The organism is Ruegeria sp. HKCCA6837 (assembly GCF_013034475.1).
Taxonomy (GTDB): Bacteria; Pseudomonadota; Alphaproteobacteria; order Rhodobacterales; family Rhodobacteraceae; genus Ruegeria.
Genome location: NZ_WQGD01000013.1, coordinates 1 through 115343, shown reverse-complemented (window position 1 = coordinate 115343; position 115343 = coordinate 1). Strand labels below are relative to the sequence as shown.

Sequence of the window (115343 nt, the reverse complement as noted above, 5' to 3'; positions counted from 1 at the left end):
ACACCGCCCGGTGGGGCAAGCTGCTCCAGTCTCGACGCCAGGTTCACACCGGAACCAAAAACATCTCCGTCGCGCATGATTATATCCCCAAGAGTAACGCCAATACGAAATTGGAGAGGGTCCTTACCTGCCGCTGATGCGTTTTGCCATTCAACCGCGCAGGAAACGGCGTCGACTGCGCTGTCGAAGCTGGCGAGCAGACCGTCACCCATCTGTTTGACGATGCGACCGTAATACCGACCGACAAGCGGAGCAGCAATATCGTCAATGTGCGCTGAAAGGACTTCGAGCGTGCCTTTCTCGTCCCGCTCCATCCGAGCGGTAAAGCCGACAAGGTCAGCAATCAGGATGGCCGCTAGCTTTCGCTCCACGTGTTGTCCTCCTTTCTGTTTAATACTGGTCGCTAAGTGTTTAGACCATGCGAAAATGAACAGGGTCGGTTTCTGACCTTGCTTGAAGTCGGTTTCAGCGTTGGGGAACTATGCCATTTGTCTGCGCGAAAGGCTTGGAGGACAAACAGCCGAGTTGTCCTCGCCTTGAGTTGCGCCATGTCCGCTTTGGGGCTGAAAATTCTACTCTCGGGGTTCGCGCAAAAAAAGGCCGCTCGAAAGCGGCCTGATAGATTAAACCTCGGTGGCTTCCGCGATGGCGAGTGCGTCTTCGATGTCTACACCCAGGTAACGCACTGTACTGTCCATCTTGGTGTGACCAAGCAATAGCTGCACGGCTCGCAAGTTACCTGTTCTACGATAAATCTGCGCCACTTTTGTGCGTCGCATTGAATGGGTCCCATACTGACTGGGATCAAGCCCAACCGAAGCGACCCATGACTGAACCAACCTCGCGTACTGACGAGTAGAAATATGCAGCCAATGCTGAAAACGCCCTGGCCACAAGTACTCGGATCTTTTCATTGCAGGTTGTTTCAGCCAATTCAAAAGCGAGTTTCTCGTACCACTACTAATTTCAAAACGAACGGGTATCTTTGTCTTGCTTTGGTTGACAGACGCGCGTTCCTTTACTTGTCCAGCGGCAAATACGTCTGCAACTTTCAGGCGAACAAGATCGCAACCACGGAGCTTACTATCTATTGCTAAATTGAAGAGTGCTAAGTTCCTATAATCTTCTGAAATTTCTAAGCGAACGCGTATTGCCCAGACATGCCTTGGCAAAAGCGGGCGCTTCTGGCCAATAACCCGACCTTTGTTCCACGCAGATCGGCCAACTCGAATGACGGGTAGATTTAAAGCTTGCATGACGAATACTCCACACCGCCACGCACCACCTCATCGCCCACACAGTGTCAGCGTCTATTGGTTACCATGCTTGGTCTCCGTCATGAAAAATCTGACTTTGTCGAAGCCTGACCGGCGCCACAAATATGCGATTTGGTATAGGGCGAATAGCAGAACTATGGATTCAATAGATCAGGATGGATAATCTTCGGCGTAGGGGAGAACGGAAGTGGAACGCCGCCTTACCACTATCTTGAGTATTGACGTCGTGGGTTACTCGCGGCTGATGGAACGCGATGAGGCAGCGACGCTGGCTGCACTAAAGTCGCATCGGCTGGAACTCATTGACCCCTTTGCGGCGAGTTTTGGCGGCAAGACAATCAAGCTAATGGGTGATGGTGCGCTGCTGGAGTTCGAAAGCACCGTACAGGCAATGAAATTTGCCGTTTCTGTTCAAAACGAAATGCTTTCTCGAAATTCGGACGTTCCAGAAAGCGAACGAATTGTGTTTCGGATCGGCATCAATATCGGAGATGTGATTGCCGAGGATGGAGACATTTATGGTGATGGCGTCAATGTCGCCGCTCGACTTGAAGGCTTGGCTGAGCCCGGAGGTATTTGCATTCACCGCAGCGTAAGGGACCAGGTGCAGGACAAGCTGGATCTGAATTTCGAGGATCTGGGTGAGACCGAAGTCAAGAACATAGAGAGACCAGTCCGAGCCTTCGAAGTCGTTCTGGATGACAAGGCCAAGGCTTTGGCTATTTCAGAGCCAGTTGTGCATACGAAACCACACATGTCCAAGTGGGCGCCAACTCTAATCGGTGCAGCATGCATCTGTTTGGTGCTGGTTGCGGTCATATGGTGGCGATCCAGAGATGTGGCACCCCTGACCGAACAAGAGGAGTTGGCGCTTGCCATCCCAGACGAACCGTCCATCGTCGTTTTGCCCTTTGAGAACCGCTCAACAGTTGAAGAGGTCGGCTATCTGGCAGAAGGTTTTGGAACAGCAATCACGACGCAGCTTTCGAAGTTTCCACAGCTATTTGTGATTGCTGGTTCTACTTCGATTACCTTTGCGGACAGCTTGGTCAAACCGCGAGAAATTGGTCGAGAGCTCGGTGTGCGATATGTTTTGTCAGGTAGCGTTCAGAGCGTTGGCGAGAATATTTCGATTAACTCAACACTGATAGAGACAGAGTCGGGGCACGCTCTATGGTCGGAACAATATGACGTTGGCGTCGAAGAATTGTTTTCCGCTCAGGCCGACCTTATTCGGGAAATCGCATCCACCCTGAAAATAGTAGTTGAGGAAGAAGAAATCGCGTCGCTTAGGAAACGGCCAACCGATGATCTAGAAGCGTATGAACTTTTTCTGAGGGCTGTCGCCAAAAGCAAGCTGCTGAATACTGCGAGTCGGAAAGAGGCAATAGAACTTCTGGAACGAGCAATAGTGCTCGATCCAGACTACCTTTCTGCCCATATTGAACTGAGCGGTCGCTATCTTAGCCTTTGGCGCTTTGGTGGGTCGGACGATCCAGAAACCGCGCTGAACAAAGCCCGCAGGCACGCACAGCGTGCGTTAGAACTGGATCAATCGGACTATCGCGTTCAACACCGCTTGGGCCAGCTACATTTGTTTGCAGACCACGATCATCAACTCGCGTACCAGGCATTTCAGCGGGCAATAAGGGAGAACCCCAATGATCCTGAGGTCCTATATGGTATGGGCTTTTTAAGGTCGCTTATGGGTGAGCCAGCCGAAGCGATTGAGTGGAACAACAAGGCAAAAAAGGTCAACCCACGTTATCCCGGCTGGTACAATTTTAACGCGGCCCTTTCTCAATTCCTAGTCAGAGATTACGAACAGGCAATTCTGCTGGCAAAAACCGGTGTCTCAACTTATCCAAAGTCGCTTCCTCCGCGCCGAATCTTGGTTGCAACCCTTGCTGAAATGGGACGTCTGGAAGATGCTCAGGTTGAAGCAAAGAAATTACTCGAAATCCGGCCGGACTTCCGTGTTTCTACACACAGGAACACACCCTTTATGCATACTGAGGACCAGGACCGGTATTTTGGTGCGATGGTTGCTGGTGGATTGCCCGAATAACAAGGTTTTCAAAACCCCGAATACTGGCTGTATGCGCGGTTTCCCCAAGCGTTCGCCTGCTTTGTCTCAAGGCATAGTTGATGCAAAGCTCGATTTTGAATGTCCGCTTTGGGCTGGAAGCGGCCATCCGAAAACCTTCCCCGGCAATACGGCGATGGCGCGAAACAGGCAAAGAATGAGACCCGAAGATATGGAGCCTCGAACCAAGAAAGTTGAAGGTTAGTGCGCCCAATGTTTTGGGCCAAAAATGCAATTCTTTGGGCGAAATGCAAAGCTATGGGCGCACCTACAAACGATCAAAAATCCAGGTTTTCAACACTCAACGCGTTTTTCTGGATGAATTCGCGGCGTGGTTCGACCACGTCACCCATCAGCTTGGTGAACAGATCGTCGGCCTCGACCATATCGTCCACGCGCACCTGCAGCAGCGTGCGGGCGTCCGGGTCCAGTGTGGTTTCCCACAGTTGATCCGGGTTCATTTCACCCAAACCCTTGTAGCGTTGTAGCGACAGGCCCTTTTCGCCCTCTTCCAAAATGGCCCGCAGCAAGTCCAGAGGGCCGTGGATAACCTGAGATCGGTCACGGCGGATCAGAGTCGCCGGCGTGTTATACACCTCTTGCAGGCTTTGAGTGAAACTGCCGGTCTTACGCGCCTCACCCGAGCGCAACATGGGGCCATCCAGTGTGCGTACCTCTTCCACACCGCGCAGGATGCGGGCCAGACGGATGCCGTGGTCCTGAGTAATCCGGCCCTGCCAGCCGCGCTCGTATTCCAACGCGATCAAGTCCAGACGGGCAGCAACTTTGTCAGCCACGCCTTGCAGGTCGGCATCAACCGCACCCGGCACGAAAGCCCCCGCGACGGCAGCCTGTTCCAGAATGTGACGCGGGTAATGCGTCGGGAACGCGTCCAGAACACGCTTCAACTGGCGCGCTTCGTCCACGACACGCGTGAGGTCTTGGCCGATAATCTCTTCACCCGAGCCAAGCTTCAACACGGCCCCTTCGACGCCCTGATTGATCAGATAGTCATCCAGCGCGGCCTGGTCCTTCAGGTAAACCTCTGATTTACCTCGCGAAACCTTATAAAGCGGCGGCTGTGCGATATAGAGATACCCGCCCTCGATCAGTTCCGGCATCTGCCGATAGAAGAAGGTCAGCAGCAGCGTCCGGATGTGTGCACCGTCCACGTCGGCGTCGGTCATGATGACGATCTTGTGGTAGCGCAGCTTTTCGATGTTGAACTCATCGCGGCCAATACCAGTGCCCAGGGCCATCACGAGGTTGCCGATTTCCTGGGACGACAGCATTCGGTCAAACCGCGCGCGTTCCACGTTCAGGATTTTCCCGCGCAAGGGAAGAACGGCCTGAGTCAGACGATCCCGACCTGTTTGCGCGGAACCACCTGCCGAGTCCCCCTCGACCAGGAAGACTTCGGTCTTGGACGGGTCCTTCTCGGAGCAATCCTTCAGCTTACCGGCCAGATAGTTCACATCCATCGCCGTTTTGCGGCGGGTCAGTTCACGGGCCTTTCGGGCAGCCTCACGGGCCAGAGCGGCCTCAATGATCTTGCCGACGATACCCTTGGCTTCATTGGGGTTCTCTTCGAACCATTCAGCCAGCTTTTCATTCATCAGGCTTTCGACCGCAGGTCGCACCTCGGACGAAACCAGCTTGTCCTTAGTCTGGGACGAGAATTTCGGATCCGGCACTTTCACCGACAGCACGCAGGTCAGGCCCTCACGAGCGTCGTCACCTGTAAAGCTGACCTTTTCCTTCTTTGCGATCCCGCTGGACTGCGCATAGTTGTTGATCGTCCGTGTCAAAGCGCCCCGGAAACCGGCGACATGCGTACCACCATCCCGCTGCGGGATGTTGTTGGTGAAGGGCAGAACCGTCTCATGGTAGCTGTCATTCCACCACATCGCGATTTCAACGCCGATGTCGTCACGCTCACCCTTGATATAGATCGGCTCGGGCATGGCCGGGGTCTTGGACCGATCGAGATACTTGACGAACTCCTTGACACCGCCCTCATAGAACAGCTCGGTCTCCAACCGCTCGGCAGGGCGTTCATCAATCAGGATGATCCGCACGCCTGAGTTCAGGAAGGCCAACTCGCGCAGACGCTTTTCCAGCGTGTCGAATGAGTATTCGAGGTTCGAAAACGTGTTGGTCGAGGCCAGAAACCGCACTTCGGTTCCTGTTCGATCGCCGCAATCACCCACGACCTTCAGATGTTCCGCTGTCTCGCCACCCTCAAAGCGTGCGACATGTTCCTTGCCCGCACGCCAGATGCGCAATTCCAGCCAATCGGACAGGGCGTTCACAACCGAAACGCCCACGCCGTGCAGACCGCCCGACACCTTGTAGGAATTGCTGTCGAACTTACCGCCCGCGTGCAGTTGGGTCATAATGACTTCAGCCGCTGAAACGCCCTCTTCCGGGTGAATATCGACCGGAATTCCGCGCCCGTTATCACTGACAGAAACGCTGGAATCCGCGTGGATTTTTACCGTGACATGGTCAGCATGCCCCGCCAAGGCTTCGTCGATCCCGTTGTCGACCACCTCATACACCATGTGGTGCAGACCAGAGCCATCATCCGTGTCCCCGATATACATGCCGGGGCGCTTGCGAACGGCCTCTAACCCTTTGAGAACTTTAATGGAATCTGCGCCGTATTCTTGAGGAGCCTGTGCGTCTTCGGACATTCAGTCAGTACCTATATTATTTTGGTAACTTATACGTTTTCTGGTGGGGAATGTCACGCGATCCCCCAAGATTTTGTGTTTGCGAGGGTCGTTTTTTGCCTGCTGGTTACAGGCTCACAAGCGATCAATGTCAGCGGCAATATCCGCAGCGATTTCCTCTGCGTCGACATCCTCGCGCTCAGCCGACAATCGCAACCCAAGAATGTCAGACTGATACCGCGCCGCCAGTCGATCCGGGTCATGTTCAGACTGAATTTCACCAGCATTCTGAGCGCTTCGGAACAGCTCGGCAAAACACGCTTTCATCTCAGTCATGTGCCGCGCAGCTTGATCTGCAAGATCGTGATCTTTCGCTTGCAACTCCGCATATGTCTTTGCCAACATGCAGGCTTTTGTCGGGTTCTCGACCGCTTCGATCACCAAACGGGGCTGCGCTTTCAACGCCCCTTTTGGCCCCAACTTTTCAGCCAAAGCCTTTAGGCGTGCCACGCCTTCCCGGGTGTAGCTTTCCATCGTCAGCGCATAAAGCGCATCCTTCGAGCCGAATGCCGCATAAAAACTGCCGGGCTTTAGCTTCAATTCCCTTTCCAAATCCTTCAACGACGTCCCAGCCCAGCCCTGACGCCAGAAGATGTCCTTTGCTTTAGCAATCAGAGCATCACGATCATATGCGGGTTTCCGAGGCATCAGCATCACCAATTTTTGAACGTTCACTCAAATATATACTTGAGCGATCGCTCAATAAACCCTAAATACGACTCATCGCGCCAAAAACAGGAGTTCCGACATGGCCAATTTTCCGTCGCACGACCTCGAAACCGCTCCCGAAGAGTCCAAACCTCTTCTCGAAAAATCGCAGGCCGCGTTTGGTCGCTTGCCCGGTTTGCACAAGGTGATGGCCGAAAGCCCGCAGCACCTGGAAGGTTATCAGGTTCTACACGGCCTTTTCTTGCAAACCGATTTCGACAACGATGAGAAAACCGTTGTTTGGCAGACCATCAACGTGGAAAACGAATGTCACTACTGCGTGCCCGCGCACACCGGTATCGCCAAGATAATGAAAGTCTCGGACGATATCACCGAGGCGCTGCGCAATGAAACTCCGCTGCCTTCGGCCAAGCTCGAGGCACTGCGCACCTTCACTCTGCAAGTTATGGAAACACGTGGCAACCCGACCGAGGAACAGCTGCAGGCGTTCTTCGATGCGGGCTATTCACACCGCGCTGTTCTGGATGTGGTGCTGGGCCTAGCACAGAAAACCATGTCGAACTACGTCAACCACATGGCCAAAACCCCGGTCGACGAGGTTATGCGCGGCTTCCTATGGGAACGTAAAGTCAGCGAACCGGCCTAAGTGGTCACGACCGAGCCCTCATCCCCTTCGGTGACAACCAGCGTCTGGGCCCGGTCCCCCAATTCAGCAAACAACTCAGGCCCGGTGCCCGTCATCCAGGCCTGAGCCCCCAGAGCGCAAATCTCATCATAAAGCGCCGCGCGCCGATCTGCGTCCAGGTGGGCAGCCACTTCGTCCAACAAAACAATCGGCGGCGCCCCAATCATCTCTGCCAGCGCCCGCGCGTTCGACAAAATCAAAGACACAAGCAACGCCTTCTGCTCGCCTGTCGAACAATCCTTGGCCGGAACGCCCTTTGCAGCAAAAACCCCATACAGGTCTGACCGATGCGGCCCTACCAAAGTCCGGCCCGCCGCCAGATCCCGGAAGCGACTCTCATTTAGGGCGTCACGCAAATCCTCTGCTGTTTGAGGCATCGCGCCTTCAGTCTGGATCAATTCCAGCTCAGCCGACGGAAAAGCCGTCTCCGCCCGATCCTGCGCGGCACGCAGATAATCCAACGCCGAAAGGCGCGCAGCATGGATGCGATGTCCGGACTCAGCCATCTGCCCCTCCAAGGCCGCATACCAATGGGCATCCCGTACCTGCTCTTTCAACAGACGGTTCCGCTCTCGCATTGCTTTTTCATAGCTCAAAGACGCTTCGGCATGGGCTGGATCAAAACTCAGCGCGATACGGTCCAGAAATCGCCGCCGCCCTTCGGCTCCTTCGATCCAAAGCCGGTCCATCGAAGGGATCAGCCAAACGACCCGCGCCAGTTTCCCCAGCTCGATCTGGCTTGAGGTTTTTTCGTCAATCCGAACCTGCCGCGCCGCACCGCCCTCGGACCAGGTTTCGATTTCGTGCCGCCGCCCCTGCGCATTCAACACCCCTGACAGCTTCCAGCCCAACGCCTCGGGCCGCCGCGTCATCTCTGCTGCGCTCGCGCGCCTTATTCCGCGCCCAGGCGAAAACAAAGATACCGCTTCAAGGATGTTGGTCTTGCCGGCCCCGTTGGGCCCATGAATCGCGACGGGCCGCCCATCCAAAGACAACCGCGCCAGTTTGTGAGATCGAAAATGCGAGACCGTAAGCTCGGTCAGGGCCAATCCCATGACCCCTCCCTTCTTCTTGTCAAAAATACGGTCGCCGAAGGCATCGCGCGCCAGCGCGATCAGACGCGCATCGGCATGACAACGTAAACCGCGCTCTGGTCATTGCCTTCGCGCATCAGGGTCGGATCACCCGCAGAGTTAAACAAGAACACTGCATTCTCACGATCGACCTGAGACGCGATCTCTAGCAAATACTTGGCGTTAAACCCGATCTCCAACCGTTCATCCCCATAGGCGACGGCCAGTTCTTCTTCAGCAGCGCCACTGTCTGGTGCATTAACCGAAAGGACCAGCTTGTCGCCGTCCAGTTGCAGCTTCACCGCACGCGACCGTTCGGACGACACTGTCGCCACCCGGTCTACAGCCTGCGCAAACTCGGCCGCATCGACCTCAAGCTTGCGCGTGTTCCCTTGCGGGATGACGCGTGTGTAATCGGGGAAGGTGCCGTCGATGACCTTCGAGGTCAGAGTTATATCCGGCGTGGCAAAACGTACTTTGGTTTCGCTGACCGAAACGGCGATATCCATTTCATCATCGTCCAGCAGCTTGCGCAGCTCGCCTACGGTTTTGCGTGGCACGATCACTCCCGCCATGTCTGCGGCCCCATCCGGCAGATCCGCATCGATACGCGCCAGACGGTGACCGTCGGTGGCCACACAACGCAGAACTTTGCCGCCGTCAGAGCCATCAGCCACATGCATGTAGACACCGTTCAGGTAGTACCGGGTCTCTTCCGTCGAGATGGCGAATTTCGATTTGTCGAACAGCCGACGCAGCAGCGCCGCTGACGCGGTGAAATTCGATTGATATTCCGAGGACGCCATGACCGGAAAATCTTCTTTCGGCAGCGTCGCCAACGAGAAATTTGACCGGCCTGCCTCGACGGTCAACCGACCTGCAGCACTGTCTGCGGTCAGAGTCACCAGCGCCCCATCCGGCAGTTTCCGCACGATCTCATGCAGGGTGGTCGCAGCAACAGTGGTCGCACCGGCTTTCTCGACCTGCGCGGGCGCTTTGTCGACCACTTCGATATCCAGATCGGTGGCACGGAACTGGGCTTGATCGCCCTCCGCCTCAATCAGCACGTTGGCAAGTATGGGAATGGTATTGCGCCGTTCCACAACGGATTGAGCCTGCGAAACAGCCTTGAGAAGGGTGCCGCGTTCAATGCTGATCTTCATACCCTCAGTTCCTCTGACTTGCGTACCGACATGGGCGGGACTGGCACGTTAGCGGTTCCACCCTGAGGCACAAGGATTTTTTACGGATTTCTGGGTTGGAAAGCCCTTAGCGTCAAGGGCATCGTGCCAAACTAGCCTCAGTTCTGGCCCAACCGTGGATTAATGCGCACAAGAAAACGCCCCGGACGCAAAGCACCGGGGCATTTTCTTCATGAAGTGCTCAGATCAGGCTTCCAGCGACCGCCGCAGCATTTCTACATCTTCGGCGATCTGACCGTCGGTCAGTTTCAGCTCTTCAATACGTTTCACGCCGTGCATGACCGTTGTGTGGTCACGCCCGCCAAAACGGCGGCCAATCTCGGGCAGCGAGCGGCTGGTGAGCTGCTTGCACAGATACATCGCCACCTGGCGCGGACGCGCATAAGACCGCAGGCGCTTGGGCCCGATTATGTCAGAAAGGCGAATATTGTAATATTCGGACACTTTCCGCTGGATCTCTTCAACGCTGATCTTTCGTTCTGAGGCGCGCAGCACGTCAGCCAGACAATCCTGTGTCAGCTCCATATCGATGTCGCGGCCCACCAGCGATGCGAAGGCGAACAAACGGGTCAGAGCGCCTTCCAGAACGCGGACATTGGTCGAAATGCGGTGGGCCAGAAACTCAAGAACTCCGTCAGCAATCGACAGATCGGGATAGGTGCTGCTGTACTGCTGCACCTTGTTCTGCAGGATGCCCAGGCGCAGTTCGTAGTCAGTTGGATGCAGGTCGACGACCAGACCGCATTGCAGGCGCGATTTCACACGGTCTTCCAGATCCTTGATCTCACCCGGGGCGCGGTCGGCCGAAATGATGATCTGCTTGTTCTGATCCACAAGCGCATTGAAGGTGTGAAAGAACTCTTCCTGCGTCGAATCCTTGCCCGCGATGAATTGCACGTCATCCACCATCAACACATCGACCGAGCGGAACAGGTGTTTGAAATCCATCATCCGGCGTTCACGCAGCGCCTGAACAAAGCGATACATGAATTGCTCGGCCGAAAGGTAAAGCACGTTAAGCTCAGGATGTTTTGTCTTCAGCTCCCACGCGATGGCGTGCATCAGGTGGGTTTTACCTAAACCCACACCACCATACAAAACCAGCGGGTTGAAGGTGACAGGTCCGCCTTCCGAGACACGGCGGGCGGCGGCATGCGCCAGTTCGTTGGGCTTGCCCACAACAAAGCTGTCAAAGGTAAAGCGGGAATCCAAAGGCGCGGCCTGCAAGGACTCGAGCGCATCCGAGGCAACCTCAGCCACGGGCGCGACAACAGGATCTGCAGGCGCGTCCGGGGCCGCTTGCAAGTTTGGTTTCGGACGTGCGGGCGAATTGGCGGCAACCCGGAAATCCAGCCGCTGCACGGTTTCACCTGCCGTGTTCAGTTCATACAAAATGAGGTCTGCAAAATTTTGACTGACATAGTTGCCCATAAAATTGGTCGGCACGGAAAAAACCGCCACTCCATTCTGCAGCTCCTTAAATTCCAAAGGCTCGATCCAGGTGGTGTAGTTGTTCCGACCGACGGCCTTCAGCAATTTGTTACGCAGTAGTCCCCATTTCTCTTGTGTCATTCAGCGCCTCACGCATCCCATTCTTATTGGCCTGTCGGCCTTATTCATACAAACCCGGTCGCCCGGTTAAGCGTTCACTCGCACACAGGTATCCAAGCGCCAAAACCAACCCGGTTTGGCGGGATGTCTTTCAAATGCACACATGTCCCCGCTAAACGCCCGGCAATAGTTGAGCGTCCGGAAAACCGGGTTGCACGTCGCACTCTCAATTTTTTAGACAGGGCCGAGCACACCGGGCTTGTCCCGGATTTCTCGACAAATCGGCAGCCTGACATCAGCCAGTCGTCGACAACTTCTTCGGATCGTCCTGATGCCCGTCAGTTCGACCGAAGAAACAGCCTGTCCCCCCAAGCGAGTGAATCGCTGATAACAGTGGTAACAACTCCTTGCGGGGCGCGGCAACGAAACTCTGTTATTGACTCGGTTCTTTGGCCGAAAGAATCTCTCAGTTTTGTGAAGGCGCGGTTTTCCGGCAACACGAAAAAAGGCGCCGCTTCACGCGACGCCTTGTATTTAGATCAGCCTTGCTGACATGACCATTGGTCAATCAGTGGACTTAGCCCAGTGCTTTGACGCGGGCCGACAGGCGCGACATCTTGCGGGCTGCGGTGTTTTTGTGGAACACACCTTTGGTAACACCGCGCATCAGTTCAGGCTGAGCGGCACGCAGAGCAGCGGTTGCCGCGTCCTTGTCGCCAGAAGCAATCGCTTCTTCGACTTTGCGCAGGTAAGTACGGATGCGCGAACGACGCGCTTTGTTGACTGCGAAACGCTTTTCGTTCTGACGTGCGCGTTTCTTTGCCTGGGGCGAATTTGCCATGTGTCTCTGACCTTCGTTCGGTACGGTTATCTTGGGTTGCGCGCCACGGACATATCCGCACCGGATCAGAAATCACGAGTGTGAGTCGGGCCAAGCGGGCCGCACGCGCATGTATGGCGGCGGTATGTATCCAAGTTTTTCGGGTTTGCCAAGCCGATTCTCTGCGCTTGCGAACCGGACATAAAAAAGGCGGGCAAAAGCCCGCCCCCGAACCTTGGCTAGCTACGCCTTACTTGTCGCGGAATTGCGCCGCGCGCTTTTCCAGAAACGCCGCCATGCCTTCTTTCTGGTCTTCAGTCGCAAACATCGAATGGAAGACGCGACGCTCGAACAACATGCCTTCACTTAGCGGAAGTTCATAACTGCGATTGACGGCTTCTTTGGCTGCGATGGCGGTAATTTGCGACTTCTCAGCAATCTTTTGAGCCGCTCCAGTTGCTTCTTCGATCAACTTCTTGGCGGGCACTACTCGGCTTACCAAACCTGCGCGCTCGGCCTCTTCGGCATCCATGAACCGGCCCGTCAGGTTCATATCCATCGATTTCGATTTGCCGACGAACCGCGTCAAGCGCTGACTTCCACCGAGCCCCGCGATGACACCCAAATTGATCTCGGGCTGTCCGAACTTGGCAGTGTCTGCGGCGATGATGAAATCGCACAGCATCGCCAGCTCGCATCCGCCGCCCAGCGCATAGCCCGCAACAGCGGCGATGATAGGCTTGCGGATCGCCGAAACCCGGTCGTTGGCATCGGCAAACAGGTTCACGTTGTAGACGTCCACAAAGCTCATCTCGGACATTTCCTTGATGTCCGCACCGGCGGCAAAGGCCTTGTCCGATCCGGTAATCACAATGCATCGCACCTTGTCGTTGCTGTCTGCATCTTCCAGCGCGGCACACAACTCACCCAGCAACTGGGTATTGAGCGCATTCAACGCATCCGGTCGGTTGAGTTTGATAAGAGCGACGTGGTCTTCGATTTCGACGATGATCGTCTCAAAAGCCATGAGGTGAAAGCTTCCGGTTGTTCCGTTCAGATACGATTCCTTATCACGCGATTTCGTTGGATCAAGTTATCTTTGGCATTGCACACAATAGAAGGATGAGCGACCGGACTGGGTGATTCTCTTGATTGTCGCGCCACAGCCCTCTGTCCGGCAAGGCTCTCCCTCGCGCCCATAGACGTCAAAGCTGTGCTGAAAATATCCAAGTTCTCCATCAGCTTGGCGGAAATCTCGCAAAGAAGAGCCGCCTGCTTCTATGGCGTCCTGCAACACTTGCCGGATGATCGGAACCAATGCGGCAACACGGGATGCAGAAATCTGCCCGGCTTTGCGACGTGGCGACACCTTGCCGCGATAAAGCGCCTCGCAGACATAGATATTACCCAATCCGGCAACGATTCCCTGATTCAAGAGCGCGGATTTGACCGGGGTGTTCTTGCCTTTGAAGGCCTCGATCAGATGTTGTTCGTGGAAGTCATTGCCCAAGGGCTCTGGCCCCAGAACCGACAGCAACTTGTGGTCATCCGCCGTTGCTGTCGGCATCAGGTCCATGGCGCCAAACCGACGTGGATCATTGAAGGTCACGCGGGCACCGTTGGCCATGTGAAAGACGACATGGTCATGCTTCTCAGGCATCGGATGTCCATGCACAAACTGCCCCAAAGGATCGCCCGACACCGTCATGCGGCCCGACATGCCCAGATGAATCAGCAGCGTTTCTCCACTGCTGAGATCGGCCAGAATATATTTCGAGCGCCGCCGCAAACGATCCACCCGCTGACCCGTAAGCCGTTCGGCCATACGCTCGGGGAAGGGCCAGCGCAGATCAGGGCGGTTCACATCTGCCCGTTCAATCACTACGCCTTCCATCGTTGGGCTCAAGCCGCGTCTTACTGTCTCGACCTCGGGCAATTCCGGCATTACACGGCTCCTAATTCAAAGGGCCGCATTGTGCGCGCCTCTTATGGCCCTATAACAGAGGCGAAATTCGACAAACGGCAAGGCAAATGTCCGACAACAGCGACAAGACCACTCATTTCGGGTTCGAAACCGTGCGCGAGGCCGACAAGGCCGGGCGCGTGCAGGGCGTGTTCAACTCGGTTGCCTCGAAATATGACGTGATGAACGATGTCATGTCGATGGGCATCCACCGAGTCTGGAAAGACGCGATGATGGATTGGCTGGCCCCACGCCCTGGCCAACGGCTGCTGGATGTGGCGGGCGGAACAGGGGACATCTCTTTCCGCTTCCTCAAACGCGCAGGCCACGGCCACGCCACCGTTCTGGACCTGACCGAACCGATGCTGGTCGAAGGCCGCCAACGCGCCGAGGCCGACCAGATGTCAGACAGCCTGAATTGGGTGGTCGGCGACGCAATGGCTCTGCCGTTCGAAGACAATACCTTTGATGTCTACACGATCTCTTTCGGCATCCGGAACGTCACCCGCCCGCAAGAGGCCCTTAACGAAGCGTTCCGCGTGCTGAAACCCGGCGGCCGTCTGATGGTGCTGGAATTCAGTCAGCTGCCCAATGACGGGCTACAAAAGCTTTACGATCTCTACAGCTTCAACGTCATCCCACGCATGGGTAAGCTGATCGCCAATGACTATGACAGCTATCAGTACCTTGTGGAATCAATCCGTAAATTCCCGGATCAAGATACCTTTCTGGGCATGGTCCGCGCTGCGGGCTTCGAGAACGCCAAGTACCGAAACCTGAGCATGGGCATCGCCGCGCTGCATTCCGGCTGGAAGATCTGATGCGCGGTCCTCACAATATTATCCGCCTGATCCGCACAGGCGCCACTTTAGAGCGCACTGGTGCCATGAACGTGGTGCTGGACGCTTTTGAGGCCCCCCGGTCGCTGCGGTTTATCGCCCACGCGTTGGGCAAGCCGTTCCAGTGGCTGGGCTACAAAGGCGATCCAGATATGCCGCCCGCCACGCGTGCTCTGACAGCGCTGGGTCCGGCCTACATCAAGTTTGGTCAGGTGCTGTCCACCCGCCCCGATGTCGTCGGCAACGAACTGGCTGAACAGCTGCGCGTTCTTCAGGACAAACTGCCCCCGTTTTCCAAGTCTGAGGCCATGGCCGAGGTCGAAAAAGAACTGGGCCAGCCTGTTGCCGAGATGTTCAGCGATTTCAGCGAACCCATCGCCGCCGCATCAATCGCGCAGGTCCATAAAGCCAAACTGGTCAGCACGGGCGAGGATGTAGCTGTCAAAGTCCTGAGACCCGGCATCGAACGCGCGTTCCGCAAGGATGTAGACGCTTTCTATTTCGCGGCCCGTATCGTGCAGCTTTTCGCCCCCGGCGCGCGCCGCTTGCGTCCGATGGAAGTGATCGAACATTTCGATGGCGTCGTCCGTGGCGAACTCGATCTGCGGCTGGAAAGCTCTGCCGCATCGGAATACGCCGCCAACACCAAGGATGACGCCGGGTTTTGGCTGCCGCCTGTGGTTTGGTCGCTTTCCGCACGTCGTGTCATGACGCTCAGTTGGGCCGACGGTATCCCGCTGGGCGACAACACCGCGCTGGACGCCGCAGGCCACAACCGCCGCGATCTGGCCGAGCGTGTGCTGCGCCTGTTCTTGCTGCACGCCCTGCGCGACGGGTATTTCCATGCCGACATGCACCAGGGTAACCTGAAGGTTGCCGCCAATGGCGATATCATCGCCTATGACTATGGCATCATGGGCCATATCGACGAATACACGCGCCGGGTTTATGCCGAGATCCTCTTTGGCTTCATCCGTCGCGATTATAAGCGCGTGGCCGAGGTGCATTTCGAAGCCGGATACGTCCCTGCAAACCAGGACGTCGACGAATTCGCCCGCGCCCTGCGCGCAGTCGGCGAGCCCATCTTCGGCATGGATGCTTCACATATCTCGATGGGCCGTCTGCTGAATTACCTCTTCGAGGTAACCGAGCGCTTTGGCATGGAAACAAGAACCGAACTGATCCTGTTGCAACGCACCATGGTGGTGGTTGAAGGCGTGGCGCGTTCGCTCGACGATCACATGAACATCTGGGAGGTCGCCCGCCCCGTGGTCGAAGACTATATCAAGCGATCTATCGGCCCTCGCGCCGCTCTGCGGGATTTTGGGAAAACCGCAATGGTGCTCGCCCGTTTCGGCCCGCGCCTACCAGCGCTTGTTGAAAACGCACTGATCGCGCAAACCCAAAAAGACGACCAAAAAACCTATGGCTTTGGTGCATATGCCCTACCTGCCGCGATTGGTGCGCTCTTTGGAGTAGCCGCAACACTGATTGCCGTGGCGCTCAGTTAAATCAAAACCGCCTGTAAATCAAAACCGCCTGCTTCATCTGGCTAAAAATACCTTCGGGGGGAATTGCGCCAAAAGCGCAATGGGGGGCAGACAGCCCCCCCTGCTTCGTTCTGGCTCAGAGCCGCTCGATGGCAAGGGCAATCCCCTGACCACCGCCAATGCACATGGTGATCAACGCTTTTGACCCACCCGTACGCTCCAAATCGTACAGCGCCTTGAGGGTGATGATCGCGCCGGTCGCGCCAACCGGATGGCCCAGCGCAATGGCACCCCCGTTGGGGTTTACCTTGGCCGCATCCAGACCCAGCTCCTGATTGACAGCCAGTGCCTGTGCGGCAAAAGCTTCGTTGCTTTCGATCACATCGAAATCACCTGCTGACAAACCGGTCTTCTTGAACAGGTTTTGAACAGCCGGGACCGGGCCAATACCCATAACTTCGGGCCGCACACCGGCATGGGCATAGCCGATCACGCGTGCCTTCGGTTTCAAACCCGCTTTTTCTGCAGCGTCCGCCCTTGCCAGAACCATCGCCGCCGCGCCGTCATTGATGCCCGAAGCATTCCCCGCCGTGACGCGCCCATCTTTCTTGAACACTGGCCTCAACCCGGCCAGCGCCTCGGCTGTAGTCGCTTTGGGGTGTTCATCGACCTTGAAGTCGACCATATCGCGTTTGACCTTGACCTGTACCGGCGCGATCTGGCTTTCGAAAAAACCGCCCTCAATCGCAGTCGCAGCACGGGTCTGGCTGGTCATGGCAAACTCGTCCATCTGCTCACGGCTGATCTGATGTTCGTCGGCCACGTTTTCGGCCGTGACACCCATATGCCCCGTGCCAAACGGGCAATTCAGTGCGCCCAGCATCATGTCCAGCGAAGAAACGTCTCCCATCTTCGCACCCCAACGCGCCTGCGGCACGATGTAAGGGCTGCGCGACATGCTCTCGGCACCGCCCGCCACAGCAAATTCCGCATCGCCCAGCATTAGGGACTGCACGGCGGATACAATGGCCTGAGCCCCGGACCCACACAGACGGTTCACATTCATCGCCGGCGTACCGTTGGGGATACCCGCCTGCATCGCAGCCACACGCGACAAATACATGTCGCGTGGTTCGGTGTTGATGACATGACCAAAGACAACGCTGCCGATTTGCGCGCCTTCAACACCCGAACGTTCAAGGGCCGCTTCGGTGGCAACAGTGGCCAGATCAATCGGAGCCGTCGAGGCCAAAGCGCCACCAAATGTGCCGATGGCGGTACGCGCACCATCCAGAATCACTACGTCAGTCATATTTTCTCCTCCAAAACCCGCGCGCATTATGCACTTGCAGCATGATCTTCAAATTAGACTCACTGTCACGCCCGGAATTGACATTACGTTGCGCAACACGCATGGATTCCGTCATGACGGAAAACACAGACGATATCCTGAACCTCCTGCCTGCACGCCTGAAAGAGGCACGCCGGGCAAAAGGACTGTCGCTTGAGGCGGTTGCCAACCTCAGCGGCGTTTCCCGGTCCATGGTCAGCCAGATCGAGCGCGGCGAAAGCAGCCCCACCATTGCGACATTGTGGAACCTTACACGCGCGTTGAACGTAGACTTTGCCGGGCTTCTGGATGAAGAGGTTCAGGGCGATACAATTGAAGTATTGAAACAGTCGGATGTGCCCAATATCGACAATATGGGGTATGGCTGTAGGATCGGCATCCTTTCCCCGCCAGAAGATGCCGGTGGGCACGAAGTTTACGATATCTTGTTCGAGCCGGACGGAAAACTTATCAGCCAACCGCATGCAAAGGGCTCGCGTGAGCATTTGACTGTTTTGATGGGATCGGTCGAGATTGAATCCGGCACCGCAACTGAAGTTCTGCATCAAGGCGACACAGGTCGTTATGCAGCGGATGTTGCGCACTCGATCATTGCGCATAATGGACCGGCACGCGTTTTTCTTATTGTGAAAACCGGTATATAGGATCGACCGGCCGCCGGAACAGGCGGCCAGTCCGAATTAATTTATTATTCCTAGTCGGTTGCGTCGGTTTTGCCGCGGGTTCCCCCACGGTTAGACACCTGACCGTCTGATCCGGTAACGCTAAGGCTGCTTCCGACGTTGCCCCAGCCGCCGTTATTTGTCTCACCGGTAATTGAATTGGCGCCACTCACTGCCGAAGCGGTTCCTTTGCCTGGACCGCCAAGCGCATCGCCAAGGGTAGCCGCGCCGCCTGAAACAGCCCCGGCCATGGACTGAGCAAGCCCACTGTTACCACCGCCGGTATTGCCTTTGCCAGGCCCCGCGAAAGCCGCTGTTGCACCGAAAATCAGAGACAGCGCCGCGGCTGTTGAAATCTTAATCATGTCGTTTCCCTCCCAGTTGATATGCAGGTGAGTACGCGGCGTGGAGAAAAGTGGATCACATTGAACTCACCAAAAAGTTTTTCACTTAAAGTTTCCCTCAATCCGTAATGTAAGAAAATTTTCCGTAATACTGACATTCTTCTATTTCGGAAATCTTTCCGCTATGCTAGATATCGAGGAGCTATGGAGGCCCAGATGGCAAATGCATTCCTATCTCACATCACGGACACCCTTTCGCAGATCGAATCCGAGGGTCTGTATAAACGCGAACGCATGATCACCTCGCCTCAGGGCGGTGAGATTTCCGTGGGCGGCAAGCAGGTGATCAACCTGTGTGCCAACAACTACCTGGGTCTGGCCGATCATCCGGCGCTGATCGACGCCGCAACGAATGCGATGGGTCCGAAAGGCTTTGGCATGGCCTCGGTCCGGTTCATCTGCGGAACACAAGACATTCATCGTGAACTGGAGCAGAAGCTGGCCAAGTTCCTGAACAAGGACGACGCGATCCTGTTTGCTGCCTGTTTTGATGCCAACGGGGGGTTGTTTGAGCCTTTGTTAGGGCCTGAAGACGCGATTATCTCAGACAGCTTGAATCACGCCTCGATCATCGATGGGGTGCGGCTGTGCAAGGCAAAGCGCTATCGCTATTTGAACAATGACATGAACGACCTGGAAGCCTGGCTGAAACAGGCACGCGAGGACGGGGCGCGGCACATCATGATCGCAACGGATGGCGTGTTCTCGATGGATGGCTATCTGGCAAACCTGCCGAAGATTCGCGAACTGGCGGATAAGTACGACGCCATTGTCATGGTCGATGATTGCCATGCCACCGGTTTCATGGGGCCGAACGGCGCGGGTACACCGGATCACTTTGGTGTCGACGTGGACATTTTGACAGGAACCCTAGGCAAAGCACTTGGGGGGGCAATCGGCGGTTACATCGCAGGGCCGCAGCCAGTGATTGACTTGCTACGGCAGCGTGCGCGGCCCTATCTGTTCTCAAACTCGCTGCCACCCTCCATCGTTGCCGCCGGTCTGGAAGCAATCCGTTTGGTCGAAGAAGGCGACATGCTGCGCACCCAACTGTTTGCGAATGCCAAATACTGGCGTGCCGGGCTGGAAAAGCTGGGATTCGACGTGTTGCCTGGCGAACATCCGATCATCCCGGTCATGCTGGGCGAGGCGACTTTGGCGCAAGACATGGCATCGCGCTTGTTTGACGAAGGCGTTTATGTCTCGGGTTTCTTCTTCCCGGTTGTCCCCCGTGGACAAGCGCGGATCAGAACACAGATGAACGCGGCTCTGACTAAGGACGAATTGGACCGTGCTCTGGCCGCCTTTGGCAAGGTCGGCAAAGAACTGGGGGTGATCTGATGCGACCCAACACCATGAAAGCGCTGGAGAAATCTAAACCCGAACAGGGTCTGTGGATGGTGCAGGCCCCGGTGCCTGAGATCGGACCGGAAGAGGTGCTGATCAAGGTCAACAAGACCGGTATTTGCGGAACGGATATTCACATCTGGAACTGGGACGAATGGGCTTCTGCCACCGTGCCGGTTCCCATGATCACTGGCCACGAATTCGCCGGTGAAATCGTCGAAACGGGACGAAATGTAACCGGGCTTGAGATCGGTCAGCGGTGTTCAGGAGAGGGGCATCTGATCACCACTGACAGCCGCCAGAGCCGCGCGGGCAAGTTCCACCTCGACCCCGGCACTCGCGGGATCGGTGTGAATGAGCAAGGGGCCTTTGCGCAGTACCTGAAATTGCCGGCTTTTAATGTCGTGCCACTGCCCGACGATATACCGGATGAGATCGGAGCCATTCTCGACCCCCTCGGCAACGCTGTTCATACAGCGCTGAGCTTCGATCTGCTGGGCGAAGATGTTCTGATCACTGGCGCAGGCCCGATCGGAATCATGGCCGCCGCAGTTGCGCGCCATGCCAGTGCGCGGAATGTTGTGATTACCGATATCAATCCAGATCGCCTGAAGCTGGCTGAACATGTGGTGCCAACTGTCCGCACCGTCGACGTGTCCAAAGAAGACCTGCAAGACGTCATTACAGAATTGGGAATGAAAGAAGGCTTCGACGTCGGTCTTGAAATGTCCGGGTCTCAAGCCGCGCTTGACCAAATGGTCGAAGCTCTTGTGATGGGTGGAAAGATCGCCTTGCTGGGCATTCCGCCCGGGAAATCACCGGTCGATTGGTCGCGTATCGTGTTCAAGGCCATCACCATCAAGGGCGTGTATGGGCGCGAGATGTTCGAGACCTGGTACAAGATGATTGCCATGCTGCAAAACGGGCTGGATATTTCTCGCGTGATCACACACCAGATGAAAGTCGACGAGTTTACCGAGGGTTTTGCCGCGATGAAATCGGGCCGGTCAGGAAAGGTGGTCCTCGACTGGACCTGACACTCTGGCCCTGCGCCGATTCACCCCCTACACATGGGGGGGGACGCCGGCGCAGGGAGAAGCACATGAGCGATAAGGATGATCGATTTCTTGAACGCGGGATCGAAGACACTCTGGTCACCGATTTCGCGCAGACCCATCGCAAAAGCTATGGCGATTTCCTGCAGCTCAAGACACTGCTGAACCTGCAAAAGACCTTTCAGAACCCTGCGCAACCCGATGAGATGCTGTTCATCATCATCCATCAGGTCAGCGAGTTGTGGTTGAAACTGATGCACCACCAACTGGTGGAAGTACGTCATTTCCTGCAACAGGACGAGTTTGGCCCGGCGATGAAAAACCTCGACCGGGTCAAGGCGATCCAGCGCCAGTTGATTTCGGCGTGGGAAACCCTGCTGACCATGACGCCTGCCGATTACATGACGTTTCGGCAGGCTCTGGGCAACTCTTCAGGGTTTCAAAGCTACGGGTACCGCCAGATCGAGTTCATTCTGGGCAACAAGGACCCCGCGACCCTAAAAGTGCATCAGCATGACCCCGAAGTTATGGAGATGCTGAATCATGCGCTGACCAAACCATCTCTGTACGACGAGGTGTTGTTCATGCTGTCCCGCCAGGGCTTTGACGTACCAAAGGACCTGTTAGACCGCGACTTTGCACAGCCCTATTCCGGTGATCCGCGCGTGGTCAAAATCTGGCTGCAGGTGTTTCGGGATAGGTCGCAGTATTGGGATCTTTATGCACTGGCGGAAAAGCTGATGGACGTGGAATCTCTATTCCAGCGCTGGCGTTTCGATCACGTCACAGCGGTGGAAAGAGTGATCGGCAACCAACCCGGCACCGGCGGCTCCAGTGGCGTGTCATTTTTGCGCAAGGCCTTGGATTTACGCTTTTTCCATGATCTCTACGACCTACGCACCGAATTGATGTATGCGGATCAGGAGTGAGCAATGCTGTACCGGGGGTTCACACAGGCCGAGTTGGATCAGGAGTATTCGCCCTCGTCAATGATCGGTGGAGACCTTACACCCTATCTGGACAGCTACGCCGCGCTCAGCGCACAGCACCGCGCACAGATGGAGGTGATCGGGAACATCTCTTACGGTGATGCAACCGCTCAGGTTCTGGATTTCTTTCCCGCAAAAGGTGCTGGTGCACCGCTGCATGTCTTCATTCACGGGGGTTATTGGCAAGCCCTCAGCCAGCGCGATTCGGCGATGATGGCACCTGCCCTGATCGAGGCTGAACAGTCGTTTGCAACGCTGAACTATACACTCGCCCCGAATGCACGGATCGGAGAGATGGTCGAAGAATGTCGCGACGCTTTGCTCTGGCTGGCAACCAACGCATCTGATCTGGGTTTTAACCCGTCGCGGATCACCTTGTCCGGGCACAGCGCCGGGGCTCAGTTGGTCAGCATGGTAATGGCAAGCTCAGCCAACGAACTGGCGCGCGCGGGACTGCGTGTGCGCGACGTGATCCTGATCAGCGGAATTTATGATCTTGAACCGATCAGCCTGACGCCGATCAACGACCCGCTGCAATTGACCCCGGTTGAGGTGAACGACCTGTCCCCCACCCGCCACCTGCCCCGCCCTGGCCCGCGCTATCACGTGACCGTGGCCGAACGCGATACGCCCGAGTTCATCCGCCAGAGCCGGGACTATGCCGAACAGCTGCGCAAAGCCGGGCATTCCGTCAGTTTCGATCTGAAAAGTGGGATGCACCATTTTGACATCATCATGCATCCGGGGACGTTTTTATCGGTGTCGCGTTAGTCAAGGAAATCGGGCGCCCAAAAGATTTGTCCCCTTCGCCGAGAGCCAAGTAATCAAACACGAACCGAGGTTTGTACCGGAACTGCAAATGCCAGCCCCAAGCGCAACCCGGCCATTGAAATTTCGTGCTGCCCCCGCGAGCAGCACGAATTGTTGTTCCGAGACGCGAATACTCGTGTCGCATTGCGATGGAAAACTAGTCCATCCGCCAACGGGGTGAACTCATTTCGTAAACTCGTCGTACGCGGAATTGGGCCCAACGAACGTCACACGTGATCAGCTTTTTTGTCGCTAGAAAGCAATTTGAAGCGAGCGCGCGACCTTGCCGTAGCCACCCGCCATGAGGCCCGAGATTGCGCCATCCTCAACCTCCAAATCAACTTTAATTAAGCTCGGGCTTGCAGGGTTCATAAACACTCCTTGCTTGATCTGGAATGAACGCTGAGATGAATCGCCAAAATCGTGCAATACACATGCCAGCGGCCCCGCGGCCATCCCGGTCGCTGCTTCTTCTTCAATCGCGTATCTGGGCGCGAACATGCGAGTCGTGGCATCTCGACTTGTCGCTAAGGGATCGTTTGTGAAGACGTAGTAGCCGATCAAATCCAGCTGCTCACTGATTTGAGTGATTTTGGCATAATCTGGTTTGACATTGGCAAGAGCCCTGGCATTTGAAAGACCAACAACGATGAAGCTATTACCGGTATTGACCAGAAGCGGTGGGAACCTCCGATCAATTTGAGAATTGTCGATCCCGAGTGAGTTCAGAACATCATCGATTTTCACGCCCTTTTTGGCCCACTCTTCAACTCCCGAATAGCGTGGGGCCAATTGCTCCATGTAGGCGGCACCTTCTTTCATGAGGATGCGCCTCGGCCCATCAACCGTCTCCTTGGAAGTATCGGGGTTGGGGATCCGGCCTAACGCATCAAGGTGCGAAAAGGCTGCGATTGTCGCGTGACCGCAATGAGCGATGCGTCGGTTCGGTGTGAAGAAATCCAGCTTGAAGCCTTCGGTCTCGGACCGAGAGACAAAGGCCGTTTCGGACAATCCAACCCTTGCTGCAATGTCCTGCATGTCTTGCTCACTCAATTCATCAGCGTCCAAAATGACACCTGCGGGATTTCCTCCGGTGCCACCGTCGACAAAGCCGTGTACGACTTCAACCGTTGCCTGTCTGGCTGTATTTGCCTGTGTGTTCATTGGTCGTCTCCATGCATAAGGCCGCACCCTTGAGCATGGTGCGGCCATTTCTACGTCAGTTGCTGGCGTTGGTGATACGATTCAGAAAGGCAGTCATCTGCGTGGCAATCTCGGGTCCATACTCTTCCAGCGCGAAGTGTCCAGTATCGAGCAGGTGAAACTCAAGATCCTTCAGATCACGTTGATAGGGAAAGGCACCTTCGGCAGGGAAGATGTGATCATTCTTGCCCCACATCAGCAGCGCCGGTGGCTGATGCTTGCGAAACAGCGCCTGCCATTTTGGGTATTCGGCAACGTTGGTGCCGTAATCCAGGAAAAGTTCAAGTTGTACCTCCTGATTGCCTTCGCGGTCGAGCAAGTATTGGACGTGCCAGAAATTGTCCGGGTTAATCAGTTCCGGTTTCTGGACACCGTGGGTGAATTGCCATTTGGTAGCATCTAGAGTGAGGAATCCACGAAGCTGATCGCCATTCTCTTGCGATGGCTCGGCCCAATAGGCTTTGATTGGATCCCAGAACTCGCGCAGCCCTTCCTCATAGGCATTCCCGTTTTGAATAATGAAGCCCGTGACTCGTTCGGGCTGTTCCGCAAACATACGAAAACCAACCGGAGCGCCGTAATCCATCAGATAGACCGCGTAGTGATCCACGCCCTTTCGGTCGAGCAGCGACGTCATCATTTTCGATATATTCGCGAAAGAATACTCGAAATCTTCTGCCATCGGCATATCCGATGCCCCGAATCCTGGAAAATCTGGCGCAATCACGTGGTAGCGCTTGGCCAGTTCAGGAATAAGGTTTCGGAACATGTGTGAAGAGGTCGGAAACCCATGAAGCAGCAGGACAGTGGGCCTGTTCGGATCTCCGGCCTCACGATAGGCGAAATTGATGTCGCCGATTTGTTCCGTACGGAAACTGATGGCCTGAGTAGCTTCAACTTGGGTCTCTGCGGCGATTGCAGGGGCTGGTGCCAATGGCCCAACGATAGAAAGCGCAAGAATACTGGCGCTCAGGATGGATTTCAGATTGCGCGGCATGGGTATTTCCTTTCGTCATTCTAGGGCGCGCGTCTTAACGCGCGGGGTTTGACACCGGTCAGTTTTGCTGGCCGAGCGCCTCTTCGAGCCTTGCGTTTCGCGCTTTCAGCGCTGCCAGTTCAGTGCGAAACGGGGCCAGATAATCTTCAAATTCTTCAAGGGTCAGGCGTTGGGGGATGTGCTGCGGGCAGTTCCAGTCCATCGCCTCAAGCTTGATCACAATCGCCCGCTCAGGATGTGCGCGATAGCCTGGCGCACTCAGGCGCCGCATCAGGGCCGGATCAGTCTCGGCATCAATGAGCATCGCCCGACCCCAGATCTTGAGACGTCTCTGATTGGGGTAATCCATTAGGATCAGCGAGATGCGGTCATTGATCAGCAGGTTGCCTGAACTGAGATACTGCCGGTTGCCCCGAAAATCGGCGTAGGCAAGTGTCCGTTCATCCAACACCTTTAGAAAACCAACTGGTCCACCGCGGAATTGTACGTAAGGCCAGCCGGTTTCCGAGACCGTAGCTTGATAGAAGCCGTCCCTTTGCGCGATGAAGCTGGCCTCAACCGGGCTGATCAGGTCCTCCTGACGGGCACCTGCCAGAAACTTCGCGTAACCGGTCGCTGACCCATTCTTGGCCTGCGTTTCGCGTACGGAGGGCGTGAAACTGATCTCTGCAAAGGGTCGTACCATCGTATTCTCCACCTTGATCTGGGCTATGCCCTGGGACTGAGGTGAAGTTAATCAGAGCTTCTGTGTTGCGGAATTAGGATAATTGGCAATATATTATTCCAAAATATGGAATAGTATTTTGGACAGATTTCACGCGCTAAACGTCTTTGTCAAAGTGGCCGAGCTGAAAGGCTTTGCCGCTGCGGCCCGTCACCTCAGAATGTCGCCGCCAACAGTGACCCGAATGGTTTCCATGCTTGAGGAAAGCCTCGGGCTACGTCTTTTTGCGCGCACAACGCGCTCAGTTATGCTGACTGATAGTGGGCAAAGGTTTTTTGAGGATGCCAGACGTATTCTGGCTGATCTTGAAGAGGCCGAGCGCGCTGCAATCGGTTCCTATTCCGAACCCACCGGGGAATTAAGTGTCACCGCATCGGTCTTGTTTGGTCGCATGTTCATTACTCCGCTTTTGGGCGAATTTCTGGATCTGTACCCAAAGCTCTCGGCACGTACCCTCTATGTTGACCGCGTGGTCAATCTGATTGATGAGGGCCTCGACGTCGGCATCAGGATCGGCAACATGGCGGATTCAAGCCTCATGGCTGTCAAATGCGGCGCAGTGAGGCAGGTACTATTTGCGTCGCCGGCATATCTTGACCAACACGGCGAACCGGAAACACCCGAAGACTTATCCAATCGTGCCATAATCAACTCAACTGCGCTCAATCCATCGGCCCAATGGCATTTTCAAACGGGCAGAAAGACAACTGTCAAACGCGTGAGCCCGCGCATCAGCATGAATACAAATGATGCTGTGATCGAGTTGGCCTTGCGAGGCCATGGCATCGGGCGGCTTCTGTCTTATCAGGTGGCACCCTACATAGCAGATGGGCGGCTCAAGACTGTGTTAAAGCCTTATGAACCGCCCGAGGTTCCCATCCATCTTGTGCATCAAGAGGGCCGAACCGTGTCTGCGAAAGTGCGCGCCTTTGTGGATTTTGCCGCCGAGTGCCTCAAGTCCAACCCCCTACTTGGCTAAACGGGATCCCGGTTTGAGAGCGCGACCAACTAAAAGGCGAACTCGTACTATTCAGCCGCTGCTGCACCCGAAGATGTCCATACATTTGGAACAAAGGCACCATCCAACGCAGTGTTGAGAGGAAATGCAGTTGCCGCGAATGCGTCAGGATGCTGCGTCAGAAAAGGTGCGGAATCCAAGATTGGTTTTGCCCACGCGGCAGATGTTGAAACCCAACAAGAACCAACAAAAAAGCGGCCCAAGGGGGCCGCTTTCTCTAATTTCGTTTTGAACCGGATCAATCCAGTGTCCGGGTGACCTCTTCGCGCTCGAAGATTTCGATAACGTCTCCTTGGCGAATATCGTCGTAGTTCTCGAACGCCATACCGCATTCCTGACCCGACTGAACCTCGGCCACTTCGTCCTTGAAGCGTTTGAGCGTCTTCAGCGTGCCCTCGTGGATCACCACGTTGTCGCGCAGCAGGCGGACACCTGCCGAACGACGGGCAACACCTTCGGTGACCAGACAGCCGGCAACTTTGCCGACGCCGGTGACCTTGAAGACTTCGCGGATCTCGGCATAGCCGATGAACTTCTCGCGGATCTCGGCGCTCAGCAGGCCGGATGCAGCTGCTTTCACGTCGTCCACAAGGTCATAGATCACCGAGTAATAGCGGATCTCAACACCCTTCTGGTTCGCGGTGTTCCGGGCCGATGCGTTGGCACGAACGTTGAAGCCCATGACTGGCGCGCCTGATGCTTCGGCCAGGCCGACGTCGGTCTCGGTGATCGCGCCCACGCCCGAATGCAGCACGCGCACGCGCACTTCGTCGTTGCCGATTTTTTCCATCGCCTGAACGATAGCTTCGGCAGACCCCTGCACGTCAGCTTTGACGAGGATCGGCAGCTCGGCCACGTTCTCGTCTTCTTTCGCCTTTTGCATCAGCTGTTCAAGGGTCGTTGCGGCACCAGCGGCGGCGCGTTTGTCCTTGGCAGCTTGTTCGCGATAAGCGGCGATTTCGCGGGCTTGTGCTTCGGTCTCGGTCACGTTCAAAACGTCACCGGCTTCGGGCGTGCCGTTCAAGCCCAGAACCTCGACAGGAACCGATGGGCCAGCTTCTTTGACGCGGTCACCCTTGTCGTTGATCAGCGCGCGGACCTTACCGTATTGCTCACCCACAACGAAGATGTCGCCCTGGCGCAACGTGCCGTTCTGAACCAGAACGGTGGCCACAGGACCACGACCAACATCCAGCTGCGCCTCGATCACAGCACCTTGGGCGGCGCGGTCGGGGTTGGCTTTCAGTTCCAGAATTTCGGCTTGCAGCGCAATGGCTTCCAGCAGCTCGTCCAGACCCTGACCGGTGATCGCGGACACTTCGACGTCCTGAACCTCACCCGACATTTTCTCGACGATCACTTCGTGTTGCAGCAGATCGGTGCGCACCTTGTCCGGGTTTGCGTCCGGCTTGTCGACCTTGTTGATCGCCACGATCATGGGCACTTCTGCCGCTTTGGCGTGGTTGATCGCCTCGATCGTCTGCGGCATCACTGCGTCGTCAGCCGCAACAACCAGAACCACGATATCCGTGACCTGAGCACCGCGCGAACGCATCGACGTAAACGCTGCGTGGCCCGGTGTATCCAGGAAGGTCAGCGTGGTGCCGCCCTCGGTTTTCACCTGATAGGCGCCGATATGCTGGGTAATGCCACCGGCCTCGCCCGCCACAACACGCGCATCGCGGATTGCATCCAACAGCGAGGTTTTACCGTGGTCAACGTGACCCATGATGGTGATGACCGGCGGGCGCGGCTTCAGATCTTCATCGCTGTCTTCGACCTCTTTGATGACGTCTTCAACATCCGAGTCAGAAACACGCGTGACCTTGTGGCCAAATTCTTCGATGATCAGTTCAGCCGTGTCAGCGTCGATGGTCTGGTTCTGTGTGACCATCATGCCCATCTGCATCAGCGATTTGACAACGTCAGCCACACGTTCGGCCATACGGTTGGCCAGTTCCGAGACCATGATGGCCTCGGGCAGCTGCACGTCACGGATCACCTTTTCCCGCTCAACCGTGCCGCCCATGGCTTTCTGACGCGCACGCTCTTGCTTGCGTTTCATCGCAGCCATCGAGCGTTGGCGGTTGCCTTCGCCACCAGTGGCCTGACCCAGTGTCAGCTTGCCAGAACGGCGATTATCTTCACGACCTTTGCCGCGACCGCGCTGCTCGCGTTCACGATCCTGTTTACGCGGAGTCGCAGCAGGCGCAGGTTTGCTGGTCGGAGCGCGTGCCGCTTTCGGCTCTTCCGGCGCGGGCGCTGCAGCAGCACGTTTGGCAGCTTCTTCCGCCTCTTTGCGCTTGCGCTCTTCTTCTTCCGCCTTCTGGCGTGCACGCTCTTCGGCTTCGCGCTGTTCGCGCTCCTTGGCTTCCTGTTCCGCACGGCGGCGGGCGCGCTCTTCTTCGCGCGCCTTTTCAGCGGCCTCACGGGCGGCGGCCTCTTCAGCCTCGCGCGCCTTGGCTGCTTGCAGCGCCTTCATGCGGCGCGCCATTTCCGCGTCGGATATACCCGCCGGGCGACGCGACGGATCACCCGAAGGTGCAGCACCGCCACTTGGCTTTGCCGCGCCCGGCTTGGGGACCACCACGCGCTTGCGTTTGGTTTCCACCACGACATTCTTGGTGCGTCCGTGGCTGAAACTCTGTTTCACATTTCCGGGGCGTGCCCCGCCACGAAGACCCAATGTCTTTTTGCCGTCATTATCGCTCATAAAGCTTCTTACCCTTCCGCGCGGCCCCTGCCGCCGTCATCCGTTTCGCGCAAGCCACGCAAGCGCTGCGCTTCCTCTACAACACGTTTGGCGAGTCCGCCAGAGGCCATGGCAGCATGAATCACCGTTTGGCGTCCAAATGCCTGCCCTAATTCGTCCGCAGTCAGCCAACCAATGTATTTTCCGAAGTGCGGCGTGCTGAGTTTGGACTTGCCGCGCCCCGATCCATCAATGGCCTGAAGCAGCACCTGCGCTTCTTCTCGGTCCAGCCACGTCTTGACCTTTTCATAACCGGCAACCGCGTCACCAGACTTGCGCGCCAGACTGAGCAACTCAACCACGCGGCGCGCGATCTGTTTTTCAACTTCGTCGCTCAGATCGCTCGGCACAGAAACCTGCGCCTTGAACCCGCGCGCAAACAGCTTTTTGCCAACGGCCTTGTCCAGTGCGGCGCGATCTGCCGCCACATAGACCCCACGCCCCGGCAGCTTTGCCGCAACATCGGGATAAACCTGACCGTCCGGTCCCGTCACAAAGCGGATCAGACCGTATTTCGGCTGAACCTCGCCCGTGGCAATGCACTTGCGTTCGGGTCCGTCAGACCGATCTTTATGGACGCCACCGCGACCCATACGCGCCACCCGAGGCCTGAGATCAGGCCTCGACCTCCTCGTCTTCTCCGTCGCCGTCGACATCCTCTTCCGCCTGCTCCAACTCGGCCGGATCAACCCAACCCAACAGGATGCGCGCGGTCATGACCATGTCCTGTGCCTCTTCCAGCGTCACGCCAAAAGGTTCAAGTACACCGTCATCCTTGATGCGTTCGCCATCAACCGTGGTCCAGCCACCGGCCAGTTCCCAGTCCGCGCAGGTTGCGAAATCTTCCAAAGTCTTCACATCGTCCTTGGCCAGCGCTTCTACCATCTGGGGTGTCAGGCCTTCGAATTCAATAAGGCTGTCCTCAGCGCCCAGCGCACGGGCTGCGTCCAGTGCTGCCTTGGCCTGCGCTTCCAGGAATTCACGTGCACGGGTTTGCAGTTCCTGTGCCGTGCCTTCATCAACGCCGTCAATGACCAGCAGTTCTTCGATTTCGACATAGGCAACCTCTTCGAGGTTAGTAAAGCCTTCGGACACCAGCAACTGAGCGAAGAACTCGTCCAGATCCAGCGTTTCCATGAACAATTGGGTGCGGGCTTCGAATTCTTTCTGACGACGCGCCGATTCCTCGGCTTCTGTCATGATGTCGATGTCCAGATTCGTCAGCTGGCTGGCTAGACGTACGTTTTGACCACGGCGGCCGATGGCCAGCGAAAGCTGTTCCTCGGGGACCACAACTTCGATCTTGCCGGCTTCTTCGTCCAGAACCACCTTGGAGACCTCGGCGGGCTGCAGCGCGTTCACCAGGAAGGTCGGTTGATCTTCGTTCCACGGAATGATGTCGATCTTTTCGCCCTGCAATTCGTTCACAACCGCCTGTACGCGGCTGCCGCGCATACCGACGCAAGCACCGACGGGGTCAATCGAACCGTCATACGAAATCACGGCGATCTTCGCGCGCGAGCCGGGGTCACGGGCCACGGCCTTGACCTCGATGATGCCGTCATAGATTTCCGGCACTTCCATCTTGAACAGTTCCGCCATGAATTCTGGCGCGGTGCGCGACAGGAAGATCTGGTGGCCACGAACCTCACGACGCACTTCCTTGATATACGCACGAACGCGGTCATTTGGGCGATAGCTTTCGCGACCGATCTTGTCATTGCGGCGCAGAACAGCCTCGGCACCGCCCAGATCGACGATGACATTGCCGAATTCCTCGCGCTTGACTGCACCGTTGATGATGGTGCCCGCACGATCCTTGAACTCTTCGTACTGACGATCACGTTCCGCTTCGCGGACTTTTTGCAGGATCACCTGTTTCGCGGACTGCGCTGCGATACGGCCCATTTCCACGGGGGGCACTTCTTCGACGAAGACGTCACCAACCTCGGGCGCTTCCATGTACTGGCGCGCCTGTTCGACAGTCATTTCCGCCTGATAGTTCTCAAGCTCTTCATCCTCGACCACGGTGCGCACACGAGTAAAGGTCGCCTTGCCGGTCTTACGGTCGATGGACACGCGAATGTCCATTTCCGCGCCGTAACGGCTCTTGGCGGCACGGGCGAGCGATTCCTCCATCGCTTCGACAACCAGACCGGGGTCGATCATCTTTTCGCGGGCCACGGCCTCGGCGGTCTGCAGCAGCTCCAGCTGGTTGGCTGAGGTGATTGCCATCAGTTCGTCTCCTCTTCGGACCCTTCGGTCTCAATCTCGTCGAAAGCGTTTTCGTTCAGGGCGCCGGCGTCCTTGCGCTGGCGCAGCATTTCCTTGATCAGATCATCGGTCAGGACCAGCTTGGCGTCGCTCAACCAGTCGAATTGCAGACCGATGGTGATCGTCTCATCTCCCTCGGGGATGTTGATCAGAACCTCATCCCCTTCGATCCCGGCCAATTCACCTTTGAAGCGGCGGCGACCGTCGATCAGCTCGGCCGTTTCGATCTTGGCCTCATAGCCTTCAAACGTCTCAAAATCCTTGAGGCGCGTGAGAGGGCGGTCGATACCGGGACTGGACACTTCCAGCGTATAGGCATCAAGGATCGGGTCTTCGACATCCAGCGTGGCGCTGACCGCGTTCGAAATCTCGGCACAGTCGTCCACTTCGATGCCGCCGTCGGGCTTGTCCGCCATGATCTGCAGCGTGGTCTGCTTACCGCTCATCAGGCGGATACGCACGAGTTCGTACCCCAGATCCTCGATCACGGGGGCGATGATCTCGGCCAGTCGCCGGTCAATGGCAGCTTTGGCTATCAAGTCGTTTGTCATCAGGTGCTCTACCCTTTAATCGGGCACAAAAAAACGGGCGCGCGGCCCGTCGAATTTTCCGGTGGAGCCTTGAACCAGAAGTCCAACGCGCCGCTGTTGAAACTGCATATACGCAGGATGGTCCGAGTCTGCAACCCCCGGCGGGATTCGCAGCCGAATTTACGCCATCCACCACCGTTCTGCGATACGGCCGTCGTCTAAAACCGAAGGTCCTGCAATATGGCGCGGCATTCCGACAGCACCAGCTACAGCAAGGGCCATGTCCGCTTCGGACGGGTGAAACCGAAGACCGCGGACACCCTGCATTTCCGCCTTATCCGGCAGAGCCGCCACATCGACATAACCATCGCGCAGCGCTTCGGCCCGAACCCCCGCGTCCGGAATTACGATAGCCTCGATGGCATCGACCCATCCGGCCTGACCATCCTTGTAATGCCCCACCACACGGCGACCGAGGAAATGTCGCCCGTCTTCGGCCCGTTCGACGCGGTAACAGCCAGTGCCGTTGGCGGCATGTAATGGCGACACAGTTTGACCCGATCGTTTGACGACAAACCGGCTGTCTGCCAACATAAAGGGCAGACCCGGATTGGCCTGAGCCAGTTCCAAGTGCACGCGATTGGGGGCCATGGCTTCGGCGCGACCAACTTCCGCCAGAACGGCCAGAACGTCCGTAATTTCCAACGGTGTACCATCGTGGAAAACCGCATCATCACGCAGATCAAAGGTCCAGACCCGTGCGTCGGCGTCGGTCTGCCACCCTGTTGCAAGCTCACCCCGCAGCGTTCCGTCGGGCGCGATCTCGGTCAAAGAGTCGAAAACAGCCCCGCGTGCAACTTGTTCAAGGCTGTCGTCGCGCGGTACGGCCAGACGCAACGTGCCGCCTTTCTTCGGCGTGTCCGCCAAGGACGCACCGGTCGCCGCCAAAAGCGCGGCAGCGGCACCTGACGCAAACAAGGCACGGCGGTCAATCCGGGTCATGCCACACCCTCCGCCACGCGATCCATGATGCGCACAAGCTCGGCGCTGATGCCGGGTTCAGACAACGCATGGCCCGCCTGCCGCACCATCTTCAACTCGGCATTGGGCCAGCGTTCAGCCAGATTCCATGCGGCCTGAGGCGGGCAGATCATGTCGTACCGCCCCTGAACGATATGTCCGGGAATATCGGCGATCCGATCCATCTGATCCAGAATCTGCCCATCCCTCTCCAGAAACGCCTTGTTGATGAAATAGTGATTCTCGAGCCGCGCAAAGGTGCGGGCGTATTCACCCGGACTTTCGCCCACCGATCCGTTGGTATGGATCGAGGCCAGCGCATTTTCCCAATGCGACCAGGCGCGTGCATACAGGATCTCGGTCGCGCGATCGCCCGAGAACAGGCGCTTATTATAAGCAGCAATTGTATCGTCCAGCTCACCCTCGGGCAGCAGAGCGGTGAATTTTTGCCAGTGCTCGGGCCAGAACCGTCCGGCCCCACCGCCGTAGAACCAGTCCAACTCGGCCTGCGTGGCCAGAAACACACCGCGCAGCACCAGACGGCTGACCCGATCAGAATGCGTCTGCGCATAGATCAGAGCCAGCGTCGCCCCCCAGCTGCCGCCAAAAACGATCCACTCATCAATTTCGAACAGTTCGCGCAGCCGTTCGATATCAGCGACAAGATGCCACGTCGTGTTGTTTTCGACCGATGCTGTGGGCCGCGACCGACCACATCCGCGTTGATCAAACAGAATCACCCTGTACGCACGCGGATCAAAATAGCGCCGCATAGCAGGGCTGCAGCCGCCCCCTGGGCCTCCGTGAAGGATAACAACCGGTATCCCATCGGGATTGCCGCATTGTTCCACATAGATACGGTGCCCATCGCCCATATCGACCATGCGCTGATCGAACGGGTCGATCGGCGGGTACAGATATTGAACTGCGCGCTTTTGGTCCGGGTACTTGTCCATTATGGCCCTATATAGTCCTTAAGCGTAAAAGAGCATACGGAGACAGGAATGCAAGCGCATCCGAACACTGTGGACCCGTCCGAGATCGCAAAATTCGAGGCGATGGCGGCAGAATGGTGGGATCCTCACGGGAAATTCAAACCTCTGCACATGCTGAATCCGTGCCGTCTGGATTATATCACACAGCAGATCGCAGGTGAGTTTGACCGTGATCTGACCGCGCAGAACCCGTTCGAGGGCCTGCGCCTGCTGGATATCGGCTGCGGTGGTGGGTTGCTCAGTGAACCGATGGCGCGCTTGGGCGCGGCGGTCGTGGGTGCCGACGCCGCCGAACGCAATCTTCCTGTCGCCCGCATCCATGCGGAACAATCGGGCTTGGAGATTGACTATCGCCATACCACGGCCGAGGACATGGCCGCCGCTGGTGAGCAGTTCGACGTCGTGCTGAACATGGAAGTGGTTGAACACGTGGCCGACCCGCAAAGCTTCCTGACCGCCACGCAACACTTGCTGAAACCCGGTGGGCTGCAGATTTGTTCCACCATCAACCGTAATCCGAAATCATATGCGATGGCGATCTTCGGGGCCGAGGTGGTCATGCGCTGGTTGCCGCGCGGCACGCATGAGTGGAACAAGTTCATCACACCTGACGAACTGTCCGAGCTACTGCGCCAGGCCGGGCTGGACCCGGTGGATCGCAAGGGGTTTGTGTTCAACCCGATCTTGTGGAGCTGGTCGATCTCGGATCGGGATCTGAGCGTGAATTTTGTGACAGCGAGTGTAAAGCCGGGGTGAATCCTACTCCCCTTCCAACTGCAACCGTAAATCCCGCAGTACGGGCAGCGTGCTGCGGACCCGCTCAAGCCCCAGCTCTCCGACCACGCGGTTGATCAGCGGGGCAATCGACGAAATCGCCTGATCCCGTGCCCGCCGACCGGCGGGGCTGATCGCCACCATCTTGCGGCGGGCGTCGTCCCAGTCGGGGCGGATGTGGATGTATCCGGCCCATTCCAGCTTGGCCAAGGTGTTGGTCATCGCGCCGCGCGTGACGTGGAAGGTGCTGGCCAGTTGCGCCGGGGTCCGCTCATCCCCCACAAACACCAGATGGTTCAGCACCGAGAAATGCGAGATTTCCATGCCCTTGGGCAGCACCCGGCTCAGCCGGTTGCGCAACAATTGGTCTGCAGTCAGAATCTCGCTAAACAGCGTGACCGCCAGGGCATTTTTTTCGTCCGTCATAAGTCCGGTTCTGGGTCAGGGCCTGTCGAAAGGCCGCACATGCGTCAATGAGGGCACGCGACGGCGCGCCTCTGTCACAGAACTATCATCCAAATCGAAAATGTGAATGCCCGGATCGGTACCTGCGTCGATCAGCACCTCCCCCCACGGGGCGACAACCATGCTGTGGCCGTGCGTGTAGCGGGTTTTTCCGCGCGTCTTAGGATGTTCTCCGGTCTGTGCCGGAGCCAGCACCCAACACCCGGTCTCGATCGCGCGGGCGCGCAACAGCGATTCCCAATGCGCGGCCCCTGTGACAGGCGAAAACGCCGCTGGAACCGTCAGGATGCGTGCCCCCGCCTGCGCCAGAGCAGCGTGCAAATGGGGGAAGCGGATATCGTAACAGATGGTCAGCCCCACCTTGCCAAAATCGGTCTCGGTAATCACGGCTTTCTCGCCCGGGCGGTAGTTTTTCGATTCGCGGAAGGTCTCGGATTCGGAAACCTGCACGTCGAACATATGGATTTTGTCATAGCGCGCCACGACCTGACCCCGCGGGTCGATCATGAAGCAACGGTTGGCAAAGCGTCCATCCGTGTCATGGGTTTTAATCCCCAGCGAACCGATCAAAAGCCACACACCCAGTCTGGCGGCCTCTTCGCGCAAGCCCGCCAGGGTGATGTCGTCTTCTTCATGCTGCAGAACCTCGCGCTGCCGCGTTGTGCTGGTCGAAACACAGTTCGTAACCTCGGGCGTCAGAATGAACCGCGCGCCTTGCCCGGCCGCCTCGGCCATCATGGCGCGCACCATGTTCAGATTTTCGGCCGGATCGTCCGACGAGGTGATCTGCAGCAGCGCAGTCTTCATCAGGCCGCCAGCAGCCGGTCGAGCTTGCCCTGACGTTCCAGTTCATACAGATCGTCACAGCCGCCTACATGCTGTGTTCCGATGAAGATCTGCGGCACCGTGCGCTTGCCACCGGCCCGTTTGATCATCTCGGGTTTGCGTTTGGGGTGCATCAGCACGTCGACTTCTTTGAATTCAACGCCTTTCTGTTTCAGCAGACGTTTGGCCGCATGACAAAAACCGCATAGCGGCGAGGTATAAATTTCTACCGGCTTCATTTTCCGTTCCCTTTGGGTTTCGCGCAATCTTGGGCGAATTAGGCATCCTTGGCAACGCGCGCCAGAGCCAACACGAAAATATGATTTGCTCCTGCAGCCTGGCATACACGGGCGCAGGCCGCCAGTGTTGCGCCAGATGTCATCACGTCATCCACTAGCAACACGTCCCGGCCGTTCAGACGCTGTACCCTGCGCGGGTGGATGCGAATCGCATCTTTCAGGATCTCGGCCCGTTCTTGCGCCGTTTTGCCATCCAGAACCTGTGTCCGTCTTTTTCGCACCAGCAGGTCCGGCACACAGTCCAGCCCACTGTCCTGACCCAGGTGCTGCGCCAACAGGGCCGATTGATTGTAACGCCGTTTGAGTAGACGGGACCAATGCAGCGGCACAGGGGCAATCACCATATCCGGTCGCAACAGCTCATGCGCTGCCTGCGCCATCCAACGCGCTGCCGGGCGGGCTAGCTCGGGCCGGTCGCCATGTTTCAAAGCCAGGATCAGCGCACGCGCCTTTCCATCATAAAGCAACGCTGATCTGCCAGCCTTCCAGGGCGGCGGGGCTTTTAGGCAGTCGTCACACTCGATCCGATACCCATCCTGTGTGCCCATCAGCGGCACTCCGCAGCTGTCGCATACGGTGCCGCCAATAAAGGGCGTTTCGCGCCAACACGCCCCGCACAGGCCAAAATCTGACGCGGTAAGCGCGCCGCATCCCATACAACGAGGCGGGTAAATCAGTGCAAGTGCGGTTTGAATCCGCCGCGCGATGCGATACTTGCGAGCTATGAAGTTGCCCGAGTCCAACGCACCCTCTCTGTTTGATCGCAAAACCATCCTGCGCCACCGCGGACGTGCACAGGATGACGCCTTCTTCCTGCATCGCGCCGCGATTGACGAGGCGCAGGATCGGCTCTCTATAGTTAACAAAGCCTTTACAGCGCCTGCGATCGTGAGCCCGTTTCCACAGCTTTGGGACGGCATTTTTTCGGGAGCTACCTTGGTCCAGGATGACGACGTTCTGGCACTGCAGCCCGGCGCCCATGATCTGGTCATCCACGCGATGGCCCTGCATTGCGCAAATGATCCGGTTGGGCAGCTGATTCAATGCCACAGGTCGCTGCAACCTGACGGGCTTTTGCTGGTCTTATGTTTGGGCGGCGAAACACTTCACGAACTGCGCGCGGCTTTGGGGCAAGCCGAAGTCGAATGTACAGGCGGGCTGAGCCCCCGTGTCGCACCAATGGCCGAGCTGAGAGATCTGGGCGGGCTGCTACAACGGGCAGGTCTGGCCTTGCCCGTGGCGGATTCGATACCTCTGACGGCGGAATACCGCGACATTTGGCATCTGATGCGCGATCTGCGCCATATGGGCGAAACCAACGCTTTGTCTGCACGGCTAAAACGCCCGACCAGACGGACCGTGTTCGAGGCCGCACAACGTATCTATGCGGATCACTTTTCGACCGACTCAGGCCGCTTGACCGCCACTTTCGAATTGATCTGTCTGACCGGTTGGTCGCCGCACGATAGCCAACCCAAACCCCTGCGCCCAGGATCGGCCCAAGCCCGTCTGGCTGACGCCTTGCGCACCACCGAGGACAAACTGCCTGATTGACGTGCGGATAAATCCCCTTATCTCAGGCCGGACCATAAGAAATTCAGGAAGTCCCATATGTTCGACGCTATCCGCCCTGCACACGCTCCTACGGATCATCCCAAGATCAGGATGGGCCGCGTCGGCATTCTGCTGGCAAATCTGGGTACACCGGATGACTATACATATTGGCCGATGCGCCGTTATCTGAACGAGTTTCTGTCGGACCAGCGCGTCATCGACTATCCGAAATGGAAATGGCAGCCGATTCTGCAGGCCATAATCCTAAGCAAACGGCCTTTTAGCTCAGGCGAAGCTTATAAATCGATCTGGAATCACGACAAAGGCGAAAGCCCTTTGATGACGATCACCAAGGATCAGACCGCCAAGCTTAAGGCAGCGATGCATGACCGCTATGGCGATCAGGTGATGGTCGATTTTTGTATGCGATATGGCAACCCTTCAACCAAGTCCAAGGTACGTGAAATGGTGGCGGCAGGGTGTGACCGCATTCTGTTCTTCCCGCTCTACCCGCAATACGCAGGCGCAACGACGGCCACAGCCAATGACCAGTTCTTCCGTGCGTTGATGGAAGAGGCCTGGCAACCAGCATCTCGCACTGTGCCCGCCTATTTCGACCAGGCCAGTTACATCGACGCGCTGGCGCAATCTGTCGAGCGCGCCTATGCGGCAATGGAGACAAAACCCGACATTCTGGTCTGTTCGTACCACGGAATGCCAGATCGCTATCTTCAGCAAGGCGATCCCTATCACTGCCAGTGCGCCAAGACATCACGTCTGCTGAAAGAGCGGTTGGGCTGGTCGGATGATCAACTGGTTTCGACCTTCCAATCTCGATTCGGTCCCGAGGAATGGCTGAAGCCTTACACCGTGGATCACGTGGCGGATCTGGCAAAGCAGGGTAAGAAAAACATTGCCGTCATCGCGCCCGCGTTCTCAGCCGATTGCATCGAAACGCTGGAAGAGATCAACGAAGAGATCAAGGAAAGCTTTGAAGAGGCGGGAGGCGAGACCTTCACCTATATTCCATGCCTGAACGACGACGATGCGCACATAGCGGCCCTTGGGAAGGTGGTCGAAGATAACCTGCGCGGTTGGCTGGAATAATTTCGCTCGGGCGATCGCCACGGTGGACGGGCGATTCGTTCAACAATGAATCCCCGAGGGCCGAGACAAACAGTCGGAAATAAAAAAGGCGGTGGATTGCTCCACCGCCTTTTTCAAGAATTCCGTGTTGGCTTAGCTTGCAGCAACAGCAGCAGCAACAACAACCAGCAGGATCAGCGGCAGGATGATGCCCTGCGACGAACCTTGAGTTTCTTCAACAACAACAGGTGCTTCAACAACCGGCTCTTCCAGGTTGCCAGCGTATGCGGTCGAAGCTGCGGCGGTCAGAGCTGCGGCGAGAACGAGTTTTTTCATATTAACCTCCAGAATTTGCACGGTTCCAATGCCCGGAACCGCGCACCTAAGACTTACCTCGTGTTTTTTTCTAATCAGCATTGGCGCTGGATTGCAATTGCAACTTGAGCGCTAAGCGGCTTCGCGAAGGAAAATGTCGTCAAATTAGCAACACTTGCGTGCCGACCTTCGCCATAGAAAACAGTTCAGCAATATCATCGTTGAAGAGGCCAATACAGCCATTCGACGAACGTCGCCCAATTTTGCGCGTATCGTGGGTGCCGTGAATGCGATAATATTTCCAGCCCAGATATAAAGCGTGCGTTCCCAGAGGGTTATCTGGCCCCGGCGGGATATAGTCGGGCCATTCCGGATTTCTTCTCTTCATCGACGGTGTCGGCGACCAACTGGGGCCTTCAACTTTGCGGATCACGCTGGTGCGCCCGCGACGGGTCATCTCTTCGGTCAAAGGCACCGAAGATGGATAGAGTTTGTATACGGATTGATCATCTGACCAATAATGCAGCGCGCGAGACACGGTATCGACCAGAATAGCGCCGTTTCTGGTGTTCGAGAAATACGGCTGCCAGTCCAAAGCCCGGAAACCGGACACGTTGCGACGCACGGGCGGCTCGGGTTCAGGCGCGGGGCGCAGCGGATCACCTGGAATGTACTGGGCCAGCGCCGGAGACGCCAACGACGCGGTAGCACCGGTCAGAAACCCCCGGCGTGTGGGCGACAGAAAACGCTTTTTGTCCATGACAATGGGTCCTGTGTTCTGGAGAGTTCTGAAATCTGGCCTATTCTATTGCGAGAATGCTTCAGTCGCAAACCAAACCGGCAGAATCACGCGAGTAATGACGAATGTACGTTTGCTCAGCGCAGTCAGGCACGCTATGCCGGGTGACAACACAATTATCAGGTCGATCATGACGCGTATCGTTTCTTTACTGTTGATTTGCTTTGTCGCACTTGCGGCATGTACTGACACCCGCACCACGGCCATTGGCGCAGATGGCCGCCCCTTGCCGACGGTTTACAAGATTCGCGGCAACCCGGAAAAGCTGCAGTTCCGTATGTTGGATTCGGTCAACGCTCTGCGGCAGGCTCAGGGTCTGCAGGCAGTGCAGTTGAACTCTCAGCTTAACGCGGCGGCAGCAACGCATTCCAAGGATATGGCCCGACAAAACCGGCCCTGGCACTTTGGGTCAGATGGTTCTTCGCCGATCGATCGGGCCGCGCGGGTCGGGTATTTCGGCACATTTCTGGGCGAGGCCATTTCCGAAACCTACGAGACCGAGACCGAGACACTGGCAGCCTGGATGCAAGAACCGGGACCGCGCGCTGTCATCATGGACCCTAAGGCAACCCAGATGGGGTTCGCCTGGCATCAGGAAAGCGGTGGAAAAATCTGGTGGACGCTGGAAATGGGATCCGGCGGCTGATCCAGATCTGCCTAAAAAAGCCCCCGGAAAACGGGGGCTTTTTTAGTCTTTTAAGCAGCTTGCATAGATTGAGCTTCGGTCAATATCGCATAGAGCTTAACCGGATCTGGGTTCGCTCGCAGCTTGGTGCAGACCGAAGTATCTCGCAACGTGCGCGACACCAATGCCAGCGCCTTGAGATGATCCACGCCCGCCTCTTCCGGCGCAAACAGCGCAAAAGCGATGTCTACAGGCTGTCGATCAACCGACCCGAAATCGATGGGTTTTTCCAGCATGACAAACACGCCCGAAACCGCTTCAAGCCCGGCCAGGCGCGCATGCGGCAAAGCCACACCATGCCCAACGCCAGTGGGGCCAAGGCTTTCGCGCTCAAGCAGGCAATCAACGACGGCCTGAGCATCAAGGCTCCGGGTCGCGGCGGCGACGTCGCCGATTTCCTGAAACAACCGCTTCTTGCTGGAAGCGGCCGAGAGTACACGTACTGCCTCGGGCTTGAGAATGCTCGAAAGCTCCATGATCACGCTCCATGGAACGGCACCCGCCTTGGCGGGTGCGGTCCCGTTTTCTTGCCTGTTACGGATCGATCCAGCCGATGTTACCGTCATCGCGACGGTAGACAACGTTCAATCCATCCTTGTTCTCATTCCTGAACACCAGCACCGGAGCGCCAGCAAGTTCCATTTGCATCACGGCTTCCCCAACGCTCAGAGACGGAATTTTCGTCTCCATCTCAGCCACAATCATGGGCTGCAGCGATTCGGGTTCGTTTGCCGTGTCCGATTCGTCAGAGGCGAGGATATAAGAGGACGCACCAAAGAGTTCAACCGGCTCTGAACGGTCCTTGTGGTGATCCTTCAGTCGGCGCTTATAGCGGCGCAGTTGGGTTTCCATCTTGTCACAGCATGCCTCGAATGCTGCATAAATCTCAGTTGCGTGCGCCTTGGCCTGGGCGGTAAGGCCCGTCGACAGATGCACAGTTGTTTCGCATACATATTCATGCGCTGAACGGGAAAAGACGACGTTGGCATCTGTTGGCCGCTGAGCATATTTGCCCACAACCTCGCCCAGCTCGGTCTGCACGTGTGTCTGCAGGGCCGCGCCGATGTCGATCTGTTTTCCGCTGATTTGGTAACGCATGTGATCTCCTTCACAATTCACACCCATTCTGACGTCGCAGTCCGCGACGAACTTGTTTTTATCGGGTGGGGGGTCGCGACATTTTCTGCGGTTGCCTTAAAACCTGCCCTTCGAAGAAGGGACATCGAGATCCAGACTGGAACCGAGTAAATGCCATAGACCAATTGAGGCAAGAGACGAAGGAAGAGTCAATCAAAACAGGCGTGTATATACGCGATTTCCGTCGTGAACCGGATGCCATTCAGCACAACCCTATGAAATACGGAAGTTTTCGCCCAAATAGACCCGACGCACATTCTCGTTTTCGACAACTTCATCAGGTGTGCCAGACATCAGCACCTGGCCATCATGCAGGATATAGGCGCGATCCACAATTTCCAGCGTTTCCCGGACGTTGTGATCTGTGATCAGAACACCGATTCCCCGTTTTTTCAGGTCAGCCACCAGATGCCGAATATCCCCGACACTGATCGGGTCGACGCCTGCAAAGGGTTCGTCCAAGAGCAGATATTTCGGATCTGCTGCCAAACAGCGCGCGATCTCGACACGGCGGCGCTCACCACCCGAAAGCGCCAAGGCCGGGGCCCGGCGCAAATGCTCGATAGAGAAATCAGACAGCAGTTCTTCCAGCCGCTCTTTGCGCCGATGGGCGTGTGCGACAGTGATGTCCAGAACGGCGGCGATGTTGTCCTCGACGCTCATCCCGCGGAAAATCGACATTTCCTGTGGCAGATAGCCGATCCCCATTCGAGCGCGCCGATACATCGGCAAGGTCGTGACATTCTGGCCGTCGATTGTCACTTTACCCGCCTCGGGAAACACAAGACCCGCCACGGAATAGAAAGTTGTGGTTTTACCCGATCCGTTTGGTCCCAGCAGCGCCACGACCTCGGACCGGTCCAGTGTCATGGAAACCTCTCGGATAACCGTCTTTTTCCGATAAGACTTTCGCAGCTTCTCGATACGTAGGCCTGAACTGCCCTCGGCCACAGAAAGCTCGGGGCGCGCCATCAGTTGTTGCCCTGCTGCAAGATCGTTTTGACACGCCCTGTCATCGTTGCGGTACCCGTCGTCAGATTGGCGTTCATCTGATCGCCGCTGATAACACTGGGGCCCTGTGTCAGAAGGACGTTCCCCTTCATCACGATCACGCCCGAGTCGATTGTGTATTCTGCCCAATCGCCTTCAGCAGCGTCAGGTGGGCTGACCAGAACCACGTTTTCGCTTGCCTCCATCCGTTCGATGGCCGAGCGTTCCTGATTGTAGATCACCAAAACCCGTTCAGCTGTCAGCCGCATTTCACCCTGTACAACGATGACATCTCCAAGGAACTCGGCAGAGCCGTCTTCCTGGTTCACATTCAGCGTTTCAGACGTCACCTCGACCGGCAGACTTGGGTCGGCATTCGCAGAACCAAAGGCCACCTGCGCTTCTTGCGCAGTCGCGGACCCGGCACCCACAATTACAGCGAGACACAGAGGAACAAAACGAAAATCGAACACAGGTTATCTTTCTGCCTTTTCAGGCTCGTATATCAGCTTCACGCCATCTGTAAAAACAATATGGACGGGACCATCCTTTTTTTCAGTTCCAAAGGTCATGCGCCCGGCAGAAAAGTTGCCGATCGGCCCGGTTCCGTTCACCTGCCCCGGTGTGTCGCCGCGAATTTCGTCCAGCGACGTGTTGAGCAGATCTGTTGTGACCTGAAGACCATCCGCTGTGGTGATCACCACGTCGCCGACAAAGGTGGCCGTGCCCTCATCCGGACGAATTAACCCAGAGTTGGAATCCAATGTGATCGTTCCGCCATTCAGTAAACCAAACCGGCCGCGGAATTCAGACGCTGCCGGAGTTGACCCTTCGCTGCCTTGGGTGGCCTGCGTGGCTTCAATTTGCACATCCTCGCCTTTGCGGGTTGTGCCCTGGTAATTTGGCTGGGTCACGACTTGCTGGGCCAGACGTTCATCAATGTCATTTTGCGCGAAAGGCACTGATACATTTGTTTCGATGCTGCGGGACAGCAGAAAGACAGTGGACAGCAAGACGATGGCCGCAAGCGGCAACAGGACCTTCAGGAACTGCACCATGCGGGAATATCTGTCCACTTCGCCCCCCCTCAGCCCAGACCGACGCGCAAACAATCGTGGATATGCAACAAGCCCTGTGCTTGTCCATCCGCCTCGGGGTCGACCACAAACAGCGAAGTGATCTTGCGATCATTCATGATCGCGACCGCTTCTTCGGCCAGTGCGTTGGGAGCAATGGTCATCGGATCACGGGTCATTACATCTTGCGTGCTCTTGTCCAACAACCCGTCCATGTTACGACGCAAATCGCCATCGGTGACAATGCCCAGCAGACGGCCTGCGTCATCGGTAACACCAACGACACCAAAGCTTTTTTGGCTCATGACCAGCAAAGCCTCGCTCATCGGAGTGCCCGATGCGACAACAGGCATATCCGAATGCATCAGGTCGCGCACCTTACTGAGCTGCGCGCCGAGTTTACCGCCCGGGTGGAAGTCGCGGAAATTCTCGGGCTTGAAATCCCGGTACTTCATCAAAGCAATCGCCAGCGCATCGCCCATTGCCAAAGTCAATGTCGTCGAGATCGAAGGCACCATGCCAAAGCCACATGCCTCACCCATTGACGGGATCAGCAGATGTACATCCGCCTGCTTCATAAGCGTGCTCTGGGGCTTACTGGACAAGCCGATCAGCGGAATGCCAAAGCGTCGGGTAAATGCCAACATGTTGGCCAGTTCCGGAGCCTCGCCCGAGTTTGAGATCGCCAGGACAACATCGCCCTTGGATACCATCCCCAGATCGCCATGGCTGGCCTCGGCCGGATGAACAAAATAGGCCGGCGTACCCGTGCTGGCCAGAGTCGCAGCAATCTTGTGACCGATATGGCCTGATTTGCCGATCCCGCTGACAATGATGCGACCCGTTGCTTGCAGGATCAGTTGCACAGCCTCGGCAAAGTGTTCATCAAGGCTTTCGGCCAGCACGTCAAGGGCGCGGGCTTCATCAGTGACAACCTGTCGGGCAGTTCTCAGAAAGGCTTCGGTATCGGTCATGAGTGCGCAAAGATATCCGTTTCGGGCCAACCGGCGAGGTCCAGCTTCGCACGCATTGGCAAGAAATCAAAACAGGCCTGCGCCATCTCGGTCCGGTCCTCGCGGGCCAGCCGTTTGTTCAATTCGTCCCGCAGGCGGTGCAGGTACAGAACGTCCGATGCCGCATAGTCCAACTGAGCGTCCGTCAGGGTTTCAGCGCCCCAATCGCTCATTTGCTGTTGTTTCGAGATATCGACACCGATCAGTTCTTGGCACAGGTTTTTCAGCCCGTGCCGGTCCGTATAAGTGCGCACCAACCGGCTGGCGATCTTGGTGCAGTAAACCGGTGCAGCCAACGCGCCAAAGGTGTGATACATTGCGGCAATGTCGAAACGCCCAAAGTGGAACAGCTTAAGCACGTCGGGGTTTTCCAGCATGGCGCACAGGTTCGGCGCTGCGGTCTGGCCCCGTTCAACCTGAACAATATGGCTGTTGCCGTCACCACCCGACATCTGGATCACGCACAAGCGGTCGCGATGCGGGTTCAACCCCATGGTTTCACAGTCAATGGCCACAATGGGCCCCAAATCCAGCCCGTCTGGCAGATCGTTTTTGTACAAATGGTTCGCCACGCAACTATTCCTCTGAGCGCTTTCGCCTCCGAGATAGGCGGTTTGGCCCATAAACTCAACGCCGTCCAAAAATCGCGGTCATTTCATCACCAAGCAATTGATTTTATCCTCAAGGGGGGGATAAGGATAAATCATGCCAAATCACAAACATGAGTCGCACCCACAAATCACGGCCCGGCTGAAACGCGCCCACGGTCATTTGGCCAAGGTCATTGCCATGCTGGAAGAGCACGCCCCCTGTTCAGACGTCGCACAGCAGCTTTTCGCTGTTGAAAAGGCCGTCACCAATGCCAAGCGTGCTTTGATCCATGATCATATCGACCATTGCCTGTCTTCTGACGACGGTGGCAGCGGGATCGAAGACTTCAAAACGATTACAAAATACCTTTGAACCATGCTGAGCATTCTGAGAAACCGCACCTACCGCCACCTGTTCCTCGCCCAGATCGTCGCCCTGACCGGAACCGGGTTGGCCACGGTTGCGTTGGGTTTGCTTGCTTTTGAACTGGCAGGGGACGCCGCTGGCCTTGTGCTGGGCACCGCGTTGACGATCAAGATGGTGGCCTATGTCACCGTCGCCCCATTGGCGGCCGCATTTGCCGAACGCCTGGATCGTCGCAAAATGCTGGTTTTTCTGGACCTTATCCGCGCTGCTGTTGCGGTATGCCTGCCTTTTGTAACTGAAGTCTGGCAGGTCTATGTATTGATTTTCGTACTACAATCAGCCTCGGCGGGATTCACGCCTGCCTTTCAGGCAACGATTCCCGACGTGTTACCTGATGAGGCTGAATACACACGCGCGTTGTCTCTGTCGCGCTTGGCTTATGACATGGAAAGCTTGCTCAGCCCCATGTTTGCCGCAGCCCTGCTGCTGCTTGTCAGCTTCAACAGCCTGTTCTGGGGCACTGCATTGGGTTTTTTGGCTTCTGCTTTACTTGTGGTTTCAGTCGGGCTGCCTTCACCAAGGCCAACCAAACCCCGCGGCATTTATGACCGCACGACACGCGGCATTCGCATTTATCTGAGGACACCCCGGTTGCGTGGGTTGCTTTCGCTCAGTTGGAGCGCCGCCGCGTTGAGTTCGATGGTGATCGTCAACACTGTGGTCATCGTGCGCGCCAATCTGGGCCTGTCGGAAAGCGCCGTGGCCATAGCCTTGGCCGGGTTCGGAGGCGGATCGATGCTGGCAGCCTTTACTTTGCCTCGCCTTCTGGATCGGATCGAGGACCGTCGCGTCATGCTCTCGGGGGCCGTTTTTGCTACAGGATCGATGGCCGTCGCTGCGGTTTTCGCAGTAACTGTTCCCTTGTCACTGGGTCTGCTAACCCTGTTGTGGGCCTTTACAGGTTTTGGGTATTCCACAACGCTCACACCTTCGGGCCGCCTATTAACCCGGTCGGCGCAGCCCGAAGACCGCCCTGCCGTGTTCGCCGCACAGTTCACCCTGTCGCATGGCTGCTGGTTGGTTCTTTACCCACTGGCAGGATGGCTGATGACCGTGTACGGGCCGACCGTTACCCTCAGCAGCATGGCGACACTGTCGGTGGTGGGCGTTGTAGGTGCAATCAGCCTTTGGCCGCGGCTTGATCAAGAACCGATCATCCACGATCATCCAGATTTACCGCCCGATCATCCGCACCTGGCCGGGTCAGGCCCGCATGTACATCCAATTATCATTGACGATCTGCACCCGCACTTCCCGCGTGAGCCTTGAGCAAGAGCTTCGATCTGCACTAAACGCGGACTCATCGAATACCGGAGCCCCAATGGACCAGCTAGACCGTCGTATCATCGCCGCACTGCAAGCCAATGCGCGTGCATCGACCACACAGATCGCAGCCACACTGGGCGTCGCGCGCACGACGGTACATGAGCGGATCAACCGGATGGAACAGCGCGGCATCATCACGGGGTATTCGGTGCGCCTTGGGGCGACGGAAGATACACCCAAGGTTCAGGTGATCGTCATGCTGGAGGTGCAGCAAAAAGAAACGACCCGCATCATCAAACGGCTCGAAGCCTACCCCGAGGTCAAATTGTGTCTGTCAATCAACGGTGAATTCGACCTGATGCTTTCGGCTGAAGCACCCCGGTTGGAAGATCTGGACATTCTGGTCGACGACCTAGCAAAAATTCCCGGCGTCCTGCGCACCAATACCAGCGTTGTCTTTGGGCGTAGGATCGATCGAAACTGAAGCGGCGATAACCCTCTGTAAACCGATTATTGGCTAGCTTGGCCGGGACAGTTCAGAATCCCGGACGGGCAGAATGCCAATTCGAAAGCTTTCGTTTTTCATCATGTTCCTGCTTGGCGCGCTGGCTCAGGCAGTGTTTGCCGCGCCCAATGCCCATACACGGGATCTGTGCGATCAAGCCGCGCAACGTGCGGCTTTGTCCGAAGGGGTACCCGCGACCCAGGCTGGCACGCAGAATGTTCATCGAAGATTTGTAGATCGCCAGCGCCCGGTCATGCTGACGTTTCACGTCGACCGATTTCAGCATTTCTTCTTCTAGGGAAACGCCGTTGCCGTTGGGATCGCCGGAAGGGACGGCATCGAACTCGGCCCAACCTTGCGCACTGGTCCCGCCGTGCAGATGACCCTGCCGCGTGGCCATCATGGCCGCGTTACGACCGGAGGTTTCGAAAGCGTCCTTAAAGGACTGGATATCGCGCGGCTGATAGCCTGGCGTATCCGCATTGGCCATGTTGCGCGCTATTACGGCCTGCCGTTGTCCGGCATGGGTTGCCATTGCGTACGCTGTCTTAAAGACGTTCAGGTCATAGAACATCGGGGCTTCTCCCTCGATCAATTTCAATCAAGGCTTAACCCCGATTCCTTTAGAAACCGTTTTCAGAACTCAGTTGGAGAACCCACGATGTCAGATCTCGACCCGATGCTTCTGAAACACGAATTCGACAGGATCACCGCAGTCCGGCATGTGGGTCTGGTCAGAGGTGTTGCGCAGGGGCTGATCGAGATCAGCGGCCTGAACAATCACGCCCGCATCGGCGACCTGCTGACATTGCAACGGCGCTCGGGGCCTGATGTTTCTGGTGAAGTGCTGTATGTGGATGCGGGTCATGTTCATATGATACCGGGCGCTGCACCAGATGGTGTCAGTCTGGGGGACCGCGTGTATCTTGACCCCTCTCCGGGTTTCGCACCGGGGCCTGCACTGGTTGGGGCGTGTTATCGATCCATTTGGCAAACCGCTTGACGGGAAACCTCTGCTGAACGGGGCGCAGGACCGCGATATCATGCAGGCCCCGCCGCCAGCCGTAACACGCAAACCGTTGGGAGAGCGGATGGCCACGGGGCTGTCCGTTCTCAACACGATGCTACCGATCGTACGCGGTCAGAGGGTCGGGTTGTTTGCCGGGTCGGGCGTTGGGAAATCGACGCTCCTGTCAACTCTGGCACGCTCCATGCAGGCGGATGCGGTCGTAGTTGCACTGGTTGGTGAACGGGGGCGCGAAGTAAATGAATTTGTTGCCCATGCCATCGGTCCGGAGGCCATGCAGCGGACCATCATGGTGGCAGCGACTTCGGACCAGTCGGCCTTGGCCCGCAGGCGCTGCGCTTGGTCAGCGATGTCGACAGCAGAATTCCTGCGCGATCAGGGCCTGAACGTCCTGTTTCTGGCCGATTCAGTGACCCGTTTTGCTGAAGCACACCGGGAAATTGCCGTCGCCATGGGGGAATCGCCGACCCTGCGCGGCTATCCGCCTTCGGTCACACCGTTGATCACCAATCTGTGCGAACGCGCGGGACCGGGAGCGCAGGATCAGGGGTATATCACCGCCGTGTTCAGCGTGCTGGTGGCCGGATCGGACATGGATGAACCTGTCGCAGACATTCTGCGCGGCGTGCTGGACGGGCATATCGTGCTTAGCCGTGACATCGCCGAACGTGGGCGTTTCCCCGCCATCGATCTCAGCAGGTCCGTGTCCCGCAGTTTGCCGGGGGCGGCGTCCGAGGCGGAAAATCATATGATTTCGGAAACACGCAGGCTTGTCGGAAGCTACGAACAGTCTGAAGTGATGATAAAGGCCGGGCTATATGCCGAAGGGTCGGACCCGCTTTTGGATCAAGCCGTGCGCGTTCACGACGAATTGGATTCGTTTTTCGGGAAACCGGATTCCGAAGGGATCGAAAACAGCTTTAGTCGACTGTCCCTGTTTCTGCGCCGCGCATCGGTCGGGGTACCGCGTTAAGCGAATTCTGAACAGTTTTAAGTGTTAAGGCCACCTTAAGTCCTCCGCTGTTAGTCACAGAGTTGGGTGATAAAAAGGTGGTGGAGATGGGTGCGCAAACAAACGCGGCGCCAATCATCATCAAGAAGAAGCGTGTGTCATGTGGCGATGGCCATCATGGCGGCGCGTGGAAAGTCGCGTATGCCGACTTTGTTACGGCCATGATGGCCTTCTTCATGTTGATGTGGCTGCTGAACGCAACAACGGAACAACAACGCAAGGGGTTGGCGGATTACTTCGCGCCTACAATCCCGCTAAGTCCGGAATCCGGGGGCGGTGACGGCGCTTTTGATGGCGACAGCATGCTGTCAGAAGATACGCTGCTGCGGGACGGCCAAGGGGCTACAACCAAGTACGCAACCGAGTCGCGCCTGGCCCGTGGGTCCGTCGGCGTGGATGCACAGGGTGGCGGCAAAGGGAACAAGGAAGATTTCTCAACGCTTGAAGCCCAACTGCTTGGCCGCACAGGCGAAAGCGATGTGTCGGACAAGCTGCTCAAGCACATTGTCACACGCGTCACTGACGAAGGACTTGTCGTCGAACTCTTTGACACCGAGGATCAGGCATTGTTCGAATCGGGATCCGACACGCCAACCCGCTTCCTGCGCGCGCTGGCCCTGATCATCGCCCGATCCTCGGATTTAGTGACAAATTCGATCGCCGTTGAAGGCCATGTCAGCGCCTCGCCTGTTGTACAGGCCCGCAACACCGCCTGGGATCTGTCCACTGCACGAGCGCAAAAACTGCGCCAGTTGCTGCGGGACAAGGGCGTGACGGCACGGCGGATGGATCGCGTCACCGGCCATGCAGACCGTGAGTTATTTGCTAAAAACCCAATGGCACCGCGGAACAACAGGGTCGAAGTGATCTTCCTGCGTCACCCCTAAAGGATAGAACGCATTTTACATGTTAGCGCGCTGTTAAGGGGCAGCGCGTTACCTGTTGCATCAACGACTGACGCAACAGAAGGGCGCGCCCATGACCATTTCCTCTTCGCTCAATGCCGGCGTGGCAGCGCTGAAAGCCAACGCCAACAGGCTGGCGACGATTTCCGACAACATCGCGAATTCCTCGACCTATGGGTACAAGCGAGTCGAGACGGATTTTCATTCTATGGTCACGTCGGGTCGGGGTGGCAGCTACTCGGCCGGTGGTGTGCGCACGACAAGCCAGCGCATGATCGATCAGCGCGGGCCTTTGGTAACAACCAGCAACTCCGCCGACCTCGCGGTACGCGGGCGCGGGATGTTGCCAGTGCGCCCTAGTTCGCAAATCGGCAACAACTCGAACGAGATGCTTTTGACCACCACCGGATCGTTCCGCACCAACGAAGAAGGGTATCTGGTAACCGAATCCGGCCTTGTTCTTCTGGGATGGCGCGCTGGTCCGGATGGGACCATTCCGTCTGTACCCCGCGACACACCCGCCGCACTTGAACCCATTCAACTGAGCGTCAATCAGCTCTCAGGCGCCCCAACAACAGAAATGAACCTGCGCATGAACTTGCCCGCCACGGCGACCGATGCAGGCGCTCCGGGCGACGTTCAACCTTTGTCGGTCGAGTATTTTGACAACCTTGGCAAATCCGAAAGCGTTGATACCCAGCTGATCCCAACCGTTCCGGCGACCGGCAGCAGCAATGAATGGACTATGGTTCTGCGCGATTTCGCCTCTGGCGGCGCAATCATCGGGGAATACACACTAACTTTCACCGACAACCGAACCGCAGGCGGCACTCTGGCCAGTGTCGCGGCAGTATCAGGTGGCGCATACGACCCAACGACCGGCAGCGTCATGGTCAATGTTGCTGGCCGTCCAATGGAGATAAATATCGGCATGATCGGCGATGCCGATGGAATAACCCAGCTCTCTGACACGTTTGCACCGGTTTCGATCACACGAGATGGTTCCGCCGTTGGTACAATGACTAGCGTTCAAGTGGATGAAAATGGCTATGTCTATGCGTTCTACGACACTGGCGTCAGCCGCCGGATGTTTCAGATTCCACTCGCGGACGTGCCCAATCCCAATGGCCTGACGGCGTTGGACAGTCAGACCTACGCCCCGTCACGTGAAAGCGGCACATTCTTTCTGTGGAACGCAGGCGACGGCCCGACCGGAGATCTTGTTTCCTTCGCCCGCGAAGAATCAACTACGGACGTCGCAACCGAACTCACCTCTCTGATCCAGACACAGCGCGCTTATTCATCAAGCGCCACGGTGATCCAGACGGTGGACGAGATGCTGCAGGAAACGACGAATCTGAAACGCTGAACCAGTGTCTGATCAAAGGAAAGGAGCGGCCTCATGAACATGTCGACGGCACTCAACAATGCATTGGGTGGGCTGACAGCGGCCAGCCTAGGGGCCTCTGTGGTGTCCGGGAACATCGCAAATGCCCTGACGCCGGGCTACGCGCGCCGATCCCTTGAACTGACAACCAGCCAGATTTCCGGCAACGGCGTCCGCACGGTTGGAGTGGTTCGGCACCAGGACCCTGTTTTAACCGCCAACAGACGGTCAACGGACGCCGAACTTGCGTTACAATCCGCAGTTTCGGATTTTCATACGCGTTTCGAACAACTGGTCGGATCTCCAACAAACGGGTCCTCGTTGTCCACGCGCCTGTCGGACTTGGAAAACAGCTTCATAACTGCAGCCTGCCTGCCGGATTCGATCGAACGGCTGGATCAGGTCGCGCGTTCGGCTGGTGATCTGGCCAAGGCGCTGAATGCGACATCTGAGGGCGTGCGGCAGGCGCGCTCGGATGCAGATCGAAAGATCGGCGCTCAAGTTGAAAACCTAAACCGGACTTTGCAGGATATCGAAGACCTAAACGCCAAGATTCCGGCCATTAAAAACTCGGGCGGTGACATTGGTGCCCTGCTGGATCAACGGCATATCCTGATCGATCAGGTCAACACGATGATTCCGGTCAACGTCGTGCCGCGCACCAATGATCAGGTGTCGCTGTATTCCGATGGTGGGTTGATCCTGTTAGAGGGTAATGCGTCAGAGTTCACCTTTTCCACAACGGGTGAGACCATGCCGCATATGACGGTGGCAAACGGTCTTCTGTCCGGGCTGGAGATGAACGGAAACCCGGTGCGCACAAGCGGTGACACCGCACAGATTCGTGGCGGAGCGCTGATGGCCCAGTTCACTATCCGCGATGAAATGGCTGTTGAGGCACAGATGCAACTGGACACTGTTGCCCGCGACCTGATCGAACGGTTCGAAACGTCGGGGCTAGACCTCACCGCCCTGGTTAGCGATCCGGGCCTGTTTACCGACAATGGCAACCGGTTTGATCCTACCGCTTTTGTCGGGCTCGCCTCTCGGATTGCAATCAATTCAACAGTGGATCCTGACGTTGGCGGAGACAGCTGGAAGCTGCGTTCGGGTCTGGGCGCTGTGACAGCAGGTGATCCCGGACAAGCCGCTCAACTACGTGCCTTCGGAAACATCCTGAGTGACGCGCGTCCGATACCTGTCGGAGTGTTCGGTACAGGAAACATGCTTGCCGCCGAGTTGACCGAGGCTTTGCTCTCTAAAGCGGGTGCAAATGCGCATGCAGCAGATCAACGCCAGGCCTTCGCCAATAGCGCCCAACAACAAATGGCCCAGATCGAGGCCGAGCAGGGTGTGGATACAGATCAGGAACTGCAACGTCTCATGCAGGTTGAACAGACATATGCCGCAAATGCACGGGTTATCTCGGTCGTGGATGAATTGCTTGAAACTCTGCTGAGGTTGTAACGATGACTTTGACATCTATCGGCGATCTGGCGCGCGGTATGACCTTGCGCACGCGTGCCACAGAAATAAAAACACAGATCGAAACGCTTTCGTTTGAGATGTCCACTGGGCAGGTACAGGATATCTCGGGCCGGTTGGGGGGCGATTATTCGCAGCTTCTCGACTTGGATCGCAGCCTCGCCATGCTCGACGCCTTTGGCATAGCAACGTCTGAGGCGGCTCTGTTCGCCGATGCCATGCAGTTAAGCCTGACAACCTTCAGCGATTCTGTCGGAGAAATGACCGCATCCTTGTTGGCTTATGGAACCGCAAATCAGCCTGCGAACCATGAACAAGCATCGGTGCAGGCGAAAAACGAACTGGACACGATGATCTCGGCGCTGAACACGCGCGTCGGTGGACGTAGCCTGTTTTCCGGCACGGCCACCGACGTATCGCCTTTGCAATCATCAGACGATCTTTTGGCGGCGCTGAGGCCGCAGTTGACCGGGCTTGCGACTGAGTCAGATATCCGTCTGGCAGCAGACACATGGTTCAATGACCCGGCCGGGTTTGACGCCGTAATTTACCAAGGATCGAACAACACGCTTTCCCCGATGCAGGTATCAGAAAATGAAAGCGTCACTCTGCCGATCACTGCAACGGACCCGGCTTTCAAAGCCGCCCTCAGGGACGTTGCAGTGGCCGCATTGGCCACAGACAGCGCATTGGCGCTTTCCCCAGATCAACGCACGATGCTGTTCACGCAGTTGGGTGTTGATCTGGCCAACGCGCAGGATGATACCGTGCAACTCCGGGCCGAAGTCGGCACGGCGGAGGCCCGTATAGAAGAGGCAGCGACACGCAATTCGGCTGCTCGCACCAGCCTTGAATACAGCCGAAACGAACTGATCGCGGCGGACCCTTATGAAACGGCGGCAAAACTGCAAACTGTGCAGTTCCAATTGGAAAGCTTGTATTCCGTAACTGTTCGCAACGCGAACCTATCGCTGGTGAATTTTCTGAGATGAGGGCGCTGATACTTATCTTGGTCTTCCTTCCCAGCCTGGCTTGGGCGGGGGCAATCCGTCTTAAGGACCTGGTCGATTTTGACGGCGTGCGCGGCAACGATCTGGTTGGCTACGGCCTAGTCGTAGGTTTGAATGGAACCGGTGATGGATTGCGCAATGCCCCCTTCACCGAAGAAATCATGTCCAACATCCTCGAACGTCTGGGCGTCAACGTGAACGGCGAAGATTTTCGACCAAAAAACGTGGCAGCGGTTTTGGTCACAGCCAGCCTCCCACCCTTCTCCAGGGTGGGCGGTCAGATCGATGTGACTGTTTCGGCCATCGGCGATTCCAGCAGCCTGTTGGGCGGAACGCTGATCATGACACCTTTGAACGCAGCCGACGGTCAAATTTATGCTGTCGCTCAAGGCACAATTTTGGCGGGCGGCGTTTCTGCCGAAGGTGAGGCCGCTTCGGTGGTGCGCGGGGTACCAACGTCGGGTGTCATACCGTCTGGCGCACGGGTTGAGCGTGAAATTGACTTTGACCTGTCGACCCTGACCCAAATGCGTCTTGCGTTGAGAGAACCCGATTTCACCACAGCCGCACGGATCGAATCCGCGATCAATACCGAGTTCAACAGGGCCGTGGCCATCATGCGGGATTCCGGCACGGTTGAACTTAACATTGCCGCGACGCAAGCGGTATCAACGGCCCATGCCATCGGGCGAATCGAAAACATACTGGTTGAACCGGAAACAAAAGCGCGCGTGGTCGTCGATCAGCGGTCGGGTACCATCGTTATGGGTCAAGAGGTCCGCATTTCGCGCGTTGCTGTCTCTCAGGGTAATCTGACGTTAACAGTGCAAGAGGCCCCGATTGCAGTGCAACCCAACCCGTTTGCCAGAGGTGAAACAGTGGTCGTGCCCCGCACCATCGCTGGCATCGAAGAGGAAGAAGGCACCGGTCTTGCCGAAATCCCCGAGGCGACAACTCTGTCCGAAGTGGTTGCTGGATTGAACGCGCTGGGCGTGTCGCCTCAGGACATGATCGACATTTTGAAAACCATAAAAGCAGCGGGCGCGCTGCACGCAGAGTTCATAGTCAGGTGACGGCGGAAGGGCGTGCTGATTGCACGCCCCTCTGCGCTTTACTTTGACTTCCAGCTGTCCAGCCAGCGTCGAAACCTGGTGCGCCGTTCTTCAATTGCGTCACCCGCCGCATACAGCCCGTCTTCCACGTTTTCGATCATCGGGTCGATCCGGGCCTCCCGGAACCTGCGCCAGCGCACCCATATCGCCCAGACCACTGCGGCGAAAATCGTCAGGAATATGATGTTGAACCAGGGGATAATCCGCGCATCCGGCCCATCCACATGGTTGATGAAGATGGCGTTTGGAAAAATCGACAGAAACTCGTTGCGCCAGCCGTAGTGAGTAACAACCACCCATTTCGGATTCTCTTTGGTCGATTTCGCATCATTGGCTTCGGTATACAGGTTTGCGGTATCGAACTTGAAATAGGGGGGCCAACCCCATCCAGTATCCTCGTTTCGATAGACGATGGGTTTACCGCTTTCGCGAACGGCCTGAATGAACTGCACGTCCCGATTGGCAAGGCTTGCGGACTGGTCCTGGGGTTCAGACCAGAAAATCCGGGTCCAGTCGTTCAGATCCTGCCTTTCTTCATAGGTGTTGACGATGCGCACAATGTCATGCTGCGGCAGTGAGTATTGCAAGACCGCCGCAATCGTGCCCCAGATGATAATAATGAACGCCCATTTCACATAGGACATGCCTAAATCCTCACATGTAATTCACAATGTAGATCAGCGCGCCAATCGCCACCCACGGCACAATATAGACACCCAGGATCAGTTTACGCCGGAACGAGTTGTCATACACATGCAATCCGCGTTCGACAAAGGCTTCTTTGTTACCCGTTTTGCCTTTTTCGTCCCACCAGTCCTCAAGCTTGCGCCGCCGGATACCACGCGAATAGAAAGACAGCGCAACATAGGCAATCGTCTGGACCACCAGTAAGATCAGCAATAGGCGCAACAATCCGATCATATCAGCCTTTCCTCACCGAACCCCAGGGACCGACTCGGGCGATTATGTCATCGCTGACCCGGTCATTGCCGCTCATATCCGGCTCATGCCCAAACAACGCGGCGCGGGCCCCTTGCTTGTCCACCTGATACTCACGCGCAAGGAAGTCGGCAACATAGGCTTTCTTGCTCTCGGGCCAACCTGAATATGTGCGGTAGAACAGCTCTTTATGGCAGATGAACATCTGGCGCGGGTCCAGCGGGGCCAACTCAGACAGCAGCATGTTCACCAGATCGCGGTTCGGTGTATCCGCCGCGCGCAAAGTATAGAAATAGGCCGGATGGTCCGAGGTGATACGCGGCCATGGCCCCCCATCGCTCGCCCAGCGCAGCAATTGAGCGAGCCCGTGATAAGCCTCGGGCAGGCGATCCGAGTGGTTGCGCGCCAGCCGACGCATGTCGCTGCGATCCAGCCCGGTCAGGTCGACATCTGCATCCGCAGCCGCATCGACGGTCAGGAAATCCATCTTTTGTTGCAGGATCGCGGCGGCATCCACGCCGCGCGCTTTGACAATCGGTTCGACCAGATCGTTGTAGTCCAGAAACTTGGCAATCTGGTTCCGCTGTGACGGGTCGAAGGTGTACTTGATCGGCAGATCATCCGGCTTTTCGCCCATACAGATGGCCGCCGGGTGATCCACATCCGGAAACAGATACAGCCCGCCAAAATGCGCGGTCCAGAAATTGCGCTGCTCAAAATCCGTGTGGCGCAGACGGACCGGATTGCGGGTGACGTCGCCGGTTTCCTTGGCCGTTTCGATCATCTTGGCGATCAATACGTCGTCGAACCACGCATCCTCTTCGGTCTTGAACCGTTCGACCATCCCCGCCAGTTGCTGTGCCTTGCGCAAGGTGCCGCCTGCGGTGTCGGCCTCAATCTCGATCTTGCGCAGGTTCAGCAGGTCGCGCGGCGTGGACAGTTTGAAAACCGAGTTCACCAACTCTCCGGCCACTGCATCGGTGGCGGTCAGGGCGAACAACTGCGCCTCGTTCATCTCGATGAATTCACGCAGGATATCACGCGAGGTCGAGAATTTGACATTCAACAGCGGCGCGCGTTTCTGTTCGGTCGTCAGCAGGATGAACTGCCGGTTGACCCCGTTGGGATTGAGGTAGAGCGTGTCCTCCAGCTCAATCCCCACCTCCGGCGAATAACCCGAGATATCGACATGGAAATCCGTCAGCGCCGTGGTCTTGCCCGCCAGATGCTGCAGCGCGCGGTTATACCGCTCGACTAAGGCCGGGCTGGAGATGTGGACGAGATTGCCGAACATCAGGCCTTTTTCGATGAGGCGGATCATTCCTCGACCTCACTTAACCCTGTAAGCTCAAGCAAACACAGGTATATCTTCCGGACTCGCAAGTTAACAACTTTTTGTTTGTCTGCATCAGAGAGGTTACCAAAATCAGCAATGACGCGTTCAAGCAACCCTTCAATTTCCCCGATACGAGAGTCATCAAACTTATGGTTCGTGTATTTGGTGCCATCTTTTTTGTTTTCTTTCACAGCGGTCTCAGCGCGTTCCAATTCTGCGCCGAGTTGGCGAAGCACACTGTATGTCCCAAGATCTTCATTGAATCTTCTACCAATTTGGAAGCTTGACTGTTGGGGCTTCAAACCTTCCCGAATTACTTCAGTCGTTATAGTGATCTTAGGTTCGCGAACCACTCTTTCAGCGATACCTTTTAATCGCTCCTCAAGGAGCTTTCCCGCTTCGACTTCTCGTCGCATGCGCCTTTCATCTTGGAATATCTCGGCCTGCGCGCGTAGAGCTGCAAGTTGATTTTGTTGAGCTTCTCTACTCAACCTGAGCTCCTCTCGGGTCGCAGATAGTTCCTTTCTCTGTTCAGCAAGCTCCAAGGTTTGCAAACAAACAGTTACAATAATCCATACAAACGCCAATGCACCAGCGAAGCCAGCCAGTGTATCGCCTACTTCATTTGGCTTTGAGGCAAGAAAGACACCGAATTTTGTCAGGCACACATCGTCGCTGTTACAAATCTCCTGCGCTCCCATCCAAACAGCGAATGCTGCAATTGTTCCAGAAGCGGTAATTCCCCAGAAAACAGGACTTTTCAGGTTAACCATCTCATTGCTCGTATTTTTTTAGCCATCCTTCCCCTCCAAATACCGCCGCTTGGCCTCTTCCATCCGGCCCATCTCACGGACAGCGTTCTCGATGGCGACCTCGTCGCTCTTGTCGGCATAGCGGAACTCGCTGTCGGCGTAGCGGTTGATCTCTTGGATCACCATCTCAACCGTGATCGGCTGGCGCAGGTCTTCGATCATCGCTTTCTTGGTGTCGTAGTCGCGGAACAGGAACAGGTCGGGGTTCTCCATCCACTCGTCGGGCAGTTCGAAATCCATCGCGCGGACCTTGACCGCGTCGGTGATGTTCTTGATCGCACGACCGGTGAACCGCTCATCCGCCTGCTGGATCGCCTTGAGGTAGTTGCCCAGCTTGGCGATCGTGTCCATCTGGCCGATCTCGTCGGACACCCGGTCATAGACCTGCAATAAAGCATCCTCATGCGGGCGGGAATGGCTTTCGAAACTGGCGGCGACGGCCTTTTTGATCTCCTGCGCGGCATAGGCGTCGTGTTCGCCCAGCGGGATGTCGTGGTTGCGACCCATCAGCAGGTGCAGGATGTCGATGTAATCCTCGCGCGTTTGCGGCCCGTCCACCAGAAACCGCGCGCCCGCCCGCTGGCGCAGGGCGTCGTCCACATTCTCAGGGTAGTTCGAGAACATGCCAAAGGTGCAATTGCCGCGCACGACGGTGTTGGCGCCAGCAAAGCTCTCCATCAGAACAGCGGTGATTTCCAGTTGGCCCGCGCTGGACTGCCGGTCGCCGCGTTTTCCCGCCAGTTGGTCTATATCGTCGATGGTCCCGAAACCGATGACCGAGGGATCAATGATCGTATTGATAAAGGCTTTGGCGTTCTGGCCGGACTTGCCCTGATAGCTGTCGATATTGTCGGTGCTCAGGTTCTGATAGCGGAACGGATAGCCCGCGTTCTGGCAATAGTCATTGATCAGCCCGGCCATCATCTGGATCAGGGTGGTCTTGCCGGTGCCCGGTTTGCCGTCACCCATGAAGGTAAAGATGAACCCGCCGAGTTCCGCAAACGGGTTCAGGCGGCGGTCGAAGTCATAGGCCATCAGCATCTTGGCCAGCTTCATCGCCTGATACTTGGCGATATGGTTGCCCACCACCTCGTTCGGTTTCTTGAACGTCATGGTCAGAGTGGAGGATTTGGCCTTTGAGGCCGGCTCGAACCCTCGGATCGTCAGGTCATTGGCGTCGATATGCCAGGCGGCGTTCTGGAACGGGGCCAGATGGTCCGCCGACTGCGCACGCAGGGCGGCCTTTTCCATCAACTGCTCGGCATAGGCACTTGTGGCGGCGATCAGGTGGGCGTCGTCAGGGGCGTGTTTGGCCAACATTTGGTCCAGCTCCCACAGCGCGCCATGCAGGGCGAGTTGGCCGTTGTCGGTCAGGATCTCTTCGACCTCGCCGATATCGACGGTGGTTTCACTTAGATGTGAGGACATCAGATACGCCAGCGCATTTCCAAGCACATGCGATGAGATAAGCGCCTCCGCGGTCAGCAAACCCGAGAACTCGGCCTTCCGCGCGGCAGGCAGATCCCCGGCTAGGTTCGCACGCTTCAAATCGGCCAGCGGTGTCTGGTCCGCATAAGCCTCGGCCACAGCCAAAGCGATTGCGATGGCGCGGCGAATGGCCTGTTGCGTGGTGGCCTGCGGCGGCGAGACCAGCGTATCGCCGTCATCGGATGCCTCAATCCGTTCAACCAGATGCACCCCGTCTGCGCGTACAGTGCGCCGCGTCACCAAACCGGGTGTGGTGGATCGAAACCGCCTCCCGGTCGTGACACCCGGAGACCGCTCGACCGCCACTTCAACCGGTTTCGCAATCCGCGGCGCGTGTTCGAACCCATTCAGCAAGGCGGTCGCCGCCGGGTAATGTTTGCGAATATCGTCTTCGCGCAATTCCATCTGATCTGACGTCAAACTCATTTGCTCAACCCTGCATCTTCTTCTCGTCCAAAATACGGTCGCCGAAGGCGAAAAACTCAATAGCGCAACACCTGTCCTGCCTTGCTAACGACGAATTTGCGCACATCGGCAAACCCCGGCGGGTTGCGCTCGGCCAGCACCTGAAAGGGGCGTTGGGGCAGGATGATCGACCGCTGCGTCCGCGTGGCCCCGGTCTCAGCGCCCTGCCCGCCAAACGGATCCAGCGCGAAAATCTCGCGCTCGACGGTTGAAAACCATCCGGCGCGTTCTTCGATGACCTCTTCGCTTTCCAGCTCCTCGGTGGTCCAGGCCAGTGCCCAATCTTGACCTTCGGGTGCCTGTGCGTCCTCCAGCACCTGCCGCAAAGGACCCGATTGCTCGGTATAGGCCGAGGAATACATTGGCCCCACATGAATGCGGCGCAGGTGTTTGGGATGCAGGTCGTCAAAATCCTGGTCGAAGCCCCTGGCAATCGTCACCAGTTTCAATCCGCCCAGGGATTGCGCCATCAGATGCGCCTGCACCTCGGGCCAGCGGCGCTGGTCCTTGGGCAGGGCGGTTTTGCCACTGTCCTCCAACTGCATCAGGTAGATGACCGGCAGGTTGATCTGGCTGTCATAGACCGCCCAGTGGATCATGAACTTGCGCCGATCCCCCTCATTCCCGATCCAATGGCACTCGGGATCGTTGCGGGCCCAGAACAGCTGACCTTTCTGCAATTCCTCATAATAGAGCCTTTGCGACAGCGCGAATTGCAGCTTGGTGGGGATTTCCTGATCGCCGATGATCGTCCGCACCATGTCGGTTTTCAGGTCATCTTCCGACGGCATATTCGCCAGATGCACCTGCGCCTGCTGCGCGTCATTGGCCATGGTCAGCAATTCGGTCGCCACCGGAAACCCACTGTCGCGCTTGTCCATGGCGAGGCTGCCAAAGAACCGCCCAGTATCGCGCCCGACCAGCAAATATTTCATGGAAAGCGCCCTAAAGGTGTAGAGCAGCCCCGAAAGGTAGCGCGACACGATCCGCACCTCTTGCTTGCTGATCGCGCCCGCGGCCTCCATCGTCGCGGCCACGCGCAGGAGGTGGACGGTGATGACCTCGAATTTGCGGAAATACCGACGCGAGGCAAAGGTGTCGGTCAGGCCGACATGGTCTTGGGTAGGGTTACTCATTTCGCTTTATTAGACATATTGTGCAACCATGGTCGGTATTTTTGGTCGATCTCGATCCCCTTTCTATGGAACCAAATGAACAGCCAAAAACCATAGGCGATGAAAACTAAGCTGGCCGAGACTATGACGACTTTGGTAGTCAACGCGTCCGAACCAAAAGCTCTTATTGCGATAGCGCATGATCCCACACAAAGCACCACTCCGATGGCGCTAAGTCCCAAGAACGAAGCCAAGAGTTTAACAATCGAGCCAATCCTTCCCGGACGAGCCATCAGGGGTTAACCCCCATACAAATTCTTATCATGCTTCTCGACAATAGACGCAAACCGGCGGGCAAAGCGCTCATCCGCCTTGGCCTTTTTCTCCAGCACGTCGCGGGCAAAGACCATGTGGTCCTCATGCGCTTCAAGCATGTCGGCCATTTTCTGGTTGGTCGCGGTGCCGATGGCGGCCATGGCGGTTTGTGCCTCTTGATCGGTCTGCACGCCGATCTCGTTGATGCGGTGGGCCACGTCCTGCTGCTGTGCGGTTTTCAGCGATTTGGTCAGGGCGTCATACAGCACCACGCGCTGTTGCGTGTCTGTCTGCAGCTTGTTGATCAGCACCATCTGTGTCGCCGCCTGGTTCTGCAATGAATCGACCCAGGTCTTGCCCTTTTCGATATAGCGCTCCAGCGTCTGAGATTTGGCCAGCTTGACCTGTTCTTCCTGAACCTTGGCGTTGTATTGCTTGTTCAGCTCGGCCAGTTCAGTCTCTAACTGGGTCCGCGCGGCGGCATCCTGTTCAACGCTGATCTTGTTTTCCAGCGTGATAATGGTCGGATCCATGCCTTGGATTTCGGCGCGCAACGCCTCAAGCTCGGCCACGGTCGCCTCACGGTCATCCAGTGTGCCGGTCAAGTTGTCCTCAACTTTGACGCGCTGCTCTTCCAGTACGGACAGCTGCCCCTGCAACAATTGCACGATCACATCTGATTTAGCGATCAGGTCCTGCAGCTTGTCGTCGATATTGGCCGTGCGCATCCGTTCCTGCCGCATCGACTCGGACTTACCTTTCGAGAAGATGCCAACAAACGACTCCCACCCGGTTTTCGAGCGCATTTCGTCGAAATCCTTGGAAAACGCGTTTGTAACGTCGTCCAGCCCCATGATCAGCTCGGCGATATTGGCATTCATCACCTCGGTATGGGCGTGAACATCCTCGAGCGTTGCGTTCTCAATGTCGATATCCGCCTCGGCGGTGCCGATCTTGGCCCGCGCAGCCTCAATCCGTGAGGTCAGCCCTTCGATTTGTGACTGAGACTCACGCACTTTTGCCTGAGTTTCTTCTATAAGGGCTTCGAATTGCTGGTTCGACATCTCTGGTGTCCCTTTTTGTCTGTTTAACCAATAAGATAGGGAATGTTACACCGATTTACATCCCCTTGCGCTAATTTTTCCACCAGACTTTTGCAAACTCGGGGCAAAAAAGATAGGCGGCTGGCTGCAGCCTAACGTGGATCGGTATACGAAAATCACACACTATTCAGCCAAATCTGGATTGATTTAGGGGGCGAAGTGGCCATAGACACTTTCGAACCCGCTGATTGGGTGCGCGCAAACATTATTCCTGCCGGAGGCTGGCCCATGCTGGACGCAACTACAGACCTGAAGTCGATTTTGAAGAACCCTGAACTGCTGGCGACGAAAGCCTATATAGGCGGCCAATGGGTGGACGGTGATAACGGGACGTTTGACGTGACCAACCCCGCACGCGGTGACGTAGTCGCTGAAGTGGCCGATGTCAGCCGTGCCCAGGTTGCCGGGGCGGTTGCACAAGCTGAAGCCGCGCAAAAGGAATGGGCCAAACTGACCGGCAAGGAACGTGCGGTGATCCTGCGCCGCTGGTTCGATCTGATGATGGAAAACGCTGAGGATCTGGGCAAAATCCTGACGGCCGAGCAAGGCAAACCACTTGCCGAGGCGATTGGTGAGATCGGCTATGGCGCGTCCTTCATCGAATTCTTCGGCGAAGAAGCCAAGCGTGTCTACGGTGAGATGATCCCGGGCCATCAGCGTGACAAGCGGATCATGGTGCTGAAACAACCGATTGGTGTTGCTGCGTCGATCACACCATGGAACTTCCCAAACGCAATGATCACCCGCAAAGCCGGTCCTGCCCTAGCCGCGGGGTGTGCGTTTGTTGCGCGCCCGGCCAAGGAAACACCTTTGTCCGCTCTGGTTCTGGCCGTTTTGGCAGAAAAGGCTGGCATTCCGGCTGGTGTGTTCAACGTGGTTCCGTCGTCGCGCGCCAGCGAAATCGGCAAAGAGTTCTGCGAAAACCCCGGCGTGCGCAAGCTGACCTTCACCGGTTCAACCGAGGTCGGTCGCATCTTGCTGAAACAGGCTGCCGATCAGGTGATGAAATGCTCGATGGAATTGGGCGGCAATGCTCCGTTTATCGTGTTCGACGACGCCGATCTGGATGCAGCGGTCGAAGGCGCGATGATGTGCAAGTTCCGCAACAACGGTCAGACCTGCGTCTGCGCCAATCGTATCTACGTGCAGGCTGGCGTTTACGACGCCTTCGCAGCCAAGCTGAAAGCCGCCACCGAGGCGCTCAAGGTAGGTGACGGTCTGACCGACGGAACCACAACCGGCCCGCTGATCAATGCTGAAGCTGTCGCCAAAGTTGAAGAGCATATCAAGGACGTCACCGACAAGGGCGGCGCGGTTTTGACCGGTGGCCTGCCGCATGATCTGGGTGGCACGTTCTTCCAGCCGACCATTGTGACCGGTGTGACCCAGGATATGTTGGTCGCGCAGGACGAAACCTTTGGCCCGTTGGCGCCTTTGTTCAAGTTTGAAGATGAGGACGATGTCATCGCCATGGCCAATGACACGATCTTTGGTCTGGCCTCTTACTTCTACGCCAAGGACCTGAGCCGCGTCTACAAAGTGGCCGAGGCGCTGGAATATGGCATCGTGGGCGTGAACACGGGCATCATCTCAACCGAGCTGGGCCCGTTCGGTGGCGTCAAGCAATCCGGTCTGGGCCGTGAGGGCAGCCACCACGGTATGGAAGACTATTTGGAAATGAAATACGTCTGCATGTCGGTTTAATCTGACATGGCCCCGGTGCAAAGCGCCGGGGCCATTCGGTTTGTCATAAAACTGCAAATAAACCGTCACATCCCTGCAATGACCTGCGTTCATCCCCCTCTCATCCAACTGAGAGGGGATACTCAACGATGTCTTTGCGTTTTGCCTGCCTCACATCTGCCCTTGCCCTGACCGCCGGTCAGGCCGTGGCAGAGATGAACTTCAACCGAATTGCGTCTTTTCCAGTCGTCAAGAACATAGCCGAAGGGGCCGACACCACCCGAGAAACCTCGCCCGAGATTATAGCGGCGACCGCGGATGGTATGACGCTGGTTTATACCGACAGCCCATTGGGCGTGATCGGCATGATCGACATCACTAACCCCGCGAACCCGGCCCCGCTGGGCGCGATGGAAGTGGGCGGCGAACCGACCTCCGTGGGCATTGTTGGCACGACGGCTTTTGTCGGCGTGAACACGTCGGAAAGCTATACCGCCCCGTCCGGCAAACTGATCTCAGTCGATATCGCAAGCAAGGCCGAAACCGGTGCCTGTGATCTGGGCGGTCAGCCTGACAGCGTCGCCATCGCACCGGATGGTAGCTTTGTTGCCGTTGCGATCGAAAACGAACGCGACGAAGACCTGAACGATGGCATAATCCCACAATTGCCCGCCGGATCGCTAGCACTGGTGCCACTGAAAGACGGCGCGCTGGAGTGCGCGGGTATGACGATGGCCTCGCTAACCGGTTTGGCAGAGGTCGCGACCACCGACCCCGAGCCCGAATTCGTTGACATCAACGCTCTGGGTGAAACCGTTGTCACATTGCAGGAAAACAACCACATCGCAGTGGTCGACAAGGATGGCAACGTGGTCAGCCATTTCTCGGCAGGCGCGGTTGATCTGGAAGGCATCGACGCCACCGACGAGCGTGGCGCGCTGATCTTTACTCAAAGCCAGCCCGGTCGTCTGCGCGAGCCCGACGCGGTTAAATGGATCGACGACAACCACTTCGCCACCGCCAATGAAGGCGACTATAAGGGAGGCTCGCGCGGTTGGACGATCTTCCACAAAGACGGCACGGTTGTTTACGAGAACGGCACCGATTTCGAGAAGGCCATCATTCAGATCGGCCACTACCCTGACAAGCGTTCAGACAGCAAAGGCGTTGAGCCGGAAAGTGTAACCGCGGCCACCTTTGGCGGCACGCCGATGATCTTTGTCGGGGCCGAGCGCGCCTCGGTTGTGGGTGTCTATGACGCCACCGATCCGGCCAACCCGGTGCTGAAACAGCTGCTGCCCTCGGGCGTAGGTCCGGAAGGTTATGTGGCAATCCCCGAACGCAACCTTCTGATCTCGGCCAACGAGAAAGACCTGATCGAAGATGGCGGCCCACGCGCGCATGTTTCGATCTTCGAATATCAGGACGCCCCGGCCAACTATCCGCATCTAACCTCGGAAGGTGCGGATGAACTGATCGGATGGGGGGCTCTGTCCGGCTTGGTCGCGGATGAGGACGGCATGATCTATGCGGTCAATGACAGCTTTTATGGCTTCCAGCCGTCGATCTTCAAGATCGACCCCAGCCAGAGCCCGGCACGGATCGTGGACGTGATCCGCATCCACCGTCAGGACGGCAATCCAGCGCAGAAGCTGGATCTGGAGGGCATCACGCTGGACGGCCAAGGTGGTTTCTACGTCGTCTCCGAAGGCCGCACCGACCGCGTCATCCCCCATGCGATCTATCACGTCTCGGCAGATGGTCTGATCAAGGACCGCAAGGGCGAGATCGGCCTGCCGCCGGAACTGATGGCAGTTGAGAAACGCTTTGGTTTCGAAGGCATCACCAAGGTGGGCAATACCCTGTGGATGGCAGTTCAGCGCGAATGGAAGGATGATCCGGAAAACCACGTGAAACTGGTGGCCTACAACCTTGGGACTAAGGAGTGGGGTGCCGTGCATTACCCCAAGGCAGACCCGCAAAAGGGCTGGGTCGGTCTGTCGGAAATCGTGGCCTTTGGTGATCATGTCTATGTCATCGAGCGCGACAACCAACATGACCACCGCGCCGTAACCAAAAAGGTCTACCGCATCCCGCTGTCAGAAATGACACCGTCTCCGCTGGGTAGCGCTCTGCCCGTGGTCAGCAAGCAAGAGGTCCGTGACCTGTTGCCCGACCTGACCTCAACGGGTGGTTATGTTCTGGACAAGATCGAAGGTCTGGCCATCCTGCCCTCGGGCGAGGCGTTTGTGATGACCGACAATGACGGCGTTGACGATGCCTCGGGCGAGACGATGTTCTGGTCGATCGGGTCAGTCACGGCTGGGAATTAATTTATTTGCAAGAAGTCAATGGGCCCCGCACGAAATTGTGCGGGGTCATTTTGGTTCTAGCGTCAGCTTTGAGCCTATATTGACCGATGCTGCGCCAGGCACGAACGATCGGTTTGAGAAATTGGAATGACAGAAACTTCAGGGGCTAATGGAACCAAGGCCAATCATGCACTAACACTCAATTAGGACCCCTCAATACGGAGACTGTTTCACCATGGTCACGCATATTTTCGTCGTAGAATCCAATTGCGTCGATCCTTCTCGGGAGGATGAGTACAATCAGTGGTATGACGACATCGACCTGCCGGATGTCCTCGCCATCAAAGGAATCCTGCGTGCCACCCGATACATCTGTGAAGCTGATTTGAATTCACGCTATGAACGTGCCGAAGTGTGTGAGGGCAAGGGAAAGTACTTAACAGTTTACGAAATTGAAACGACTGACATTGATTCAGTGCTTCGATCGTTGGACGCGGGCGTTTTGCAAATGGAGAAGCGCGGAAGGCTTACGGATTTGATCGAAGTCACTGCGCGACGACTTTATAAAACCGGAAAGATGCTTTCAAAATAAAGAAAACTCCATGATTGACGCTAACGTCAATGACCCACCCAGTACCAAAGTTGCGTCTAAGCACAAAAGGTACTGTAAGCGTTCTGTATCAAGTTTACCGACGACCAATAGCCGACACTCGTTCCGATATGCCAAATGGCAGAATTGTCCGCCTACCGAAGGTCCCGATGACGAAAAAACATCGCCCCGCGTCTGGAGGAACGCGGGGCGGGTGTTGCGGCAGTCAGGGAGGAGGCGACTGCCGCGGAACGTTAAGGCGCGTTAGTTGACAGCTTTGGCGTCAACGACGTCCTTCTCGATGGCCTTGGCCGAAGTGATCTCGATACGGCGTGGTTTCAGCGCCTCGGGTACTTCACGCTTCAGGTCGATGTTCAGCATGCCGTTTTCGTGGCTTGCGCCCGTGACGCGGACGTGGTCAGCCAGCGCAAAACGACGCTCGAACGCGCGGGTGGCGATGCCGCGGTGCAGATAGCTGCGATCCTTTTCCTCGGCGGCTTTCTTGCCAGCGACAATCAGCGAATTCTCTTTCACTTCGACGGACAGGTCATTTTCCGAAAAACCGGCAACAGCGACCGAAATGCGATAGGTGTCGGCGTCAGTTTTTTCGATATTGTATGGTGGGTAGCTCGGCTGAGCCACATCATTGGTCAGAACGCGATCCATCATATCGGCGATCTGATCAAAGCCAATGGTCGCGCGGTGCAGCGGTGCAAAGTCAAATGTACGCATGTGTCGTATCCTCATCCTTGAGCGATTTACGAAATTTTGCCCTCCGACTGGACGGGCAGTGGTTCATACCGGACCCCGTTGTGGCGATCCGATATTCATCACATGGGTAGCGATTTGACCGAGTTCAACCCCCGCCAGAGCTGATGAATTTTGCACCAGACGCGGACTTGCCTGACCCCACCTGCAGCCTGCGGATTGACGCTTTGGGTTGCGGCGCATCGCGTCGCATGATTGCCTTTAGCTCGGCGACAATTTCACCAAGCTCCATACCAAAGCCAACCTTTCGGCTGCCATTTGTACCAACCGCCGAAACCACCGACAGAATCTGCCATCGCGATCCCTTCTTCGTCAGAATGGCGGACCCGGACGAGCCAAACGTGATGTCACAATTGAACAGGATCAGGCCCTGACGACGATCAATGATCCGGCAGGAGCGTTCTCGTGTGATCGCCTCGGACCGGCCGCGCCCATACGAAGCGATACTGACCTCATCCCCCAGAACACGCCCACTGTACAGCGCAAAGGGATCTGCGACGGAATAGGGGATGGGCTTATCAAGTCGCAACAGCGCAACGTCAATCCGAACGCTTTCGCTCGAAAGCGGCGGTCTAGAGCCGTAGTTGGGGTGGATCGCAACCTGTGTGACCTGACGTTCTGCCAGGGCTTTCCCGTTGCTCAGCCCTGCACGAAAAGTGATGTCCTCGCCGGCAAACGCTGTTCCGGTACTTTGGTCCACGGCACAATGGGCAGCTGTCAGCACCATGTCTTGCGCGATCAGCGTACCGGTGCAAAAGGATCCGTCCCCCATGTCCAGACGCCCAACCGCCTCCCATCCGTAAAGATCGTCGCGATCCGTCAGCTTACGCTTGTTTGATTGAGCGTGGGACGTGGTTGCCAAAACACTCAGTCCGACAATGAGGCTGAAGAAAACTCTGATCATGGTCTGATAAACCTTGCGCCGATGTTCTTCCCTGCCCCCGGCCCAGGCGTTGACAGCCCAAACCCTCGCCCTGCAGAAAGCTCGTCGCGCAGCAGTTGCAGCGAGTGTTCAACCGCAGTGCCTATTGCTACGTTCTGGCCGTCCAGACTGGCCTTGGCCGCCACAACCGACACGATCTGAGGGCGCGCGCCTGCAAAGGAAAAGACCGGCGCACCTGATGAGCCAAAATCAACGTCACAGGACATGATCATGACACCCTGCTGCCGGTTCATGACTGAGCAGACCTGCTGCAGCGAAGGGACCTCGGACCGGTCATGCGCATAAGAGACCACGCCAACTTCGGCACCTCTGCGGGGCTGATTCCCTGACTCAAAAGGAATGACGGCGGTATTTCTGATCGGTTGCCACAGCTCGATCAAAGCCACGTCTGCGCTGACCCTGTCGGCCGTGGATTCTGCACCAAATTGATAGTCGGGATGGACCACAGCTTGCCGCGCAGTCCGATAGGCCAGGGCACGGCCTAAACGCCACCCGGCCAGAAACTCAATTTCCGACGGATTGATCCGTTGCCCGGACACCTTGTCAAACAGGCAATGCGCTGCTGTCAGCACCAGTGTTGGCGACACCAGCGTTCCGGTGCAAAACCCTCTGCCTGCTATGTCCAGCCGCCCCACGGCCATCCAATCGCGCCCGGAATCCGAGGTGTCCAGACTTTCCAGCCCGGTATCCTGCGCTGTGGCCGCCATCGGCATGACACAGAGCACAATAGCCTTGATCCAGTTGCGCACGCGGTTCTCCGGGACTCACTCTGACCTTTTTGTCCTACGGGTTACGTTGGGCGAAAATAGGGCAATCAGGGGTTATAGAAATTCCGGGCAAGTGATGCGCGTCGGCACCAAAGCGAATTACTTCAGGATCGGTACAGCGTCCTTGGGGTGTTGCAACGGCTGCGGCCTTGGTCCGCCGGTCGCCCAGTCCAACAATTCAACCGTATGCACGACCGGCATTTGAGTACCCGACCCGATCTGCATCATGCATCCGATGTTTCCGGCTGCGATCAGGTCCGGCTTTTTCGCCTCCAGCGTTTTGACCTTGCGCTTTTTCAATTGGCCCGAAATCTCGGGCTGCATCAGGTTGTAGGTGCCTGCGCTGCCACAGCACAGATGGCTATCTGCAGGCTCAACAACTTGGAACCCTGCCCGTTTCAGCAAGTCCTTGGGATAGGTCTTAATCTTTTGTCCGTGCTGCAACGAACAGGCCGCGTGATAAGCGACCGTAAGGTCTTGGTCGCGCCCTTCAGGAAGGTCCAGTTGCATGACCAACTCGCTGATATCCATGGCAATACCCGCGACACGCGCCGCGTCCTTGGCCAGAGAGTCATTGCGGAACATGTGCCCATAGTCTTTCACCGTCGTGCCACAACCAGACGTATTGATGACGATGGCGTCCAAGCCGTCACCATCCATTTCGCGCGCCCAGGCCTTGATATTGGCTGCGGCAGCCGCGTGGCTTTCACGACTTTTACCCATGTGGTGCGTCAAGGCTCCACAACATCCGGCGCCTTCGGCCACCACAACCTCGCACCCCAAACGCGTCAGTAACCGGATCGTAGCATCGTTAATGTCGGTATTTAGAGCCTTCTGTGCGCAGCCGGTCATCAGCGCGACACGCTTTCTTCGTTCTCCCTTGGGCGCAAAGCTCTGAGGGTCGTCGTTGCGACTGACCGGCGGGATGTGCTTTGGGGCCATGTCCAGCATCGCCCGCAACCGGGCGTCGGGCATCAGAAACCGAAACGGACGGCCCAACTTTGCTCCGATCAAGGCCCAGCGAAATCGCATCGGGTAGGGTAGGATTTGGGCAAGAATCGAACGCAGGATACGGTCCGTCAAAGGACGTTTGTAATTCGCCTCGATATATTCGCGCGCATGATCGACCAGGTGCATGTAATGCACGCCCGAAGGACAAGTGGTCATGCAAGCCAGACAGGACAGGCAGCGATCAATATGCTTGACCGTCTTTTCATCCGGTACACGTTCGTTTTCCAGCATGTCCTTGATCAGGTAAATACGCCCGCGCGGGCTGTCGAGTTCATCCCCCAACACCTGATAGGTTGGGCATGTCGCAGTGCAAAACCCACAATGGACACAGCTACGCAGAATCTCGTTCGAGCGCTGAATTGCCGGATCTTCCAGCTGTTTTTCCGTAAATGTTGTCTGCATCGCTCTACCCCATGAGTCCCGGATTGAACACAGATCGCGGGTCGAATCTTGCCCGTACCCCCTGTGTTAGAGCCGAAACAGCAGCATTTTCCGGCTGAAACCGACCCAGATTCTGAATGTCTTCCGGGGTCGCGCGCACCAGGGTCGAATGTCCCTCAACATCACTTAGTTCAGATCGCAGATCAGTGCCTTCCGGTGCTAAAGTCCAGATCAGACCCCCACCCCAATCCACGACCGTGTTCGGGTTGGCGTCACCGACCACACGGATCATGTCAGTCGGTTTGACAGAGGTTTTCCAGACATTGCCCGGTCTGTCGGCAAAAGGCTCAATATCACGCACTTCGCGCCAAATGGCGGTGTTTTCGGCCGCATCAGTGACAACCTGATCCGGCTTCGTTTCAACAAAAAGCTCTTGCAACTTGGAAACGCGATATTCGACCGATTGGTCAAACCCTTCAATCCGCAGCACCGTCCGGGACGGCTTGCCGCCGCCCTCGGGCAACCGAGCCGCACCGTTGACTTCGTATGGCGATCCCAACGCGTCACAAAACAACTTGGACGTCGCGACCCATCCGCGATCCTCCCAAACAAGCGTCGCAACGGCCTCTGGCTTGGGTAGCACTTTCAGCGAAACCTCGGTCAACACGCCCAAAGTGCCCCAGGACCCAGCCATCAACTTCACCAGATCATAACCGGTGACGTTCTTCATCACCCGTCCGCCATTCTTGACCACTTGACCGCGCCCATCGACAAAGCGAACGCCCAACAGAAAATCCCGGCACGCCCCGGCCTGTATCCGCCTCGGCCCAGATACGTTTGCCGCCACAACACCACCGATGGTCGGTTCGCCCGAAGTTCCAAGCAATCCACGATGGTCCATCGGCTCGAACGCCAGTTGTTGCCCCTCCGCGTCCAGCGCGGCTTCAATCTCGGCCAACGGCGTGCCTGACTTAGCCACAAGTGTTAGGGCTCCGGGTTCGTAAAGGGTGATACCGCTCAGCCCGGAAACGTTCAGTTCAGGCTCCGGCCCGGTCACACCACGCGTTCCGCCCCCGGCTATGCGCACTGGCTCGGTCAGCCCGGCCACCAGATCCGCCAATTCGTCTTCCGTTTCAGGTCTCATGTGCTTCATCTTTTCACAAAAACTCCGGGGAAACCGCGCCTGCGCAATTGGGGCAGAGCCCCTATTCCGCCGCAAGGCGCCTCGCCTCGGATGCGTCCAAGGGGAACACCTTCGCGGGATTCAACAACCACTGCGGATCGAACACATCTTTAATCGCCATCTGCGCCTCAAGATCCGCTGGCGCGTACTGGTGTGCCATTAGATCCCGCTTTTCGATGCCGACACCATGTTCTCCGGTCAGGCACCCGCCTACGTCGACACACAGCTTCAAAATATCAGCACCAAATGCTTCGCATTTCTCCAGATCGCCCGGTTTGTTGGCGTCAAACAGGATCAAGGGGTGCATGTTGCCGTCACCCGCGTGGAAGACATTGCCAACGGGCAGGCCGTATTCCTCGCTCAACTCTCCGATCCGGCGCAGAACCTCGGGCAAGGAGGATACCGGGATGGTGCCGTCCAGACACATGTAATCGTTCATTTGACCCATCGCGCCAAAAGCCGATTTGCGACCCAGCCAAATCTTCGCGCTTTCTTCGGCAGACTGGCTCTCACGCAATTCAACAGGATTGTGGCGCTTGGCGATTTCTATGATCTTCGCCAACTGATAGTCGATCTCAGCCTCCGAGCCTTCGACCTCGACAATCAGCAAGGCGGTGCAATCGGGATACCCGGCATGCGCAAAATTCTCGCAGGCTTGAATGCACAGGGTGTCCATGAACTCGATCGCAACCGGCAAGATGCCCGATTTGATAATGTCAGAGACACATTGGCCCGCGACCTCATTGTCGTCGAACCCCATCAGAACCGGTCGCGCCCCTTCGGGTTTACGCAGAATGCGCAGCGTGGCCTCGGTCACCACGCCCAGCTGCCCCTCTGAGCCACAAATAACACCCAGCAGGTCCAGGCCAGAGGCATCCAGATGCGCGCCGCCGATTTCCACAACACTGCCGTCCATCATCACCATGGTCACGCCCAGCAGGTTGTTCGTGGTCACACCGTATTTCAGGCAATGCGCGCCACCCGAATTCATCGCGATATTGCCCGCAATGGCACAGGCCAATTGCGAAGACGGATCAGGCGCATAAAAGAAATCCTCTTCCTCGACCGCGCCTGTCACGCTCAGATTGGTCCGTCCGGTCTGCACCTTTATGAAGCGGTTGTCATAATCGACCTCCAGCACCTCATTCATCCGCGCCACGCCCAGAATGACGCAATCCGCAGTCGGCAAGGCCCCACCCGCCAGCGACGTGCCGGAACCACGTGGCACCACAGGAACCCCTTCCTCATGGCAAATTCGCAGGACTTCGGACACGTCCTGCGTGGATGACGGAAGTACTGCCAGCATCGGCGGGCAGCGATAAGCGGTCAGCGCGTCACACTCATAGGCCCGCGTCTCAGCCGGATCGTGAATCACAGCATCCTCAGGCAATACCTGCAGCAATCGCGCCAGAACGGCTTGCTTTCGCGCCAGAACATCGGGATTTGGCCGGGGCATTTCCATCGCTGATCCTCCAATTTGGTAAAATAATATTACCAATTTCATGATCTGGCAAGTTCTTCCGTTCAGTTTTACTGTCACGCCCATGACCTGGATCGAACGTGCCGCTTTGTTTGCCCCTTTGGATTACGCCGCCCTCGGCTTGCTGCTGGGCGCATGGCTGTGGATAGGGTGGAAGATCGAACATCCGTCGCCACAGAGGCGATCTGTCTCGCAAATGATGGACAATTACCGCCGCGACTGGATGCGCGAGATGGTGACGCGCCAACCGCGCATGTTTGACGCGCAGGTTGTGGCCGCCATGCGGCAGGGCAGCACGTTCTTTGCATCCACCACGATGATTGCCATCGGCGGCGGGCTGGCCCTGCTGGGCAATACCGAGCGACTTGCCGGGGTGGCCAGCGACCTTGCCATTGGAAGCGCACCCGCTTTGGTGTGGGAAATCAAGATACTTGTCGTCGTACTTCTGCTGGCCAACGCATTCCTGAAATATGTCTGGGCGCATCGCTTGTTTGGCTATTGTGCTGTGTTGATGGCCTCGGTCCCGAACGATCCCGAAGACCCGCAGGCGTACCCGCGCGCCGCTCAGTCGGCCGAAATTTGCGTCACAGCCGCCCGCAGCTTTAACCGTGGCCTGCGCGCCACCTATTTTGCATTGGCCTCGCTGGCATGGTTCCTCGGGCCAATCGCTTTGATGCTGAGCACCATAATCACGTTCGGTGTTTTGTATCGACGCGAGTTTGCTTCGCAGTCCCGAACAATCCTGATATCCCAATCCCCTTACACAGAGACGTGATCCCGATGCGCCGCGATAACCCGTACATTCGCGCCATGCGATATGTGATTCTCAGCGCCTTCCTGGCCAGCCCTGCCTTTGCCGACCCCCCAACGATCGAGAAGGTCGCGGCCACCCGCGGCGGCGACACATGGCGCTTCGATGTCACGATCCGGCACCCGGACACCGGATGGGATGACTACGCCGATGGCTGGCGCGTTTTGGACATGAATGGCAATGAACTAGGGATGCGTGTCCTGCATCATCCGCATGTGGATGAGCAGCCGTTCACCCGCTCGCTGAGCGGTGTAGCGATACCCGAAGGCACAACCCAGGTCCAGATTCAGGCACGAGACAATGTCGGTGGCTGGGGTGAAGACACAACGGTGATCGACCTGTACTGAAGTTCAGAACACCCCAAGGGCCAAGCCTGCCGCCATCGCTGCACCGATCTCGCGGCATTTCTCAAGTTGTCCTTCGGGGATGGTCTTTTCGGCCAGAATCGCTTCGGACGTTTGTGAATGAGTGCAGAGGATCAGAGGCGGCTGCACTTCTTTCAACCGCCAGCCGGTTGCAATGCGCGCGGTTTGGCGCGCGGCGTTGGCACCATCTGATCCTGCACAAACCATTTGCGCATAAGGGCGACCTTCGATCTTACCCAGAACCGGATAGTAGCTGCGATCGAAAAACTCTTTCATCAGACCTGAAATTGCGGCCAGATTTTCCGGGGCACAGAAGATATAGCCATCCGCGCCCAACAAATCCTCAGGACCGGCCTGATCAGCGGTTTTCAGAACAATGTCTGCCTCGTCGTGACCCGCCGCAGCCGCCGCTTCGGCCATTTGCCGGGCGCCACCAGTGCGCGAATGGTAAACGATCAGAAGCTGCGCCATGTCAGACCCGGTGATAAGGGCCGCCCGACAGGATGGTTGCGGCCCGGTAAAGTTGCTCGGCCAGCATCACACGGACCAGCATATGGGGCCAGACCATTGACCCGAATGAGATGGAAAAATCGGCCTCGGCCCGCAGATTAGGGTCTATTCCGTCCGCTCCGCCAATAACCAGCGCCAAATCCTGCCGCCCGGCATCACGCCAGCCGCCCAGCTTCTTGGCAAAATCGGGTGAGGACATGACCCGTCCGCGCTCATCCAATGTACAGATCACCGCGCCTTTGGGCAGCGCTTTGCGCAGCAGCGCGGACTCGGCCCCCATGCCTGCATTTTTCTTGTCTTCGACCTCGATCACGCGGGCGGGACCAAGGCCCAAGCCGCGGCCGGTCCGGTCAAATCGGTTCAGGTAATCATCAAGCAGGGACTTTTCCGGTCCAGCGCGCAATCGCCCGACCGCAACTATGCTGATACGCATATCTCTCTCGCCTCCGGCCCCTCAATGCGGGCCAGGATGGCGCCTCAGTTCGCCGAGGCGCTGCCGCCCTGAGGCAGCCACATCTTTTCCAGCTGATAGAATTCACGCACTTCGGGGCGGAAGATATGGACGATCACGTCGCCCGTATCGATCAACACCCAGTCGCCGGCATCCTTACCTTCAACCTTCGAGGTGAAACCGAATTCCTGCTTGATGCGATCCGTCAACTTTTCCGCCATGGCCGAGACCTGACGGGTCGACCGACCCGAGGCAATCACCATGTGATCCGCAACAGAAGACTTACCTTGCAGGTTGATCTGCACGACGTCTTCGGCCTTGTCATCGGAAAGTGAGGAAAGGATACGCTCAAGCAGCTTGTCGCTGATTGACTGAGAGTGGGCCATTACACTGGCCCCATCATCGGCGGGCAAACCCGCCTGAGTATGTAGAGACAGGACATAGTCCTCCTTTGCTGCGCGCCGTGAAACCCCGGCGCCGGGGTACTAATAAGGTAACAAGGGGATTGCAACATTTCAATGAATGCAAACCAAAGGTCGCGTACGCGTGTTCACTCTTCAACGATCTGTTGCGCGGTTACGCCGTCTGGCAGCAACCGAACCTCGCGCTGCGGGAACGGGATCGAGATGCCTTCTTCCTTGAAAGCGTCCCAAAGCGCCAGATAGACATTGCCGCGAATATTGGTCAGCCCTTTGGTCGGATCGCTGATCCAAAAGCGCAACACATAGTCAACGCTGCTGTCGCCAAAGCCGGTGATGTGGCAAACCGGCTCATGCGACCCTCCGCTCAGAACCCGTGTCACCGCTTTCACCGCCCGGATCGACGTGGCACGAACCTTATGAGGGTCATCGTCATAGCTGGTGCCAAAATCCAGATCCAAACGCACGAACTTGTCGGAATGCGACCAGTTCACCACTTGATTGGTGATCAGATCCTCGTTCGGGATCAGGTATTCTCGCCCATCCCGAGTGACCACCGAGACGTATCGCGCACCCAATGCGTTGATCCAACCAAACGTGTCGCCCAGCGAAATAACGTCGCCGGGCTTGATCGAGCGGTCCATCAGAATGATGATCCCGGAAATCAGGTTTGACACCACTTTTTGCAGGCCAAACCCGATGCCCACACCGATCGCCCCCGACAGCAGCGCGATACCTGTCAGATCAAACCCTAGCGTGCGGATGGCGGTCAAAAAGACTGCGCCATAGAGCAGAACCTGAATGCCCTTGGCTAAAAGCACCTGCATTGACGGCGTGATGTCATCATTGCTCTGCAACCCCTGTTCAGCGGCTCGGGTGCCGATGCGCGCCAACGTCAGCAGAACGCCAATCAGCAGAATCGCCTTGAGAATGCCCAGCGCCGAAATGTGCAGATCGCCGATGGAAATCGCCACGCCGTCCAGAAAACCTGCCACGTCATCCGTCAGGTTCAATGCAACGAGCGTTGCATAGACCCACATGGCCCATTTGAAGATGCGCCGCAGTGTGCGGTTTCGTACAAGTCTGGCGATCAGCGCAATAGCCAGCCAAGCCGCTGCCAATGTTGCAAGCACACCAATAAAATAGCTGCGAGACGGCCAGGTGACGTGCTGCATAATCAAATACAGCGACCAGGATAAAATCACGAAATAAACCAGTGTCAGCCGCCGCATCAGCTGGACGAGCACGCGCAGGCGCCACTTTGGCCATCCGCTTCGCGCTCGTGCCCAAGCTTCCCATCTGGACTGCGTCAGAGCTTTTAGCAGGAAGGCCAGCGCCCACAGGAACAGGATGATAATCAACTGGTATTGCCGCCAGCCCGGTGTAACGACCAATTCGACCATTTTTCCAAACTGAACAGAAAAAGCCCCGACCATGTTGTTGTATAGGTCCGACAACGTGCTGGGGATCAGGTCTTGGTTCATGATCACAGCTTGGACAGCAACGCCGGGTGATGCAAGCCTGACACCGGATTGAACCTTGATTGACAGTCAAGCCCGATATATCTGGACCGCATGAGACTCAACTTGGCCCCTGCTCCGAAACTGCAAGACCGCACGCGCCTGCGTGAACGGTTCTTTGGGGCCGCCCGCACGGTTCTGGCCCGCCTATCTGCGGCCTGAGCCAACTCGCCAGCCATTTCTCATTACATACGGGAGAGGACCGATGTCCCCCAAAACACTCTATGACAAGATCTGGGATGCCCATGTCGCGCACGAAGCCGATGATGGCACCTGTTTGCTTTATATCGACCGCCATCTGGTGCACGAAGTGACCAGCCCGCAAGCCTTTGAAGGGCTGCGGATGGCCGGTCGCAAGGTGCGCGCGCCGGAAAAAACTATCGCTGTGCCGGATCACAACGTGCCCACTACACCGGACCGCGTGAACGGAATTGAAAACCCGGAATCGCGCATCCAGGTCGAAGCACTGGACAAGAACGCCAAGGATTTCGGTATTCACTACTACCCCGTGAACGATGTGCGTCAGGGCATTGTGCACATCGTTGGCCCTGAACAGGGTTGGACCCTGCCCGGCATGACCGTTGTTTGCGGCGACAGCCACACGGCGACTCACGGCGCGTTCGGTGCGTTGGCCCACGGCATCGGCACCTCTGAGGTCGAGCATGTTCTGGCCACGCAAACGCTGATCCAGAAGAAATCCAAGAACATGAAGGTGGAAATCACCGGCAAACTGCAGCCGGGAGTGACCGCCAAAGACATCACTTTGGCCGTGATCGGTGAAACCGGCACAGCCGGTGGCACGGGTTATGTGATAGAGTATTGCGGCGAAGCGATCCGTGATCTGTCGATGGAAGGTCGTATGACCGTCTGTAACATGGCCATCGAAGGCGGCGCGCGCGCTGGCCTGATCGCGCCGGATGAAACCACCTTTGAATACGTCAAAGGCCGCCCGCACGCCCCCAAGGGCGCGCAGTGGGAAGCCGCTTTGAACTGGTGGAAAACGCTTTACACAGACGAAAACGCGCATTTTGACAAGGTCATCACCCTGCGTGGCGAGGATATTGCTCCGGTTGTGACTTGGGGCACCAGCCCTGAAGATGTTCTGCCGATCACCGCATCTGTACCTCACCCTGAAGACTTCGAAGGAGGCAAGGTCGACGCGGCCCGCCGTTCGATCGAATACATGGGTCTGGAAGCCGGTCAGAAGCTCAGCGATGTGGAAATCGACACAGTGTTCATCGGGTCCTGCACCAATGGCCGCATCGAAGACCTGCGCGCCGCGGCCGAAATTCTGAAGGGCAAAAAGATCAAGGACGGAATGCGCGCCATGGTCGTGCCCGGTTCGGGTCTGGTTCGTGCGCAGGCCGAGGAAGAAGGTCTGGCGGACATCTTCAAAGAGGCCGGGTTCGAATGGCGTCTGGCCGGATGTTCGATGTGTCTGGCGATGAACCCGGATCAGTTGCAACCGGGCGAGCGCTGTGCCGCGACCTCGAACCGCAACTTCGAAGGTCGTCAGGGCCGTGGTGGTCGGACCCATTTGCTGAGCCCGGCAATGGCTGCCGCAGCGGCAATCACAGGACGGCTGACAGACGTCCGTGAATTGATGTAAGCTTCCCTCATATCTAGATATTTGAGGGATTGAAAACATGAGTGACTGGATCAAATGGCTTCTGCTGGGGCTTCTGTCCATAGCGTTCGGTATCTTTGTGCTGGGCGCGCCAGTTGTGGCGTCTGTGGCCGTCACGGTCGTGACCGGAGCGTTGCTTCTGATCTCGGGCGCGTTGCAGGTGGTCGGCGGTTTCACCGTTGAAGGCACCGGCAACAAGATCCTGTCGCTCATCATGGGTGCGGTCATGCTGTTTCTGGGCTGGTCCTTTCTGGGTCACCCATTGCAGGGTACGCTGACGCTGGCGACCGTGATGCTGATCCTGTTCATGGCAGGCGGCATCGCGCGGGTCATTCTGTCGTTCCAGATGAAAGGAACACAGTTTTTCTGGCCCACCATGATCTCGGGCATCTTGTCGATCATCCTTGCCGGTATCATCTGGAGCTATGTCGGGCAGGAGCCACAGGCATTGCTGAGTATACTGGGGATCTTCCTGGGCATCGAGATGCTGTTCAACGGGTTCGGATTGGTCTTCATGGCGTTCTTCGTCAAGAACGCACCCAAAGACGAAACAAAAGAAGCTTAAACGCGGGGCATGGGCGCGGCCCTCTCCCGCAGGAGTGTGAACATGGAAAAGTTTGACAAAGTCCACGGGGTGGCCGCCCCAATGCCGCTGATCAATATCGACACCGATATGATCATTCCGAAAGTGCACCTGAAAACTATCAAGCGGTCCGGCCTGGGCGTCGTTCTGTTTGACGAGATGCGCTATCACGATGACGGGCAGGAGAACGAGGAATTCGTCCTGAACAAACCCGCCTATCGCGAGGCCGAGATTCTGGTGGCTGGCGACAATTTCGGCTGCGGCTCATCGCGCGAGCACGCGCCCTGGGCGATCAAGGATTTCGGTATCAAGGTCGTGATCTCGACCAGCTTTGCTGACATCTTTTTCAACAACTGTTTCAAGAACGGTATCCTGCCCATCGTGGTCGAGGAAGAGCATCATGCAGTCCTGATGGAAGACGCGCACAAAGGCGAGAACGCCCGCATGACCGTTCATCTGGAAGATCAGCAGATCACCACCTCGGATGGTGTTGTCATCGAATTTGACATCGACCCACACCGCAAGCACTGCTTGCTGAATGGTTTGGACGATATCGGCCTGACAATGGAAAAAGACCACCACATCGACAAATTCGAAGATCACGCCGGTCAAGCCCGCCCTTGGGTCTGATTCTGGGGTCGAATCTGTGGATACTCAACCTAACGGGGTCGCCTAGGCGGCCCCCCTCTCATTCTTGGGGTTGATTTTCCAACAACCACAACATCTTGGTCTCAAATTGAGATACACGTCGAATTTGCGCCCAAAATGATGCAATCCCGCACCAGTTGCGCCATCATTTTGCCCGAAATCACGTGTTTTCTGCACCCTGTCTTGAGCGAAATGCCGCTTATCGTTCATCTTGGCGCTAACGAGGCATCCGTCGCAAAGACGAGATTGGACGGGCACAAGTTGGATACAAGTCGGCAAAGATCGGCTGGTCCGGTTTGAAAAAGGGTTCGGAATGTGATTGCACGCACAACAGGGGCGGCGATACGCGGAGTACTTGTGGCACTGATGGTGCTGACACCCGCGTTGTACCTGCCTGTATCATCGACGAACGGGACCGAAATACTGGTCTTCCTCGCGATCCTCGCGTTCATACTGACGTTCGCCGAGTATAACTCGGCCTTTCCCAGCTTTATAGAATTTCGCGATGCCCCACCGGTCAACCGCCTGCGTTTTGTTGGCCTTATGTCGATGGTCACGTTTCTGACGCTAATCTGCAAAAACGTTTATGCTCCAACAGAACTGACAACCTTTTCTTACGGCGTTGGTCTGGCCGTCGCCAACGTGGTGGACTTTCCCTATTCTCCGGTGCGCCTGATCGTGTTGATGCTGCCAGCGGATGCCAGCCAGTCGCTGATCGAACTGATTAGGGTTACAGCCAGCGTAGCCTACGTCGCGGCTTTGGTGACGATCGCCAGTTTTGCCTATGCCGTCAAAGTCCGGGGGTGGCCCACAGGAAACGGTGCCTTCAATGTATGGACCAATCTTCCTTTGTTTGACCCCACCAAGGGCGGAGATGTCGTTATTCGGTTGCAACGTGATGGCCGCCTGAACATCTGTATCGGTATTTTGCTACCGTTCCTCATACCGGCCGTCATAAAACTGATGAACAGTGTGATCGCTCCGATTTCGCTGAACAATCCACAGACACTGATCTGGATGATGAGCGCCTGGGCCTTCCTGCCCGCCAGCATGATCATGCGCGGTGTGGCCACCCTGCGTATCGCCGGGCTGATCGTGGAAAAACGGCGCGCCTATTCAACAAGCGAGACGACTCAGGCCGCATGATCCGCCTGCTTATCCTGCTTCTGCTGCCCATTGCGGCGCAGGCAGAAGTCGTGCGCATCGCCACCTACAACACCGAGCTGAGCCGAAAAGGCCCGGCGCTGTTGCTGCGGGACATAGACCGGGATGACGCCCAGGTTCTTGCAGCCATCGACGTGGTTTCAGCCGCCCGCCCCGACATTATCGCGCTTCAGGGTATCGACTGGGATCTGGAGGGAGCCGCAGTCAACGCTCTGTCTCAAAAGCTGCGCGCCGCTGGTCTGGACTATGGTTACTTTTATGCCGCTCAGCCCAATGCTGGCTTGGAAACACCGTTGGATCTGGATGGTGATGGACGCACACAAGGCCCCGGTGACGCGCAGGGCTGGGGCCGTTTCACCGGACAGGGCGGGCTGGCAATTCTGTCCCGCTATGAAATCGTCACCGAAGAGATTTTGAACTTTTCAGAGCTGCTCTGGCAAGATCTTCCGGGGGCAGCATTACCTTTCGTGGATGACCGCCCTTTTCCGTCTGAAGAAGCACACCAAATACAGCGCCTGTCCTCAACAGCGCATTGGGTGGTGCCCATTGAAACACCTTTGGGGCGGCTCAACCTGATGACCTTTCACGCAGCCCCACCGGTGTTCGATGGGCCCGAGGATCGCAACGGACTGCGCAATCGGGATGAGATTAGGTTTTGGTCTGTCCTGCTGAGCGGTGATCTGGGGCCGGTTCCAAATGGTCCCTTCGTCATTGCGGGTGATGCCAACCTCGATCCCGAGCGCGGGGAAGGTCACAAACGGGCCATTCGCACCCTTCTGACCGATCCTCGCCTTCAAGATCCGGTACCGACAGACCCATCAGGCTCGTCCGCAACAGTTGACTGGAAAGCGACGGGTGAAATGCGCGTTGATTACGTTTTACCCTCCCGCGATCTGCGAGTTTTGGAGTCAGGTGTTCTATGGCCCAAAGATGGTGAACCTTTGTGGGACAATGCGCATCGTGCAAGCAGGCACCGGCTGGTCTGGGTCGACGTGGCGCTGCCATAGCTCTTTGCCCCGAGAATACGTTTAAAAAAACCCCAATTTGAGTTTCATTGACGGAACCGCGTCTTTGAGTTTCACTGATCTGGAACCCTCATACCTGCCTGCGCGCAAGGTTTTGCGCCCACAGTTTCCCTCAGAGGTGATGGCGGTCGATTGAGTTCTGAAATCCATTTTGGAGGTATCTCGTGGCTAAGAATCCTGTACTGATCGACGACCATCCTGGACGCAACTCTCAGGCCTATGGAATTGCGCGCGAACTTGGCACGGACGAAGATCTGATCCACGCGCCTTCTGTTGGTGTTGTCGGCACAAAAGGCGATAGTCAGTGCTATCTTGGCGTGCAGCCCAAGGTCGAAGCAATACATGCAGCACTGCGAGACCAGATTGGCAAAGACGCAGGCAAAATCGCCATGCGTCTGGTTCAGCCTGAATACTCCATCGCAACATCTGACGGCATCCGCAATGGAACGCGAGAAATGCGGTATTCACTCATCGGGCGTGAAGTAACCAACGACGTGTTTTCTGAACACCTGTCAGCGTCGGGCTTGGGTGGTACGATTGCCGTGGTGGCGTGTGACAAGCCACCTGTCGGAACGCTGGCTGCGTTGCTCGAACACAACCAACCTGCGATTATGATGTCAGATGGGTCTATTCATCCCTCGAAAGACCCGGAAACCGGCGAAATGCTGGACATCATCGCCGCTTATCAAGTTGCTGGAAGCGAAGACGCCGCATACCGCAAACGAATTGCCTGCCTGGCCTGCCCCGGTATTGGATCGTGCGGCGGGATTTTCACCTACAATACGATGCAAACCTTTATCGGCGTTGTAGGCATGCAACCCTTGCATATGGTGGCACCACCTTCGGACGACCCGCGCCGCATGGAAGAGTTTCCGTCGCAGTTGGTTGGCTACCTTGCCAAGTTGATCGGAAACGGCACGCGCCCGCGCGACATCGTCGGGCGCGACTCACTGCGCAACGCGTTGACTGTTGCGATGGCGATCGGCGGCTCGACCAACGTGGTTCTGCACGCGCCCGAGATTGCCCGTGCCGCAGGTTACGCGAATTTCTGGAAAGACATCGTCACACCAGAAGAGTTCAATGAATGGTCTCAGAAAATTGTTCCGGTCCTGACAGACGCACGACCCTACGGCCGCTATTCGATGGTGGACATCGACAGGGTCGGTGGTGTGCAGGTGATCGTCAAGGAACTGATCGACGCTGGCATGGTCAATGGCGACGCGCCGACGTGCACTGGCGAAACTCTGGCGGAACAGGTCCAACGTCTGGGCGCTGCCGCGCCGGACGGTACGGTGATCTATCCTGTGTCAGCGCCCTTTAAAGAAACGGGCGGCCTGCGCCTTCTGGGCGGTAATCTGTCACCGGAATTCAGCGCCATTTTGAAGCTTGCAGGTGTCGAGCGCGGACTTGAGGACAACGTGTTCCGAGGTAAAGCGAGGGTGTTCGAGGGCGAAGCCCGCCTGCTTGAGATGCTCGACACCAACCCAATGGGATTTGAAGACAATGATATGATCATTGTTCGATACGAAGGGCCGTCAGGTGCACCAGGCATGCCCGAGATGTTGGACGCAACGGCACGGATCACGACCCTGTGCCGCGAACGGGGGGTCACAGTTGCTCTGATGACCGACGCGCGTTTTTCGGGCGGATCGGTCGGGCTGGTTATTGGGCATGTCGGACCTGAGGCTGCTTTGGGTGGCCCGATTGCTTTGGTTGAGGACGGAGATGAGATTATTGCCGATTTGAATGTGAACGAGCTGAACGCGCCGGTTTTGGACGACCCAAATGTTGTTGCTGAACGCAAGGCACGCTGGGAGGCCGAGGTGGCTGGAAACGGCGGCGTACATCCAAATTGCGGTACAGCGGATACCCGCCTTTTGCACCGGATGCGGTCATCCGCCGTGCCCGCTGTGCGCGGCGGCGGTATGCACCCGGACCGTGAGCTGTGGGTCAACACGCCTCGTGAGCCTCAGCTATCAGGGTTTTTGCCAACAAACCGGTGGAGGTCGTGAAACCTCGGGCGACGCGATAGTTGGTCCCGAAGGGGCGTGGCGCACCCGTTGAAGGATCAGATCCAATAAACAGAAAAATTGTTCGCGGCGGCATCCGTCGCTCCGCCGCAGCCAATTGGATTAGCAGCGCGAGGTCTGGCCTCTTATTGAACCGGGTAACCTTCACCGTCCAAAGTAAACGCAACGAAGGTCAGTTGTTGGCAGGTTTCAACAGACCGCCGCCGACGGACCGGATCGCAGGCGATGGGGCTACAAGTTGCGTTGGAATCGCAGAACATAGGGCAACATCCAAATCAGTCCGCGGCACCGCGCCTAGCAACTCGGTAAGGTATGTGCCGTCCAACTGATGGGGCACTTGCCAAAGATACCGCATCTCAAGCAAGTGCGCGGCCATACGCCAAAACGGTCGAGCCAATTTCAAGGGCCACCAGTGCATCGGCTTCACGGAAATGTCCTGCCCAGTGACCTTCGACAGAGCATGAGCAAATTGTGATCCGGTCAGGGTGTAACCTTCGAATGGGACATCGCAAAACCGGGGCAACTCATGGCGCTTTTCGGCCAGCAGCACTGCAACGCGGGCCAGATCTGGTAGATAAGCCCACGCATGCGGGATGTCCGGGTTGCCGGGATAGACCAACCGCCCCTTAGCAAGATCTTTGATCATGACCTGATCAAACCAGTTGCCCGAGGCACATGTGTCAATGAAATCCCCGGCACGCAGAATAATGGTACGCGCGGTCGAGCGGCGATAGGCTTCCTCCATCTCTATTCTGACACGACCCAAAGGGTTGCGCGCCTTGTGCGGTGTTCCACCGTACCAGGGACCCGGTGCTTCAGGTCCAAAGACATAGACGTTTCCCGGCACCAAAACCGTTGCCCCGGTCTCCTCCGCTACCTTAATCACCTGTTGGTGCAGGCCCGGTACAAGACCTGCCCAATCGGGGTAGGGTGGATTCCAGCCATTGACGATAACGTCCATTCCGCGCGCCTCTTGTTCCAGCGTGTCGCGCGTGCGGTCAAAGCTGTGCACGGTCCACCCGGCGTTGCGAAACGCCAGCGCAGCGTTGCGACCAAATCGGCCCGTGGCCCCCAGAATAAGTACGGATTGCGGCATGGTTCCCTCCTGTTGGGGCAGAGATTACCCTAAGGAAAGCAATAGGGAATTGCCCCAAATTGCAGATCATGTATTCATTTTTGAATGGACAAAGCCCTTACACATGCCGACTGGTCCCTGATCCAAAGCTTTCTTGCGGTGGCCGAAACCGGGTCTCTTTCTGCCGCAGCCCGACAGTTGGACCGCAGCCAGCCCACCTTGGGACGGCAGATTCAGACGCTGGAAGCCGAGCTGGAGGTTTCTCTTTTTGAACGACACGCAAGAGGGCTGAAGCTAAGCGATGTGGGCCATCAATTGCTGCCCATGGCCCAACAGATGCACACGGCCATGAACGCTTTTAGCATGACAGCAGCCGGTCAGTCGCAACAACTGGAAGGATCAGTGCGCATTACCGCGTCGGTCTTTGCATCGAACCACATCCTGCCGCCGATTTTGGCACATATCCGGCAACAGGAACCTGCGATTCAGTTGGAACTGGTTGCCACCGATGCCACCGAAAACCTGCTGTTCCGAGAAGCCGATATTGCCGTGCGCATGTACCGCCCCGAACAGATGGACATTCTGACCCGGCATTTGGGTGAGATCTCGTTATGTTTTTGCGCCGCTAAAAGCTATTTGGATCGCGCAGGTCGCCCGACCTCACCAGAAGAGGTGTTCCAGCATGATCTGGTGGGGTTTGACACGGATGACCGCATCATTGCTTCGATGCAGGAAAGGGGCTGGAACGTTGGGCGCGATGCCTTTGCCACACGATGCGACCACCAGACCGTGTATTGGGAACTGATCCGGGCAGGCTGCGGACTGGGATTCAGTCAGATTCAGGTGGCCGAGGCCGATCCGCTGGTCGAAATTCTGGATATTGGGGTCGAGATCAAGAAAATGCCGGTGTGGCTGGCCGCGCCGCAAGCCATGCGCCAGACCCCGCGCATTCGCAGGGTCTGGGACCTTTTGGCCGAAGGGCTCAAGGCCAGTCTTTGACGGTCAAAGCGGCCCTGTATAAGTCCCGCGCGCAGGGTAATTGTTGCCCAGCGTGAACTTCAGGCCACCCGCAATATCCGACATCGACGGGCGCCCAAATGGCGTGGTCTGCTGCCACGCGTAATAGAGCGTCTGATCGGGTGCGATATAGAAATGACCGGGCTCTGCGAAAAAATCGGGTTCTGCACTGCCTTCGCGCTTGGTTGAGATGTTCAGCCCCCAATCCTCGCGGGCGGCAGCCAGCGGCAGGCTGTGACCCACGCGCAGTCGTTTTGCCCCTGCTTTTTCGGCTGTTTCGGCGGCACGTTCGGCGGTATCGGTTGTGATCATGATGACCTCGACGCCCAGCGCCGCAAAATCGTCCAGCGCCGCCTCGACCTCGGTCATCTGCTTGATGCAGATTGGGCAATGAAGCCCGCGATATTGAATCACCAGAGTCCCGTTTTCGCCCTTGTCCGTCTCAAGATCGAAGCGGCCATGCGCCACGGTTTCGATTTTCAGCGCAGGAACCGGGTTTCCAGGTGTCAGCATGTGTTTTCCTCGTGTTTTGACGGGTTCGTCTCATTGACCCGATGCACCGCAGACGCTAGGGCCTGTGCAACAAAACGCAAGGAGACCCTTCATGTCCAACCCCTCGCTCCTCATCCTGCCCGGAGACGGAATTGGCCCGGAAGTTATGGCCGAAGTGCGCAGAATCATCGATTGGTTCGGCACCAATCGCGGTCTTCAATTTGACTTGAGCGAGGACCTTGTCGGCGGTGCCGCCTATGACGCCCACGGCAAGCCGCTGTCTGATGAGACGATGGCCAAAGCGCAAGAGGTGGACGCGGTTCTGCTGGGTGCTGTTGGCGGCCCGAAATACGACGATCTGGATTTCAGCCTCAAGCCCGAGCGCGGCCTGCTGCGCCTGCGCAAGGAGATGGACCTGTATTCGAACCTGCGCCCGGCCCAGTGCTTTGACGCGCTGGCCGATTTCTCGTCGCTGAAAAAAGACATCGTTGCCGGTCTGGATATCATGATCGTGCGCGAGCTGACCTCGGGCGTCTATTTCGGCGAACCGCGCGGCATCTTCGAAGAAGGCAATGAACGCGTCGGCATCAACACCCAGCGTTACACCGAATCCGAGATTGAACGCGCCGCACGCTCGGCCTTTGAACTGGCGATGCGCCGGAACAAAAAGCTGTGCTCGATGGAAAAAGCCAACGTCATGGAATCCGGCATCCTGTGGCGTGAAGTCGTGAATCGTGTCGCCGCCGACTACCCCGAGGTTGAGCTGAGCCATATGTATGCCGACAACGGCGCCATGCAGTTGGTGCGCGCGCCGAAGCAGTTCGACGTGATCCTGACCGACAACCTGTTCGGTGACATCCTGTCCGACTGTGCCGCGATGCTGACGGGCTCTCTGGGCATGTTGCCTTCAGCTTCGCTGGGCGCGCCTATGGCCAATGGCCGCCCCAAGGCGATGTACGAACCGGTCCACGGCTCGGCCCCTGATATCGCGGGTCAGGGCAAAGCAAACCCGATCGCCTGTATCCTCAGCTTTGCCATGGCGCTGCGCTATAGCTTCGATCAGGGCGAAGAGGCAGACCGCCTTGAAGCCGCGATCGAGAAAGTTCTGGCTGAAGGCGTCCGCACCGGCGACCTGCTGGCGGATGAAGGCGTCACACCGGTGTCCACCACCGAAATGGGTGATGCGATCCTGGCAGCTTTGGATGCCAGCGTCTAAACCACGCAAGAAACGAACGACAAAAGGCGGTACCCAGTGCACCGCCTTTTTTGTTAGTTGCCGCCGAATATATTTCTCAGCAGGTTATTGATGTCTTCCGCAAAACCGCCCTGCCTACGACGGGGCTGTGGCTGCGCAACTTGCACCGGCGGTTCAGGTGCCATCATCGGCAGGGGCGTAGGCGTCATCCCTTCGGTGACGCGCAGCATGGTCTCTTTCCAGATTTCAGCAGGCAGCCCGCCCCCGGTTACGCCAGACAGCGGCGTGTTGTCGTCATACCCCATCCAGACGCCGGTCACATAATCAGCCGTAAAGCCGATGAACCACGCATCCCGCGCGGCCTGAGTTGTCCCGGTTTTGCCTGCCACCTGCCAACCCGGCAGCTTGGCGCGTCCGCCGGTGCCTTCGGACACCACACGCTCCATCATCCAGGTCAGTTGCTTGGCGGCCGAGTCGTTGATCACCCGTTCACCAATACCTGTCGTCGTGACCATGACGGGCGTTTCATCCCCCAGCAGCTTCAGCTCGGTTAAGCCATAAGGCTCCACTGCCGATCCACCGTTCAGGATTCCTGCGTAAGCTCCGGTCATCTCGATCAGCGTGCTTTCCGACGCGCCCAGCGCCAAGGCCGGACCCTGCGCCAGATCGCTGGCAATACCAAAGCCGCTTGCGACAGTGCGGACGTTATCCAAACCCGAAATCTCCGCCACTTTCACAGCCGGAATGTTCAAAGAGTTCATCAACGCATCTGCCAACGTCACCTGCCCATAGAACTTGTTGGTGTAGTTTTTGGGGCACCATTGACCTGAACCGGGAATGTTCACGCAGTAGGGCTCATCCATCACCGTATCCAGCGGCGAATACCCAAGTTCCAGCGCGGTGGCGTAAACGAACGGCTTGAACGACGATCCGGTCTGACGCAACGCCTGCGTCGCCCGGTTAAACGCACCAGACACCCTTGTCTTGCGCCCACCAACCATGCCGCGCACTGCACCATCTGCCGACATCACGACAATCGCGGCCTGCGCCTTGGACCCTTCGCGCACCTTTTCCTGAAAGATGAACTTCAGAGCTTCTTCGGCAGAGGTTTGGATGCGCTGATCCAGAGTAGTACGGATCACCACATCCTCGGTGGTGTTGCGCGTAAAGAACTCGGGCCCACTTGCCATGACCCAATCCGCGAAATAGCCGCCTGCACGCGCAGCGGCAGCTTCTGAAAGCTCGGCCGGTCTGGTGCGTGCTTCGCTGGCTTGTGCCGCGGTCAAATAGCCCTGGTCCTCCATCAAACCAATCACAAGCCGTGCCCGGTCTTGAGAACGTTGCAGGTTATTCGTTGGCGCATACCGCGTGGGTGCCACCAGCAGACCGGCCAGCATCGCAGCCTCAGCTGGGGAAACTTCTGCGGCAGACTTTCCAAAGTATCGCTGGCTGGCCGCTTCAAACCCGCGCGCGCCTGCACCCAAGAAGGCCCGGTTCAGGTAGATCGTCAGAACCTCGTTCTTGGAGTATTTGACCTCCATCGCCATTGCATAAACGGCTTCCTTGGCCTTGCGCCAAAGCGAGCCCTGGCGGCAATCGGCCTCGTAAGCGGCTTCAGAGTCCCATTCAGACGGATCATACGGCTCTCCCAGACACAGCAGTTTGGCTGTCTGTTGGGTGATGGTTGACCCGCCATGGCCAGACAAAGGCCCGCGTCCTTCGCTCAGGTTGATGCGCACGGCACTTGCAACGCCGCGCGGGCTGACACCGAAATGACGGTAGAATCGCTTGTCCTCGGTCGCGATCACGGCGTTCTTCAGATGGGGCGACACCGTATCCGCCGTGATCACCCCGCCAAACTGATCCCCGCGCCAGGCAAAAACCTTGCCATCGCGATCCAACAAGGTCACTGACCCGCGCGCGCGCCCGTCCAGTAAGGCATCTACATTGGGGAGAGTTGTATACACGATGCCGACCGCCAATGCGATCAGGGCGGCGACAATTGCCCCCACGCGCCACGTCAAACCCCAGATCAACCTCCAGATCCAGCGGAAGAGTCGACGGAAAATACCGCCTCCGTTTCCGCCGGTGCGTTTGCGCTTTGTCTTGCGCGTGGTTTTGCGGGCGGTCGTCTTGCGTGCGGTCGATTTCTTGCCCGCCGGGCGCTTGGAGGCCGACGGTTTACGCCCTTTGGAGGGGTATCTTTTGTCCGCAACCAATCGCGGCTTTCGGCGCTTGGACTCAGTCATGCTCAAACTCTGCCCGTTATACTTTTGCGCCACCATACCCCGGAGACCCGTCTATGTAGAGGTCCGAATTTCCGTAATTTCCCCTCATCAATCTGCTCATTTTTTAGCCACTTCGTACTTTTTGTGCAAAAAATGTGCAACAATACGCCATTTTGGTATGCAATTACGACCCGTAACCGTTTCTTACGACGTTCTGTCACGCTCTTTTTCTGCAGGTGCAAACAAACCGGTCCCGCCGGACAATCAGAGGGGAAAGACGTGAAACTGATCATTGCGACAATCAAGCCGTTCAAGCTGGAGGAGGTGCGCGAGGCACTGACCCAAGCTGGCGTGCGCGGCATGATGGTGACCGAAATCAAGGGCTTCGGCTCGCAGTCCGGTCACACCGAAATCTACCGTGGGGCCGAATACGCCGTGAACTTTGTCCCCAAGATCAAGCTCGAGATCGTGGTACCGGCCACAATGGCCGACCAGATCGTCGAGACCATCACCAACACCGCCAAAACCGGCAAAATCGGTGACGGCAAGATTTTCGTCCTCGATGTCGAGCAGGCCCTGCGCGTGCGAACCGGGGAAACCAACGAGGAAGCGCTGTAAGCGCGGCCACTCCACACTCATTCGAGGAAGTAAAATGAACCTGATGAAATCTCTCATCCCTGCCGCTGCGCTTGTCGTGCTGCCGCAGATGGGTCTGGCGCAAGAGGCCGCCGCAACCGGCGAAACTGCGCAGCACACGCAATATATCCTGACTTCGCTGCTTTTCCTAGTCGGCGGGTTTCTGGTTTTCTGGATGGCTGCGGGCTTTGCCATGCTCGAAGCTGGCCTGGTGCGTTCAAAGAACGTTGCCATGCAGCTGGTTAAGAACATGGGCCTGTTTTCCTTTGCAGCCATCATGTACTGGCTGGTGGGCTTTAACCTGATGTATCCGGGCGATGGCTGGACCATCACCGGCCTTCTGGGTGCCTTTTCGCCAACATCGCTCGAACCGGTTGGTCTGGAAGGCGTCGAGACGGATCTGTCTTACGCATCCGTTGGCTCGGACTTCTTTTTCCAGCTGATGTTCTGCGCCACCACCGCCTCCATCGTATCCGGCACCATGGCTGAGCGGGTCAAACTTTGGCCCTTCTTCTTCTTCGTCATCGTCCTGACCGGTATCATTTATCCAATCGAAGCGTCCTGGCAGTGGGGCGGCGGCTGGTTGTCCGAGATGGGCTTTAGCGATTTCGCTGGCTCGACTCTGGTGCACGCCGCAGGTGGCTTCGCAGCTCTGGCCGGCGCCATCGTATTGGGGCCGCGGATCGGCAAGTACAACAAAGAAGGTAAGGTTGTTCCGATCCCCGGTTCGAACCTTGCGCTGGCCACACTGGGGACATTCATCCTGTGGCTGGGTTGGTTCGGTTTCAACGGCGGCTCGCAGCTGGCAATGGGCACCATCGGTGACATGGCCGACATCAGCCGCATCTTCGCCAACACCAACATGGCTGCTGCTGCCGGTGCCGTTGCCGCGCTGATCCTGACGCAGGTGATGTATGGCAAGGTCGACCTTACAATGGTGCTGAACGGTGCACTGGCAGGTCTGGTGTCAATCACCGCTGAACCGCTGGCCCCGTCGCTGTTCCAAGCTCTGATCATCGGTGCAATCGGTGGTGTTATCGTGGTCCTGACCGTCCCGATGCTGGACCGCATGAAGATCGACGACGTCGTTGGTGCGATCCCGGTTCACCTGATTGCAGGTTTCTGGGGCACCTTCATCGTGGCATGGACCAACAGCGATGCATCCTTTGTGACCCAGATCATCGGCTTCGCAGCAATCGGTGGCTTTGTCTTTGTGGTCAGCTTCATCCTCTTCTCCATCCTCAAGGCAACTGTAGGCCTGCGGGTTGGTGAGGAAGAAGAGATCAACGGCCTGGACATGGGTGAACTGGGTATGGAAGCCTATCCTGAGTTCTCCAAGGGCTAAGACCTGAGAATGGTGATTGAAGGCCGGGCGTTCGCGCCCGGCTTTTTTCATAGAACCGCAATCTGGTCTTCTAGCAGCTTTCCCCAAGTGAAAATTTCAAAGCTGCGGTATTGCGGCACATAAAACGGATCTTCTTCGATCAACGCGACGACGTCTGCTTTGCTGTCGACTTCAACAATCCAAAGCGCGCCGCAAAAGTCTTCATCTGTATCAGGCTTCAACCCGCCGCCGATCAACAACTCGGGATGGGCCTTGGCATATGCGACATGCGCATCGCGAAGGTCGCGCCGTGCGCGAACTTGAAGCATGTCCTCTGTGTCTTTGAAGATAACAGCCCAGCGCATTCCTAACCTCGTATTCAGTACCTCTATGAGGTTAGGGGCGGTTGTTTGTTGGCGATAGGGCCAGTCGGACCGAATGCCCTATTCCAGAAAAAAGCCGCGCTGGTTGGCGCGGCTTCTGTTATTTGATGGTGACCCGGTCAGACACCCACGTCGATAATCGCCTGTGCCAGAATCGGCACTGTGTTTGCATTCAGACCAGCGATGTTCAGGCGGCTGTCACCAACCATATAGATGCCGTGATCGGCGCGCAGTTTCTCGACCAGTTCCGGGGCCGCACCAAGGCGCGAGAACATGCCGCGGTGCTGGGCGATGAATCCGAACCGGTCAGACCCGCTGCGGCGCTGCAATTCGTCAGCCAGCTGCTGACGCAGGCCCAACATCGACAGACGGACCTCTTCCAGCTCTGCCGCCCAATCCGCGCGCAGGGCTTCGTCCATAAGAATGGTCGTCACGACGCGCGCGCCATGATCCGGCGGGAAGGAATAGTTCTGGCGGTTCAGAAACGCCAATGTTCCCTGATTTAAAGCGGTTTGTCCGGCGTCCGCGCTGATCGCCATCAACAAACCAGTACGTTCCCGGTAGACACCGAAATTCTTCGAGCAAGACGCGGCAATCAGGCATTCCTTGACCGATGAGGCAACCAGGCGTGCCGCCTGTGCGTCTTCTTCCAAACCGTCACCAAATCCCTGGTAGGCGATGTCGATCATCGCCACGAGGCCAAGCTCGTTGATCAGGTTCACGACCTCTTGCCATTGCACCATGTTCAGGTTGGCACCGGTCGGGTTGTGACAGCAGCCATGCAACAGAACTACGTCACCTGCTTTGGCGGTTTTCAGGTCGGCCATCATCCCGTCGAAATCAACGCCGCGGGTTTCGCCATCGAAATACCGGTACTGAACGGTCTCTATCCCCAGATAGTTCAGGATCGACAGGTGGTTCGGCCAGGTCGGGTTCGAAACAAACACACGCGCCGAAGGGTTCGCCATGCGGATCATCTCGAACGCCTGTCGGCAAGCTCCGGTGCCGCCGGGCGTTGCCACTGCGGCGATATTGGCGCGTTGAACCGATGTGCCCAGAACCAAGCCGATCATCGCGTCTGCAAAAGCCGGATCACCCGCCAGACCGGTGTAAGCTTTGGTTTCCTGCTCTTCCAGAATGCGTCGCTCGGCAGCTTTGACTGCACGCATCACCGGAGTCACGCCATCGGCGTTCTTGTAGACGCCCACACCCAAGTCGATCTTCTGATCGCGCGGGTCTTCGCGGTACATCTGCATCAAGGCCAGAATCTTGTCGGCAGGCTGCGGCTTGAGGTTCTCGAACATCAGTTCTCTCCGGTTGCGACGGGCAGGGTTGGGAAGGCACCCCATTCAGCCCAGGAGCCGTCATAAAGCGAGTGGTCTTTCTTGCCCATGCGTTCAAGCGCAAGGCTCAGAATCGCGGCAGTGACGCCCGACCCGCATGAGGTGATTGCAGGTTTGGACAGATCAACGCCAGCGGCCTGGAAAATGGCACGACAGTCCTCGGGCGATTTCATTGTGCCATCTGCATTGAGCAACTGGCCGAACGGGACGTTGCGGGACCCGGGGATATGGCCCGATCGCAATCCTTTGCGCGGCTCGGCTTCCGCGCCGGTAAACCGACCGGCAGAGCGGGCATCGATGATCTCATGATCGGCCAGCTTGGCTGCAGCGGAAACTTGCGTGACGTCCCGGACAAGCTGGTTTTGAACGCGCACAGTCATGTGACGATCACGGATGACCGGCGGCAGATCCTCGATCTCGCGACCTTCGGCTTGCCATTTGGGCAAACCGCCATCCAGAACCGCGATGTTTTCCTGGCCCATCAGACGGAACAACCACCAGACACGTGCCGCTGACATAAGCCCGGCGCCGTCATAGACGACAACCTGATGACCATCGCCCACGCCCATCGCCCGAAGGCGTGACATGAATTTCTCGACCGGAGGAGCCATATGCGGCAGTTCCGACCGGTGATCCGAGATTTCGTCAATATCGAAGAACCGCGCCCCGGGGATGTGGCCGGCATCATATTCGGCTTTGGCGTCGCGGTTCTGCGCGGGCAGATACCAAGACCCATCCAGAATCCGCAGATCCGGGTCTTTCATATGCGCGGCCAGCCATTCAGTCGAAACGAGGGTTTTTGGATCGTCCTGCATCAAAGCCTCCCCTAAGCGAGCTTGGATTTTCCCTATACCCCGCGTCTTTTAGGTTCAAGTGTGGATAGCGCTAGCGCCTGATACCCACTTGATTTATCGCGCCCCGCGCGGGCGAAAGTGCTGAATGATGCCGATGATACTGATCAAAATCCAGAACCCTTCGATCAGCATTGAAGCCAAGTTGAAATTCTCAAGCAAGGAATAGACGATCAGCACCGACCCCAGCAGGTTGACGACAGGAAAGGCCAGGTCGTCAGAGTTCATCATCCGCATTTGTGTCGCGAAATAGGCCGCAACCACAATAAGGGCTCCGAACGAGCCGATGGCGTCAACGATGGTGAGGCTGTCGAAAAATGCGGTCATGACTCTGCCTTGGTCGTCTGTGAATATTCGGTGTGTTGGGCGTAGTGATGCATGTTCAGAAACGCTGCCCCCTGCGGACCTGCGCGATAGCCATGCGGCAAATCAGCAGCAAATCGCACGCCCTGGCCTGCTTGCAAGGGTACCCAGTCCCCGTTGCGCAGAATGTCGAGAGAACCTTCAAGAACAAAGACTTCTTCTGTTACACCCGTTGCGTGCGCTGGTGACTCGTGACTTTGGTTCGGGGTCAGACTGACGTGAAACGTCTCGGCCCTCAGAACGGGATCGAAAGGGAAGACGATCTTGACTTCGATACTGCCGGGAAAGGTGACAGTCTGAAAGACTGAGGGGTCGCCATTGGCCGTGTCGATCAACGCACTCAGCGGCACCTGAAAGCCTTTGGCGATCTTCCACAGTGTTGCAATTGTCGGGCTGGATTCACCACGCTCGATCTGACCCAGCATGGCCTTGCTGACGCCCGTCAACTCAGCCGCTTTCGACAGGCTCAGACCCGAAGCCGACCGCACATCTCGCAACCTAAGCGTAATGTCATCAGCATCCATTTTAGCGCCCCGCGAATCCTCTTGTACGTTATAACGCACATGTGCTACGTGCGCTATAACGTACGACCCCAAAGACATGCAACCCGAGGAAATAGGGAAAACAGCATCATGCCATTGTACCGATCCAGAACCTCTACCCATGGCCGCAACATGGCCGGTGCCCGCGGATTGTGGCGCGCCACAGGCATGGGCGATGATGATTTCGGCAAGCCGATCATCGCCATCGTCAATTCGTTCACCCAGTTTGTGCCCGGCCACGTGCACCTGAAAGATCTGGGTCAGATGGTGGCGCGTGAAGTCGAGGCCGCAGGTGGCGTTGCAAAAGAGTTCAATACCATCGCGGTGGATGACGGCATTGCCATGGGCCATGACGGGATGCTCTATTCGCTTCCCTCGCGTGAAGTGATCGCGGATTCTGTGGAATACATGGTCAATGCGCATTGCGCTGACGCCATGGTCTGCATTTCGAACTGTGACAAGATCACGCCAGGCATGCTAATGGCTGCCATGCGCCTGAACATTCCTGCGATCTTTGTGTCAGGTGGGCCAATGGAGGCGGGCAAGATCGACATCGCCGATCTGGACGCGAAGAAAATCGACCTTGTGGACGCCATGGTCGCCGCAGCGGATGACAAATTCACCGACGAGCAGGTTCAGCACATCGAAGAAAACGCCTGCCCGACCTGCGGATCATGCTCGGGGATGTTCACGGCCAACTCGATGAACTGTCTGGCCGAAGCGCTGGGTCTGGCCTTGCCGGGCAACGGTTCGACACTGGCAACACATGCCGACCGCAAAGAGCTGTTCCTGGAAGCGGGTCGCCGTATCGTTGAGATCACCAAGCGACATTACGATCTGGACGAAAAAGGCTTCCTGCCGCGTGAGATCGCAACTTTTGACGCGTTTGAGAACGCCATGAGCCTCGACATCGCCATGGGTGGGTCGACCAATACCGTTCTGCACCTGCTGGCCATCGCACATGAGGGCGAGGTCGATTTCACCATGACCGACATGGATCGCCTCAGCCGTAGGGTGCCGTGCTTGTGCAAAGTCGCGCCCAACACTGAGAACGTGCATATGGAAGATGTTCACCGCGCTGGCGGAATCTTCTCGATCCTCGGCGAACTCAGCCGCGCGGGTTTGCTGCACGAAGATTGCAGCACGGTGCATTCGGCCACGATGGGCGAGGCGATTGCCAACTGGGACATCAAGATCGCCAACAACCCCAAGGCACAAGAGCTGTTCAAAGCTGCCCCCGGCGGTGTGCGCACCACGCAGGCATTCAGCCAGTCGAACCGGTACAAAGAACTGGATACTGACCGCGAAGGCGGCGTGATCCGGTCGAAGGAACACGCTTTCAGCCAGGATGGTGGCCTTGCGGTTCTGTTCGGAAACATCGCCCGCGACGGCTGTATCGTGAAAACGGCTGGCGTTGATGAAAACATCCTGAAGTTCACCGGCTCTGCCTATGTCTGCGAAAGCCAGGATCAGGCCGTCAGCGACATCCTGACCGGCAAGGTCAAGGAAGGCGACGTGGTCGTCATCCGCTACGAAGGACCGCGTGGCGGCCCGGGGATGCAAGAAATGCTCTATCCGACTTCGTATCTGAAATCCAAAGGTCTGGGCAAAGCCTGCGCCCTTCTCACTGATGGACGTTTCTCGGGCGGTACTTCAGGCCTTTCAATTGGCCACGTCTCACCCGAGGCGGCCGAAGGCGGTGAAATCGGGCTGGTCAAGAACGGCGATACAATTGAGATCGACATCCCCAACCGCTCGATCCATCTGGCCGTGTCTGACGAAGAACTGGCTGAGCGCCGCCAGGAGCAAGACGCCAAAGGCTGGGAACCTGCCGCGCCGCGCAAACGCAAGGTCTCTACTGCACTGAAAGCCTATGCCAAACTGACCACCAGCGCGGCAAGAGGGGCCGTGCGCCAGCTTTGAGTTAGAAACCGCTTAGAAGCGGCCCACCCATACGGTGGGCTGTTTTTTTGTTCTGCTGTGCGAGATGAACCGGACGTTTTAGAATTTCGGGGCTAGTCCTTGTCGAAACTTGCCTCATAGGCAGCGTAACGACCGGGGAACAACTCTTCGTAACGTGGATATGTTATTCCTAAGACATCAATTCTGAGCTCACTTTGATCACCTAAATCGTATTCAAATAATACGGCATCTAAGCACTGGACATCGACACCAAGCTCAGTACATACAGACAATCCGAGCCAACGATTTATTGCGGGGTCATCATCTGGTTGCGGTGCAACTTTTGCTCGGAAATCAAAGAACGCTTCTTCGGCAATGAAGGCGCCTTCTGCGCAGCCCATGGGTGGATCGCCGTCCTCTAAGGCCGACCTACCTACCAATTTACCTTTGTAAAGAAGATGAAACATCACAGTTGTGAATCCTTTGGGATCTGCGGCCACAATAACTTTGGATCGTTTGGTCGGTCTGGACCCGAAGCAGACACTCACCAGCAAATCATGTTCTAAGCAGATGCATCTTTGCTGCGAGCACCCATTGCTTCTCAATCACCCAGTTTAGCGTGAATTTCATCCAGATCGATTTCGCCGATCGGCATCTTGTTGGCCGGGTTTTCGAAATCGTATTTGAACAGCTCAAAATCCTGTTTGTAGATTTCATAGACCAGATGCATCGACAGATCGTCGAAGTAATCCTCGACCGGATGCGCGCGTTTGGGGCCGTGGCCTTCGGATTCGTTGAACCGCGGAATATCGGCCAATGCGACTGGGTGCTTCAATTCGACATGATCCAGAACACCCTGCATTCCGTCGTTGAAGGCCTCGGTCCAGAAAATCTGGTCGTAACGCCCGCCATTCACAATGAAGGTCGATACATGACCTGACATGGCTGACCAGTGAATGTCCGGGTCCATCGGACGCCGCCAGCGGATCGTATCACGGGCAAACAGCAGGAACCGGCGGAAGCTGGCAATCTGATCGAATTCGCCCTTTCCGTCATCGCCACCCACTTCGATCCCGTAGTTGTAGATCAGCGTCGGCACCAGATTGCCCCGGTATCGCTTGCCGTTTCGCTGGATGCCGCAGATCTTGTCAAAGAACGAGCTAAGTATGCGGGTGTAAGGGTTGCGAACACAGGTGAAAGAGTACGAGGCGTGGCTGCGCACATTATTGGTAATCAGGCCCTGACTCTGGTCAAAAGCCCATTTGTGCATTCCGTCCTTTGCATCGTGGATGTCGCCATCAAAAAACTGACCGTGATCCGAGTAATACATGATCTGGCCAATGGTCGAGCACGCACATTTGGGCACCACACGGTACACCATGCTTTCACTCTCGGTCATCCAGGTACCGGGAAACCCCATCTGCTGTGCCTCCTTCGCTGGTCAGAACTCGATCCGATACGCCAGCGTTTGGTCTTAAAGAACCAAAATTATTCTGTTTATTCAATCGCGCATCCTCAGTATCACGGTTGAAACCGGGCAGAAATGGAAATTACCTGATACCAATGGCAAAGATTGCCTACATATTGCTGTGCCATAAGGACCCCGAGGCGATCATCGCACAGGCCGAACAGCTAACTGCAGCGGGCGATTGCATGGCGATCCACTTCGATGCGCGTGCAAGCTCTGACGCCTATGACCGGATCCGAACCGCGCTGCGCGAAAATCCCAACGTAACCTTTGCCGCCAAGCGCATCAAATGCGGATGGGGAGAATGGTCGCTGGTGCACGCCACGCTGAACGCCGTGAAGGCCGCGGTCGAGGCATTTCCGCGCGCCACGCATTTCTACATGCTTTCTGGCGATTGCATGGCCATAAAAACTGCCGAATACACCCACCGTTTTCTGGACGATCGCGATAAGGATTTCATCGAAAGTCACGATTTCTTTGAAAGCAACTGGATCAAGACCGGCATGAAAGAAGACCGGCTGATCTATCGCCATCATTTCAACGAACGCACTCAGCCCAAACTGTTTTACACCGCCTATGAGATGCAGAAGCGGTTTGGTCTGACGCGGGAAATTCCCGAAGATCTGCAAATCATGATCGGCAGCCAGTGGTGGTGCTTGCGCCGCCGCACGGTTGAGATGATCCTGGACTTCTTGCGCCAGCGACGAGATGTGATCCGGTTTTTCTCAACCACATGGATCCCGGACGAGACCTTCTTTCAGACGCTGGTACGCCACCTGATTCCGAAGGGTGAGATCGAAAACCGCACACCGACTTTCCTTATGTTTTCTGACTATGGAATGCCGGTCACATTCTACAACGACCACTATGACATGCTTTTGGGGCAGGATTACCTGTTTGCTCGTAAGATCAGCCCCGAAGCGCACGAGCTTAAAGATCGCCTGGGGTCGCTTTATGCCAGCGAGGGCATTGATTTTCCGGTCTCGAATGAAGGGCCTAACCTTTACGCATTTCTGACCGGACGCGGGCGGATCGGTCGCCGCTTTGGGCAACGCTTCTGGGAATCCGGGCGGGCCTTGGGCCCTGAACGCGAGCTTTTCGTGATCGTGTGCAAGAAATGGCATGTTGCCAAACGGCTGGTCAGTCAGATCGCGTCTGAGACGGATATCCCCTGTGTTGAGTACCTGTTTAACGAAGAGGACACCTACCTGCCCGACTTGGGTGGGATAGAAGCGAGCCTTACCAAGCGGTCACGCCATAGGCGGGCGGTTGTACGCATGCTGTTTGACAGTTTCCGGTCGGATCAATTGGTTCTGTGCCTCGACCCAGCCAATTTGGATGTGCTTGAAGATTTCTGCGGGGATCAGGCCAAAACCCATGTACTTGAAGTCGAATGCGAGTATTCCGACGACTATCTTATCGGACATGCCCGCCGCGTCGGGCTTGCGGGTGAAAACAGCCCGAGAGAAAACGTAGCGCGCCTAGTGCCGACGCTGCGAAACGATCTGAGTTATGAATCGCAACAAATCCGAGCGGCGCGGCTTGAGAATTGTTTGCGTCTGCGGGAAACGGCCGACCGCAGTGAAAACGAAGCCGTCATCTCAAGGTTCCTTGGCGTGAATCAGGAAAAGGCCAGCGCCGTGATGCGCCTGGATTACCTCTTCCTCGATTAGGCAGAAACTCTGCGCGACAAACGAAAAAAGGCTCTGGCAGGGTACGCGCCGTGCACTGATTCAGACCGCAGCCGACCCAAGCATCAACGGCATTGAAATCAAACTCATAGTATTCGTGATTTTTGTCCAAAAATCGGATATTGTTCGGCCAATTGGGCCGATTTGTTCATACTTTTTAAATCAACAGATCAGCCTCGATCAGAGAAAAAGCTCCGACCCGGGTGGTCTTTGTTGCGCGAAGATAAGTTCCCACCCGAACAACAAACAAACATTCTGCTGGTCGAAATTCAAAATTTGAAACGCAGCTCCGGGGGGACATAGTTTTGACCACAGACCAAATTGCCAATGCCAGATCATACATCCCAAATGACACAGACTGGAGCCAGATTTACAAAGTGCTGCCCGGCGAGGCCGAAGTGGCCGAGCCTGCTGTTATCAACCCTCATTTCGAGTGTATCGAGGTAACCGGAAACACGGTCCTGCCCGCGAACGGCATGTATGTTGTGCTGCGTGGTGTCGTTCAATTGCGGCAAAACGGGCACCCTCTGGCCAGCGCAGATGTGGGTGATTATTTCTACGAAGAACATCTTCAGATCTCGGATATCCCTGTCAGCCTCGAAGCGCTTGCGCTGGACGGAACCCGGCTGGCATACCTGTCCAGCGAGAGCTGGCGGAATATACCCAAAGACATCAGAAAACGCTGTTTCGCTACAATGTTCGGCGACCTTGTCAGTGTACAGTTGGAGAATTTCCAGCAGCCGATCAATTGTTGCAGCGTGACGGCTGCCGCGCTCAGCATGTCGGCTCTGGGTTTCAGCTGCGAGGTAAATGACATTTTCCGCGAATGCGCGCTGCCGTCTTCCTTTGTGGTGAATGACGGCATCTCGTTGGGTGAACTGTTTGACGTCGCCTGCACCTATATTCATTCGCAAGGGCTTCGGGACCGGGTTCAGGTTCAGGCCTATTTCATGGACGAAGACACAACAAGCGTGCCGCTGCTGCTTGACGCAATCGACGAGTCCAATCGGTTGGGCGGAGAAAACGATATTCTGGTGGCGAATTTTCAGGTCGGCGTCGCCCATGGCAAAGAAAACATGCCGGGCGGACATTTTGCCGTCATTGCCAAGTGCAACCCAAGCACCGGGCTAATCCACATGATGGATGTACATCCAGAAAAATACGGCAAGCTTTGGGTCACTACGATCGAACGGCTGTGGAAGGCCATGTCGGACCGTGACGGAACCTCGATGCGGTCTCGTGGCATACTGCGGTTCTCGGCGCGTGCCGCGGTCAAAACCCATCTGAAAACGTTCAAACAGCGGTGCAACTATGTCGACAGTACGCTCTATTTGGCAAAAGACCCAAAGAAGCGCCGCAACCTGTTCCGTCGGGCCACACCCAATATGAACTCACTAGGTGTGTTGGCGGAAAGTTTGGCCATTCACGGCGACAACCGCGTGGACGAGGATGAGCTTTTGCGGGCCACCGAGGCGTCGTTCACGGAAGCTGTCAGCCGGGTCGCCACAGCCAAAGACATGCACGAGATGGCGGAAAAATACCTCAGCCAGTCTGAAAACGTGCATTTGGGCAGTACGTTCCAAAGCTTTGCAACCCGCAAGGACAGATCGATCCAAACCCCGCAGGATTGGTTCAAGGAACAGCTAAAAAGTCTGAATACCAACAAAGATCGTCACCTGATGATCAATATCGATTTCAATCGCGTCACCGGGATCGAAGCAATCCGCCCACCGGAAAACGTCTATCGGGAAACTGCCCTGCTGGAAGAGTTCTGGTGTCTTTGCATCGCATATGACGAGGACACCGATGTTGTCACCATTGTCGACATGAGCCCCGCGACCTCTCAGGTCTGGCAAGCGCCACGCGGCAATATTTTCCGCGGGTTGCGCGATCTGGAAGACCCCGCATTGGTGATGATCGAAGAAATCGACCCGCCCGAGGACCCGAGCGATGTTGTCAGTATCCTCAAGCACAACACGATGGTTCTGTTCTACGAGGATGAAGACCCCTGGTCCTATATGCTGCGCAGCATTCTGTCGAATATCGGCGCGACAACCGTCAAGCAGATCGACGTAGGCGGACGCGATCCCAATATGATCAGGATGCGGCGGCAATTGGTAACGCTTGGTGAACGACCGGACGTGCCGTATTTGTTTTTCCAGGGCGAATGCATCAGTAAAAGCGAAGAGCTGGAAGACATCGTGGACATGATCCGGGCCGGTGAGTTGCAGGCCAGGATGCGCCAGGAAGGGCTGCCCGTTTCCGAGTTGAACGAAACCCCAAGCCTGGAAAAGAACCCGTTCGGCTATCCCAAAGGGGTGATGAATCAGGTCAACGCGGGCAAGCGCAACGTATTGTTGTGTGCTTGCGGCTCGTCTGCAGCAGACAAAATCCCTGAACTTGTCGAGCGCATCGTCGATGCCGGGCACAATGTGAAACTGATCCCCTCAGTCTCAGCCGAAAAGTTCTTCCGCGATTTCGGGGCGGAGAGGATCGACGCCAAAATTACCCACAACGACTATTACCGCGACGATGATGAGTGGAATTTCCGCTATATGAAATTCGACATGCCAGTGCGGGCTTCGCATCTGGCGCTGTGCGACTGGGCCGATTGCGTCATCGTGGCTCCCATCACCTGCAACACGATGGGCAAGGTGGCCAACGGTATTGCTGACAACCTTCTGACCTCAGTCTTTGTGGCGTGGCAGTACCAGAAGAAACCGGTGATCCTTTGCCCCGCTTGCAATACGAATATGTGGAACAACATCACTACGCAGAACAATGTCGAAAAGCTGAAGACGCTGGGCGTTGATTTCATCGGGCCGCGCGAGGGTCGGCTGTCAAACGGGCGGATGGGTATCGGAATGATGGCAACTCCGGACCAGATCATGGAGGCTTTGGCCGACGCCTTCGAGGAGTTGGACGATCAAAAATACCGTGTTTGCAAATGGGCGCGCGAAGCCGCCGCCGCCGATGACATCAACGAATGGAAGCGGGTGTTCCGCGCCATCGACGAAGATATCGTCGGCATCAACATCGTGGACGAGGCCCATGGTGATTCATTGCTGCATTATGCAGCCGGTGGTGAAGGTGAGTTGAACGAAAGCGGTCACAATCTGGGCAAGCCGGATTACGAGGCCGCGCAGAATCTGATCGACCGCGAGATCGACGTCAACATCGTCAATGACCACGGGTTTACGGCCTTGCACGTGGCGGTGATGAACAAAGCGCCCAGGATGGTGGAAATCCTGCTGGGGGCAAAGGGCATGGATGCAACATCATGCATCGAGTTTGTCCAGGGCATGACAATCGAACCCGAAATCCAAGCCATGCTGGACGCCTGGGCACGCGATCATGACGTGAAGATCGCTGAACCAGAACAGGGGCGCGACGAGAGCTTTGTGGCCGTGCAAGAGCCAACTTATCTGTATTTCACCTACGGTTCGCTGAAACAGGGATTCCCGAACCACGCCGCGCACAGCAAAGTTCTGAACGATTTCGTTGGCCCCGCCCGAACTCGGCAACCCATGCCACTGATTGTCCCGAACGAGCCATTCTGTGACAATCCGAACTGCGGTTACCTGCACAGAATGGCCACGCTTGTGGATCAACAGGGTATGGGCAAACAGGTCAGTGGTGAGGTCTATCGAGTGACGGAATCCGGCTTGCACGAGCTGGATAAGCTGGAAGGTTACCACGGCCCAAACTCATCTAAAAACGTGTATATCCGCAAGAAGATCAATGTGGTTGTGAACGGCGTGATGAAGCCCGCATACGCCTATGTGATCGCAGACCCACAGAAATACCTGAAGAACTTGCGCGATGGTACTTCAGAGATGGTCAGCGATTACACGCTGGACATGGCGCAGGGCGAGCCAAAACCGGGGTTTGAACCTGTAGCTTAACCGTCTTGTGTGATGATCGGCGGCGATTCATGGCTTTCCTTCAGGCTAAGGTTATAAGCCGTGATCGCCACCATGCACAGCAGCACAAATGGCCAGAAACTTGCCTTGGGAATAAGGTTGTCCCGGTAGTGGATGATCCGCAGCGACGGCACCGCCTCGGAGGCGAATAGATAGGTGTTGACCGATACCGCCAGCAGCATGAAATACATCAGAAAAAAGAACGACTCCATGTAGATTACGGGCGAGCCGGCAAAGCCTTCGCGCAGCTGCACGTGCGCCAGCAGGATCACAAAGAACAGAACCGAACAGGTGCCGATCACGCTGGACGTGCTGAAATCATGCCTCTCGGCCAAGCCCTCGCGGCGGGTGACTGTCATGACCGCACCGAACAGCAACATCATCACAACGAGCAAAGGGACCATATGAACGATAAACGCATTGCCAAAATTGCGTTTGATGACGAAATTATAGTGCAACTCGGGCGCGTTGGTTTGATACGCATTCTGTCCGATGCCCAGCGTAGTATCCAAATTTGACAGCTTGTAGTCGAAATAAGTGTTTTCTCGTTCCCAGGTACCCATCACGATCTGATTGTCGATTCCAAAAATATCGTCCGGTCCGGTCGCTGGATATGCCTCGAAATCAGGAACCAAAGCGACGGCGTCGTCAAACGATGCCGGCCAGAACCGCACCCAGACCGTTTTGTGATCAAAGGGGTAGCTTGTGTAATCAAAGCTCTGGCGCAGGGTTTGTTCGAAATACCACCCAATCAGAACACCGTCAGGCTGCGGCAGTCGATACGCCTCGGCAATCAGGCCGCTTGCGGTGTCCACCGCCTCGGGCAGAAGAAATCCGACCTCGCCCTCGGTCGGGACGATCTGGTCATGCTCGCCCGTCTTGTAGTGCTGCCAGATATAGCCCGTGACCTGAACATCACTGGCCCCCAGAAAGTTGAATGACTTTATGAATATCCCTGTCCGCACGTAGTAGTCTGGAACAACATCCAGCTTACCCAGATATAAGTCTACGGCAGCTTGATCTGGCAACTGCGTCGGATCACCTTCGAAATGGTTCAGTTCGATCCATAGTTTCAGCAAAAGACCTGCCAACCCTAGGGTCAGCAGGCCAGAGATAAGCCAAACCTTCTTCTCGACGCTCATTCAGCCCCCTGCCTGTTCCGTCAGAAAATCAGCGCGCCCCAGCAGGGATTGAGTAATTCCCATCTCGGCAAACTCGGCTTGAAGGGTGGTAAAACTCTCATGTTCGCTTGGCACGATACCCTTTTGCCCGCATTCCGCCAGAAAGCGCGTCTGGCGGATGGACAAATCAACCAGTGGCAAAGGTTCCCCGGCCGTAAAGGCCGCCAGCCCATCCGCATAGTCATTTGCAGCTTGCCAATCACCTCGCGCCAACATGACTGCGCTGGCATCGGGGTAAAAGTGCAGATGGCTATGACCGACACATCCTTCCGCGATGATTTCAGTCCCCAAATTCAACAGGCGTATTTGCTCGTCCGGGTCAGTTTCGGCCATCGCCAGAGCCGACAAGGCCTTGGGCCCCACAAAATTCCGACCATGTTCCAATGCAATCTCAACCGCACGGCGGCCCGTTTCCAAAGCCTGATCCATTTGCCCGGCATAAACCTGGGTGCGGGCGAGATGTTCCAACGCCTGCGCCTCTAGCCGCTTAGCCCCCACACGCTCGGCGATCTCGGCCGAAACCCGGAATGCCTCAAGCGCCTGATCAAGATCGCCCAAAAAGGTATCGGCCACACCCAGGCAGGTCTGAGCCACACATTCGGGCACAAAAGCAAAATACTTCTGCGAAACTTCGATGGCTTCGTTTGCGTCTGCGCGCCCTTGTTCGACATCCCCCATGTAACTGCGCGCAACGCTCAGGTTGTGCAGATTGGCCGCCAGGTCCCGAACCAGACCCTTTTCGCGCGCCCGATCAACCGCCTGCGTGTAGAACCCAGTCGCTGTCCTCATTGTGGCCTTCATGAAGTTGGCATCACCAAACCCGCTGAGCGCCCCCACTTCAAGGCGCACGGAGTCCAGTTTGCGGGCCAAAGTAAGCGCTCGTTCATTGGCGCTCAACGCTTCCTTGTCTCGGCCCAAGGGGAAATACACGTTGCCGCGCACATAGTTGATCTGGGCCACGTCCCGTTCGGAGCCAGCACGCTCGGCCGCAGCTTCAGCCGTATCCAGCGCCTCAAGCGCGTCCTGATACAAGCTGGCCTGTCGCGCAGCCTGTGCAAGACCAATATGCGCCCGGCTGATTTGCTCATCTGTCTCTGCAAGTCGCGCTGCGTCTCGAAATTCCTGCAAGGCTTCGTTGGACAAACCCTGCAGCCGGTGCGTCTCACCCCGTGCACACAGCAGGTCAAACCGGACGCCTGCGGGCGACGGCAGTTCCAAAGCACGTTCGATCAACGGGCTGGCGTCGTCGAACCGGAACGCGTGGATCAGCTTGTCGGCAGCTTCAAGATAGGCTTGCGCCGCATTGTTGGCACCCGCCCGGTCCAGATGCTGCGCGTGCAGGGTTGCATCACGATCTTCGAACCATTTGGCCGCCTGGCGATGCAGGCGCGCGCGCTCGGATTTGACCAACGTAGCATATGATCCATCCCGGATCAGCGCGTGGGCAAACATCAGATCAGCCCCGGCCTCTCGGATCAGGGCCGAACGGATCAGATTGGTGGTGTCCAGATGCCCTTCCCCGAGAATGTAATTCAGAACCTCGGGTGAGAACCTCTGCCCCAGCACTGACGCCGCCTGAATGGCGGTGCGGCTGGCGCGGTCCAGCGCATCCAAACGCGACTGGACGATGCCTTGAATGCTTCCAGGCACGGTTTCCTGCTTGAGAATGTCAATGTTGCGCAGCAACTGTTCCAGAAAAAGCGGGTTGCCACCCGCACGTTTGACACAAGTTTCCAAAAGCTCGGGGTCGATGGCCGTAAACTCCTCGACCAATTGCCGTGCCTGATCTTCCCCCATCGGTGCCAATTCCAACTTGGAGACAAGCGCGCCATCCGTGGCTGTTTGCCAGTCTCGGTCGATCGGGTCTCCTTCGACCCGGCTGGTCATCATCAAGACGCAGGGGATTTGCCGCGTTGCTGCGGCGATATGTGCGCAGGCTGCAAGAATGTCGGGTGACGCCCAATGGATATCTTCGATCTGGATCAGCAAAGGCGCGTCCTGACTGCGGGCAAGCAGCAACTCATCAATGACCTGCCTGCGCCCACGCAACCGGGTCTTGTTATCCATTACGGCATAGACCTCAGCCAAACCGGGATCCTGCTCAAGTTCAAGCAGTGCGTTGAGATGCGCGGCGTTCGAAGGGCTGACCCAGCCTTTGGCGATCGCGTCTTTGGCCAGGGCCGTACCTGTTTCCGCGCCATCCGACGGATCAAGGCCCAAAACACTGCGGGCCACGGTCTGAATAGCCGAGTGCCCCTCGCGCGCTCCGAAATCCATAACCACGCCATTGTGGGTTGAATAGGACAGGCTCTTGGCCAACTCGGCCACCTGTTCGGACAAATGCGTCTTGCCGATCCCAGGCTCACCCAGCACCACATGAACCTCGCCTTCTCCGTGTCGCTTGCACCGGTCAAATGTCGCCGAAAACAACGACATCTCGCGGTCGCGCCCGATGAACTTATGTCGTCTTGTCCGAATGTTCCGGGCCAAACGGTCCAAGCGCCAGACTTCGACAGGGTCATTCAGGCCTTTTATCGCCTGCACACCAATAGACTCGCCCACGAAAAGCGGACCCAGAGCGCGTTGAATGTCATGTGAAACCAATGTTTCACCGCCCTTTGAAATATCGGTCAAGCGCGAGGCCAGATTCACCCCGTCTCCGGTGACGGTATATTCCGTATGCGCCAAGCTGCCTGTTGTACTGGCAATGACCTGACCCGAAGCGATACCGATATGACAAGACAATGGTGGCGTCAGTGTTGGCAATACCGCATGTATCTCGGCCGCTGCTCTGGCCGCCCGTTCTGTATCGTTGGTATGTGAGATAGGTGCACCGAAAACCGCCATGACAGCATCGCCGATATGCTTGTCTATGCGCCCGCCGAATTTCTCAACCACGCTGTCAACTTTGCCAAAGAACTGGTTGAGCAGCGCGTGCAGATCCTCGGCATCCAAACCACTGGACATTTCTGTAAACCCCGTGAGGTCAACAAACATCACAGTCACTTGGCGCCGTGCAGGTTCAATTGGATCGGAGGATTCAGATGCCTCGGACGTTTCCGTCACGTCGAGTTTTTCTATAGCACGCAGCAACCGCCGACGATCCCCGACCGCAGTTACCCCAATTTCTATAAGATCTTCAGCCGTCAAATCTGGCAGTATGGAAAAATCGATCTTGTTATCTAGGAAGGCCTGCGCGTAGTCAGATAATCCAATTGCGCTTAGCCACTTGCTCAGGTCCCGAGACATGTTGCCCCTCTGAAGTCCCCTTACTTCAACTTTATTCCTAACATGGGTTTCAGGGTTGAGTCTGCAAAAACCAAATTAATTTGCGTATATGTCTATATTTATCCAAGTTTGCTCCGTTGGATTTGTGTCTTCAAACATCGGCGGGACGCAATTTTGAACGCAATATTCTTGGCACGTCAGCAACCATCAAACCGTTTGCATGGATTCGACTTAAAGCCGCCTTTGGTACGCGTCGCGGGTCAGTGTTTAAGCCCTGCTAAATTGCCGGTTCAGATATCCAATATGCTTTCGCTTGAGGGGTTTTCCCATCCGTCCTTTGAACACACCTTGTAACCCTGTGCACGACCGTCCGCCAAAATGCTTCGAATTTTCGAGTTCTTTGTTAATAGTATATATGAATTTGTTTACCAGTGAGGGCTCGATGAATTCACTAACCAGAATAACACGAGGGATAAGTGTCGCCTTCAAGGACGGTCGAGTGAAAGGCTTACTTGCCTTCACAATCGGAATGATTTTGTGGGCTTCGGTCTTCTACCGCTTTGTCGAAGGATGGAGTTGGCTTGACTCCATCTACTTTTCTGTCGTGACGATTTCGACCGTAGGCTTTGGTGACTTTTCACCTGAAACTGCGGCGGGAAAGATATTCACGATGGTATACATCATTGTGGGCCTCGGCGTCTTCGTGACTGCGGCAACCACGGTCGCGGACACGATCTTGTCTCAAAGCGACGAGAAAAAAGAGAAATAGCCGTATCGTCCCCGGCTGAGCAAATCCTCGTGCTGACGAGGCGTCAACATGACGACACAGGCTCTGACCGGGATTCATACGTGTCTTCAAAATGATAGGTGACCCCCAAAGGTCAAAAAAATACACATATAGTGTTTTTTGAGTGTAGTATTCAAAAAAACGGATAGCGGAGGGATGGAATGGAAAAGACTCAGGACGCCAAGATTGTCGACCTCGCAATACGATTACTCTTTCTCGGATTATTCCTCTATAGCGCGCTGGTCATGGTTGCGCCGCTTGCCAGCGTGGTCATCTGGGCCACGATCCTGTGCGTCGCACTTTATCCTGTTTTCGATTGGTTGCAGTCCAAGCTGGGCGGGCGGAAGAAACTTGCCGCAACAATCCTGGTGTTGCTGGGTCTTGTACTAACCCTTGGTCCGGTGGCAACGGCGGTATCGGGCGCTGCAGAGCTTGGGTCCGAGTTTGCAGAACAGGCTGACAAAGGTGAGTTGAAAATTCCACCTGCGCCAGAGGGTATCAAAGAGCTACCTCTGGTTGGAGGCAAGATTGCCGACGTTTGGGGGATGTTCGAGCGGAATTTGGACGGAGCGTTGGCGAAATACGGCGCGCAGATCCTTGAGATCACAAAGTCCCTTTTCGGTAAGGTTCTGGGAATCGGAATTGGGCTGTTGGGACTTGCTCTGTCCGTTTTGATCATGGGGGCGTTGTTCAGCCCTGGACCAACTATGGTTCAAGGTTTGCAACGTTTTGCGAACCGTGTTTTCGCACCACGTGGCGGGGAATTCGTCACTCTGGCTGGAGCAACGATTCGAAACGTAACAAAAGGCGTGATCGGCGTGGCGGCCATTCAGGCGGTCGTCGTCTGGATATTGCTTGTGCTGTTCGGGATCAACTCGGCCGCGACGCTGGCATTTGTCTGCCTGATACTTTCGATCATCCAGATTGGCCCCGGCTTGGTTCTTCTGCCGGTGATCATATACGCATGGAGCTCGATGTCCGGCGGCACCGCCTTGATCTTCACGATACTGGCCGTTCCCGTCACAATAATGGATAGCTTCCTAAGACCCGTGTTCATCTCGAAAGGGCTCGAGACACCCATGCTGGTGATCCTCATCGGTGTTCTTGGGGGCATGATGGCTTATGGCTTGATCGGTATTTTCATGGGGCCGGTTCTGTTCGCTGTCTTTTACGAGCTGTTCAAAGTCTGGATTGATGCTTCGCCCGAAGCCGAGAGTGCTGCGGCAGGAGATGCAGAATGAGAAAGACGATATGGACCACGCTGGGCATCATCCTGATCTTCCTCGTCTGGTACCTCGTCGCCGACCGAAAGACGCCATTTACTGGAAACGCCAGAGTAAAGGCCGTCGCGACCCAGATCGTTCCTCAGGTCACCGGAACAGTCACCGAAGTCCTTGTAGAAAACGGTCAGGTCGTCTCGGCAGGGGAAATACTGGTTCGGATTGATCCCAGGCCGTATGAAATCGATCGCGACAAGGCAGAAGCTGATCTGGAAGCAGCCACGCAGGAAGTTGGTGCATCTTCGGCAGAGGTGAGTGCCGCGCAGGCCAAACTGGCGCGGGCGCAAAGTGATCTCGACACGATGCGCATTCAAACCGAACGTGTGTTTGCCCTTGAAAAGAAAGGGTTGATCGCCGTCTCAAAGGCTGACGACGCACGCGGGCAACTGGCCGAGTCTGAAGCAAACTTTGAGAATGCCAAAGCTGATCTGGAAAAAGCCAAGCAAAGGCTGGGCGATGACGGTATCGAAAACCCGAAAATTCAGCGCGCATTGGCCGCTTTGGCAGACGCAGAACTGAACCTTGAATGGACGGAACTGCGCGCACCGGCAACGGGTGTCATATCCAATCTGCTGATCGCCCCTGGTACATATGCACGATCCGGTCAGGACCTGCTGACGTTTTTGGATGCAACCGACGTCTGGATCGAGGCGTACTTTACCGAGAACAACATCGGCCGCGCTTCGGTGGGATCGCCGGTTGACGTCGTGTTGGACATGCACCCCGGCAAGATTGTTCCCGGCGTGATTGAGAGCTTCAGCGCAGCCGTCTCGCTCAGCGGTGGGGATGAACCGGGTCAGTTGGCCAGTCCACCAAGCACCAAGGGCTTTCTGCGTGAACCAGAACGGTTTCCCGTACGGATAGTTCTGCCGGGATATGAGGCTGGAGACGCTGAAGATGATCTTCGCTTCCAGCTCAACGGACAGGCCGATGTGATCATGTATCTCAGCGACAATTCCCTGCTGAACATGGTCGGCCGGACCTATATCCGTCTGGTTTCAATCCTGTCCTATGCGTATTGAGGACCGAAACTCGGTTATGCGACTGGCGCTGGGTGTGACTGGCGTCTTTGCCTTGGGCCTGTTTCTGGGTTGGCCACTTGCCGTGGTTGGGTCGGTTTTCACAGCCCTGTTCCTTCAGGCACCTGCAGCACTACCGTTGGCAGCCTTCGGAAAACTGTTCATTTTTTCGATTGGATTGATGTTCATTTCCTTCTTTCTGTCGTCTGTTCTTGCACCCTATCCCCTTGTGTTCCTTATACTTGTGGCCATCGGAATAATCCTGTCCTTCATGTGGTCGGTTTCCGGAGCTGGCGTTCTGCCCGGAGTCATCGCTCTTATGGGCGCATTGATGATTCCAAACCTTGTTCTACAATCCCAGGATTTGGCGTTGGTGCTTGTGTTCTGGATACCGTTGAACCTGCTATTTGCAGGGTTTGTTTCAACGTTGATGTTTGTTCTGATACCATCGACCCCGCATACGGCATCAGGCAGCAAAGCCGCAGCATCGACAGATTTTGACCCTCATCGACGAATTGTCAGAATGTCGCTTGTAACAGTGCCCTTTGCTTTGGCATTCTTCGTATCTGGTACTTCAGCTTTGCTGGTTTTGTTTTTTGTGGCCCTTCTCAGCCAACAACTCGCAGCAATGCCTGCAGCAGGAAAAACCGTGGCAAAGGCGATGCTCACGTCAAACCTGCTCGGAGCCGCAATATCAATCATTTGTTATGAGATTAACGTCATAGCTCCAGTCATTCTGACATCAATTCTGCTTTGCTTTTTCTTTTGCTTGGCACTTGGTGCTCTTGGAAAGTCCCAATTCCCTCTGGCCGCAGCAGCCGGGTCTGCAATTACAACAGCGTTGATTGTGTATGGTGGATCAATTGCACCATTCTCCGACGAGGCAGATGTCAAAAGCATTACGCGCGTTCTGCAGGTCGCCAGCGCTGCGTTCTTTGTAATCGCAGCCTATGTCGTAGTAGATGAGTTCTGGCCGGAAAAGAAACGTCAGACCGTTTGAGCAACCTAGCTTCGTGTTGGTCTCGGGAATATGACTAGTCATATTTGCGTCTGTTGTCCTGAGCTTCGGCGACTCGGTTCATGGCTTGAAGTGTTGGCCCAGTAGTATTTTGGGTTGTTTTTTGTGTTTCTGACGCTCTTTTCGTGATTATGATTTGCACCTCTGAGCTTCGTGTTATGAGGCTGACGGTGTTAAGACGTTAAGCAATTGATCCGGTGGATCGATTGTAGTCTGAACGGGCTGTTTGGATTTTGGTTGCGGGGAGAGGATTTGAACCTCTGACCTTCAGGTTATGAGCCTGACGAGC

Annotated in this window: 109 protein-coding genes and 2 pseudogenes (1 of these 111 running past the window's edge); 46 read left to right on the top strand and 65 right to left on the bottom strand. The window is 56.6% G+C overall.

Annotated elements, in window-relative coordinates:
* Positions 1–371, bottom strand: the beginning of a protein-coding gene (locus GOV91_RS17055; RefSeq protein ID WP_170555188.1) for an adenylate/guanylate cyclase domain-containing protein. 1372 nt of this gene lie to the left of the window's left edge; only the first 371 of its 1743 coding nucleotides appear in the window; it begins with the start codon at positions 369–371; its stop codon lies off the left edge, out of view.
* A 252-nt stretch (positions 372–623) separates the two neighbouring features.
* The gene (locus GOV91_RS17050; protein ID WP_171236386.1) at positions 624–1256 is read right to left on the bottom strand and encodes a tyrosine-type recombinase/integrase; all 633 of its coding nucleotides are present in this window, start codon (positions 1254–1256) and stop codon (positions 624–626) included.
* Between the two features lie 208 nt (positions 1257–1464).
* Between GOV91_RS17050 and GOV91_RS17045 the strand changes: the two genes are divergently transcribed.
* The gene (locus tag GOV91_RS17045; RefSeq protein ID WP_170517502.1) at positions 1465–3345 is read left to right on the top strand and encodes a tetratricopeptide repeat protein; all 1881 of its coding nucleotides are present in this window, start codon (positions 1465–1467) and stop codon (positions 3343–3345) included.
* 296 nt (positions 3346–3641) lie between these two features.
* Here GOV91_RS17045 and gyrB read toward each other — a convergent pair whose 3' ends face one another.
* The gene (gene gyrB / locus GOV91_RS17040; protein WP_171236385.1) at positions 3642–6059 is read right to left on the bottom strand and encodes a DNA topoisomerase (ATP-hydrolyzing) subunit B; all 2418 of its coding nucleotides are present in this window, start codon (positions 6057–6059) and stop codon (positions 3642–3644) included.
* 114 nt (positions 6060–6173) lie between these two features.
* The gene (locus GOV91_RS17035) at positions 6174–6746 is read right to left on the bottom strand and encodes a TetR/AcrR family transcriptional regulator (RefSeq protein WP_171236384.1); all 573 of its coding nucleotides are present in this window, start codon (positions 6744–6746) and stop codon (positions 6174–6176) included.
* 100 nt (positions 6747–6846) lie between these two features.
* On the opposite strand from GOV91_RS17035, the gene GOV91_RS17030 reads away from it, so the two are divergent.
* Positions 6847–7413: a carboxymuconolactone decarboxylase family protein gene (locus GOV91_RS17030; protein ID WP_171236383.1), complete on the top strand. Its 567-nt coding sequence runs from the start codon at positions 6847–6849 to the stop codon at positions 7411–7413.
* Here the strand turns inward: GOV91_RS17030 and recF are convergent.
* From recF to mutM, 6 genes are all read right to left on the bottom strand, one after another.
* Positions 7410–8507, bottom strand: coding sequence for a DNA replication/repair protein RecF (recF, locus tag GOV91_RS17025; RefSeq protein WP_171236382.1), 1098 nt, complete (start codon positions 8505–8507; stop codon positions 7410–7412). The two genes, GOV91_RS17030 and recF, sit on opposite strands and share 4 nt — an antisense overlap.
* A gap of 59 nt (positions 8508–8566) precedes the next feature.
* The gene (gene dnaN / locus GOV91_RS17020; protein WP_171236381.1) at positions 8567–9688 is read right to left on the bottom strand and encodes a DNA polymerase III subunit beta; all 1122 of its coding nucleotides are present in this window, start codon (positions 9686–9688) and stop codon (positions 8567–8569) included.
* Between the two features lie 225 nt (positions 9689–9913).
* Positions 9914–11299, bottom strand: a complete 1386-nt coding sequence (gene dnaA, locus GOV91_RS17015; protein WP_171236380.1) for a chromosomal replication initiator protein DnaA — start codon at positions 11297–11299, stop codon at positions 9914–9916.
* 556 nt (positions 11300–11855) lie between these two features.
* A complete protein-coding gene (rpsT, locus tag GOV91_RS17010) occupies positions 11856–12119 on the bottom strand; it encodes a 30S ribosomal protein S20 (RefSeq protein ID WP_039541017.1) in 264 nt (87 codons plus the stop codon).
* Positions 12120–12348: 229 nt separating this feature from the next.
* Positions 12349–13125 (bottom strand): enoyl-CoA hydratase, encoded by a 777-nt coding sequence (locus GOV91_RS17005; protein ID WP_171181203.1) that lies wholly within the window; start codon positions 13123–13125, stop codon positions 12349–12351.
* Between the two features lie 66 nt (positions 13126–13191).
* Entirely contained in the window at positions 13192–14043 is an 852-nt protein-coding gene (gene mutM / locus GOV91_RS17000; RefSeq protein WP_171236379.1) for a bifunctional DNA-formamidopyrimidine glycosylase/DNA-(apurinic or apyrimidinic site) lyase, read from the bottom strand.
* Between the two features lie 86 nt (positions 14044–14129).
* On the opposite strand from mutM, the gene ubiE reads away from it, so the two are divergent.
* Positions 14130–14882: a bifunctional demethylmenaquinone methyltransferase/2-methoxy-6-polyprenyl-1,4-benzoquinol methylase UbiE gene (gene ubiE, locus GOV91_RS16995; protein ID WP_171236378.1), complete on the top strand. Its 753-nt coding sequence runs from the start codon at positions 14130–14132 to the stop codon at positions 14880–14882.
* The gene (gene ubiB / locus GOV91_RS16990) at positions 14882–16411 is read left to right on the top strand and encodes a 2-polyprenylphenol 6-hydroxylase (RefSeq protein ID WP_171236377.1); all 1530 of its coding nucleotides are present in this window, start codon (positions 14882–14884) and stop codon (positions 16409–16411) included. Before ubiE ends, ubiB begins: the two co-directional genes overlap by 1 nt.
* Before the next feature lie 115 nt (positions 16412–16526).
* On the opposite strand, the gene GOV91_RS16985 is transcribed toward ubiB, so the two are convergent.
* Positions 16527–17702 carry an acetyl-CoA C-acyltransferase family protein gene (locus tag GOV91_RS16985; protein WP_171236376.1) on the bottom strand — a complete coding sequence of 392 codons (1176 nt, stop codon included), beginning with the start codon at positions 17700–17702 and terminating at the stop codon, positions 16527–16529.
* 113 nt (positions 17703–17815) lie between these two features.
* Here GOV91_RS16985 and GOV91_RS16980 point away from each other — a divergent pair, with 113 nt between their 5' ends.
* Positions 17816–18385, top strand: coding sequence for an XRE family transcriptional regulator (locus GOV91_RS16980; protein ID WP_171236375.1), 570 nt, complete (start codon positions 17816–17818; stop codon positions 18383–18385).
* Between the two features lie 50 nt (positions 18386–18435).
* On the opposite strand, the gene GOV91_RS16975 is transcribed toward GOV91_RS16980, so the two are convergent.
* The gene (locus GOV91_RS16975) at positions 18436–18768 is read right to left on the bottom strand and encodes a hypothetical protein (RefSeq protein ID WP_171236374.1); all 333 of its coding nucleotides are present in this window, start codon (positions 18766–18768) and stop codon (positions 18436–18438) included.
* A gap of 195 nt (positions 18769–18963) precedes the next feature.
* Between GOV91_RS16975 and GOV91_RS16970 the strand changes: the two genes are divergently transcribed.
* The 4 genes from GOV91_RS16970 (at position 18964) to GOV91_RS16955 (ending at position 22969) form a co-directional block, all read left to right on the top strand.
* A complete protein-coding gene (locus tag GOV91_RS16970) occupies positions 18964–20148 on the top strand; it encodes a glycine C-acetyltransferase (RefSeq protein ID WP_171236373.1) in 1185 nt (394 codons plus the stop codon).
* 14 nt (positions 20149–20162) lie between these two features.
* Complete coding sequence (gene tdh, locus GOV91_RS16965) at positions 20163–21191, top strand: L-threonine 3-dehydrogenase (protein WP_171236390.1); 1029 nt, start codon at positions 20163–20165, stop codon at positions 21189–21191.
* A 65-nt stretch (positions 21192–21256) separates the two neighbouring features.
* The gene (locus GOV91_RS16960) at positions 21257–22138 is read left to right on the top strand and encodes a tryptophan 2,3-dioxygenase (RefSeq protein WP_171236372.1); all 882 of its coding nucleotides are present in this window, start codon (positions 21257–21259) and stop codon (positions 22136–22138) included.
* Between the two features lie 3 nt (positions 22139–22141).
* Positions 22142–22969 (top strand): alpha/beta hydrolase, encoded by an 828-nt coding sequence (locus GOV91_RS16955; RefSeq protein WP_171236371.1) that lies wholly within the window; start codon positions 22142–22144, stop codon positions 22967–22969.
* Positions 22970–23260: 291 nt separating this feature from the next.
* On the opposite strand, the gene GOV91_RS16950 is transcribed toward GOV91_RS16955, so the two are convergent.
* Genes GOV91_RS16950 through GOV91_RS16940 form a run of 3 tightly spaced genes read right to left on the bottom strand, consistent with a single transcriptional unit; the run spans position 23261 to position 25893 of the window.
* Positions 23261–24172 (bottom strand): PhzF family phenazine biosynthesis protein, encoded by a 912-nt coding sequence (locus GOV91_RS16950; RefSeq protein WP_171236370.1) that lies wholly within the window; start codon positions 24170–24172, stop codon positions 23261–23263.
* 55 nt (positions 24173–24227) lie between these two features.
* Entirely contained in the window at positions 24228–25208 is a 981-nt protein-coding gene (locus tag GOV91_RS16945; protein WP_171236369.1) for an alpha/beta fold hydrolase, read from the bottom strand.
* 58 nt (positions 25209–25266) lie between these two features.
* A complete protein-coding gene (locus tag GOV91_RS16940) occupies positions 25267–25893 on the bottom strand; it encodes a pyridoxamine 5'-phosphate oxidase family protein (RefSeq protein ID WP_171236368.1) in 627 nt (208 codons plus the stop codon).
* A 118-nt stretch (positions 25894–26011) separates the two neighbouring features.
* On the opposite strand from GOV91_RS16940, the gene GOV91_RS16935 reads away from it, so the two are divergent.
* Entirely contained in the window at positions 26012–26911 is a 900-nt protein-coding gene (locus GOV91_RS16935) for a LysR substrate-binding domain-containing protein (protein ID WP_171236367.1), read from the top strand.
* Positions 26912–27188: 277 nt separating this feature from the next.
* Here the strand turns inward: GOV91_RS16935 and infB are convergent, their stop codons facing one another.
* The 6 genes from infB to pip all read right to left on the bottom strand — a co-directional run bounded on the left by infB (position 27189) and on the right by pip (position 34482).
* Positions 27189–29663 (bottom strand): translation initiation factor IF-2, encoded by a 2475-nt coding sequence (gene infB / locus GOV91_RS16930; RefSeq protein WP_171181173.1) that lies wholly within the window; start codon positions 29661–29663, stop codon positions 27189–27191.
* Between the two features lie 8 nt (positions 29664–29671).
* The gene (locus GOV91_RS16925) at positions 29672–30295 is read right to left on the bottom strand and encodes an RNA-binding protein (RefSeq protein ID WP_171181171.1); all 624 of its coding nucleotides are present in this window, start codon (positions 30293–30295) and stop codon (positions 29672–29674) included.
* Between the two features lie 22 nt (positions 30296–30317).
* Positions 30318–31937, bottom strand: a complete 1620-nt coding sequence (gene nusA / locus GOV91_RS16920) for a transcription termination factor NusA (protein WP_171181168.1) — start codon at positions 31935–31937, stop codon at positions 30318–30320.
* Entirely contained in the window at positions 31937–32527 is a 591-nt protein-coding gene (rimP, locus tag GOV91_RS16915; protein ID WP_171181146.1) for a ribosome maturation factor RimP, read from the bottom strand. Before rimP ends, nusA begins: the two co-directional genes overlap by 1 nt.
* 159 nt (positions 32528–32686) lie before the next feature.
* Positions 32687–33508, bottom strand: coding sequence for an ABC transporter substrate-binding protein (locus GOV91_RS16910; RefSeq protein WP_171236366.1), 822 nt, complete (start codon positions 33506–33508; stop codon positions 32687–32689).
* The gene (gene pip / locus GOV91_RS16905) at positions 33505–34482 is read right to left on the bottom strand and encodes a prolyl aminopeptidase (RefSeq protein ID WP_171181140.1); all 978 of its coding nucleotides are present in this window, start codon (positions 34480–34482) and stop codon (positions 33505–33507) included. The genes GOV91_RS16910 and pip overlap by 4 nt, the downstream gene beginning before the upstream one ends.
* A 48-nt stretch (positions 34483–34530) precedes the next feature.
* Between pip and ubiG the strand changes: the two genes are divergently transcribed.
* Positions 34531–35277 carry a bifunctional 2-polyprenyl-6-hydroxyphenol methylase/3-demethylubiquinol 3-O-methyltransferase UbiG gene (gene ubiG, locus GOV91_RS16900; protein WP_171236365.1) on the top strand — a complete coding sequence of 249 codons (747 nt, stop codon included), beginning with the start codon at positions 34531–34533 and terminating at the stop codon, positions 35275–35277.
* Between the two features lie 3 nt (positions 35278–35280).
* On the opposite strand, the gene GOV91_RS16895 is transcribed toward ubiG, so the two are convergent.
* Genes GOV91_RS16895 through GOV91_RS16880 form a run of 4 tightly spaced genes read right to left on the bottom strand, consistent with a single transcriptional unit; the run spans position 35281 to position 37627 of the window.
* Positions 35281–35721 carry a MarR family winged helix-turn-helix transcriptional regulator gene (locus GOV91_RS16895; RefSeq protein WP_170334681.1) on the bottom strand — a complete coding sequence of 147 codons (441 nt, stop codon included), beginning with the start codon at positions 35719–35721 and terminating at the stop codon, positions 35281–35283.
* Positions 35722–35736: 15 nt separating this feature from the next.
* Positions 35737–36567, bottom strand: a complete 831-nt coding sequence (locus GOV91_RS16890; protein ID WP_171236364.1) for a carbon-nitrogen hydrolase family protein — start codon at positions 36565–36567, stop codon at positions 35737–35739.
* Positions 36567–36824, bottom strand: coding sequence for a glutaredoxin 3 (grxC, locus tag GOV91_RS16885; protein WP_171181132.1), 258 nt, complete (start codon positions 36822–36824; stop codon positions 36567–36569). Before grxC ends, GOV91_RS16890 begins: the two co-directional genes overlap by 1 nt.
* A 38-nt stretch (positions 36825–36862) precedes the next feature.
* Complete coding sequence (locus tag GOV91_RS16880; RefSeq protein ID WP_254440703.1) at positions 36863–37627, bottom strand: ComF family protein; 765 nt, start codon at positions 37625–37627, stop codon at positions 36863–36865.
* Between GOV91_RS16880 and GOV91_RS16875 the strand changes: the two genes are divergently transcribed.
* Together GOV91_RS16875 and hemH are read left to right on the top strand one after the other, a co-directional pair.
* Positions 37608–38438, top strand: a complete 831-nt coding sequence (locus GOV91_RS16875) for an SAM-dependent methyltransferase (protein WP_171236363.1) — start codon at positions 37608–37610, stop codon at positions 38436–38438. The two genes, GOV91_RS16880 and GOV91_RS16875, sit on opposite strands and share 20 nt — an antisense overlap.
* A gap of 57 nt (positions 38439–38495) precedes the next feature.
* On the top strand, positions 38496–39545 hold the full coding sequence (hemH, locus tag GOV91_RS16870; RefSeq protein WP_171181128.1) for a ferrochelatase: 1050 nt from the start codon (positions 38496–38498) through the stop codon (positions 39543–39545).
* Positions 39546–39677: 132 nt separating this feature from the next.
* Here hemH and GOV91_RS16865 read toward each other — a convergent pair whose 3' ends face one another.
* From GOV91_RS16865 to GOV91_RS22825, 3 genes are all read right to left on the bottom strand, one after another.
* Positions 39678–39860 carry a hypothetical protein gene (locus tag GOV91_RS16865; protein WP_010442520.1) on the bottom strand — a complete coding sequence of 61 codons (183 nt, stop codon included), beginning with the start codon at positions 39858–39860 and terminating at the stop codon, positions 39678–39680.
* Positions 39861–39999: 139 nt separating this feature from the next.
* Positions 40000–40599, bottom strand: coding sequence for a L,D-transpeptidase (locus GOV91_RS16860; protein ID WP_171181126.1), 600 nt, complete (start codon positions 40597–40599; stop codon positions 40000–40002).
* A gap of 45 nt (positions 40600–40644) precedes the next feature.
* Entirely contained in the window at positions 40645–40770 is a 126-nt protein-coding gene (locus tag GOV91_RS22825) for a hypothetical protein (RefSeq protein WP_256368706.1), read from the bottom strand.
* Here GOV91_RS22825 and GOV91_RS16855 point away from each other — a divergent pair.
* Complete coding sequence (locus GOV91_RS16855) at positions 40769–41284, top strand: CAP domain-containing protein (RefSeq protein WP_171181124.1); 516 nt, start codon at positions 40769–40771, stop codon at positions 41282–41284. The two genes, GOV91_RS22825 and GOV91_RS16855, sit on opposite strands and share 2 nt — an antisense overlap.
* A 50-nt stretch (positions 41285–41334) precedes the next feature.
* Here the strand turns inward: GOV91_RS16855 and GOV91_RS16850 are convergent, their stop codons facing one another.
* From GOV91_RS16850 to GOV91_RS16820, 7 genes are all read right to left on the bottom strand, one after another.
* Entirely contained in the window at positions 41335–41799 is a 465-nt protein-coding gene (locus GOV91_RS16850) for a PTS sugar transporter subunit IIA (RefSeq protein WP_171181242.1), read from the bottom strand.
* A gap of 58 nt (positions 41800–41857) precedes the next feature.
* Positions 41858–42421 carry a ribosome hibernation-promoting factor, HPF/YfiA family gene (gene hpf / locus GOV91_RS16845; RefSeq protein ID WP_171181122.1) on the bottom strand — a complete coding sequence of 188 codons (564 nt, stop codon included), beginning with the start codon at positions 42419–42421 and terminating at the stop codon, positions 41858–41860.
* Between the two features lie 252 nt (positions 42422–42673).
* Entirely contained in the window at positions 42674–43432 is a 759-nt protein-coding gene (gene lptB / locus GOV91_RS16840; protein WP_171181120.1) for an LPS export ABC transporter ATP-binding protein, read from the bottom strand.
* The gene (locus GOV91_RS16835) at positions 43432–43923 is read right to left on the bottom strand and encodes an LptA/OstA family protein (protein ID WP_171181118.1); all 492 of its coding nucleotides are present in this window, start codon (positions 43921–43923) and stop codon (positions 43432–43434) included. The genes lptB and GOV91_RS16835 overlap by 1 nt, the downstream gene beginning before the upstream one ends.
* A gap of 3 nt (positions 43924–43926) precedes the next feature.
* Complete coding sequence (gene lptC, locus GOV91_RS16830) at positions 43927–44526, bottom strand: LPS export ABC transporter periplasmic protein LptC (RefSeq protein ID WP_171181116.1); 600 nt, start codon at positions 44524–44526, stop codon at positions 43927–43929.
* A gap of 11 nt (positions 44527–44537) precedes the next feature.
* Positions 44538–45500 carry an SIS domain-containing protein gene (locus tag GOV91_RS16825; protein ID WP_171181114.1) on the bottom strand — a complete coding sequence of 321 codons (963 nt, stop codon included), beginning with the start codon at positions 45498–45500 and terminating at the stop codon, positions 44538–44540.
* Positions 45497–46111 carry a ribonuclease D gene (locus GOV91_RS16820; protein ID WP_171181112.1) on the bottom strand — a complete coding sequence of 205 codons (615 nt, stop codon included), beginning with the start codon at positions 46109–46111 and terminating at the stop codon, positions 45497–45499. The genes GOV91_RS16825 and GOV91_RS16820 overlap by 4 nt, the downstream gene beginning before the upstream one ends.
* 133 nt (positions 46112–46244) lie before the next feature.
* Here GOV91_RS16820 and GOV91_RS16815 point away from each other — a divergent pair, with 133 nt between their 5' ends.
* From GOV91_RS16815 to GOV91_RS16805, 3 genes are read left to right on the top strand one after another with little or no spacing between them, the layout of a single operon-like run.
* Positions 46245–46502: a metal-sensing transcriptional repressor gene (locus tag GOV91_RS16815; protein WP_171236362.1), complete on the top strand. Its 258-nt coding sequence runs from the start codon at positions 46245–46247 to the stop codon at positions 46500–46502.
* A gap of 3 nt (positions 46503–46505) precedes the next feature.
* Positions 46506–47825 (top strand): MFS transporter, encoded by a 1320-nt coding sequence (locus tag GOV91_RS16810; RefSeq protein ID WP_171236361.1) that lies wholly within the window; start codon positions 46506–46508, stop codon positions 47823–47825.
* A 52-nt stretch (positions 47826–47877) separates the two neighbouring features.
* Complete coding sequence (locus tag GOV91_RS16805; RefSeq protein ID WP_171181099.1) at positions 47878–48306, top strand: Lrp/AsnC family transcriptional regulator; 429 nt, start codon at positions 47878–47880, stop codon at positions 48304–48306.
* A 214-nt stretch (positions 48307–48520) separates the two neighbouring features.
* Here GOV91_RS16805 and GOV91_RS16800 read toward each other — a convergent pair.
* Positions 48521–48901: pseudogene (locus tag GOV91_RS16800) on the bottom strand (FlgB family protein); the annotation flags it as partial.
* Positions 48902–49006: 105 nt separating this feature from the next.
* On the opposite strand from GOV91_RS16800, the pseudogene GOV91_RS16795 reads away from it, so the two are divergent.
* The 6 genes and pseudogenes from GOV91_RS16795 (at position 49007) to GOV91_RS16770 (ending at position 56226) form a co-directional block, all read left to right on the top strand.
* Positions 49007–50327 (top strand): annotated as a pseudogene (locus GOV91_RS16795) (FliI/YscN family ATPase).
* 86 nt (positions 50328–50413) lie between these two features.
* Positions 50414–51253: a flagellar motor protein MotB gene (locus GOV91_RS16790; protein WP_171236359.1), complete on the top strand. Its 840-nt coding sequence runs from the start codon at positions 50414–50416 to the stop codon at positions 51251–51253.
* Positions 51254–51344: 91 nt separating this feature from the next.
* On the top strand, positions 51345–52640 hold the full coding sequence (locus tag GOV91_RS16785; RefSeq protein WP_171236358.1) for a flagellar hook protein FlgE: 1296 nt from the start codon (positions 51345–51347) through the stop codon (positions 52638–52640).
* A 33-nt stretch (positions 52641–52673) separates the two neighbouring features.
* Positions 52674–54125 carry a flagellar hook-associated protein FlgK gene (gene flgK / locus GOV91_RS16780; protein ID WP_171236357.1) on the top strand — a complete coding sequence of 484 codons (1452 nt, stop codon included), beginning with the start codon at positions 52674–52676 and terminating at the stop codon, positions 54123–54125.
* A 2-nt stretch (positions 54126–54127) separates the two neighbouring features.
* The gene (locus tag GOV91_RS16775) at positions 54128–55135 is read left to right on the top strand and encodes a flagellin (RefSeq protein WP_171236356.1); all 1008 of its coding nucleotides are present in this window, start codon (positions 54128–54130) and stop codon (positions 55133–55135) included.
* On the top strand, positions 55132–56226 hold the full coding sequence (locus GOV91_RS16770) for a flagellar basal body P-ring protein FlgI (RefSeq protein WP_171181091.1): 1095 nt from the start codon (positions 55132–55134) through the stop codon (positions 56224–56226). Before GOV91_RS16775 ends, GOV91_RS16770 begins: the two co-directional genes overlap by 4 nt.
* Before the next feature lie 38 nt (positions 56227–56264).
* On the opposite strand, the gene GOV91_RS16765 is transcribed toward GOV91_RS16770, so the two are convergent.
* The 7 genes from GOV91_RS16765 to GOV91_RS16735 form a co-directional block, all read right to left on the bottom strand.
* The gene (locus GOV91_RS16765; RefSeq protein ID WP_171236355.1) at positions 56265–56909 is read right to left on the bottom strand and encodes a DUF1523 family protein; all 645 of its coding nucleotides are present in this window, start codon (positions 56907–56909) and stop codon (positions 56265–56267) included.
* 10 nt (positions 56910–56919) lie between these two features.
* The gene (locus tag GOV91_RS16760) at positions 56920–57186 is read right to left on the bottom strand and encodes a hypothetical protein (RefSeq protein ID WP_171236354.1); all 267 of its coding nucleotides are present in this window, start codon (positions 57184–57186) and stop codon (positions 56920–56922) included.
* A gap of 1 nt (position 57187) precedes the next feature.
* The gene (locus GOV91_RS16755; RefSeq protein WP_171181085.1) at positions 57188–58525 is read right to left on the bottom strand and encodes a DUF6638 family protein; all 1338 of its coding nucleotides are present in this window, start codon (positions 58523–58525) and stop codon (positions 57188–57190) included.
* Positions 58522–59313: a hypothetical protein gene (locus GOV91_RS16750; protein ID WP_171236353.1), complete on the bottom strand. Its 792-nt coding sequence runs from the start codon at positions 59311–59313 to the stop codon at positions 58522–58524. The genes GOV91_RS16755 and GOV91_RS16750 overlap by 4 nt, the downstream gene beginning before the upstream one ends.
* 18 nt (positions 59314–59331) lie before the next feature.
* A complete protein-coding gene (locus GOV91_RS16745) occupies positions 59332–61266 on the bottom strand; it encodes an ATP-binding protein (protein WP_171236352.1) in 1935 nt (644 codons plus the stop codon).
* A 56-nt stretch (positions 61267–61322) separates the two neighbouring features.
* Positions 61323–62441, bottom strand: coding sequence for a hypothetical protein (locus GOV91_RS16740; protein ID WP_171236351.1), 1119 nt, complete (start codon positions 62439–62441; stop codon positions 61323–61325).
* Between the two features lie 278 nt (positions 62442–62719).
* Positions 62720–63799: a hypothetical protein gene (locus GOV91_RS16735; RefSeq protein WP_171236350.1), complete on the bottom strand. Its 1080-nt coding sequence runs from the start codon at positions 63797–63799 to the stop codon at positions 62720–62722.
* A gap of 267 nt (positions 63800–64066) precedes the next feature.
* On the opposite strand from GOV91_RS16735, the gene GOV91_RS16730 reads away from it, so the two are divergent.
* From GOV91_RS16730 to GOV91_RS16720, 3 genes are all read left to right on the top strand, one after another.
* A complete protein-coding gene (locus GOV91_RS16730; protein WP_171181076.1) occupies positions 64067–65542 on the top strand; it encodes an NAD-dependent succinate-semialdehyde dehydrogenase in 1476 nt (491 codons plus the stop codon).
* A gap of 128 nt (positions 65543–65670) precedes the next feature.
* Positions 65671–67854, top strand: a complete 2184-nt coding sequence (locus tag GOV91_RS16725) for an esterase-like activity of phytase family protein (protein WP_171236349.1) — start codon at positions 65671–65673, stop codon at positions 67852–67854.
* 214 nt (positions 67855–68068) lie between these two features.
* A complete protein-coding gene (locus tag GOV91_RS16720; RefSeq protein WP_171181072.1) occupies positions 68069–68425 on the top strand; it encodes a hypothetical protein in 357 nt (118 codons plus the stop codon).
* A 261-nt stretch (positions 68426–68686) separates the two neighbouring features.
* Here GOV91_RS16720 and GOV91_RS16715 read toward each other — a convergent pair whose 3' ends face one another.
* The 6 genes from GOV91_RS16715 to GOV91_RS16690 form a co-directional block, all read right to left on the bottom strand.
* Entirely contained in the window at positions 68687–69154 is a 468-nt protein-coding gene (locus GOV91_RS16715; protein WP_171236348.1) for an Hsp20 family protein, read from the bottom strand.
* 124 nt (positions 69155–69278) lie between these two features.
* The gene (locus tag GOV91_RS16710; RefSeq protein ID WP_171181067.1) at positions 69279–70094 is read right to left on the bottom strand and encodes a serine protease; all 816 of its coding nucleotides are present in this window, start codon (positions 70092–70094) and stop codon (positions 69279–69281) included.
* On the bottom strand, positions 70091–70882 hold the full coding sequence (locus GOV91_RS16705) for a trypsin-like peptidase domain-containing protein (protein ID WP_348540128.1): 792 nt from the start codon (positions 70880–70882) through the stop codon (positions 70091–70093). The genes GOV91_RS16710 and GOV91_RS16705 overlap by 4 nt, the downstream gene beginning before the upstream one ends.
* A 117-nt stretch (positions 70883–70999) precedes the next feature.
* Entirely contained in the window at positions 71000–72313 is a 1314-nt protein-coding gene (gene glcF / locus GOV91_RS16700) for a glycolate oxidase subunit GlcF (RefSeq protein WP_171236347.1), read from the bottom strand.
* A 4-nt stretch (positions 72314–72317) separates the two neighbouring features.
* Entirely contained in the window at positions 72318–73436 is a 1119-nt protein-coding gene (locus GOV91_RS16695; RefSeq protein WP_171236346.1) for an FAD-binding protein, read from the bottom strand.
* Between the two features lie 61 nt (positions 73437–73497).
* Positions 73498–74937: an FAD-linked oxidase C-terminal domain-containing protein gene (locus GOV91_RS16690; protein ID WP_171236345.1), complete on the bottom strand. Its 1440-nt coding sequence runs from the start codon at positions 74935–74937 to the stop codon at positions 73498–73500.
* Positions 74938–75019: 82 nt separating this feature from the next.
* On the opposite strand from GOV91_RS16690, the gene GOV91_RS16685 reads away from it, so the two are divergent.
* Together GOV91_RS16685 and GOV91_RS16680 are read left to right on the top strand one after the other, a co-directional pair.
* Positions 75020–75730 (top strand): DUF599 domain-containing protein, encoded by a 711-nt coding sequence (locus GOV91_RS16685; RefSeq protein WP_171096663.1) that lies wholly within the window; start codon positions 75020–75022, stop codon positions 75728–75730.
* Between the two features lie 5 nt (positions 75731–75735).
* A complete protein-coding gene (locus GOV91_RS16680; protein WP_371732334.1) occupies positions 75736–76113 on the top strand; it encodes a hypothetical protein in 378 nt (125 codons plus the stop codon).
* 3 nt (positions 76114–76116) lie between these two features.
* Here the strand turns inward: GOV91_RS16680 and GOV91_RS16675 are convergent, their stop codons facing one another.
* The 4 genes from GOV91_RS16675 to GOV91_RS16660 form a co-directional block, all read right to left on the bottom strand.
* A complete protein-coding gene (locus GOV91_RS16675) occupies positions 76117–76602 on the bottom strand; it encodes a flavodoxin family protein (RefSeq protein ID WP_171181058.1) in 486 nt (161 codons plus the stop codon).
* A 1-nt stretch (position 76603) separates the two neighbouring features.
* On the bottom strand, positions 76604–77074 hold the full coding sequence (rlmH, locus tag GOV91_RS16670) for a 23S rRNA (pseudouridine(1915)-N(3))-methyltransferase RlmH (protein WP_171236344.1): 471 nt from the start codon (positions 77072–77074) through the stop codon (positions 76604–76606).
* Positions 77075–77118: 44 nt separating this feature from the next.
* Entirely contained in the window at positions 77119–77478 is a 360-nt protein-coding gene (rsfS, locus tag GOV91_RS16665) for a ribosome silencing factor (protein WP_058276550.1), read from the bottom strand.
* A 164-nt stretch (positions 77479–77642) separates the two neighbouring features.
* Positions 77643–78995 (bottom strand): mechanosensitive ion channel family protein, encoded by a 1353-nt coding sequence (locus tag GOV91_RS16660; RefSeq protein ID WP_171236343.1) that lies wholly within the window; start codon positions 78993–78995, stop codon positions 77643–77645.
* 90 nt (positions 78996–79085) lie between these two features.
* Here GOV91_RS16660 and GOV91_RS16655 point away from each other — a divergent pair, with 90 nt between their 5' ends.
* The 7 genes from GOV91_RS16655 to GOV91_RS16625 all read left to right on the top strand — a co-directional run bounded on the left by GOV91_RS16655 (position 79086) and on the right by GOV91_RS16625 (position 86090).
* Positions 79086–79193, top strand: a complete 108-nt coding sequence (locus GOV91_RS16655; RefSeq protein WP_171181041.1) for an isopropylmalate isomerase — start codon at positions 79086–79088, stop codon at positions 79191–79193.
* A gap of 43 nt (positions 79194–79236) precedes the next feature.
* Positions 79237–80640 (top strand): 3-isopropylmalate dehydratase large subunit, encoded by a 1404-nt coding sequence (gene leuC, locus GOV91_RS16650; RefSeq protein ID WP_171181038.1) that lies wholly within the window; start codon positions 79237–79239, stop codon positions 80638–80640.
* A 37-nt stretch (positions 80641–80677) separates the two neighbouring features.
* Positions 80678–81223: an HdeD family acid-resistance protein gene (locus GOV91_RS16645; protein WP_171181036.1), complete on the top strand. Its 546-nt coding sequence runs from the start codon at positions 80678–80680 to the stop codon at positions 81221–81223.
* 42 nt (positions 81224–81265) lie between these two features.
* The gene (gene leuD, locus GOV91_RS16640) at positions 81266–81871 is read left to right on the top strand and encodes a 3-isopropylmalate dehydratase small subunit (protein ID WP_171181033.1); all 606 of its coding nucleotides are present in this window, start codon (positions 81266–81268) and stop codon (positions 81869–81871) included.
* A gap of 333 nt (positions 81872–82204) precedes the next feature.
* The gene (locus GOV91_RS16635) at positions 82205–83035 is read left to right on the top strand and encodes a hypothetical protein (RefSeq protein WP_171181031.1); all 831 of its coding nucleotides are present in this window, start codon (positions 82205–82207) and stop codon (positions 83033–83035) included.
* Positions 83032–84060, top strand: a complete 1029-nt coding sequence (locus tag GOV91_RS16630; protein ID WP_171236342.1) for an endonuclease/exonuclease/phosphatase family protein — start codon at positions 83032–83034, stop codon at positions 84058–84060. Before GOV91_RS16635 ends, GOV91_RS16630 begins: the two co-directional genes overlap by 4 nt.
* 182 nt (positions 84061–84242) lie before the next feature.
* The gene (locus GOV91_RS16625; RefSeq protein ID WP_371732333.1) at positions 84243–86090 is read left to right on the top strand and encodes a dihydroxy-acid dehydratase; all 1848 of its coding nucleotides are present in this window, start codon (positions 84243–84245) and stop codon (positions 86088–86090) included.
* A 190-nt stretch (positions 86091–86280) separates the two neighbouring features.
* On the opposite strand, the gene GOV91_RS16620 is transcribed toward GOV91_RS16625, so the two are convergent.
* Positions 86281–87204, bottom strand: a complete 924-nt coding sequence (locus tag GOV91_RS16620; RefSeq protein ID WP_171236341.1) for an epimerase — start codon at positions 87202–87204, stop codon at positions 86281–86283.
* Positions 87205–87288: 84 nt separating this feature from the next.
* Here GOV91_RS16620 and GOV91_RS16615 point away from each other — a divergent pair, with 84 nt between their 5' ends.
* Positions 87289–88182: a LysR family transcriptional regulator gene (locus tag GOV91_RS16615; RefSeq protein ID WP_171236340.1), complete on the top strand. Its 894-nt coding sequence runs from the start codon at positions 87289–87291 to the stop codon at positions 88180–88182.
* A 3-nt stretch (positions 88183–88185) separates the two neighbouring features.
* Here GOV91_RS16615 and GOV91_RS16610 read toward each other — a convergent pair whose 3' ends face one another.
* Positions 88186–88713: a redoxin domain-containing protein gene (locus GOV91_RS16610; RefSeq protein ID WP_171236339.1), complete on the bottom strand. Its 528-nt coding sequence runs from the start codon at positions 88711–88713 to the stop codon at positions 88186–88188.
* A 91-nt stretch (positions 88714–88804) separates the two neighbouring features.
* On the opposite strand from GOV91_RS16610, the gene leuB reads away from it, so the two are divergent.
* Entirely contained in the window at positions 88805–89908 is a 1104-nt protein-coding gene (leuB, locus tag GOV91_RS16605) for a 3-isopropylmalate dehydrogenase (protein ID WP_171236338.1), read from the top strand.
* A 53-nt stretch (positions 89909–89961) separates the two neighbouring features.
* On the opposite strand, the gene GOV91_RS16600 is transcribed toward leuB, so the two are convergent.
* Positions 89962–92136 (bottom strand): transglycosylase domain-containing protein, encoded by a 2175-nt coding sequence (locus tag GOV91_RS16600; RefSeq protein WP_171236337.1) that lies wholly within the window; start codon positions 92134–92136, stop codon positions 89962–89964.
* A 258-nt stretch (positions 92137–92394) separates the two neighbouring features.
* Here GOV91_RS16600 and GOV91_RS16595 point away from each other — a divergent pair, with 258 nt between their 5' ends.
* Entirely contained in the window at positions 92395–92733 is a 339-nt protein-coding gene (locus GOV91_RS16595) for a P-II family nitrogen regulator (protein WP_170537262.1), read from the top strand.
* Positions 92734–92767: 34 nt separating this feature from the next.
* On the top strand, positions 92768–94096 hold the full coding sequence (locus GOV91_RS16590; RefSeq protein WP_171236336.1) for an ammonium transporter: 1329 nt from the start codon (positions 92768–92770) through the stop codon (positions 94094–94096).
* A 47-nt stretch (positions 94097–94143) separates the two neighbouring features.
* Here GOV91_RS16590 and GOV91_RS16585 read toward each other — a convergent pair whose 3' ends face one another.
* From GOV91_RS16585 to GOV91_RS16565, 5 genes are all read right to left on the bottom strand, one after another.
* Positions 94144–94440: a YciI family protein gene (locus GOV91_RS16585; protein WP_171236335.1), complete on the bottom strand. Its 297-nt coding sequence runs from the start codon at positions 94438–94440 to the stop codon at positions 94144–94146.
* Between the two features lie 137 nt (positions 94441–94577).
* Positions 94578–95762, bottom strand: coding sequence for an amino acid aminotransferase (locus GOV91_RS16580; RefSeq protein ID WP_171236334.1), 1185 nt, complete (start codon positions 95760–95762; stop codon positions 94578–94580).
* Positions 95762–96616, bottom strand: coding sequence for a 3-mercaptopyruvate sulfurtransferase (gene sseA, locus GOV91_RS16575; protein ID WP_171236333.1), 855 nt, complete (start codon positions 96614–96616; stop codon positions 95762–95764). Before sseA ends, GOV91_RS16580 begins: the two co-directional genes overlap by 1 nt.
* Positions 96617–96709: 93 nt before the next feature.
* Complete coding sequence (locus GOV91_RS16570) at positions 96710–96979, bottom strand: hypothetical protein (RefSeq protein ID WP_171181009.1); 270 nt, start codon at positions 96977–96979, stop codon at positions 96710–96712.
* Positions 96976–97539, bottom strand: a complete 564-nt coding sequence (locus GOV91_RS16565) for a helix-turn-helix domain-containing protein (protein WP_171181007.1) — start codon at positions 97537–97539, stop codon at positions 96976–96978. Before GOV91_RS16565 ends, GOV91_RS16570 begins: the two co-directional genes overlap by 4 nt.
* A 108-nt stretch (positions 97540–97647) precedes the next feature.
* Here GOV91_RS16565 and ilvD point away from each other — a divergent pair, with 108 nt between their 5' ends.
* Positions 97648–99480 carry a dihydroxy-acid dehydratase gene (ilvD, locus tag GOV91_RS16560; protein ID WP_171236332.1) on the top strand — a complete coding sequence of 611 codons (1833 nt, stop codon included), beginning with the start codon at positions 97648–97650 and terminating at the stop codon, positions 99478–99480.
* Positions 99481–99572: 92 nt separating this feature from the next.
* On the opposite strand, the gene GOV91_RS16555 is transcribed toward ilvD, so the two are convergent.
* Positions 99573–99926, bottom strand: coding sequence for a hypothetical protein (locus GOV91_RS16555; RefSeq protein WP_171236331.1), 354 nt, complete (start codon positions 99924–99926; stop codon positions 99573–99575).
* Positions 99927–100060: 134 nt separating this feature from the next.
* Positions 100061–100879 (bottom strand): sulfotransferase family protein, encoded by an 819-nt coding sequence (locus GOV91_RS16550; protein ID WP_171181004.1) that lies wholly within the window; start codon positions 100877–100879, stop codon positions 100061–100063.
* A 143-nt stretch (positions 100880–101022) separates the two neighbouring features.
* Here GOV91_RS16550 and GOV91_RS16545 point away from each other — a divergent pair, with 143 nt between their 5' ends.
* Together GOV91_RS16545 and GOV91_RS16540 are read left to right on the top strand one after the other, a co-directional pair.
* Positions 101023–102600 carry a DUF5928 domain-containing protein gene (locus GOV91_RS16545; protein ID WP_171236330.1) on the top strand — a complete coding sequence of 526 codons (1578 nt, stop codon included), beginning with the start codon at positions 101023–101025 and terminating at the stop codon, positions 102598–102600.
* Between the two features lie 323 nt (positions 102601–102923).
* On the top strand, positions 102924–106523 hold the full coding sequence (locus tag GOV91_RS16540; RefSeq protein WP_171236329.1) for a flavoprotein: 3600 nt from the start codon (positions 102924–102926) through the stop codon (positions 106521–106523).
* Here the strand turns inward: GOV91_RS16540 and GOV91_RS16535 are convergent.
* The gene (locus GOV91_RS16535; RefSeq protein WP_171236328.1) at positions 106520–107683 is read right to left on the bottom strand and encodes a hypothetical protein; all 1164 of its coding nucleotides are present in this window, start codon (positions 107681–107683) and stop codon (positions 106520–106522) included. The genes GOV91_RS16540 and GOV91_RS16535 overlap by 4 nt on opposite strands.
* Entirely contained in the window at positions 107684–110971 is a 3288-nt protein-coding gene (locus GOV91_RS16530; protein WP_171236327.1) for an adenylate/guanylate cyclase domain-containing protein, read from the bottom strand. It lies immediately after the preceding gene.
* Between the two features lie 478 nt (positions 110972–111449).
* Here GOV91_RS16530 and GOV91_RS16525 point away from each other — a divergent pair, with 478 nt between their 5' ends.
* From GOV91_RS16525 to GOV91_RS16510, 4 genes are all read left to right on the top strand, one after another.
* Positions 111450–111719 (top strand): potassium channel family protein, encoded by a 270-nt coding sequence (locus GOV91_RS16525; protein ID WP_348540126.1) that lies wholly within the window; start codon positions 111450–111452, stop codon positions 111717–111719.
* Between the two features lie 179 nt (positions 111720–111898).
* The gene (locus tag GOV91_RS16520) at positions 111899–112978 is read left to right on the top strand and encodes an AI-2E family transporter (RefSeq protein WP_171236325.1); all 1080 of its coding nucleotides are present in this window, start codon (positions 111899–111901) and stop codon (positions 112976–112978) included.
* Complete coding sequence (locus tag GOV91_RS16515; RefSeq protein ID WP_171236324.1) at positions 112975–114039, top strand: HlyD family secretion protein; 1065 nt, start codon at positions 112975–112977, stop codon at positions 114037–114039. Before GOV91_RS16520 ends, GOV91_RS16515 begins: the two co-directional genes overlap by 4 nt.
* On the top strand, positions 114029–115036 hold the full coding sequence (locus tag GOV91_RS16510; protein WP_171236323.1) for a DUF2955 domain-containing protein: 1008 nt from the start codon (positions 114029–114031) through the stop codon (positions 115034–115036). The genes GOV91_RS16515 and GOV91_RS16510 overlap by 11 nt, the downstream gene beginning before the upstream one ends.
* Positions 115037–115343 lie beyond the last annotated feature (307 nt).

Coding starts and splice junctions, on each gene's coding strand:
- GOV91_RS17050 (WP_171236386.1), bottom strand. CDS start 1,256: ATGCAAGCTTTAAATCTACCCGTCATTCGAGTTGGCCGATCTGCGTGG.
- gyrB (WP_171236385.1), bottom strand. CDS start 6,059: ATGTCCGAAGACGCACAGGCTCCTCAAGAATACGGCGCAGATTCCATT.
- GOV91_RS17035 (WP_171236384.1), bottom strand. CDS start 6,746: ATGCCTCGGAAACCCGCATATGATCGTGATGCTCTGATTGCTAAAGCA.
- GOV91_RS17030 (WP_171236383.1), top strand. CDS start 6,847: ATGGCCAATTTTCCGTCGCACGACCTCGAAACCGCTCCCGAAGAGTCC.
- recF (WP_171236382.1), bottom strand. CDS start 8,507: ATGGGATTGGCCCTGACCGAGCTTACGGTCTCGCATTTTCGATCTCAC.
- dnaN (WP_171236381.1), bottom strand. CDS start 9,688: ATGAAGATCAGCATTGAACGCGGCACCCTTCTCAAGGCTGTTTCGCAG.
- dnaA (WP_171236380.1), bottom strand. CDS start 11,299: ATGACACAAGAGAAATGGGGACTACTGCGTAACAAATTGCTGAAGGCC.
- rpsT (WP_039541017.1), bottom strand. CDS start 12,119: ATGGCAAATTCGCCCCAGGCAAAGAAACGCGCACGTCAGAACGAAAAG.
- GOV91_RS17005 (WP_171181203.1), bottom strand. CDS start 13,125: ATGGCTTTTGAGACGATCATCGTCGAAATCGAAGACCACGTCGCTCTT.
- mutM (WP_171236379.1), bottom strand. CDS start 14,043: ATGCCGGAATTGCCCGAGGTCGAGACAGTAAGACGCGGCTTGAGCCCA.
- ubiE (WP_171236378.1), top strand. CDS start 14,130: ATGTCCGACAACAGCGACAAGACCACTCATTTCGGGTTCGAAACCGTG.
- ubiB (WP_171236377.1), top strand. CDS start 14,882: ATGCGCGGTCCTCACAATATTATCCGCCTGATCCGCACAGGCGCCACT.
- GOV91_RS16985 (WP_171236376.1), bottom strand. CDS start 17,702: ATGACTGACGTAGTGATTCTGGATGGTGCGCGTACCGCCATCGGCACA.
- GOV91_RS16980 (WP_171236375.1), top strand. CDS start 17,816: ATGACGGAAAACACAGACGATATCCTGAACCTCCTGCCTGCACGCCTG.
- GOV91_RS16975 (WP_171236374.1), bottom strand. CDS start 18,768: ATGATTAAGATTTCAACAGCCGCGGCGCTGTCTCTGATTTTCGGTGCA.
- GOV91_RS16970 (WP_171236373.1), top strand. CDS start 18,964: ATGGCAAATGCATTCCTATCTCACATCACGGACACCCTTTCGCAGATC.
- tdh (WP_171236390.1), top strand. CDS start 20,163: ATGAAAGCGCTGGAGAAATCTAAACCCGAACAGGGTCTGTGGATGGTG.
- GOV91_RS16960 (WP_171236372.1), top strand. CDS start 21,257: ATGAGCGATAAGGATGATCGATTTCTTGAACGCGGGATCGAAGACACT.
- GOV91_RS16955 (WP_171236371.1), top strand. CDS start 22,142: ATGCTGTACCGGGGGTTCACACAGGCCGAGTTGGATCAGGAGTATTCG.
- GOV91_RS16950 (WP_171236370.1), bottom strand. CDS start 24,172: ATGAACACACAGGCAAATACAGCCAGACAGGCAACGGTTGAAGTCGTA.
- GOV91_RS16945 (WP_171236369.1), bottom strand. CDS start 25,208: ATGCCGCGCAATCTGAAATCCATCCTGAGCGCCAGTATTCTTGCGCTT.
- GOV91_RS16940 (WP_171236368.1), bottom strand. CDS start 25,893: ATGGTACGACCCTTTGCAGAGATCAGTTTCACGCCCTCCGTACGCGAA.
- infB (WP_171181173.1), bottom strand. CDS start 29,663: ATGAGCGATAATGACGGCAAAAAGACATTGGGTCTTCGTGGCGGGGCA.
- GOV91_RS16925 (WP_171181171.1), bottom strand. CDS start 30,295: ATGGGTCGCGGTGGCGTCCATAAAGATCGGTCTGACGGACCCGAACGC.
- nusA (WP_171181168.1), bottom strand. CDS start 31,937: ATGGCAATCACCTCAGCCAACCAGCTGGAGCTGCTGCAGACCGCCGAG.
- rimP (WP_171181146.1), bottom strand. CDS start 32,527: ATGACAAACGACTTGATAGCCAAAGCTGCCATTGACCGGCGACTGGCC.
- GOV91_RS16910 (WP_171236366.1), bottom strand. CDS start 33,508: ATGACCCGGATTGACCGCCGTGCCTTGTTTGCGTCAGGTGCCGCTGCC.
- pip (WP_171181140.1), bottom strand. CDS start 34,482: ATGGACAAGTACCCGGACCAAAAGCGCGCAGTTCAATATCTGTACCCG.
- ubiG (WP_171236365.1), top strand. CDS start 34,531: ATGCAAGCGCATCCGAACACTGTGGACCCGTCCGAGATCGCAAAATTC.
- GOV91_RS16895 (WP_170334681.1), bottom strand. CDS start 35,721: ATGACGGACGAAAAAAATGCCCTGGCGGTCACGCTGTTTAGCGAGATT.
- GOV91_RS16890 (WP_171236364.1), bottom strand. CDS start 36,567: ATGAAGACTGCGCTGCTGCAGATCACCTCGTCGGACGATCCGGCCGAA.
- grxC (WP_171181132.1), bottom strand. CDS start 36,824: ATGAAGCCGGTAGAAATTTATACCTCGCCGCTATGCGGTTTTTGTCAT.
- GOV91_RS16875 (WP_171236363.1), top strand. CDS start 37,608: ATGAAGTTGCCCGAGTCCAACGCACCCTCTCTGTTTGATCGCAAAACC.
- hemH (WP_171181128.1), top strand. CDS start 38,496: ATGTTCGACGCTATCCGCCCTGCACACGCTCCTACGGATCATCCCAAG.
- GOV91_RS16865 (WP_010442520.1), bottom strand. CDS start 39,860: ATGAAAAAACTCGTTCTCGCCGCAGCTCTGACCGCCGCAGCTTCGACC.
- GOV91_RS16860 (WP_171181126.1), bottom strand. CDS start 40,599: ATGGACAAAAAGCGTTTTCTGTCGCCCACACGCCGGGGGTTTCTGACC.
- GOV91_RS16855 (WP_171181124.1), top strand. CDS start 40,769: ATGACGCGTATCGTTTCTTTACTGTTGATTTGCTTTGTCGCACTTGCG.
- GOV91_RS22825 (WP_256368706.1), bottom strand. CDS start 40,770: ATGATCGACCTGATAATTGTGTTGTCACCCGGCATAGCGTGCCTGACT.
- GOV91_RS16850 (WP_171181242.1), bottom strand. CDS start 41,799: ATGGAGCTTTCGAGCATTCTCAAGCCCGAGGCAGTACGTGTACTCTCG.
- hpf (WP_171181122.1), bottom strand. CDS start 42,421: ATGCGTTACCAAATCAGCGGAAAACAGATCGACATCGGCGCGGCCCTG.
- lptB (WP_171181120.1), bottom strand. CDS start 43,432: ATGGCGCGCCCCGAGCTTTCTGTGGCCGAGGGCAGTTCAGGCCTACGT.
- GOV91_RS16825 (WP_171181114.1), bottom strand. CDS start 45,500: ATGACCGATACCGAAGCCTTTCTGAGAACTGCCCGACAGGTTGTCACT.
- GOV91_RS16815 (WP_171236362.1), top strand. CDS start 46,245: ATGCCAAATCACAAACATGAGTCGCACCCACAAATCACGGCCCGGCTG.
- GOV91_RS16810 (WP_171236361.1), top strand. CDS start 46,506: ATGCTGAGCATTCTGAGAAACCGCACCTACCGCCACCTGTTCCTCGCC.
- GOV91_RS16805 (WP_171181099.1), top strand. CDS start 47,878: ATGGACCAGCTAGACCGTCGTATCATCGCCGCACTGCAAGCCAATGCG.
- GOV91_RS16790 (WP_171236359.1), top strand. CDS start 50,414: ATGGGTGCGCAAACAAACGCGGCGCCAATCATCATCAAGAAGAAGCGT.
- GOV91_RS16785 (WP_171236358.1), top strand. CDS start 51,345: ATGACCATTTCCTCTTCGCTCAATGCCGGCGTGGCAGCGCTGAAAGCC.
- flgK (WP_171236357.1), top strand. CDS start 52,674: ATGAACATGTCGACGGCACTCAACAATGCATTGGGTGGGCTGACAGCG.
- GOV91_RS16775 (WP_171236356.1), top strand. CDS start 54,128: ATGACTTTGACATCTATCGGCGATCTGGCGCGCGGTATGACCTTGCGC.
- GOV91_RS16770 (WP_171181091.1), top strand. CDS start 55,132: ATGAGGGCGCTGATACTTATCTTGGTCTTCCTTCCCAGCCTGGCTTGG.
- GOV91_RS16765 (WP_171236355.1), bottom strand. CDS start 56,909: ATGTCCTATGTGAAATGGGCGTTCATTATTATCATCTGGGGCACGATT.
- GOV91_RS16760 (WP_171236354.1), bottom strand. CDS start 57,186: ATGATCGGATTGTTGCGCCTATTGCTGATCTTACTGGTGGTCCAGACG.
- GOV91_RS16755 (WP_171181085.1), bottom strand. CDS start 58,525: ATGATCCGCCTCATCGAAAAAGGCCTGATGTTCGGCAATCTCGTCCAC.
- GOV91_RS16750 (WP_171236353.1), bottom strand. CDS start 59,313: ATGGTTAACCTGAAAAGTCCTGTTTTCTGGGGAATTACCGCTTCTGGA.
- GOV91_RS16745 (WP_171236352.1), bottom strand. CDS start 61,266: ATGAGTTTGACGTCAGATCAGATGGAATTGCGCGAAGACGATATTCGC.
- GOV91_RS16740 (WP_171236351.1), bottom strand. CDS start 62,441: ATGAGTAACCCTACCCAAGACCATGTCGGCCTGACCGACACCTTTGCC.
- GOV91_RS16735 (WP_171236350.1), bottom strand. CDS start 63,799: ATGTCGAACCAGCAATTCGAAGCCCTTATAGAAGAAACTCAGGCAAAA.
- GOV91_RS16730 (WP_171181076.1), top strand. CDS start 64,067: ATGCTGGACGCAACTACAGACCTGAAGTCGATTTTGAAGAACCCTGAA.
- GOV91_RS16725 (WP_171236349.1), top strand. CDS start 65,671: ATGTCTTTGCGTTTTGCCTGCCTCACATCTGCCCTTGCCCTGACCGCC.
- GOV91_RS16720 (WP_171181072.1), top strand. CDS start 68,069: ATGGTCACGCATATTTTCGTCGTAGAATCCAATTGCGTCGATCCTTCT.
- GOV91_RS16715 (WP_171236348.1), bottom strand. CDS start 69,154: ATGCGTACATTTGACTTTGCACCGCTGCACCGCGCGACCATTGGCTTT.
- GOV91_RS16710 (WP_171181067.1), bottom strand. CDS start 70,094: ATGATCAGAGTTTTCTTCAGCCTCATTGTCGGACTGAGTGTTTTGGCA.
- glcF (WP_171236347.1), bottom strand. CDS start 72,313: ATGCAGACAACATTTACGGAAAAACAGCTGGAAGATCCGGCAATTCAG.
- GOV91_RS16695 (WP_171236346.1), bottom strand. CDS start 73,436: ATGAGACCTGAAACGGAAGACGAATTGGCGGATCTGGTGGCCGGGCTG.
- GOV91_RS16690 (WP_171236345.1), bottom strand. CDS start 74,937: ATGGAAATGCCCCGGCCAAATCCCGATGTTCTGGCGCGAAAGCAAGCC.
- GOV91_RS16685 (WP_171096663.1), top strand. CDS start 75,020: ATGACCTGGATCGAACGTGCCGCTTTGTTTGCCCCTTTGGATTACGCC.
- GOV91_RS16680 (WP_371732334.1), top strand. CDS start 75,736: ATGCGCCGCGATAACCCGTACATTCGCGCCATGCGATATGTGATTCTC.
- GOV91_RS16675 (WP_171181058.1), bottom strand. CDS start 76,602: ATGGCGCAGCTTCTGATCGTTTACCATTCGCGCACTGGTGGCGCCCGG.
- rlmH (WP_171236344.1), bottom strand. CDS start 77,074: ATGCGTATCAGCATAGTTGCGGTCGGGCGATTGCGCGCTGGACCGGAA.
- rsfS (WP_058276550.1), bottom strand. CDS start 77,478: ATGGCCCACTCTCAGTCAATCAGCGACAAGCTGCTTGAGCGTATCCTT.
- GOV91_RS16660 (WP_171236343.1), bottom strand. CDS start 78,995: ATGAACCAAGACCTGATCCCCAGCACGTTGTCGGACCTATACAACAAC.
- GOV91_RS16655 (WP_171181041.1), top strand. CDS start 79,086: ATGAGACTCAACTTGGCCCCTGCTCCGAAACTGCAAGACCGCACGCGC.
- leuC (WP_171181038.1), top strand. CDS start 79,237: ATGTCCCCCAAAACACTCTATGACAAGATCTGGGATGCCCATGTCGCG.
- GOV91_RS16645 (WP_171181036.1), top strand. CDS start 80,678: ATGAGTGACTGGATCAAATGGCTTCTGCTGGGGCTTCTGTCCATAGCG.
- leuD (WP_171181033.1), top strand. CDS start 81,266: ATGGAAAAGTTTGACAAAGTCCACGGGGTGGCCGCCCCAATGCCGCTG.
- GOV91_RS16630 (WP_171236342.1), top strand. CDS start 83,032: ATGATCCGCCTGCTTATCCTGCTTCTGCTGCCCATTGCGGCGCAGGCA.
- GOV91_RS16620 (WP_171236341.1), bottom strand. CDS start 87,204: ATGCCGCAATCCGTACTTATTCTGGGGGCCACGGGCCGATTTGGTCGC.
- GOV91_RS16615 (WP_171236340.1), top strand. CDS start 87,289: ATGGACAAAGCCCTTACACATGCCGACTGGTCCCTGATCCAAAGCTTT.
- GOV91_RS16610 (WP_171236339.1), bottom strand. CDS start 88,713: ATGCTGACACCTGGAAACCCGGTTCCTGCGCTGAAAATCGAAACCGTG.
- leuB (WP_171236338.1), top strand. CDS start 88,805: ATGTCCAACCCCTCGCTCCTCATCCTGCCCGGAGACGGAATTGGCCCG.
- GOV91_RS16600 (WP_171236337.1), bottom strand. CDS start 92,136: ATGACTGAGTCCAAGCGCCGAAAGCCGCGATTGGTTGCGGACAAAAGA.
- GOV91_RS16590 (WP_171236336.1), top strand. CDS start 92,768: ATGAACCTGATGAAATCTCTCATCCCTGCCGCTGCGCTTGTCGTGCTG.
- GOV91_RS16585 (WP_171236335.1), bottom strand. CDS start 94,440: ATGCGCTGGGCTGTTATCTTCAAAGACACAGAGGACATGCTTCAAGTT.
- GOV91_RS16580 (WP_171236334.1), bottom strand. CDS start 95,762: ATGTTCGAGAACCTCAAGCCGCAGCCTGCCGACAAGATTCTGGCCTTG.
- sseA (WP_171236333.1), bottom strand. CDS start 96,616: ATGCAGGACGATCCAAAAACCCTCGTTTCGACTGAATGGCTGGCCGCG.
- GOV91_RS16570 (WP_171181009.1), bottom strand. CDS start 96,979: ATGACCGCATTTTTCGACAGCCTCACCATCGTTGACGCCATCGGCTCG.
- GOV91_RS16565 (WP_171181007.1), bottom strand. CDS start 97,539: ATGGATGCTGATGACATTACGCTTAGGTTGCGAGATGTGCGGTCGGCT.
- ilvD (WP_171236332.1), top strand. CDS start 97,648: ATGCCATTGTACCGATCCAGAACCTCTACCCATGGCCGCAACATGGCC.
- GOV91_RS16555 (WP_171236331.1), bottom strand. CDS start 99,926: ATGTTTCATCTTCTTTACAAAGGTAAATTGGTAGGTAGGTCGGCCTTA.
- GOV91_RS16550 (WP_171181004.1), bottom strand. CDS start 100,879: ATGGGGTTTCCCGGTACCTGGATGACCGAGAGTGAAAGCATGGTGTAC.
- GOV91_RS16545 (WP_171236330.1), top strand. CDS start 101,023: ATGGCAAAGATTGCCTACATATTGCTGTGCCATAAGGACCCCGAGGCG.
- GOV91_RS16535 (WP_171236328.1), bottom strand. CDS start 107,683: ATGAGCGTCGAGAAGAAGGTTTGGCTTATCTCTGGCCTGCTGACCCTA.
- GOV91_RS16530 (WP_171236327.1), bottom strand. CDS start 110,971: ATGTCTCGGGACCTGAGCAAGTGGCTAAGCGCAATTGGATTATCTGAC.
- GOV91_RS16520 (WP_171236325.1), top strand. CDS start 111,899: ATGGAAAAGACTCAGGACGCCAAGATTGTCGACCTCGCAATACGATTA.
- GOV91_RS16515 (WP_171236324.1), top strand. CDS start 112,975: ATGAGAAAGACGATATGGACCACGCTGGGCATCATCCTGATCTTCCTC.
- GOV91_RS16510 (WP_171236323.1), top strand. CDS start 114,029: ATGCGTATTGAGGACCGAAACTCGGTTATGCGACTGGCGCTGGGTGTG.